We start from the raw sequence: 108,646 nt of genomic DNA on the forward strand, positions 1-108,646 counted from the left end.
GTAGCGCCGATGGTAGTGTGGGGTCTCCCCATGCGAGAGTAGGGAACTGCCAGGCATCAAATTTAGCGTGCTGATATGGCTCAGTTGGTAGAGCGCACCCTTGGTAAGGGTGAGGTCCCCAGTTCGACTCTGGGTATCAGCACCACTTTTTAGGTTAAAGTTCGGCAGATTAGAAAAGAATTTGTCTGGCGGCAGTAGCGCGGTGGTCCCACCTGACCCCATGCCGAACTCAGAAGTGAAACGCCGTAGCGCCGATGGTAGTGTGGGGTCTCCCCATGCGAGAGTAGGGAACTGCCAGACATCAAATAAAACAAAAGGCTCAGTCGGAAGACTGGGCCTTTTGTTTTATCTGTTGTTTGTCGGTGAACACTCTCCTGAGCAGGACAAATCCGCCGGGAGCGGATTTGAACGTTGCGAAGCAACGGCCCGGAGGGTGGCGGGCAGGACGCCCGCCATAAACTGCCAGACATCAAATCAGGCGAAAGGCCATCCGAAAGGATGGCCTTTTTGCATTGTGCGAAAAAAAAGTTGGATTCACCTTTTCAGTCCAGGAAACGCAACTTAATGGATTACCTGCGATAAAAATGCCCTCGTACGCTCTGACTTAGGATGCGCAAAAAACTCATCAGGTGCAGCTTGCTCCACTATTTCCCCACGATCCATAAAAATCACCCGGTCAGCGACGGTTCGCGCAAATCCCATCTCATGCGTTACGCACAACATCGTCATACCCGATTGCGCCAGCCCAATCATCGTATCCAGCACTTCTTTTACCATCTCCGGATCGAGCGCGGATGTTGGTTCATCAAACAGCATAATCTTGGGCTTCATACAAAGTGAACGTGCTATAGCAACGCGTTGCTGCTGACCACCGGAGATCTGTCCGGGAAACTTCTGTGCATGTTCGGCAATTCTCACCCGCTCAAGGTAATGCATCGCCAGAGCTTCAGCCTCTTTCTTTGGCATCTTGCGTACCCAAATAGGTGCAAGGGTACAGTTCTGTAAAACGGTCAGATGTGGGAAAAGATTAAAATGCTGAAAGACCATTCCCACTTCCTGTCTGACACGCTCAATATTGCGGATATCTTCGTTAAGTTCGATCCCATCCACCACGATCCGTCCCTGTTGATGTTCTTCCAGATGATTAATACAACGAATGGTTGTCGATTTCCCGGAACCAGATGGGCCACACAGAACGATTCGTTCTCCCGGTTGCACGGTTAAATTTATATTTTTCAGTACATGGAATTGCCCATACCACTTGTTAACATTTTCAAGCGTAATCATCGCGTTAGCAGGTTGCAGTAAAATTTGGCTCATAGTGTCCTCAATGCGGTGTACGCCCGGTGTTAAAACGTTTTTCCAGATGCTGGCTATAACGTGACATGCTGAAACAGAAGATCCAGTAGATCAGCGCGGCGAAAACATACCCTTCCGTCGACATACCCAACCAGGCGGGATCAACGGTTGCCTGCTGAACGCTACTGAAAAGATCGAACAACCCGATGATGATCACCAGGCTGGTATCTTTGAAGAGTGCGATGATGGTATTTACCAGCCCAGGGATTACCAGCTTCAACGCCTGTGGCAGAATAACCAGCCCCTGAGTTTTCCAGTAACCCAACGCCAGTGATTCCGCCGCTTCATATTGCCCTTTAGGCAGTGCCTGTAATCCGCCTCGCACGACTTCCGCAACATATGCTGACTGAAACAGGATCACGCCAACCAGCGCGCGGATCAGTTTGTCGATACTGGTGCCTTCTGCCATAAACAGCGGCAGCATGACCGAAGACATAAACAAGACGGTGATTAGCGGTACGCCGCGCCAGAACTCGATAAAAATGACTGATAAGATACGCACAATCGGCATATGGGAGCGGCGGCCTAACGCCAGTAAGATCCCCCACGGTAGCGCCCCCGCAATTCCAACTGATGCAATAATTAAAGTTAGCGTCAGCCCGCCCCATTGCCGGGTTTCAACCCGCTCAAGACCAAAAAAACCGCCATACATCAGCCACCAGACGATAAGTGGATAAATCACCGCCCAGACCGCAATATAGCGACCGCGATGTGGGAATATTTTCCAGAACATCGGCGCAATCGAAACCAGGCCAATCAGTAATGCCAGATTAATTCGCCAGCGTTGGTCGTGTGGGTAAAGCCCATACATAAATTGACCAAATCGTTCGTGGATGAAAACCCAACAGGCACCGGCTTTTGTGCAGTCGGCACGCGTTGAGCCAACCCAGTTAGCCTGCAAAAATGCCCAGTTCAGCAACGGTGGAATCAATTCCCACATCAACCACAAGCAGCCAATAGTCAGCAGGCTATTGCCCCAGCTGGAGAACAGATTTTTTCGCACCCACACCATAGCGCGGCTTGAGTTATGGCTCGCCGGGCGCGGGGGATGAGCCAGTAATACTTTTGTCATCATGACTCCTTAGCGTTCAACGATCGCGATGCGGCGGTTATAGATATTCATCAGCAGCGAGATAGTCAGGCTGATAATCAGATATACCGACATGGTCATGGCTATCGTTTCGATGGCTTGCCCCGTCTGGTTCAGCACGGTGCCAGCAAACAGCGAAACCATATCCGGATAGCCAATAGCGGCGGCAAGAGAGGAGTTTTTGACGATGTTGAGATACTGGCTGGTAAGTGGTGGAATAATCACCCGCAGCGCCTGGGGAATAATCACCTGGCGTAGCGTAACCGGGTTGGGTAATCCCAGCGAGCGGGCAGCTTCATGTTGACCATAAGGCACTGCCTGAATCCCGGCGCGGATAATCTCAGCGATAAATGCAGAGGTATAAACCGAAAGAGCCAGCGTTAAGGCTGCCAGTTCGGGTATGAGAACCATACCGCCACGGAAGTTAAACCCTTGTAGCGCCGGGATATTCCAGTGCACTGCTGCACCGAAAAGCCAGTGTGCCAGTAAAGGCAAACCAATGATCAACCCAACGGCGACAGGCCAGGTTCGGCGCAGTTGTCCGGTCTTTATCTGGTGTGTTTTATTAAAGCGGAATAGCCCAACAGCAATGGCTATAGCAATAACAACCGCCAGGATAAACGCAAGCAATCCATCTCCCAGTTGCGGCGACGGAATATAAAGTCCACGATTGCTCAAAAAGGCCAGCTCAAACGCACTCACCGCCTGGCGTGGTCCGGGCAAATTGCGCAACACGGCAAAGTACCAGAAGAAGATTTGTAACAGCGGCGGAATATTACGGAAGATCTCAATATAAATTGTGGATAACTTTCGTAGCAGCCAGTTATCCGAAAGTCGCGCCAGACCGATAAAGAAGCCGAGAACAGAAGCGAACACAATACACAATGCCGAAACCAGTAGCGTATTGAGCAAGCCGACAATAAAAACGCGTCCGTAGGTATCGCCCTGCTGGTAATCGATCAAATGCTGGACGATACCGAAGCCAGCGCCGCGATCCAGGAAGGCAAAACCTGAAGTAATGCCGCGATTACTGAGATTCGTTACGGTGTTATGGAATAGCCAGCCTACAATACCGACGACGGCGACAACGGCAAGGATCTGGAAAAGCCAGGCGCGCACTGTAGGATTGGCAAATGAAAGTGAACCTTTAACGGTTGTGCGGCGATGAGACATAGGAACCTCGGAAACCATAACGCTAAAGAGAGCGCCGCCGTGGCGACGCTCGTTACCTCATATCGACTTAACGCACGGGCGGCGCATACTGAATACCGCCGTTATTCCAGAGATTATTTTGCCCACGTTTAATTTTCAGCGGGCTTTCTGAACCTACGTTACGCTCAAAAATTTCCGAGTAGTTACCCACCTGTTTGATGATGTTGTAAGCCCATTTATTATCCAGCTTCAGATCCTTGCCGTAATCGCCCTCTTTACCCAGTAGATGCGCCATATCAGGCGTTGCCGGATTCGCCGCTTTTTCATCGACGTTCTGGGAATTGATGCCCATCTCTTCAGCATTCAGCATGGCGAAAAGCGTCCAGCGTACAATCGAGAACCATTCGTCATCGCCACGGCGGACTACCGGCCCAAGCGGTTCTTTAGAGATAACTTCTGGCAGCACGATCCATTCGGCTGGAGTGCTTAATTTGATTCGCAATGCATACAGTTGTGACTGATCCGAGGCCAGCGTATCGCAGCGACCAGATTCCAGTGCCTTCGCGGATTCGTCAGAGCGATCGAAGGTCACGGGCGTGTACTTCATTTTGTTCGCCTTGAAGTAATCGGCGACGTTGAGCTCGGTGTCTGTACCAGCCTGAATACAGACCGTTGCGCCATCCAGTTCTTTCGCGCTTTTTAGCCCCGCTTTATCGTGCGTCAGGAAACCAATGCCATCGTAATAAGTGACACCAGTAAATGCCATTCCCATACCTGCGTCACGAGATGAAGTCCAGGTTGTATTACGGGAGAGTAAATCCACTTCGCCGGATTGCAATGCAGTGAAACGTTCTTTTGCGGTGAGCGGGGTGTATTTCACTTTTGTGTCGTCGCCAAATACAGCGGCGGCAACGCCACGACAAACATCAACATCAATACCAGAAAACTTGCCATCTGCATCGGCATAAGAGAATCCAGGCAATCCGTCACTGATCCCGCATTGTACAAAACCTTTTTTCTTTACGGCATCGAGTGTCGCGCCAGCCTGTGCCTGATTTGCAACGGCAAGCAGCACGCTGGCGGCAGCCAGTGTGGCTATCATCATCTTTTTCATAATGCTTCCTGTGAGGCGAAAATTATCGTTATAGGACGTTTGGGAAACGCCTTTTACCTGTCTGTGGCCATCCTCTTATAAGCAAAAGTAGTGCCAGCTTTTGCGCACGATTTCGCGTCGCAATAAGCTGAGTGTAGACAGGAAATAATAAAAACAGCGCCCCGCAATGGTGCGAAAATGAAACATGCGCCACATTTTGGCGCAAAATATTTACTCGTATTTTGCTAAGCAGAATAATGATTATTGGCGTGAGTATCGGTGGGGAGGATGTGATTAAAAAATAAATTAATGCGTATTTCGACATTGAGATAATACTGCGAGATAAAATGCTTAATTAAAATGGGATTAGCCAGCGAAATATAGCGGTGTTTAACGTATTGGTAGATTCTGTATCGTTAAACAGAGCGCGAAAGTCCGCGCTCTGTTCAGTTATTTTGACAGAGCAATGATCCCCATCGTAAGGCCGGCGACAGCCGCTGCTCCGCCAGCAATAGCCCCGGCAGTTTCCCAGTTATCCTGTGTTGTACCTTTCATACAGGTATTGGTGTGAACCAGGCGTCCCTGATCGTCATAAACCGGAACGCAGGGGGAATCGTGAGCACAGCCCGCCAGCAATGCAGTGAGCAATGCCACAGGAATTAATCTTTTCATGGTGTTACCTCAGTAATAACGCTAACGCTTAATAAGTTAACTCTCTTATTAACGAGCTGAGTACCATTTTATCACTGGAGGTTATAAATCTTGCGGAATGAATAATGACAAATTATGTGAATTGTAAAAATAGTGAAGGGAACATGGGCTACGAAAAGTTTTTAAAGAGTGAGCAGAAGATTATCTTATTAATTTTTATGGTTTTCACTAAAAATAATAAAGGCGCCCGAAAGCGCCTTTATGTTTCTGATTTACCCTTTAAAGCAACGGCGGATCACGACAAAGAACACCGGTACGAAGAAAATAGCCAGCAATGTTGCAGAGACCATTCCGCCCATTACACCGATACCCACTGCGTTCTGCGCACCACTGCCGGCACCATTACTGATAGCCAGTGGTAATACGCCGAGAATAAAGGCGAGGGAGGTCATCAGGATAGGACGCAGGCGCATACGTACTGCCATCAGCGTCGCTTCGACAACACCTTTTCCCTCTTTCTCCATCAGATCCTTAGCGAACTCAACAATCAATATGGCGTTTTTGGCCGACAAGCCAATTGTCGTTAACAAACCCACCATAAAGTAAACGTCATTTTTTTGATTAAAGATTGTCGCTGCCAGCAGCACGCCGACAATCCCTAACGGCACGACCAACATAACCGATACAGGTATTGACCAGCTTTCATAGAGCGCAGCAAGGCACAGGAAAACAACCACGAAGGAGATTGCCACCAAAGCAGGAGCCTGGTTGCCCGATAAGCGTTCCTGATACGACATACCTGTCCAGTCATAACCAATGCCTGCAGGTAATTTTGACGCAAGGTTTTCCATCAACGCCATGGCATCGCCGGAACTGGTTCCTGGCGCAGCTTCCCCCTGAATCTCCATTGACGGCAGACCGTTGTAGCGTTCCAGTCGTGGAGAACCATACACCCAATGTGAAGTGGTAAAGGAAGAGAATGGCACCATTTCACCATTGGCGCTGCGGACGTAAAGTTTATCGACATCTTCTGGCAGCATACGGAATTTGGCATCCGCCTGAACATAAACCTTTTTCACACGGCCACGGTCGATGAAGTCGTTAACATAAGTCCCACCCAACGCCGTAGAAATGGTCTGATTGATGTCAGAAAGCGAAACGCCTAATGCCTGCGCCTTTTCCTGGTCAACTTCAAGTTTGAATTGCGCGGTATCTTCCAGGCCATTAGGGCGCACACTGACTAAGCTGCCAGGATGTTGCGCCGCCATGCCAAGCAGCTGGTTACGAGCCTGGGTTAGGGCATCGTGACCCAGCCCTGCCTGATCAATTAATTCAAAGTCAAAACCCGTTGCCGTGCCCAGTTCAACAATAGCAGGCATATTAAACGGAATGACAAAACCGTCGCGGATCTTACCCAATTCCATTTTGGCGCGATGGATAACCGCTTCCGCGCTGTTTTCCTCACCACTACGTTCTTCCCATGGTTTCAGGCTGACGAAGGCCATCCCGGCGTTTTGCGCCTGGCCGCTGAAGCTAAACCCGTTAACCGTAAAGACACTTTCAACGTTTGCTTTTTCATTGTGCAGGTAGTAATCCGTCACCTGATCCAACACTTTTTGCGTCCGCTCTTGCGTCGCGCCAGCGGGTAGCTGAATCATGGTCAGAAAGACACCCTGATCCTCTTCAGGCAAGAAGGAAGAGGGAAGACGTAAAAACAACACCACCATTCCAGCAACAATCAGCGCATAGATCAGTAAATATCGTCCTGTGGAACCGAGGATTTTGCCGACGCTGTTGGTGTAGTGATTAACGCTATGATCGAAGGTAGTATTAAACCAGCCGAAGAAACCGCCCTTATTTTCGTGATGCTCAGCAGAGACGGGTTTGAGCAGCGTTGCACATAACGCCGGGGTGAGAATCAATGCCACCAGAACAGAAAGCGCCATTGCCGAAACGATGGTGATAGAGAACTGGCGATAAATTGCCCCGGTAGAGCCGCCGAAGAATGCCATCGGAATAAATACCGCTGACAGCACCATCGCGATACCCACCAGTGCGCCCTGAATTTGCGACATTGATTTTTCCGTCGCTTCTTTTGGCGGGAGCTTATCCTCCATCATTACGCGCTCGACGTTCTCCACCACCACTATCGCATCATCGACGAGTAGCCCAATGGCAAGCACCATCCCGAACATCGTTAGTGTGTTGATGGAGTAACCAAAAGCGGCGAGGATGGCAAACGTCCCTAACAACACCACGGGCACAGCAATGGTGGGGATCAGCGTTGCTCGCATATTCTGCAAGAACAGATACATCACCAGGAATACCAGCATAATGGCTTCGAACAGCGTTTTTACCACTTCGTGAATAGAAAGCTGGACGAATGGCGTGGTGTCATAAGGGTAGAGAACCTTCATTCCCTGCGGGAAGAATGGCTGTAATTCCGCCAGTTTTGCCTTGATGGCTTTCGCGGTATCGAGAGCGTTCGCACCGGTTGCCAGCTTAATACCCAGGCCCGCCGCCGGTTTACCGTTGATGCGAGCGATAACGTTATAGTTTTCACCGCCAAGTTCAACCCGTGCGACATCTTTCAGGCGCACAACCGAACCGTCGCTGTTCACGCGCAGGGTAACTTTGCCGAACTCTTCCGGATTTTTTAACCGCGTCTGAGCAATAATTGAGGCGTTCAACTGTTGCCCTGGTAAAGCAGGCGTTCCGCCCAACTGTCCGGCAGCAATCTGATCGTTCTGCACTTTCAACTGGTTAATTACATCAACCGGTGTCAGCTTATATTTGTTCAGCAGATCGGCGTCCAGCCAGATACGCATCGCATACTGTGCGCCAAAGAGTTGCACGTCACCAACGCCATTCAGGCGGCTAAGCGTATCTTTAACGTTAGAGGCCACATAGTCCGAGATATCGTCCTGTGTGGTGTCTGGGTTATCAGAGACAAAGCCCGCCACCATTAGATAGCTGCTACTGGACTTTTCAACGCTGATCCCCTGCTGTTGAACTTCCTGCGGCAGTAACGGCGTAGCGAGCTGAAGTTTGTTCTGCACCTGCACTTGCGCGATATCTGGATCGGTTCCGGACTGGAAGGTGAGGGTAATTGTCACGCTACCGGCGGAATCGCTGGTCGAGGACATATACATTAGGTTATCGATACCATTCATATTCTGTTCGATAACCTGCGTCACTGTATCCTGTACGGTCTGCGCATCAGCGCCCGGATAGTTTGCCGAAACAGAAACCGCAGGCGGCGCAATGGTTGGGTACTGGGCGACGGGCAATTGTAGGATCGCCAGTGCGCCCGCCATCATCAGAATAATGGCCAGCACCCATGCAAATATCGGTCGTCGAATAAAAAAGTTTGCCATGTCAGATTGCCTTACTTCGATGCAGTATCTGCGGGGGTATCGGTAGTGGCTTTAACCTGCTCTCCCGGGCGCGCTTTTTGCAGGCCGCTGACAATGACTTGATCGCCAGATTTCAGCCCTTCGCTAATCAACCATTTATCGCCAATCGCCTGGCTGGCAACGACAGGACGCGCTTCAACCTGACTTTTATCGTTAACAATCAGCACGGTTGCGTCACCACGCGGTGTGCGGCTAACGCCTTGTTGCGGGATAAGAATGGCATCGGGTTGTACACCTTCATTAATCCGTGCGCGCACAAACATACCCGGCAAAAGCGTATGTTGTGGGTTAGGGAAGACGGCACGTAGGGTTATGGAGCCGGTGCTTTCATCAACGGTCACATCGGAGAATTGCAGTGTGCCTTTTAGGGGATAGGTTTGACCGTTTTCCATGACCAACTCTACGTTGCTGGTGGCGTTTTCCTTATGCAAATTCCCTTGCACTACGGACTGCTTCAGCCTCATAAAATCGTTGCTGGATTGGGTAACATCGACGTAGATAGGATCGAGCTGCTGGACAGTTGCCAGTTCGGTCGTTTGCCCGTTAGTGACGAGCGCACCTTCGGTCACAGTAGATTTGCCGATACGTCCGCTAATTGGCGCAGTCACTTTGGTATAAGCGAGATTGATTCGGGCGCTTTCGACGGTGGCTTTTGCCGCAATCACGGAGGCATCGGCCTGGCGAGCATCAGCAATGGCTTGATCGTACTCCTGCTGACTAATGTATTTCGTTCCCACGAGTGGAACGTAACGTTTTACCGTCAAATGCGCGATGGCGGCGGCGGCTTCACTTTTCGCCAGTTCGCCCTTCGCGCTGTCATAACTTGCCTGATAGGTCGCTGGATCGATCTGGTACAGGGACTGTCCTGCCTGCACATCGCTACCTTCAGTGAAATTACGATTCAGTACGATCCCACTAACCTGTGGGCGAACTTCAGCGATACGGAAAGCGTTGGTGCGGCCTGGTAATTCAGTCTTAACTTCTAGCGGGGCCGTTTTCACAACATGAACGGTAACCTGCGGTTCACCGACGTGAGCTTTCTCTTCTCCCTTATCGTTACAACCCGCGATTAAAGCAGCGGAGATCAGAATAGAGGAGGGCAGGAGGAAAAACCTGGCATGTTTCGTCATTACTATTCCTCAAAAAACCAAAAGCGCGTTATTTACCCAAAAAGGCAACGCGTTAACTCGCAGAAAGAAAAAATACAGTTCGCTATCCTACAAATTATCATTCGTCGATGTAAGGAATAGTTATGAATACTGGCGTCTAAGGCACATAAACACAAAAAAAGATTAATATTCTAATGTTTTGTTTTGCCGTTAATTGAAATGAGATGAATTACTTTCAATTAAAATGAAATATGCATTCATTAAATGAATGCATATTGACTAAATGATAGGTTTGAATTATTTGACGATTTATAGCAACTCAATATTAGCCTCTCGTATAAATATGCGTTAGGTGATAGATTACCCTTCGCTATTTTCTCACCCTGTGTCGAATATATTTATTTTCTGAATAATTAATCATGGCAAAAAGAACCAAAGCCGAAGCCCTGAAGACCCGGCAAGAACTGATTGAAACTGCCATCGCCCAGTTTGCGCAGCATGGTGTAAGCAAGACGACACTCAACGACATTGCCGACGCCGCTAACGTCACACGTGGCGCTATCTACTGGCACTTCGAAAACAAGACCCAACTGTTTAATGAGATATGGCTGCAACAACCATCATTGCGGGAGTTAATCCAGGAGCGACTGGCGGCAGGGTCAGACCATAACCCGTACCAGCAATTGCGTGAAAAACTGATTGTTGGCTTGCAATATATTGCCGAAATTCCCCGCCAACAGGCATTACTACAAATCTTATATCACAAATGTGAATTTAATGATGAGATGCTGGCAGAGGCAGTAATACGCGAGAAGATGGGCTTTAATCCGCAGACTCTGCGCGAAGTATTGCAATCATGTCAGCAACAAGGGTATGTAGCTAAAAGCCTCGACTTAGACGTCGTAATGATTATTATTGATGGTGCCTTCAGCGGTATTGTTCAAAACTGGTTAATGAATATAGCGGGTTACGATCTTTATAAACAAGCACCCGCATTAGTCGATAATGTATTAAGAATGTTTATGCCAGATGAAAACACAACGAAATTAATTCATAAAACAAATGAATTAGGTATCGTATAAAGTTACATTCTATTGTGAAAATCCAGTTCGTCACAGTTAACCAGTTTTAGCGGATTAACCGAGTTCATATTGCGACATTTGTCTGTTTCTGTTGCCAGTAGTTCAATCCACTGCATCAGTAAGGTATCAAACAGAAAAACGGAGACAGCGAAAACGACGAGCCACCAATACTTGCGAATCATTACCTGAGCCTGTGCATGTTTAACCAAGTCTGGCAGGAAATATACACGAAATGAATAATCTGAAAACCAGGCTTACACTTCCTTTACTTTGCAATGAGATCGGGGTCAACTTCGCTGATCCGGCTTCGTTTTGACAGGTTGCCGGTCTTTCTTTTTTTCACTTTCGCCAGCTCTTCCACTGAGTAATGTGACACGACATCCAGCCGTCGAAGTCCCATCTTGATGTACTCGCTGTTAATCTCAATACCAATGAATTTTCGCCCGCTGGCGACGGCTACGGCACCGGTAGTAAAGCTACCGGCAAACGGGTCGAGAACGACATCGCCAGGGTTGGAAGAGGCGAGAATAATGCGCTTCAGTAATGCTTCCGGTTTTTGCGTCGGATGGTTTTCATATTCATCCATCAAATAACGCACGCGCGGAAAATCCCAGACATTACCCGGTACTTTTTGGTGATTGTAAGGCTGTGGAGGATTTTTGCGATAATCGATCAACGCGCGTTGCGCACCGGTTTTAGCTTCAACCAGAATAGCATCACCGTTGAACGTGTAGTTCTTTGCGTCTTTCACCATCATCAGGATGGGTTCGTACATGGAGCCGTAGTGTTTCTTCGCCTGCACCCCAGAACTGTCATATGACCAGACGATGCGACTTTTGATGGTAAAGAACTTGCGGCACTGGATATCGATAAAGGGCATGTTTTCCGTGCTGTTCATGATGTACATGCTGCCCTGTTTTTTCAGAACGCGGTGGCACTCTGCAATCACTTCAAACAGCCAGTCGATAAACAGATCTTCTTTCCAGGCTTCGATCAGACCATCAAAATTTTTACCGATGTTATAAGGTGGGTCGGCAAAGATCAGATCGATGCTTTCGGTGGGTAGTTTTTTAAGCTCGGCAAGCGCATCACCGTGAATAATGGTCTTAGCTTCATTACCAAACCGGGTCGGTTCACATCCTGTTCTCATGGTCACTCCCTTTGTGACACCTATAAAAAAGGCGCTTCCCCATGCCGAGTAGCGCCTTTTTAATCAAGCATTTAGCTAACCTGAATTAGTTCATGCCGTACTTTTTCAATTTTTTACGCAGCGTACCACGGTTGATGCCCATCATCAGCGCAGCACGGGTCTGGTTACCACGGGTGTATTGCATCACCATGTCCAACAGGGGCTGTTCTACTTCAGCCAGTACCAGCTCATAGAGGTCATTCACATCCTGACCATTCAGTTGAGCAAAATAGTTCTTCAGTGCCTGTTTAACCGAGTCACGCAGGGGTTTTTGGGTTACCTGATCCTGAGAGTTAACGGTAGAAACGGTCAGTACGTCAGAATTTACGCGTTGTTCGAACATAGTTCTGTCAGCTCTTTATTTCTGTTTACGCAAAATTTTCGAAGTATGCCTCCAACGCCTCCAGCTGTTCGCTGGCATCCTCAATGGCGTTGAATGTGCGCCGAAACTGGTCATTTGGAGCGTGTTCCTGGAGATACCAGGAAACGTGTTTACGTGCAATTCGGTATCCTTTTGCCGGACCATAAAAGTCATGCAGTTCCCGAACGTGCGCGCAAAGCAAGCGCTTAACCTCTGCCAAAGGCAGCGGGGGCAGCAACTCCCCAGTGTCCAGATAATGCTGGATTTCCCGAAAGATCCAGGGTCTTCCCTGAGCTGCACGGCCTATCATCAGAGCATCCGCCCCTGTATAGTCGAGCACAGCTCTGGCTTTAAGCGGGTCAGTAATGTCGCCATTCGCGATAACCGGAATGGAAACTTTCTGCTTAACTGCCCGAATACTGTCGTACTCAGCTTCTCCATTGAACAAACAGGCGCGTGTACGGCCATGAATGGTCAGAGCCTGAATGCCACAGTCTTCAGCCAGTTGGGCAATCTCTTCACAGTTACGGTGTTCCGGCGCCCAGCCGGTGCGAATCTTCAGGGTAACAGGAACGTCCACTGCATTGACGACCTCGGTAAGGATCGATTTAACGACATCCGGGTACTGCAAGAGGGCTGAACCTGCGAGCTTGCGATTCACTTTTTTAGCCGGGCAACCCATATTGATATCAATAATCTGGGCACCGCTTTCCACGTTAATACGTGCTGCATCTGCCATTTCTTTCGGATCGCTACCGGCAATTTGCACGGTACGAATACCGGGTTCATCAATGTGCACCATCCGTAAACGAGATTTGTCGCTTTCCCAAACCTGAGGGTTAGAAGACATCATCTCGGATACTGTCAATCCGGCTCCCATCTCGTAGCACAACGTCCGAAAAGGTCTGTCTGTAATGCCAGCCATGGGCGCTGCGATCAGGCGATTTCTGAGCTGATATTGTCCGATGCGCATGAGTTAAGAAATGACCATACTGTGACTGCAAGGCGGCGTATATTACGCATTTTTTGCACGAGATGAAAGGCCAAACTTTGACCAATCCTCTGAGATGGATCAAAGAATTGCATTTAAAATGAGCGTGGCGCGATAATTACTCATAAAAATCATCATATTAGAAAATAGTGACTAAAATTTACACTCCAAGAAATTTGAGTAAGTTCTCAATTTTTCTTTATGAATGAAAATTTTGGCACGCAAAATTGCGTAAATAATCAGCAAATTTACGTGCCTTTTGTGACCTTGCTCGCACTTTGCTCTGCATCACCATGCGGTGATGCGAAGGTTAATTCTTACGACCGGTAATGCGACACCACTCTTCTTTTTCCACAACCGGGTCGAGCGTGAAGTTAGCTGCATAAGCCTCACAAACGCTCTCTGCCTGGCTTGCCAGAATACCGGAAAGGCCCAGCAAACCGCCTGAAACCGGCAGGACGCTGATTAACGGTGCCAGTTCACGTAATGGGCCTGCCAGGATATTAGCGACCACCACGTCGGCTTTCATTTCTTCTGGCTGATCTTTCGGGAGATAGAGTTCCAGACGGTCAGAAACGCCATTACGTTCGGCGTTGTCGCGGCTGGCCTGAATCGCCTGCGGATCGATATCAATACCAATGGCTTTTGCTGCACCCAGCTTCAGCGCCGCGATAGCCAGAATGCCGGAACCACAACCAAAGTCGATGACTGTTTTACCGGTTAAATCGAGGCTGTCGAGCCATTGCAGGCACAGAGAGGTGGTTGGATGAGTCCCTGTACCAAACGCCAGCCCTGGGTCTAACATCACGTTAACCGCATTTTCGTCCGGCACATCACGCCAGCTTGGGCAGATCCACAGACGTTCACCAAAGCGCATCGGGTGGAAATTATCCATCCATTCGCGCTCCCAGTCTTTATCTTCCAGTTGTTCGATTTTATGCGCGAAGCCCGCGCCGAGCAGCGGATGGTTTTCCAGAATCGCCACCACGTCGTTCATATCGGTTTCAGCGTCGAACAGACCTATCACATCGGTATCGCCCCACAGGCGAGTTTCGCCAGGCAGAGGCTCAAACACCGGCGTATCGTGGGTGTCCTGAAAAGTGATAGAAACGGCACCTGCTTCCATCAGCGCATCGCTAAGATCTTCTGCGTTCGCGCCGGTGGTGTTCAGTTTCAGTTGGATCCAAGGCATGGCAAAACTCTTTATTTATCAGTAGTCAAAACGGTAGCTTGCGGGACGGATGTACCGAAACGGTTTCCGACCAGGAAAGCCAGCAAACTTAGCAGTAACGAGGGCACGATAGGGTGGAAGCCCAGGTACTGAATATTCAGCGTCGCAAGTACGGCATACAGCACGCCGCCGACGATCATCGCACTTAGCGCGCCTTTGGCGTTGGCGCGTTCCCAATAAAGACCTAGCACCAGCGGCCACAGGAAAACGGCTTCCAGTCCACCGAAGGCCAGCAAATTCAGCCAGATGATCATTTCTGGCGGCTTCCAGGCAGCAAGCAGCAGCAACGCGCCGAGAACTAACGTAATTACTGCCGACATCCGCTTCAGACGCGTCTCATTTTGCATTTGATCCGGACGGATATTCAGATAGAGATCTTTAATGATCGTAGCGGAACTTTGCAGCAATTGGGCGTTGATTGTTGACATGATCGCAGCCATTGGTGCAGCAAGGAAGATCCCGGCAGCAAACGGTGGCAGCACTTTTACCATCAGCGTCGGGATCACCAGATCCGGCACGGTGAGATCGGGGATCACTGCACGACCTAACGCTCCGGCAAGGTGCATTCCAAACATCAGGATCGCCACTACAACCGTACCAATGATGATCCCACGATGTACTGCTTTACTGTCTTTATAAGAGATGCAGCGTACCGCAGTATGTGGCAGACCAATCACGCCAAAGCACACCAGCACCCAGAACGACGTCATAAAGGCAGGTGACAGAATATCGTCAGCACCTTGTGGCGTAACCAGTTGTGGATCGATGGTTTGCAGCGTCTCTACTGCGTTGCTTAAGCCGCCAGCAGCATGAACCACGCCGACCAGCAGCACAATGGTGCCAATCAGCATCACCAGTCCTTGCATGGTGTCGTTCAGCACGCTGGCGCGAAAGCCGCCAAAGGCGGTATACAACGCAATACTAATACCGAAAATCAGCAGCCCGGTTTCATAAGGAATACCCGCAGCGGTTTCCAGCAGGCGCGCACCGCCGATAAACTGCACGGTCATTGCACCAACGAACGCAACCAGCAAACTCAAACTCGCCAGCCACACCAGAAGACGGCTCTGGTAGCGGGCAAACAGCATATCGTTCAGCGTCACCGCATTGTAGCGGCGCGCGAGAATCGCGAACTTTTTGCCAAGAATACCGAGTGAAAGCCATACCGCAGGCAACTGGATCATCGCCAGCAACACCCAGCCCAGCCCGTATTTATAAGCAGCACCTGGCCCGCCGATAAACGAACTGGCACTGATATAGGTTGCGGTGAGCGTCATCGCCAGCACAATACCGCCCATAGAACGGCTGCCGAGGAAATACTCATTAAGGAACGTGCCCGCGCTCCGTTTACGCATCGCGTAGACAGAGATCCCGAACACCACCACCAGATAGGCGACCAGCGGTAGAATTACTTCAAGCTGCATCGTCATCCTCCAGCGGGATATCGCGATAGATAAATTTCACCATCGCCCAGCACAGTCCAATAAACAGCAGCGGCGTCAGGATGCAGGCCATCTCAAACCAGCGCGGAAAGCCGGTAAAACCGGGGGCAACGCCAGGTAAGTAAGCGGCTACTAACCAAACCGCCAGATACAAAAAGGTCAGCCCCAGCGCCCAGCGCGCCTCTTTATGGGCCTGAACAAAACGAGTGTCCACGGAAGGGGTCCTCCTCATGGGGGGATACGAGAAACGGGCAATTCTACGGCAAGTCTTCAGGCAGGGAAAACAATCTGACAGAAAATTGCCGTTCAGTGCCGTTGCAAAAAGTCTTCAATGTCAGCCAGTGAGGATATCCCTTCCATCGGGCCTTGCTGCATTACGGCGAGTGCGCCGCTGGCGTTAGCATATTGTAACGCCTTGTGTGCCGGGAAACCCGACAAGAAAAGAGTGACAAAAGTAGCGCCAAAGCAGTCGCCAGCACCGGTTGGATCGATGATTTCGCTATCGTGGCCTGCAATATGCTGGGCGTGTAATGTCCCGTTTTTTAGTTGGTAATAGCTGGCTCCACGCTGGGCGCGTTTTATCGCCACATGTTTTACGCCGCCGTGGAGAAGATCGCTAACAATCTGTTCTTCTGACAGATTTTTGTGACGGGCGAAGAAAGGGAGTTCGCTTTCGCTTGGGATAAAGATATCTGTATATTCAATTAAATAATCGAGAGCCTGCGCCATTTCGGGAATACTCAGCATCTCTTTGCGAATATTGGGGTCGAAAGAGACGGTGCCGCCAGCAGATTTGATCGTTGTTATCGCTTTGCGCATGACATCGATCATACGAAATGAGAACAGTGATGAACCCACAATGTGCAGATGATTACACTGTCTTAGCAAATCCTTATCAATGTGCCCGGCAGTAAACAAACCGCAGGCACTATTAGGAATATTAAAGACGAAATCCCGTTTCAGCGGATTTTGATAACTGACAAACGCTGTGCCTGTTACAGCATTGTTCATTATGTGGATACCATCGGTAATGACACCTTCATGACGCAGGCGTTCAATAATGAGACGGCCAAAATCATCGTTACCAACGCAACCGAAGAAAATAGCCCGCCGGGACAATTTTGCCACCTGTGCAGCAAAGATTGCTGGTGCGCCGCTGGGAAATGGCCCGATAAACTCCCCTGGCTGAGTGAATTTTTGTTGTGGGTTGCGGGACAAAAACTCGGCCAGCAATTCTCCCATAGCGCAGATGGTTATTGTCACAAAACCCCTCTCATTCCTGAAGCCTTTCGCGATTGGACCAGGTAAAGCAGTCATTGCTGGTATAAAGAATAACGAAATCAGCAGACTGCAATTGCTGCTGATATCGTTCGTTCATGCTGCGACTGACAATCACATTTTCTGCCTGATGAAGATGTCCGATAGCAGCCGTCGATGAATCGGTATTGGCAGTGACGATTACTGTCTTATTCTGGGCATTGTCAAAACAGAGTTGCCAGGCGGCGGCAACTCTGGGGGTATTGATATTCAGAGTACCATCTGCATCCAGATGACTGATTTCCAGAATGCTATGGGTAATGGTGAAATGCTGAAGCGCCTGTTCGAGCGGTTTTCCCGCCAGTGCGGTGTCAGGGCGCAGCATTTCACTGCCAGCCAGAATTATTTCGCCATCAATAAACTGATTTGCCAGCAGCGCATGTTCGGGATCGTTAGTGATCAGACGCAGTTTTTTTACTTCGCTGAGTAATGGAATGATCTTGCGGCAGATTGTTCCATGTCCAAGAAATAGCGTGTCACGATCGCTGATAAGGCGGGCACAATGCCGCGCAATTTCCATTTGTTGGGTCAGAGACAATATCGTAATGGGTGGTGCCGATTCAGGTTCAGGGGCGAGTGGTGTCGCAATGGCACCACCAAAAGAACGCTTTAAATACCCCTGTTGCTCCAGATAACTGAGATCGCCACGGATTGTCACGCCAGAGACGCCAAGTTGAGCAGATAAGTCATCAACTTTGATTTCACCCTGGGTAGCAACAATTTCTGCAATTTTTAATCTTCGTTTCAGTAGGTTAGATGATTTTCTCGGCACGTTAACACTCATCATTGGCCTTTAATGCGTAACACTATAGCCCCTTGTATTTTTCTTTGAAAGTTACCCTTCAACGTTATCTACATTTTGAAAACAAAATACTGGATAAAAAAAACAGCAACGCAATGTATTTAATTTATTGAAATTAATAAGAAATATTTTTATTGAGATATTTTGTGATGGTTTCGTTTATAAAGTAAAAACCAATTTTAGTTATATCTTGTAAGTTATTTTAACGATATTCGACATGCATCACGCTTTTTGGCGCTTTTGCTGTGCTACTTTGCTTTCAAAATGAAAGTAATAATTCTCTTTCTTCGTTTTGTAAGAAGAACGCCGAAAAACAGGAGCCGCGATGTACATCATTTCAAGCAAAAATATGCTGAAAAAAGCCCAGTCAGAGGAATATGCCGTCCCCGCTTTCAATATTCATAACCTTGAAACATTACAGGTTGTCGTTGAGAGCGCCGCACAACTTCGCTCTCCCGTTATGCTGGCGGGAACACCCGGTACTTATCGTTATGGCGGAGTGGGAAGTTTAATTTCGTTAGTACAATCTCTGGCTCATGAGTACCGCCTGCCATTAGTCCTGCATCTCGACCACCATGAAGAGAGCGATGACATTTTTAATAAAGTACGCGCAGGGATTCGTTCAGTCATGATTGATGGTTCTCATCTGCCGTTTGAAGAAAATATAGCGCGGGTGAAAGAAGTCACTACGTTTTGCCACAGCCTTGATGTCAGCGTCGAGGCTGAACTGGGCCGCCTTGGCGGGCAGGAGGATGATCTGCTGGTGGATGAAAAAGATTCGGCTTATACCTCACCTGTTGCAGCCGCAGAGTTTATACAACGCACACAAATTGACTCCCTGGCGGTAGCAATAGGCACTGCACATGGCTTGTATGCGAATGAACCACGTCTGGATTTTGCCCGGCTGGAACAAATTCGTCAGTTAGTGGATGTTCCGTTGGTGTTGCATGGCGCTTCGGGGTTATCGGAACAGGACATTCAGCACTGTATCCGCAGCGGTATCTGCAAAGTGAATGTTGCGACAGAACTGAAAATTGCTTTTGCCGATGCGTTAAAAGGATATTTCTACAACAACCCGGCGGCAAATGATCCTCGCCATTATATGCAGCCAGCAAAAGCCGCTATGAAGGAAGTCGTTACGCGCATTATCGGCGTTTGCGGCAGTGAAGGAAAAATTTAATACGTTGTACCCTACAAAAACAATGAGGACTGTTTATGAAAAATATTAAATTACTTGGCTCGGCAATGTTGGTGAGTCTGGCGTTGTTCTCACAAAGCTCATTAGCAAAAGAGTATAAAATTGGTGCATCATTATTAACGCAACAACATCCTTTTTATATCGATCTTGCGAATGCAATGAAAGAAGAAGCTAAAAAAGATAATATCAATTTAAGCGTTTCTATTGCCAACCAGGATTTAAATAAGCAACTTTCAGATGTCGAAGATTTTATTACTAAAAAAGTGGATGCCATTATTATCTCTCCAGTGGACTCTAAAGGTGTACAGGCTGCGATAATTAAAGCCGACAAAGCTGGTATCCCTGTTATCACTGTTGATGTTGCTGCGGAAGGTGTTCCGGTAGTATCGCATGTTGCGACCGATAACTACGCGGGAGGTGTTGAAGCGGGCAAGTTAATGGGAAAACTATTGAACGGCAAAGGGTCTGTAGCCATTATTTCTTACCCGGCACTGCAATCGGTAGTTGCGCGCGTCGATGGTTTTAAAAAAGGGTTAAGCGATACACCGGAGATTAAAATTGTTGCTGAGCAACCGGGTATTACGCGTGCTGAAGCGTTAACGACGGCACAAAATATTATGCAGGCAAACGCCAACCTGAATGGGCTGTTTGGTTTTGGTGATGATGCCGCACTGGCAGCGGTTATAGCGGCGAAATCTGCGCATAACGACAATATCAAAATTATCGGTTTTGATGGCATGAAAGAAGCGCGCGATGCCGTAGACAGTGAAAAAACCTTTGCCGCAGTAATTCGACAATACCCGGATCAAATGGGCGCTAAAGCGATTGATGCCGCTGTGGATCATCTCAATGGTAAACCGGTAGAAAAAATGATCCCGGTACAACCCGGCGTTTATACAGGTAAATAATAAACATCTTCAACTCACAACAAAACGTCATCGGCGTTTTGTTGTGACACCGAGGTCATTATGACGGATGTTATTCTTGATGTTTCGCATATTGCGAAGACATTTGGTCATGTTCAGGCGTTAAAAGATATTACACTCTCCTTACGCAAAGGGCGGGTGCATACTTTATTAGGCGAGAATGGGGCGGGTAAGTCGACATTAATGAAAATACTCGCTGGAGTTTATCCGCCAACTCAGGGAACGATAAAACTACGTGGTGAAACCATCACCATTAATAATCCACAACATTCACGCCAGTTAGGGATTGCTATTATTTTTCAGGAATTAAGCCTGAGCAACAATATGACAGTGGCGGAAAACATTTATGCCAATAATGAACCACGCCGTTTTGGCATTATTAACGATAAAAAAATGCTCGCAGATTGCCAGAGTCTGCTCGCGGAACTGGGCATCCCACTGGATCCGCTGGAAATGGTCGGCAATATGTCGATGGCGCATCGTCAACTGGTAGAAATCGCCAAAGCATTAAGCTACGCGGCGGATGTCGTGATTATGGATGAGCCGACATCTTCGCTCAGTGATAACGAAGCAGAGATTTTGTTTAATATTATTGAAAAGTTAAAACAGCGAGGATGTGCGGTTATTTATATCTCTCACCGCATGGATGAAATTATGCGGATTTCGGATGATATTTCAGTGATCCGCGATGGTGAATATATTGCAACGCATGAAAAGAAAAACAGTGATATCCAGCATTTGATTGCCCAGATGGTTGGGCGGGAAATGAAAAATATCTGGCCAGCACGTCTTGGGGAAAAGCCGGATGAAAATGTTCCTGCAAAACTGGAAGTAAAAAATCTTTCCCATCCTTCGCTCTTTAAGGAGGTTAATTTTGCTGTTCGCCCGGAGGAAGTGCTGGGATTTTTTGGCCTTGTAGGTGCCGGGCGTTCTGATGTTATGAAGGCGCTGTTTGGCCTTATTCCGTACCACGGAACAGTGTTGATTGATGGCAAAGAGGTCAGGATCGCTAATCCCAAACAGGCCATTGATCATGGAATTGCTTTCGTAACGGAAAACCGCAAGGAAGAAGGGTTGGTGCTGATGCACGACGTCAATATGAACACGCACCATGTAGCGTTTCAATATAACGCTTCGCGGATGGGACTCATTAATCACCGGCAAGAAGAGGCGAGAACGGTTAAATCTGTCGCCAGAATGAACACAAAAGTGAGTTCCGTACATCAGGCTGTGGGGGCGCTGAGCGGCGGCAATCAACAAAAAATCGTGTTATCGAAATGGCTGGAGAAAACCCCGCGAATTTTATTGCTTGATGAGCCAACGCGCGGTGTGGATGTCGGCGCAAAATTTGAAATTTATAACGTGATACGCCAACTGGCGGCGGCGGGGACGGCCATTATTCTGGTGTCTTCTGAACTGCCAGAGGTTATGGCGCTAAGCGATCGTCTGGTGGTGATGCGTAATAAAACAATTGCCGATATTTATTCATGTGAAAATTTAACGCAGACGCAAGTAATGACCGCTGCAACAGGAGTGCGCTAAATGACAGAGAAAACTCTCTCCAGTCCAAAACGTTCTGAAATTCCCATCGCAAATAGCTTTAAAAAAGTCTTCAGGCAATATGGTGGTATCCTCAGTGGAATGGTGGTGTTAATCATTCTGTTCAGTTTTATTAATGACAGTTTTTTTACCACCAATAACATCACCAACATCATTCTTCAGGTGTCGATAATTGCAATTACCGCCTATGGAATGACTTATGTTCTTTTACTTGGCGATATTGATTTATCGGTCGGTTCAACTATTGCATTGATTGGTACATTTGCTGCTCTTGGGGCTTCATGGGGAATTCCATTTATTTTATTGGTTCCATTATCCATTATTGCAGCACTGGCTCTGGGGATGATAAATGGTGGCTTGACGGCTATAGCGGGTATCCCTTCGTTTATTGTTACTGTTGCTACCATGGGAATATTTCGAGGCATTGCTTATATTGTCACTGACGGTATGCCTGTCATGATTAAAAATGATGCCTTTCTGGCGCTGGGGAACGGTGAATTTCTCTATATACCTATTCCTATCTGGATATTAATAATCTTATTGCTGGTTAATCATTTTATTCTTACTAAAACAACCTTTGGTCGGAAAATATATATTACCGGCGGTAATAAAGAAGCGGCAATCTATTCGGGTATTAATGTAACTCGCCTAAAAATTAAAGTCTTTATGATTACGGCGGTGTTGGCAGGCATTAGTGGGATGATCCTCGCCTCGCGCCTTTACTCAGGGCAGCCGAATTCCGCACTTAGCTACGAGTTGGATGCCATTGCTGCTGCCGTATTGGGGGGCACCAGTCTCAACGGTGGTTATGGCACGGTGGTGGGTACGGTGATCGGCGCATTAACCATAGGCATTATTAATAATGGTATGAACTTAATGAACGTTCCCTATTTCTACCAGATGGTGGTTAAAGGATTAGTCATTCTGGTAGCCGTTTATTTTGACGTAAGAAATAAAAGAAAACGCAGCTAATTATTTCAAGGAATTAATCATATGAATAAGGTCTTCACAATTGGAGAAATTCTGGTTGAAATTATGGCGAGTAAAATCGGTCAGCCATTTGATCAACCTGGCGTCTGGAACGGCCCTTATCCCAGTGGCGCGCCAGCTATTTTTATTGACCAGGTAACACGTCTGGGGGTTCCATGCGGTATCATTAGCTGTGTGGGGAATGATGGTTTTGGCGATATTAATATTCATCGCCTGGCGGCTGATGGTGTTGATATTCGAGGGATTTCCATCTTACCTCTGGAGGCTACCGGTAGTGCTTTTGTGACGTATCATAAGTCAGGCGACCGTGATTTTATTTTTAACATTAAGAATGCCGCGTGCGGTAAATTATCAGCGCAGCATGTTGATGAAAATATTCTGAAGGACTGTACCTATTTTCATATTATGGGCTCATCCCTGTTTTCATTTCATATGGTAGACGCAGTAAAAAAAGCAGTAACCATCGTTAAAGCAAATGGTGGTGTTATTTCTTTCGACCCTAATATTCGTAAAGAGATGCTCGATATTCCAGAAATGCGCGACGCCCTCCACTTTGTTCTTGAGTTAACGGATATCTATATGCCCAGCGAGGGCGAAGTGTTGCTCTTGTCGCCACATTCGACGCCGGAGCGTGCAATCGCTGGTTTTCTTGAAGAAGGTGTTAAAGAGGTGATTGTGAAGCGCGGCAATCAAGGTGCCAGTTACTACTCCGAGAATGAGCAGTTTCATGTTGAGAGCTATCCGGTGGAAGAAGTTGACCCAACCGGTGCGGGAGACTGCTTTGGTGGTGCGTGGATTGCCTGCCGCCAGCTAGGGTTTGATGCCCATCGGGCATTGCAATACGCCAACGCCTGCGGTGCACTGGCGGTAACCCGACGCGGCCCGATGGAAGGGACTTCCCGGTTGGCGGAGATCGAAGCGTTTATCCAGTGCCATAGCATGACTATTCGGGAAGCCGCGCAATGAATAATGAAATATGGCCGTGGATAGGCGAGCTCTCGCAGGTTGCCGGGATTAAACACTATGAATTACGTAGTGGCAGAGCAAAGGGCACGGAAGCGTTTGATGTCCGCACAGGTGCGGGGCTGGCGTTTACGGTGGTAAAAGATCGTGCGCTGGACATTGCCTGGGCCAGCTATAAAGACACGGCGCTTTCTTTCATCACCCCCAACGGCATCGTCGCGCCAGCTTTTTTTGAGCCGCATGGCAACGGTTTTTTGCGTAGCTTCTATGCGGGATTATTAACCACCTGCGGGTTAAGCTACATCGGTACGCCCTGTGAGGATAATGGTGAAACGTTAGGATTACATGGGCGCCTGGCTGCGACACCAGCTGAAGAGGTGGGGTATCGCACAGAACGAACCGACGACGGTATTGAATTTATCATCAATGGCAAAGTGCGGGAAACGCGGCTGTTCGGTGAAAATTTGACACTTGAGAGAACCATTCGCTGCCGCTATGGCGAAAATGTGCTGCGCATTGAAGACAGGGTTACTAATCAAGGTTTCACCCGCCAGCCGCTACAAATTCTCTATCACTTTAATTATGGCTGGCCTTTATTATCGCCACGGGCCGAAATATTGCTGTCAGCGAAAAGCGTGACGCCACGGACTCCGCGCGCGGTGGAAGGGTTAGCCAACCATCTGGAGATTTGTGCCCCGCAGCCAGGTTTTGACGAGCAGGTTTACTATCTCACGTTGAATAGTGACGATGACGGAATGAGTAAGGTTGCGCTGGTGAATGCCGAACTGGGATGGGGAATTTACGAAAAATTCGACACCCGGCAGCTACCCAATTTTATCCAGTGGAAAAATTTAGGCGCGGGTGAATATGTTATGGGACTGGAGGTCAGTAATAGTTTTCCTGACGGGCGTGATAAAGAACGAGCGCAGGGGCGTCTGCCCTTTATTGAGCCAGGGGAAACAAAGACATACAGCTTTGAGCTGGGAATTGTTGATGGCGATGCTGAAATTAGTGCGTTGAAAGCGGAAATTGCAGGCTACCGTTAGCGGCAATAAAAACACCGGGCAGTGTTAACAGGCCCGGTGTGAATGCATTCATTGTTAAACGCGATGAAAGCACCGCGCATCACAATTATTTTTCCTGAAGACCGAGTTTTTTCTCCAGATAGTGGATGTTAGTGCCACCATGCTGGAAGTTCTCGTCGTTCATGATGCGGATCTGCAGATCAACGTTGGTTTTGATACCGTCGATGATCAGCTCCTGCAGCGCATTCTTCATGCGAGCAATCGCCACGTCACGGTTTTCACCGTAGCAAATCAGTTTACCGATCATTGAGTCATAGTACGGCGGCACGGTGTAGCCAGCGTAGATATGAGACTCCCAACGCACGCCAAAACCGCCAGGTGCGTGGAAACGGGTGATTTTGCCCGGGCTTGGCAGGAAGGTATTCGGATCTTCGGCGTTGATACGGCATTCCACCGCATGGCCGCGAACGTGAACTTCTTCTTGCTTGATCGACAGCGGTTGACCTGCCGCGATACGCAGCTGTTCTTTGATCAGGTCAACGCCGGTGATCATTTCAGTAACCGGGTGTTCTACCTGAATACGGGTGTTCATTTCGATGAAATAGAACTCGCCGTTTTCGAACAGGAACTCGAAAGTACCTGCACCGCGATAGCCGATATCAACACACGCTTTAGCGCAACGTTCGCCGATGTAACGACGCAGTTCTGGGGTAATGCCCGGTGCTGGTGCTTCTTCGACCACTTTCTGGTGGCGGCGCTGCATGGAGCAGTCACGTTCCGCCAGATAGATAGCGTTGCCCTGACCGTCCGCCAGTACCTGGATCTCGACGTGGCGAGGATTTTCCAGGTATTTCTCCATGTAAACCATATCATTGCTAAAAGCAGCTTTTGCTTCCGCACGGGTCATGGAGATAGACTGCGCCAGTTCAGCGTCGCTGCGCACAACGCGCATACCGCGACCGCCGCCGCCACCGGAGGCTTTGATAATCACCGGATAACCAATGCGTTTTGCAATGGCGCGGTTTTTATCCATATCGTCGCCCAGCGGGCCGTCAGAACCCGGTACGCAAGGAACGCCAGCTTTTTTCATTGCTGCAATTGCAGACACTTTGTCGCCCATCAGGCGAATAGTGTCTGCTTTCGGGCCGATGAAGATAAAGCCAGAGCGTTCAACCTGCTCGGCAAAATTGGCGTTTTCGGAAAGGAAGCCGTAACCCGGATGGATTGCTACTGCGCCGGTGATTTCAGCGGCGCTGATGATAGCCGGGATGTTCAGATAACTTTTTACTGACGGAGCCGGGCCAATACAGACCGTTTCATCTGCCAGTAATACGTGTTTTAAATCGCGATCCGCGCTGGAGTGCACAGCGACAGTCTTAATGCCCAGTTCTTTACAGGCACGAAGAATACGCAATGCAATCTCGCCACGGTTGGCAATAACAATTTTATCCAGCATGTTCGCCTCGTTACTCGATGACGACCAGCGGCTCGTCAAATTCTACCGGTTGTCCACTTTCGACCAGAATTGCTTTCACAGTACCGGATTTGTCTGCTTCGATCTGGTTCATCATTTTCATGGCTTCAACGATGCACAGGGTATCGCCCACGTTCACTTTCTGACCCACTTCGATGAACGCTTTCGCGTCCGGGCTTGGGGTGCGATAGAAAGTACCAACCATTGGGGAACGTACGATGTGACCACTGATTTCCGCTGCTGCTGGCGCTTCCATGGAAGGAACGGTCGCCGGAGCGGCTGCGTTAGATTGAGCTGGCTGCTGCATCATCGGTGCAGCGTAAGCTTGTTGCATCATCGGGAAACTAGCGGCAGGTGCTGCACGGCTGATGCGTACTGACTCTTCGCCTTCAGAAATTTCCAGTTCAGAGATGCCTGATTCTTCAACCAGCTCGATCAGTTTTTTAATCTTACGAATATCCATGAGTGGGTTCCGTACTCTTTGTTTAGTGTGATTGTGACAGGCGTTTCACCGCCGTCTGTAAAGCGTATGCCCCGACAGCTGTATGCATAGCGATAAATTCCAGCTGACCGGGACGCCGGTCTATTTTGCCCCAGAGCGTCAATGTTAGACTTGACGGACATTGTGCAGCGATCTGCTGCTATCCTCCGGCAAAAAACAAAATATACCTTCGTTGCGCCATTGTCACCTTTTCCGCAGCTTAAAAACCGCGTTAGGGAGAACGAAGTCGCACATTATAACGATTTCGTAGCAATTGGCAGCTAAATACTGGTCTTATCAGGGAAGATAATCAACAGCTAACATGTAAATAACTTTCAACGCCGCGCATTTTGCAACAAGCCGCACAGTTCATGAAATTAGCGCCACCATTGACGGAACTTCTTAAAACGTAAGGCTAAAAGTAATAAAGCCAGCCCGGCGTAGATAACCGGCTGTGGTGAGATAATCTTCACTGACCACAGATAATGTATGGGAGCCAGGATCGCGACCAGATAGACGAAGTTATGCAACTGTTGCCAGCGTTTGCCTAATTTTCGCTGCATCGCCTGCGTGGAAGTCAATGCTAAAGCCAGTAAAATCAGCCAACTGACAATTCCGAGCGTTAAATAAGGTCGGGTGATTAATTCCTGACCGAATAACGTCAGATTATTCACGCCCAGTTCCAGTAAGGCATAACTGGTTAAGTGCAGCGTTGCCCAGACGAAACACCATAAACCCAGCAGGCGGCGGGTGCGTATCAATAAGGGCTGTTTAGCATAGCGCGCTAGTGGCGTAATTAATAAGGTTGCCAGCAAGAATTTCAGCGCAGTCCGACCGGTAAAATGCTGAATATCTTTCACCGGGTCGGCGCTTAATCCGCCATGATTAATTGCCCATACCAGCCAGACAAACGGCAAAAATCCGGCAAGATGCAGGCAAACTTTCAACCATGTCACTTGTTTTGCTGTCAGTCGCACTTAAAAATTCTCCCGTAAATCCAGGCCACGATAAAGCGACGCCACTTGATCGGCGTATCCGTTAAACAGCAGCGTAGGCTGGCGTTGTACATCCAGAATGCCACCTGAACCAATAAAACGTTCGGTGGCCTGCGACCAACGGGGATGATCAACATGCGGATTGACGTTGGCGTAAAAGCCATATTCATTGGGCGCTGCCAGATTCCAGGTGGTTGGCGGACGTTCACGGGTCAGCTTAATACTGACAATCGATTTAATCCCTTTAAAGCCATATTTCCACGGCACAATCAGCCGCACCGGCGCACCATTTTGTGGCGGTAGCGCCTTGCCATAGACACCGACGGTCATCAGCGTGAGTGGATGCATCGCTTCGTCGAGACGTAATCCTTCTATATAAGGATATTTCAGGCCACCGCCAATAAACCGATCCTGCTGGCCTGGCATCTGTTCCGGCGCATAAATGGTTTCGAAGGCGACGTATTTCGCGTTACTGGTTGGTTCCGCCAGTGCCAGTAATTTGTGCAGCGGGAAACCAATCCACGGTACTACCATCGACCACGCTTCCACACAGCGCATACGGTAAATCCGCTCTTCCAGCGGGAAACGATGGGTTAAGGCGTCATGGTCGAGCGTTAATGGTTTGGCGACTTCACCACTGATGTTCAACGTCCACGGATCGGTTTTCAGGCTGCCGGCATTTGCCGCTGGATCCGCTTTATCCAGCCCGAACTCATAGTAGTTGTTATAGCCGGAAACTTTATCTTCCGGCGTGAGCGGCAGGTTATTTTGCCAGGCGGCAGGTTTACTAAACTCCAGCTGCTTCCCGGCTGGCGCGGGCGGACGATCGTTGCCCTTAAACCAGCTAAGCAGGTCGGCATGTGTAGTGGTTGGCAGAGAAAGTGCAGCTGCGCTGATGCCTAACGTTTTCAGAATCTGCCGACGTTGCATAAAAAAAGCCGATTCGGCAGTGACATCGGCTTCTGTAAATTGACGAATTTTTTTCATAACAGACTCCCGGTATGCTCCTGATTACTATGGCAGGGAGAATGTCAAAGTGCTGCTAAAATTCGTTAGTTATATGTAAATTATTTTGTACGAAATCTTAACTTATTTTTACCAGAGTGCGCCCCTGCACCTGGTTATTAATAATGGCTTCGGCAAACTTCGGTGCCTCTGTCAGTGAGATTTCTTTTGCTGCTTGTGAATAGAATGATTCCGGTAGATCGGCGACCAGACGCTGCCAGGCCTGCGCCCGACGAGCTGGTGGCGTCATGACTGAATCCACTCCTTGCAGACGGACGTTGCGCAGAATAAACGGCATTACCGTGGTTGGCAGAGCAAAGCCACCCGCCAGACCACAAGCCGCCACGCAGCCGCCGTAGTTCATTTGTGCCAGCACTTTCGCCAGTACTTTGTCACCAACAGTGTCAATTGCGCCTGCCCAGAGTTGTTTTTCCAGGGGACGGGACTCAGCAAACTCATCGCGGGGCAGAATACGGCTGGCTCCTAAACTTTTCAGATATTCATGGGTACTTTCGCGACCAGATACAGCAACGACCTGATAACCCAACTTATGCAGCAGCGCCACGGCCGTACTGCCGACGCCGCCACTGGCGCCCGTCACCACAATCTCGCCATCCTGCGGACGAATACCGGCATCTTCCAGTGCCAGTACGCACAGCATGGCGGTAAACCCGGCAGTACCGATAACCATCGCTTTACGCGCGTCCAGACCCTGCGGCATCGCAACCAGCCAGTCACCTTTTACGCGCGCCTGTTGTGCCAGCCCGCCCCAGTGGTTTTCACCGACGCCCCAACCCGTCAGTAACACTTCCTGACCGGCATGAAAACGAGGATCTTCACTGGCGCGTACAGTTCCGGCGAAGTCAATACCAGGAATCATCGGAAAATTACGGATGATTTTTCCTTTACCGGTAATCGCCAGCGCATCTTTATAATTCAGACTCGACCAGTGGACATCGACCGTCACATCGCCTTCCGGCAGGCGACTTGCGTCCAGAGTCTGTACAGATGCGAGGGTTTTACCGTCCTGCTGTTCTAAAAGTAACGCCTGCATAAGAGATCCTCATGTGCATGATGGATTGGAAAATAATTTCTGAAGACTATACTCGCTAATGGAAAAGCAAAGCCGATGAAGCGCAATAAATTGCGAGATAAATCTGATTTGCTAGTATGCCCGCGTCCTCACTATCGGAGTTAACACAAGGATGAGATTAACGACGAAATTTTCGGCCTTTGTCACGCTGCTCACCGGGTTAACAATTTTTGTGACCCTGCTGGGCTGCTCGCTTAGTTTCTATAACGCCATTCAGTATAAGTTTAGTCATCGTGTTCAGGCAGTGGCGACGGCGATCGATACCCACCTTGTGTCGAATGACTTCAGCACGTTGAGGCCACAAATCAGCGAACTGATGATGTCTGCGGATATCGTTCGCGTGGATCTTTTGCACGATAAAAAACAGGTTTATACCCAGTCCCGCAATGGTAGTTACCGTCCGGTGGGAACCAGCGATCTGTTTCGCGAACTGACTGTGCCGTTGATTAAACATCCGGGGATGTCGCTGCGTTTGGTTTATCAGGATCCGATGGGCAACTATTTCCACTCGTTGATGACCACCGCACCGCTCACCGGTGCGATTGGATTTATCATTATTATGCTTTTCCTGGCAGTACGCTGGTTACAGCGGCAACTTGCCGGGCAAGAATTGCTGGAAACCCGCGCCACACGTATTTTAAATGGCGAGCGTGGCTCGAATGTGTTGGGAACCATCTATGAATGGCCGCCCAGAACCAGCAGTGCGCTGGATACGCTGCTTTGTGAAATTCAGAACGCACGCGAACAGCACAGTCGTCTTGATACACTGATCCGCTCCTATGCTGCTCAGGACATCAAAACCGGCCTCAATAACCGACTCTTTTTCGATAATCAGTTAGCAACGTTACTGGAAGATCAGGAGAAAGTGGGGACTCACGGGATCGTGATGATGATCCGCCTGCCGGATTTCAATATGTTGAGCGACACTTGGGGGCACAGCCAGGTTGAAGAACAACTCTTCACCCTGACAAATCTGTTATCGACATTTATGATGCGTTATCCCGGGGCGCTATTGGCGCGTTATCACCGTAGCGATTTCGCCGTGCTGTTGCCACATCGGACATTAAAAGAGGCGGAGAGCATTGCCGGGCAATTGATCAAGGCGGTCGATACCTTACCGACGAATAAAATGCTCGATCGTGATGATATGATTCACATCGGCATCTGTGCCTGGCGTAGCGGGCAGGATACCGAACAGGTGATGGAACATGCGGAATCCGCCACGCGCAATGCGGGATTACAGGGCGGCAGTAGCTGGGCTATTTACGATGACTCGTTACCTGAAAAAGGACGCGGTAACGTTCGCTGGCGGACGCTCATCGAGCAAATGCTGAGTCGCGGAGGCCCGCGTCTTTATCAAAAACCGGCGGTTACTCGTGAAGGGCTGGTTCATCATCGCGAACTGATGTGTCGTATCTTTGATGGTAACGAAGAGGTCAGTTCGGCGGAATATATGCCGATGGTGTTGCAGTTTGGCTTATCGGAAGAGTATGACCGTCTGCAAGTCAGTCGCCTCATCCCGCTGTTACGCTATTGGCCACAAGAAAATCTGGCGATTCAGGTCACCGTTGAGTCGTTGATTCGCCCGCGTTTCCAGCGTTGGCTACGTGATACGCTGATGCAGTGTGAAAAATCACAGCGAAAACGCATAATTATTGAACTTGCAGAGGCTGATGTTGGTCAACATATCGGTCGCTTGCAACCTGTCATTCGTTTGATGAATGCTTTAGGGGCTCGGGTCGCCGTCAACCAGGCTGGTTTGACGCTGGTAAGTACCCGTTGGATCAAAGAACTTAATGTTGAATTACTCAAGCTCCATCCGGGGCTGGTAAGAAACATTGAGAAGCGAACAGAGAATCAATTGTTGGTTCAGAGCATGGTAGAAGCGTGTTCCGGGACCAACACCCAGGTTTACGCTACTGGTGTACGTTCGCGAAGCGAGTGGCAGACCCTGATTCAGCGTGGGGTTTTGGGTGGGCAGGGAGATTTTTTTGCGTTCTCACAGCCACTTGATACTAACGTGAAAAAATATTCACAAAGATACTCGGTTTAACCTGCCGTTTGATCCGTTTTCACGTAGAATAACGCGCGCTGCGTTTCACGGGAGCGTGCTTGTCTGTTCGCCAGATTGTTGCAGCACATATGCAGATTAATGACCTTACGCAGTTGCAAACAGGCGAGGAATGCATGCTGATGCATTTAGCCTCTCTGGACTCAGGTAGAGATTTGTAACAAAGGAAACAAACTGCACTAATTTTCACCGTAGCAGATGATTTTTGCGCCTTGTCGCTGCTGCGTGTGGTTGGTAAAGTAAGCGGATTTTCTTTTCCGCCCCAGCTTTCAGGATTATCCCTTAGTATGTTGAAAAAATTTCGTGGCATGTTTTCCAATGACTTGTCCATTGACCTGGGTACTGCGAATACCCTCATTTATGTAAAAGGACAAGGCATCGTATTGAATGAGCCTTCTGTGGTGGCTATTCGTCAGGATCGTGCCGGTTCACCGAAAAGCGTAGCTGCAGTAGGTCATGACGCGAAGCAGATGCTGGGCCGTACGCCGGGCAATATTGCTGCCATTCGCCCAATGAAAGATGGCGTTATCGCTGATTTCTTCGTGACTGAAAAGATGCTCCAGCACTTTATCAAACAAGTGCACAGCAACAGCTTTATGCGTCCAAGCCCGCGAGTTCTGGTTTGTGTGCCGGTTGGCGCTACCCAGGTTGAGCGTCGTGCTATTCGTGAATCCGCGCAGGGCGCAGGCGCCCGCGAAGTATTCCTGATTGAAGAGCCGATGGCAGCAGCAATCGGTGCCGGCTTGCCGGTATCTGAAGCAACCGGCTCCATGGTGGTTGATATCGGTGGTGGTACTACTGAAGTTGCCGTTATCTCTCTGAACGGTGTAGTTTACTCCTCTTCTGTACGTATTGGCGGTGACCGCTTCGACGAAGCGATCATCAACTACGTTCGTCGTAACTACGGTTCTCTGATCGGTGAAGCGACTGCAGAACGTATCAAACACGAAATCGGTTCTGCTTATCCGGGCGATGAAGTCCGTGAAATCGAAGTTCGTGGCCGTAACCTGGCAGAAGGCGTGCCACGCGGCTTTACATTGAATTCCAACGAAATCCTCGAAGCGCTGCAAGAACCGCTGACCGGCATCGTTAGCGCGGTGATGGTTGCGCTGGAGCAGTGCCCGCCGGAACTCGCTTCCGACATTTCCGAGCGCGGAATGGTGCTCACTGGCGGTGGTGCGCTGCTGCGTAACCTTGACCGTTTGTTAATGGAAGAAACCGGCATTCCAGTTGTTGTTGCTGAAGACCCGCTGACCTGTGTGGCACGCGGTGGCGGCAAAGCACTGGAAATGATCGACATGCACGGCGGCGACCTGTTCAGCGAAGAGTAATCGGATGCAGGCAGGGGGAACATCTGTTTGCCCTGCCTGGTCTGATACGAGAATACGCATAACTTATGAAGCCAATTTTTAGCCGTGGCCCGTCGCTACAGATTCGCCTTATTCTGGCGGTGCTGGTGGCGCTCGGCGTTATTATTGCCGACAGTCGCCTGGGGATGTTTAGTCAAATCCGTACCTATATGGATACCGCCGTCAGTCCTTTCTACTTTGTTTCCAATGCTCCTCGAGAATTGCTGGATGGCGTATCACAGACGCTGGCCTCGCGTGATCAACTAGAACTTGAAAACCGGGCGTTACGTCAGGAATTGCTGTTGAAAAACAGCGAACTGCTGATGCTTGGACAATACAAACAGGAGAACGCGCGCCTGCGCGAGCTGCTGGGTTCTCCGTTGCGCCAGGATGAGCAAAAGATGGTGACTCAGGTTATCTCTACGGTTAACGATCCGTATAGCGATCAAGTCGTTATCGACAAAGGCAGCGTTAACGGAGTTTATGAAGGCCAGCCGGTCATCAGTGACAAAGGTGTTGTTGGCCAGGTGGTGGCGGTCGCCAAACTGACCAGCCGCGTGTTGCTGATTTGCGACGCGACCCATGCACTGCCAATTCAGGTTCTCCGTAATGATATCCGCGTAATTGCTGCGGGTAACGGTTGTACTGATGATTTACAACTTGAGCACCTGCCAGCGAATACTGATATTCGTGTTGGTGATGTATTGGTGACATCTGGTCTTGGTGGACGCTTCCCGGAAGGTTATCCGGTGGCGGTCGTCTCTTCTGTGAAACTCGATACCCAGCGCGCTTATACCGTGATCCAGGCGCGTCCGACTGCGGGACTGCAACGTTTGCGTTATCTGCTGCTGCTGTGGGGCGCAGATCGTAACGGCGCTAACCCGATGACGCCGGAAGAGGTGCATCGCGTTGCTAATGAACGTCTGATGCAGATGATGCCGCAGGTATTGCCTTCGCCAGACGCGATGGGGCCAAAGTTACCTGAACCGGCAACGGGGATCGCTCAGCCGACTCCGCAGCAACCGACGACAGGAAATGCAGCTACTGCGCCTGCTGCGCCGACACAGCCCGCTGCTAACCGCTCTCCACAAAGGGCTACGCCGCCGCAAAGTGGTGCTCAACCGCCTGCACGTGCGCCAGGAGGGCAATAGTGGCGAGATATCGTAGCCAGGGGCGCTGGGTTATCTGGCTCTCTTTCCTCATCGCCTTGTTACTACAAATTATGCCCTGGCCGGATAATCTCATCGTTTTCCGGCCAAACTGGGTATTGCTCATCTTGCTGTATTGGATCCTGGCCTTGCCCCATCGCGTAAATGTGGGCACAGGTTTTGTGATGGGTGCCATACTGGATCTGATCAGTGGCTCTACGCTCGGTGTCCGGGCGTTGTCGATGAGTATCATTGCTTATCTGGTAGCACTGAAATTCCAGCTTTTCCGCAACCTGGCATTATGGCAGCAGGCGCTGGTCGTCATGTTGCTTTCGCTGGTAGTGGATATTATTGTTTTCTGGGCAGAGTTTTTAGTGATCAACGTCTCTTTCAGACCCGAAGTGTTCTGGAGTAGTGTAGTCAATGGTGTGCTCTGGCCGTGGATTTTCTTGCTGATGCGCAAAATCCGTCAGCAGTTTGCAGTGCAATAAAGGTTTCTATGACTTCTCTGTATTTAGCTTCCGGTTCTCCGCGTCGTCAGGAGTTACTTGCGCAACTTGGCGTGACCTTTGAACGTATTGTTACGGGCATTGAGGAACAGCGCCATCCGCAGGAGAGCGCGCAGCAGTATGTTATGCGTCTGGCGCGTGAGAAAGCGCAAGCAGGTGTTGCTCATACTGCGCAGGATCTCCCGGTACTGGGAGCGGATACCATTGTTGTCCTGAATGGGGAAGTGTTAGAGAAACCGCGCGATGCAGAACATGCGGCGCAGATGTTGCGCAAATTATCGGGACAGACTCATCAGGTAATGACGGCGGTGGCGCTGGCAGACAGCCAGTACATTCTCGATTGTCTGGTGGTCACCGATGTGACGTTCAGAACGTTAACAGACGAAGACATCGCGGGCTATGTTGCCAGCGGTGAACCGTTAGATAAAGCAGGTGCATACGGTATTCAGGGGCTGGGTGGTTGTTTTGTCAGGAAGATAAATGGCAGCTATCACGCCGTAGTCGGCTTACCGCTGGTTGAAACGTATGAATTATTAAGTAATTTTAACGCACTGCGTGACAAAAGGGATAAACATGACGGCTGAATTGTTGGTAAACGTAACGCCTTCGGAAACACGAGTGGCGTATATTGATGGCGGTATTCTGCAGGAAATTCATATTGAACGTGAGGCGCGACGCGGAATAGTAGGCAATATCTACAAGGGTCGTGTAAGTCGTGTACTTCCGGGTATGCAGGCGGCTTTTGTAGATATTGGGCTGGATAAAGCCGCGTTTCTTCATGCATCCGACATCATGCCACACACCGAATGTGTGGCGGGTGAAGAACAAAAGCAGTTCACGGTGCGCGATATTTCGGAGCTGGTGCGTCAGGGACAAGATCTGATGGTGCAGGTGGTGAAAGATCCGCTTGGCACCAAAGGTGCGCGTCTGACCACCGATATCACGCTGCCGTCTCGCTATCTGGTGTTTATGCCAGGGGCTTCTCACGTTGGGGTTTCCCAACGCATTGAAAGTGAATCTGAACGTGAACGCCTGAAAAAAGTGGTCGCAGAGTATTGCGACGAGCAGGGCGGATTTATCATCCGTACTGCGGCGGAAGGGGTTGGCGAAGCGGAGCTGGCCTCCGATGCTGCCTACCTGAAACGCGTCTGGACCAAAGTGATGGAACGTAAAAAGCGTCCACAGACCCGTTATCAACTGTACGGCGAACTGGCGCTGGCGCAGCGTGTTCTGCGTGATTTCGCCGACGCTGAGCTGGATCGTATTCGCGTTGACTCGCGCCTGACTTACGAAGCGTTGCTTGAGTTCACTTCGGAATACATTCCCGAGATGACCAGTAAGCTGGAACATTACACCGGACGCCAGCCAATTTTCGATCTCTTTGATGTCGAAAACGAAATCCAGCGGGCGCTGGAACGCAAAGTAGAACTGAAATCCGGCGGCTATCTGATTATCGACCAGACCGAAGCGATGACTACCGTGGACATCAATACCGGGGCGTTTGTTGGTCATCGCAATCTGGACGACACCATCTTCAATACCAATATTGAAGCGACGCAGGCTATCGCTCGCCAGTTACGGTTGCGTAATCTGGGCGGGATTATCATTATTGATTTCATCGACATGAATAATGAAGATCACCGTCGCCGCGTACTGCATTCGCTGGAACAGGCGTTGAGCAAAGACCGGGTGAAAACCAGCGTTAATGGTTTTTCGGCGCTGGGGCTGGTGGAGATGACGCGTAAACGCACCCGCGAAAGCATTGAGCACGTACTGTGTAATGAATGCCCAACCTGTCACGGTCGCGGAACGGTGAAAACCGTGGAAACCGTATGCTATGAAATCATGCGTGAGATCGTTCGCGTGCACCATGCTTACGACTCTGACCGTTTCCTGGTCTATGCTTCCCCGGCAGTAGCCGAAGCCTTGAAAGGCGAAGAATCGCACTCGCTGGCGGAAGTGGAAATTTTCGTTGGCAAACAGGTTAAAGTACAAATTGAACCGCTCTACAACCAGGAGCAGTTTGACGTCGTAATGATGTAAACAGATGCTGGGCCGCCATCCGGCAAAGGGTTTTTGAGTCACATTTTTAGCAGACAAGGAGTGACGGGTGAGGCGATTGCCGGGGATTTTACTGCTTACTGGAGCCGCGCTCGTTGTGATTGCTGCGCTGCTGGTCAGCGGCCTGCGTATTGCTTTACCGCACCTCGACGCCTGGCGCCCGGAAATCCTTAACAAAATTGAATCCGCGACGGGTATGCCGGTGGCAGCCAGTCAGCTCTCCGCCAGTTGGCAAAATTTTGGCCCAACACTCGAAGCGCACGACATCCGCGCTGAGTTGAAAGATGGCGGTGAATTTTCGGTTAAACGCGTCACCCTGGCGCTGGATGTCTGGCAGAGCCTGCTGCATATGCGCTGGCAGTTTCGTGACCTCACTTTCTGGCAACTGCGCTTTCGCACCAATACACCCATCACCAGTGGTGGTAGCAATGATAGCCTGGAAGCCAGCCATATCAGCGATCTGTTTCTTCGTCAGTTCGATCACTTCGATCTCCGCGATAGCGAAATCAGCTTCCTGACACCATCCGGTCAGCGCGCTGAACTGGCGATCCCGCAACTCACCTGGCTTAACGATCCACGTAGACACCGTGCGGAAGGTCAGGTAAGTCTCTCCAGTCTGACCGGACAACACGGCGTGATGCAGGTGCGCATGGATCTGCGTGATGATGAGGGACTGTTAAGCAATGGTCGCGTCTGGCTTCAGGCTGATGACATTGACCTGAAGCCGTGGCTCGGTAAATGGATGCAGGACAATATTGCGCTGGAAACGGCACAGTTCTCCCTTGAAGGCTGGATGACCATCGACAAAGGCGATGTGATCGGCGGCGATGTCTGGCTGAAACAGGGCGGTGCAAGCTGGCTGGGCGAGAAAAAAACGCATTCGCTGTCGGTGGATAATCTGACCGCGCACATAACGCGCGAACATTCGGGCTGGCAGTTTTCCATTCCTGATACGCGGATCACCATGGACGGCAAACCCTGGCCGAGTGGAGCTTTGACGCTGGCCTGGATACCAGAACAGGACGTTGGCGGCAAAAACAATAAACGTAGTGACGAACTACGAATTCGCGCCAGCAATCTGGAGCTGGCGGGGCTGGAAGGCATACGCCCATTAGCAGCGAAACTTTCACCTGCGCTGGGTGATATCTGGCGTTCAACCCAGCCGAGCGGCAAGATCAACACGCTGGCGCTGGATATCCCGCTTCAGGCGGCAGAGAAAACCCGCTTTCAGGCGTCGTGGAGCAATTTGGCCTGGAAACAATGGAAATTACTGCCGGGTGCGGAACATTTCTCCGGGACGCTTTCAGGAAGCGTAGAAAATGGTTTGCTGACGGCTTCCATGAAGCAGGCGAAAATGCCTTATGAAACGGTATTTCGCGCACCGCTGGAAATTGCCGACGGCAAGGCAACCATAAGCTGGTTGAATAATGATAAAGGTTTCCAGCTGGATGGGCGTAACATCGACGTTAAAGCCAAAGCCGTCCATGCGCGCGGCGGTTTTCGTTACCTGCAACCTGCTAACGATGAACCCTGGCTGGGGATTCTGGCTGGCATCAGTACCGATGATGGTTCACAAGCCTGGCGCTATTTCCCGGAAAACCTGATGGGGAAAGAGTTAGTCGATTATCTAAGTGGCGCAATTCAGGGCGGTAAAGCGGATAACGCGACCCTGGTTTATGGCGGCAATCCACATCTTTTCCCTTACAAACACAACGAAGGTCAGTTTGAAGTGCTGGTGCCGCTGCGTAACGCGAAGTTTGCCTTCCAGCCGGACTGGCCTGCATTAACTAACCTTGATATTGAACTGGACTTTATTAACGACGGTTTATGGATGAAAACCGATGGCGTTAATCTGGGCGGTGTGCGCGCCAGTAACCTCACTGCGGTGATCCCTGACTACTCGAAAGAAAAGTTGCTTATTGACGCTGACATTAAAGGTTCGGGTAAAGCCGTTGGTCCTTACTTTGATGAGACGCCGCTGAAGGATTCTCTGGGGGCGACCCTACAAGAACTCCAGCTCGACGGCGATGTGAATGCTCGCTTACATCTCGATATCCCGCTGAATGGCGAACTGGTTACAGCGAAAGGTGAAGTGGCGCTGCGCAACAACAGCCTGTTTATCAAACCCCTCGACAGCACCCTGAAAAATTTGAGCGGTAAATTCAGCTTTATCAATGGTGATCTGCAAAGTGAACCACTGACCGCAAGCTGGTTTAACCAGCCACTGAACGTGGATTTTTCCACCAAAGAAGGGACAAAAGCCTACCAGGTTGCGGTGAATCTCAACGGTAACTGGCAACCAGCGAAAACCGGCGTTCTGCCTGAAGCGGTGAACGAAGCGTTAAGCGGCAGCGTGGCGTGGGATGGTAAAGTGGGCATTGAGCTGCCTTATCATGCTGGCGCGACCTATAACGTAGAGCTGAACGGCGATCTGAAGAATGTGAGTAGTCACTTACCTTCGCCGTTAGCCAAACCTGCGGGTAAACCGCTACCTGTAAATATTAAGGTTGATGGCAATCTCAACAGCTTTGAATTAACCGGGCAAGCTGGCACGAATAACCATTTCAATAGCCGCTGGTTGCTCGGTCAAAAGCTGACGCTTGAGCGCGCCATCTGGGCGGCAGACAGCAAAACGCTTCCACCGTTACCGGAACAGAGTGGTGTTGAGTTAAATATGCCGCCAATGGACGGCGCCGAGTGGCTGGCGCTATTCCAGAAAGGCGCGACGGAAAAGGTTGGCAGCGCGGCGAGTTTCCCTCAGCACATTACGTTGCGTACACCGGCGTTGTCATTGGGGAATCAGCAGTGGAATAACCTGAGCATCGTCTCGCAGCCGATGGCAAACGGTACGCAGGTTGAGGCGCAAGGGCGTGAAATCAACGCTACGCTGGCGATGCGTAATAACGCGCCGTGGCTGGCGAATATTAAATATCTCTATTACAACCCGAACGTGACGAAAACCGGTGGTGAATCAACGAATTCATCACCTTTCCCGACTACGGAGCGCATCAGCTTCCGTGGCTGGCCGGACGCACAAATACGTTGCGCAGAGTGCTGGTTCTGGGGGCAAAAATTCGGTCGCATCGACAGCGATATCACCATTTCCGGCGATACGTTAACGCTGACCAATGGACTGATTGATACTGGTTTCTCGCGACTCACTGCCGATGGTGAATGGGTTAACAATCCGGGGAATGAACGTACCTCGCTGAAAGGAAAACTGCGCGGCCAGAAAATTGATGCCGCCGCAGAATTTTTTGGTGTCACGACGCCAATACGCCAGTCGTCATTTAATGTGGATTACGATTTACACTGGCGTAAAGCACCGTGGCAGCCGGATGAAGCGACGTTGAATGGCATCATTCATACCCAACTGGGCAAAGGCGAAATTACCGAAATCAGCACCGGACATGCCGGGCAATTGCTGCGCTTATTGAGCGTTGATGCCCTGATGCGTAAGCTGCGTTTTGATTTCAGAGACACCTTTGGCGAAGGGTTCTATTTTGACTCCATTCGCAGCACCGCGTGGATTAAAGACGGCGTTATGCACACCGATGACACGCTGGTGGATGGCCTGGAAGCGGATATCGCCATGAAAGGGTCGGTGAATCTGGTGCGTCGCGATCTGAATATGGAAGCGGTTGTCGCACCAGAGATTTCTGCGACAGTGGGCGTGGCTGCGGCCTTTGCGGTTAACCCCATTGTCGGCGCGGCAGTATTTGCCGCCAGTAAAGTGCTGGGGCCGCTGTGGAGCAAAGTTTCCATTTTGCGTTATCACATTTCGGGTCCGCTGGACGATCCGCAAATCAACGAAGTATTGCGCCAACCGCGTAAAGAAAAAGCGCAATGATTTGACGAGGGCGCGTAATTGCCCCAATCTCTTATGATAATCGTTGCCAAAGGCCAACGAGCCGGAACATAACCGTAGGCCGGATAAGGCGTTCACGCCGCATCCGGCAGCCGTAAAAAATCCTCTACCGCAGTAACTAACGAGTAGCAAAAACGATGAGTCTGAACCTGGTAAGTGAACAATTGCTAGCGGCGAACGGCCTGAAACATCAGGACTTGTTCGCGATCCTCGGTCAACTGACCGAACGTCGCCTTGATTATGGCGATCTCTATTTTCAGTCGAGCTATCACGAATCCTGGGTTTTAGAAGACCGCATTATTAAAGATGGTTCTTACAACATCGATCAGGGCGTTGGCGTGCGTGCAATCAGCGGTGAAAAAACCGGATTTGCTTACGCTGACCAAATCAGCCTGCTGGCGCTGGAACAGAGTGCGCAAGCGGCGCGTACCATTGTGCGTGACAACGGCGATGGCAAAGTACAGACGCTGGGCGCGGTAGAGTATAGCCCGCTGTATACCTCGGTTGACCCGCTGCAAAGCATGAGCCGTGAAGAGAAGCTGGATATCCTGCGTCGTGTCGATAAGGTTGCTCGCGAAGCGGACAAGCGCGTACAGGAAGTGACTGCCAGCCTCAGTGGCGTCTATGAATTAATTCTGGTTGCGGCGACTGACGGCACGCTGGCAGCGGATGTGCGCCCTCTGGTGCGTCTTTCTGTGAGCGTTCTGGTCGAAGAAGATGGCAAACGCGAACGCGGCGCCAGTGGCGGCGGCGGTCGTTTTGGTTATGAGTTCTTCCTTGCCGATCTCGATGGCGAAGTCCGTGCGGATGCATGGGCAAAAGAAGCCGTGCGTATGGCGCTGGTCAATCTTTCTGCTGTTGCCGCACCTGCGGGCACCATGCCGGTAGTTCTCGGCGCTGGCTGGCCCGGCGTGCTGTTGCATGAAGCGGTCGGTCATGGCCTGGAAGGCGACTTCAACCGCCGTGGTACTTCGGTCTTTAGTGGACAGGTCGGGGAGCTGGTGGCTTCTGAACTGTGTACCGTGGTTGATGACGGCACGATGGTTGATCGCCGTGGTTCGGTAGCGATTGATGATGAAGGTACGCCAGGTCAGTACAATGTGCTGATTGAGAACGGCATCCTGAAAGGTTACATGCAGGATAAACTCAACGCGCGCTTAATGGGTATGAAGCCGACTGGCAATGGTCGCCGTGAATCGTACGCTCACCTGCCAATGCCGCGTATGACCAACACCTACATGCTGCCGGGTAAATCGACCCCGCAGGAAATTATTGAATCCGTTGAGTATGGCATCTATGCGCCGAACTTCGGTGGCGGCCAGGTGGATATCACCTCCGGCAAATTTGTCTTCTCCACCTCAGAAGCGTATCTGATTGAAAACGGTAAAGTAACGAAGCCGGTGAAAGGGGCAACGTTGATTGGTTCCGGCATCGAAACCATGCAGCAGATTTCGATGGTGGGCAACGACCTGAAACTGGATAACGGCGTGGGTGTCTGCGGCAAAGAAGGGCAGAGTTTGCCGGTTGGCGTGGGCCAGCCGACGCTTAAAGTCGATAACCTGACCGTTGGCGGTACTGCGTAATCTATCCTGGCCGGTAAGCGTCGCATCAGGTATTGGTTGTCGGATGCGGTGCTTACCGACTTACGCACATAAATTACTTTTCTTTCCCGCGCCCGTGCATCTCCTGAAACAGCTTACCGACCTCAACAAAATAATCTGTCAGTGAGTTGATCACGACCTGCACCTTCAGTGGCAGCTTATCTTTTTCGGTATATAACGCATAAACCGGGCGTGGATCTGACTGGTAACGCGGCAGCAGGATCTCCAGTTCCCCGCGATTGATCTCGTTGATCACCCACATCAGCGGCACGTAGGCGATGCCGGCGCCTGCCGTCAGCCAGCGCACCAGCGTCATCGGATCATTTGTGACAAACCGTCCTTGCGGGATCAGTCGTGTTGAGATCCCTTCTGGCGCGATCAGTTCAAATTCATTGTCCGGGCGCACGCTGTATTCCAGCCATGAATGACTACTTAAATCGGCGGGTTTTTCCGGTATGCCGTATTGTGTGAGATAGCTTTTAGCTGCGCACACCACCATTGGCATCGCGCCCAGACGGCGGGAAAACAGGCTGGAATCCTGCAATGCGCCGACGCGGATCACCACATCCAGACCATCAGCGATCAGGTCGGGTGCAGGTATACCTGTGACCAGATTCACGCTCAGACCTGGGTACTCTTTCAGCATTTTTGCTGTCAGCCCGGCGAGAACATTTTGTGCCATAGTTGAAGAACAGCCAATGCGCAGCGTCCCGATGGGGGTGTTATTGAAGGCATACAATTGCTCATGGACATCCTGCACTTCATGGAGCATCCGACGGCAGCCCTGGTAGTAAATTCTACCGGCTTCAGTCAAGCCAATGCTGCGTGTGCTGCGGTTTAACAGCTTTACCTGCAACTCATCTTCCAGTTTTGACACCGTCTGACTGATGGACGAAACGCTCATCTGTAGCTGTCTGGCGGCGGCGGTAAAAGAGCCAAATTCAACTACTTTGGCAAACACCGACATGCGTTTTAGTCGTTCCATTATTCACTCTGACTTAAAAGTGATTTAGATCACATAATATAGATAACAGCATAACAGTTACGCTAATATATTAAATATCAATCTACAGCAATGTTGCTCTCGCCCGGCTTTCCATGCCCTTCTCTGCGGCGACAGATGCTGAAAATAATAACGCCTGCTCTCTCTATACAACCAAGGTCAACATGAGTCTGTTTCCCGTTATCGTGGTGTTTGGGCTGTCCTTCCCACCTATATTTTTCGAATTGCTTTTATCACTGGCGATTTTCTGGCTGGTGCGCCGGGTACTTGTGCCAACAGGTATCTACGACTTTGTCTGGCATCCGGCGTTGTTCAACACCGCGCTCTATTGCTGCTTGTTTTATTTGATATCGCGACTGTTCGTTTGAGGTTGAAGTGAAAACACTAATAAGAAAATTCTCCCGTACGGCCATCACGGTCGTATTAGTCATTCTGGCCTTCATCGCAATTTTTAATGCCTGGGTCTATTACACCGAATCCCCGTGGACGCGTGACGCACGCTTTAGCGCCGACGTCGTTGCGATCGCGCCGGACGTATCCGGACTCATTACTCAGGTAAATGTTCATGATAACCAGCTGGTGAAAAAAGGACAGGTACTGTTCACCATCGACCAGCCACGCTATCAAAAGGCGCTCGAGGAAGCGCAAGCCGATGTTGCTTATTATCAGGTGCTGGCACAGGAAAAACGCCAGGAGGCCGGACGTCGTAACCGTCTCGGCATACAGGCGATGTCCCGCGAAGAGATAGACCAGGCCAACAACGTACTACAAACGGTTCTGCATCAATTAGCGAAAGCACAGGCGACCCGCGATCTGGCAAAACTGGATCTTGAACGCACGGTGATCCGCGCGCCAGCAGATGGCTGGGTGACCAACCTCAACGTCTATACCGGTGAGTTTATTACCCGTGGCTCAACGGCGGTTGCGCTGGTGAAACAGAACTCCTTCTATGTGCTGGCCTATATGGAAGAAACCAAGCTGGAAGGGGTGCGCCCGGGGTATCGCGCAGAGATCACGCCGCTTGGCAGTAACAAAGTGCTGAAAGGTACGGTTGATAGCGTCGCTGCCGGGGTCACCAACGCCAGCAGTACGCGCGATGATAAAGGAATGGCGACTATCGACTCTAACCTGGAGTGGGTGCGTCTGGCGCAACGAGTTCCGGTACGTATTCGTCTCGATAATCAGCAAGAGAACATCTGGCCTGCGGGCACCACCGCGACGGTGGTGGTCACTGGCAAACAGGATCGTGACGAAAGCCAGGATTCGTTCTTCCGTAAAATGGCTCATCGCCTGCGTGAGTTTGGTTAATCACGATGGGTATTTTCTCCATTGCTAACCAACATATTCGCTTTGCGGTAAAACTGGCGACCGCCATTGTGCTGGCGCTGTTTGTTGGCTTTCACTTTCAGCTGGAAACGCCACGCTGGGCGGTACTGACAGCGGCGATTGTTGCCGCCGGCCCGGCCTTTGCTGCCGGTGGCGAACCGTATTCTGGCGCTATTCGCTATCGTGGCTTTTTACGCATCATCGGCACATTTATCGGCTGTATTGCCGGGCTGGTGATCATTATTGCGATGATCCGCGCCCCTTTGCTGATGATTCTGGTGTGCTGTATCTGGGCCGGTTTTTGTACCTGGATTTCTTCACTGGTACGAATAGAAAACTCCTATGCGTGGGGACTGGCTGGTTATACCGCGCTGATCATTGTGATCACCATTCAGCCGGAACCGTTGCTGACGCCGCAGTTTGCCGTCGAACGTTGTAGTGAGATCGTTATCGGTATTGTGTGTGCGATTATGGCGGATCTGCTCTTTTCTCCGCGATCGATCAAACAAGAAGTGGATCGAGAGCTGGAAAGTTTGTTGGTCGCGCAATATCAATTAATGCAACTCTGTATCAAGCATGGCGATGGTGAAGTTGTCGATAAGGCCTGGGGCGACCTGGTTCGACGCACCACGGCGCTACAAGGTATGCGCAGCAACCTGAATATGGAATCTTCCCGTTGGGCGCGAGCTAATCGACGTTTAAAAGCGATTAATACGCTATCGCTGACGCTGATTACCCAGTCCTGCGAAACCTATTTGATTCAGAATTCGCGCCCGGAATTGATCACTGATACTTTCCGCGAATTTTTTGACACGCCGGTAGAAACCGCGCAGGACGTCCACAAGCAGCTCAAACGCCTGCGAAGAGTTATTGCCTGGACCGGGGAACGGGAAACACCTGTCACCATTTATAGCTGGGTCGCGGCGGCAACACGTTATCAATTGCTCAAACGCGGTGTTATCAGTAATACAAAAATCAACGCCACCGAAGAAGAGATCCTGCAAGGCGAGCCGGAAGTAAAAGTTGAGTCAGCCGAACGTCATCATGCGATGGTTAACTTCTGGCGAACCACACTTTCCTGCATTCTGGGCACGCTTTTCTGGCTGTGGACGGGTTGGACTTCCGGCAGTGGCGCAATGGTGATGATTGCGGTAGTGACGTCACTGGCGATGCGTTTGCCGAATCCACGCATGGTGGCGATCGACTTTATCTACGGGACGCTGGCGGCGTTGCCGTTAGGGCTGCTCTACTTTTTGGTGATTATCCCAAATACCCAACAGAGTATGTTACTGCTGTGTATCAGCCTTGCCGTGCTGGGATTCTTCCTTGGCATTGAAGTACAGAAACGGCGACTAGGCTCAATGGGGGCGCTGGCCAGCACCATCAATATTATCGTGCTGGATAACCCGATGACGTTCCATTTCAGTCAGTTTCTCGACAGCGCATTAGGGCAAATCGTTGGCTGTGTATTGGCGTTTATTGTTATTCTGTTAGTGCGGGATAAATCACGCGACAGAACCGGACGCGTATTGCTTAATCAATTTGTTTCTGCTGCTGTTTCCGCGATGACCACCAATGTCGCGCGTCGTAAAGAGAACCATCTTCCGGCACTTTATCAGCAGTTGTTTTTGCTGATGAATAAATTTCCCGGAGATTTGCCGAAATTTCGCCTGGCGCTGACGATGATTATCGCGCACCAGCGCCTGCGTGATGCGCCGATCCCGGTTAACGAGGATTTATCGGCGTTTCACCGACAAATGCGCCGCACAGCAGACCATGTGATATCTGCCCGTAGCGATGATAAACGTCGTCGGTACTTTGGGCAGTTGCTGGAAGAACTGGAAATCTACCAGGAAAAGCTACGCATCTGGCAAGCGCCACCGCAGGTGACGGAACCGGTGCATCGGCTTACCGGTATGCTCCATAAGTATCAACATGCGCTGACCGATAGTTAAGTTAAAACCGACGCCAAAAGCGTCGGTTTTTTCATGTCTATACTTAGCGATGAACGGCAGAACTCGCCGCGAAACGTGACGGTGGCAACAGATGAATATCTATACATTTGATTTTGATGAGATTGAGAGTCAGGAGGATTTTTATCGCGACTTTAGCCAAACCTTTGGCCTGGCGAAAGATAAGGTACGCGATCTCGACTCTCTATGGGATGTGTTAATGAATGATGTCCTGCCGCTACCGCTGGAGATCGAATTCGTTCATCTGGGAGAGAAAATGCGTCGCCGTTTTGGCGCGTTAATATTGCTGTTTGATGAGGCAGAGGAAGAGCTGGAAGGGCATTTGCGTTTTAATGTTCGTCATTAGCGCAAAAAAAAAGCCCCCGAACCGGGGGCAATATCGTCGGACAAGACGATGAGGGTTTATTTGTACAGTTCAGCCGTAGCGTGCCAGGTGTCACCGCTACGAGCTTCAGTAATCTGGTAGGCCGTTGCGCCTTTTTCTTCCGCTTTTTTATTCAACATTTCACGCATATCCATCGGCGAAGACGCCACCCCGCTGACGGACACTGTACCGATAGCTTCACGGTTTTGCGCTTGTGCAGCATTAATGGAATCGGCAGCGAAGGCACCGAAAGAGAGAACAGAAAGTACGCTTAATACAGCAACAGTGGTTTTGATTTTCATGATTTTTACCTCGACATAATCTTTTAGCTGGGCCTTTGTTTCGTGACCCATATCACAAAATCAAGTATACACTAATTATTTAGCTAATTAATACCACGCTAACTGTTTCTATTGGATTTAAAGTGTTAAAAATATTAATTTTTATAACAAAGTGGAATTAAAAACATAGGACACCATTATAAATGTCATTAATTTCAATATGATATCGTTTTTTGCATAATGTGCGATTATTACCCTATGTATTCGATATGTGAATGTTTTGTCGCAGCAAAGCGCACTATTCGTTAATAGATGACAGGGGAAAGCAGGGGGATAAGAGGAGAATGCAGCATTTTTCCCGCCGCCAGAAGCGGCGGGGTAGAGATTAAAGCTCCTGGTCGAACAGCTCTAAAATCGCTTCGTACAGGTCTTTGACGGTAAAACCTTTAGCAGGGGTGGTAAAGATGGTGTCATCACCGGCAATGGTGCCAAGAATACCTTCTGCTTTGCCCAGAGAGTCCAGCAGACGCGCAATTAATTGTGCCGCGCCAGGGCTGGTATGAATCACCACAACAGCGTCATTGTAGTCGATATCCAGCACCAGATTTTTCAGCGGACTGGAGGTGGTTGGTACGCCCAGTTCAGCTGGCAGGCAGTAAACCATTTCCATCTTGGCATTGCGGGTACGTACAGCACCAAACTTGGTTAACATCCGCGAGACTTTAGACTGGTTAATATTGTCAAAGCCTTGCTCCTGCAATGCGGCGACAATTTCGCCCTGGGAGCTAAATTTCTCTTCTTTAAGTAACGCTTTAAACGCTTTAACTAATTCTTCTTGCTTAGCCGAGCTTCGCATAAGTCACCCGATATGGTGGTTGATACAACATTATTGTGCATACAGATGAATTTTTATGCAAACAGTCTGCCCTGGAGAAGGCTGAAATAATGTTATGAAAGAGCGGGATTTTATCAAATTTCGTTATTGAGAAACATGCCTGCGTCACGGCATGTAAATTTCGCTTAAAAGTAAATTAATTGTTATCAAAATGATGTTGTTTTGGCTGAACGGTAGGGTATATTGTCACCACCTGTTGGAATGTTGCCCTAATGCATAAGCGACTGTTAATTACGTAAGTTAGCTCCCTGATTACGTCAATTAAATGCATAAACGCCAAATTTGCGTGACTACACATTCTTGAGAAGTGGTCATTGTAAACAGGGAATTTGTGGATTAAGGTCGCGGCAGCGGAGCAACATATCTTAGTTTATCAATATAATAAGGAGTTTAGGATGAAAGTCGCAGTCCTCGGCGCTGCTGGTGGTATCGGCCAGGCGCTTGCACTACTGTTAAAAACCCAACTGCCTTCAGGTTCAGAACTCTCCCTGTATGATATCGCTCCAGTCACTCCCGGTGTGGCCGTCGACCTGAGCCATATCCCTACTGCTGTGAAAATCAAAGGTTTTTCTGGTGAAGATGCGACCCCTGCTCTGGAAGGCGCAGATGTCGTTCTTATTTCTGCAGGTGTTGCGCGTAAACCGGGTATGGATCGTTCCGACCTGTTTAACGTTAACGCCGGTATCGTGAAAAACCTGGTACAGCAAGTTGCGAAAACTTGCCCGAAAGCGTGCATTGGTATTATCACTAACCCGGTGAACACCACTGTGGCTATCGCTGCAGAAGTGCTGAAAAAAGCCGGTGTTTATGACAAAAACAAACTGTTCGGCGTTACCACGCTGGATATCATTCGTTCCAACACCTTTGTTGCGGAACTGAAAGGCAAACAGCCGGGCGAAGTTGAAGTGCCGGTTATTGGCGGTCACTCTGGTGTTACCATTCTGCCGCTGCTGTCTCAGGTTCCTGGCGTAAGCTTCACCGAACAAGAAGTGGCTGATTTGACCAAACGTATCCAGAACGCGGGTACTGAAGTGGTTGAAGCGAAAGCCGGTGGCGGGTCTGCAACCCTGTCTATGGGCCAGGCCGCTGCACGTTTTGGTCTATCTCTGGTTCGCGCACTGCAGGGCGAACAAGGCGTTGTAGAATGTGCCTACGTTGAAGGCGATGGTCAGTACGCACGTTTCTTCTCTCAACCGCTGCTGCTGGGTAAAAACGGCGTGGAAGAGCGTAAATCTATCGGCACCCTGAGCGCATTTGAACAGAACGCACTGGAAGGTATGCTGGATACGCTGAAGAAAGATATCGCCCTGGGCGAAGAGTTCGTTAATAAATAATTGATTAGCAGATAATAAAAAACCGGAGCACAGACTCCGGTTTTTTGTTTTGAGCGCACGACTTAATTAGTCGCTGGATATTCCTGAATGGTGACCTGCAACGTTAGCTGCTTATCGTCACGCATCACTACAACTGGGATCACTGAGCCAGGTCGGATTTCCGCAACCTGATCCATCGTCTCCAGTGCGGAGATGGCTGGTTTGTTATCCACCGAGATAATCAGATCGTTGACCTGGATACCCGCATTCGCCGCCGGACCATCAGGTGACACTTCGTTAACCACAATTCCTTGCAGTTGATCGATACCGCCGCCCTGCGCGTGCAAAGGTGCGATTTCTCGTCCACCAATGCCAATGTATCCACGGATCACGCGACCATCGCGGATCAGCTTATCCATAATTTTGGTTGCTAACTGGAAAGGAATCGCAAAGCCGATACCTTCCGGCGTTTCGCCATCGTTACTCTTATCAAACGACAGCGTGTTGATACCCATCAGTTCTCCCAGCGAGTTCACCAGCGCGCCGCCGGAGTTACCGTGGTTAATGGAAGCATCGGTTTGCAGGAAGTTTTGCCGCCCGGTCGGGTTCAGGCCGATTCGACCTGTGGCACTGATAATGCCCTGGGTAATGGTCTGCCCAAGGTTATACGGGTTACCGATCGCCAGCACCACATCGCCAATGTGCGGTACGCGTCGTGAATTGATAGGAATAGTGGGTAAACCACCAGTGGCATTAATTTTAAGCACCGCCAGATCGGTTAGAGAGTCAGATCCCACCAGTAATGCTTCAAAAACACGACCATCCTGTAAGGCGACGATGATCTGATCGGCGTCGTTGATCACGTGTTTATTGGTGATGATATAACCGCGTTGATCCATGATCACGCCAGATCCCAGTGTACGGATCTCAAGCTGGTTGTGTGAGGCGGTGTTCAAACCACGGTTATAAACGTTGACTACCGCTGGCGCGGCGCGGCGAACCGCCAGATTATAGCTGGCAGGCGTCTCATCGGTACTGTCGAATTGCGGTGTGGAAAGCGGGTTAATGCTGCGCAGCGAAGGCATGGCAACCAGCAGAATAGCGCCGACAATTAATCCAATCGCAACGGAACGTAAGAGCTTCACAAACATGATGGAGGCGTCATTAAAAAAGGGAACGGCAGCAGCATACCACGAGTTAACCGGACATCACACGTCAGCCTGATGCCCGGTTTACGACATTAACGCATTAGCAGGTAAATGCTCTCATTGCCACGTACGATCTGCAGGGCGATGATGGCCGGTTTTGTCGCCAGCACTTTGCGCATTTCAGCGATCGAATTCACCCGATCGCGGTTGACGCCAATGATCACATCATCTTTTTGCAATCCAGCCTGAGCGGCGGAGCTTCCTTTGACAACCTCATCGATCTTAATACCTTTGCCGCCATCTTTTAGCTGACCGTCACTCAACGTCGCGCCTTCCAGCGCAGGTGTGATCATCTCGGCACTGGCTGACGATGAGGTGCTGGTATCGAGCGTCACTTCTACTTCCAGCGGTTTGCCGTTACGCAGCAGGCCGAGTTTCACTTTCGTGCCCGGTTCGGTGGTCGCGATACGAGAACGCAACTCAGCAAAGCTATTCAGCGGTTTGCCGTTGAGACTGGTAATAATATCGCCTGCTTTCACGCCTGCTTTTGCCGAGCCAGAACCTGGCAGCACTTCGCTGACAAACGCGCCGCGCTGAACGTCTAAATTAAATGCTTTGGCGATATCGGCACTCATTTCGGTGCCTTTAATGCCTAACAGGCCGCGTTTGATTTCACCAAAGTCGATAAGTTGCTGCGCCAGGGTACGCGCCATATTACTCGGAATGGCAAAACCAATTCCTACGCTACCGCCGCCCGGGGCAAGGATTGCGGTGTTGATGCCAATTAATTCACCGTTAAGGTTTAACAGTGCACCGCCGGAGTTACCACGGTTAATAGAGGCATCGGTCTGAATAAAGTTTTCCAGACCTTCGAGATTTAACCCGCTGCGGCCTAATGCGGAAACAATCCCGGAGGTGGCGGTTTGCCCAAGACCAAACGGGTTGCCGACCGCGACGGCAAAATCACCGACGCGCAGTTTATCGGAGTCGGCAATGGCAATTTGCGTTAATTTACCGGGATTCTGAATTTGCAACAGGGCAATATCGCTCTGCTCATCACCGCCAATCAGCTTTGCATCAAACTCACGCCCGTCATTGAGTTGAATACTGATTTTCTGTGCCTGATTAATGACGTGATTGTTGGTCAGCACATAACCTTTATTGGCATTGATTATGACGCCGGAACCTAAACCTTCGAAAGGTTGCGCAGGCTGATCCGGTAAATCATCACCAAAAAACTTTTTGAATTCTTCCGGAATTTTCTGCTCCTGGCTGGCGGTTCCTTCGACTCGAACACTGACCACTGCGGGAAGCACTTTTTCCAGCATCGGCGCCAGACTGGGCAGTGGCGCTTGACCGGCAACCTGGCCGGGAATCGATGCGATGGCCTGAAACGGCGCCGAGAGAGTTAACCCGACACTTAACGCTAATGCACTCAACAGCTGGGTTTGCTTTTTCATTATTCCTGCTCTCGTACCTGAATGATAAGAAAAAGAGATTCAAAACAGTTTGATGTTATTGAATTTTCAGATGGTAAACAATGAGACACCAGATTAAATGATAGTCGGGGGAAGAAGAGAAGAGGAGGGCGCAATGGCTGCGCCCGAAAAATAAATTAGTCGCGCTTCGCGCCGGTACGTAACAGGCCGGATGCACCTTCAGAATAGTCACGCGGCATCTGCACCGGAGCCTGATCGTTGCTGGCTTCAGATTCTGCCAGACGATTGCGGAACGGGTTGGCTTCAGCAGACAGTTCCGGCAGCAGGCTGCTGGAGCTTTTCGCCATGTGTTGATACAGCTGGCGATAGTCGTGCGCCATAGTATCCAGTAATTCCGCGCTGCGGGCAAAGTGGTTAACCAGCTCTTCGCGATACTCGTCCAGTTCAGCTTTATTCTTTTCAAGTTCGTACTGCAACGCCTGTTGCTGGCGCAGTTTACGATTACCAAAACGCATGGCCACAGCACCAATAATGATGCCGACGACTAACCCAATTAGCGCATATTCCCAGGTCATGAACATCTCCCGTTGTCTTTTGTTTCCGTAGGGTGTTGGCTTCAGGCTCCATGCCTGCGGCTGATTATGCCACTATAACCGTTAATTCCACAGAAGTGGAATCCCGACTGCATATCGCGTAGTGTAGAACGGCCTTTTTTTCGTCAACCGTGAACAACGGCACACCGATTATTCAAGGAATAACAAGAACATCATGCAAAGCGTTACCCCGACATCGCAATACCTGAAGGCGCTCAATGAAGGCAGCCATCAACCCGACGACGTACAAAAAGAGGCCGTCAGTCGGCTGGAGATTATCTACCAGGAATTAATCAACAGCACGCCGCCAGTCGCCAGGGCTAGCGGGTTAATGGCACGGGTCGGTAAGCTGTGGGGTAAGCGCGAAGATACAAGCAACGCGCCGGTGCGTGGCTTATATATGTGGGGCGGTGTAGGGCGCGGAAAAACCTGGCTGATGGATCTTTTCTATCAAAGTTTGCCTGGGGAGCGAAAACAGCGGCTGCATTTTCACCGTTTTATGCTGCGGGTGCATGAAGAATTAACCGCATTGCAAGGGCAGAGCGATCCGCTGGAAATTATTGCTGATCGTTTCAAAGCAGAAACCGATGTGCTCTGTTTTGATGAATTTTTTGTTTCTGATATTACCGACGCCATGCTGCTGGGTGGCCTGATGAAAGCATTGTTTGCTCGTGGCATAACGCTGGTGGCGACGTCAAATATTCCACCGGATGAGCTTTATCGCAATGGCCTGCAACGTGCGCGTTTTCTTCCTGCAATTGATGCCATTAAACAGTATTGTGATGTTATGAACGTGGACGCCGGTGTTGATTATCGGCTGCGTACCCTTACTCAGGCGCATCTGTGGCTGTCGCCGCTTAATGATGAAACGCGTGAGCAGATGGATAAGCTGTGGCTGGCGCTGGCAGGTGCAAAACGAGAACAAGCCCCTACGCTGGAAATCAATCATCGACCGCTGGCGACGATGGGCGTAGAAAACCAGACGCTGGCGGTGTCATTTACCACGCTGTGCGTTGATGCCCGCAGCCAGCATGACTATATTGCGCTCTCACGTCTGTTTCACACGGTGATGTTGTTTGATGTGCCCGTCATGACGCGGTTGATGGAGAGTGAAGCGCGGCGTTTCATTGCGCTGGTGGATGAATTTTACGAGCGCCATGTCAAGCTGGTGGTGAGCGCGGAAGTACCTTTGTATGAGATTTATCAGGGCGAGCGGCTGAAGTTTGAGTTCCAGCGTTGCCTGTCACGTCTGCAAGAGATGCAAAGCGAAGAGTATTTGAAGCGCGAGCATTTGGCGGGTTAAAACCTGTCACAAATCACAAAAAGGGGTCGATCTTTGACCCCGACTTCTCTATAATCTTGCGACCCCACGTTACAAGAAAGTTTTTTTCCCAAAACTTTTTGTGTGCTGGCATAGGCTATTCGAAGGGGTAGGTTTGCCGGACTTTGTCGTGTGAACCTCAACAATTGAAGACGTTTGGGTGTTCACCAACGTGTAACTATTTATTGGGTAAGCTTTTAATGAAAACTTTTACAGCTAAACCAGAAACCGTAAAACGCGACTGGTATGTTGTTGACGCGACCGGTAAAACTCTGGGCCGTCTGGCTTCCGAACTGGCTCTGCGCCTGCGCGGTAAGCATAAAGCGGAATACACTCCGCACGTAGATACTGGTGATTACATCATCGTTCTGAACGCTGACAAAGTTGCTGTAACCGGCAACAAGCGTACTGACAAAGTGTACTATCATCACACCGGTCACATCGGTGGTATCAAACAAGCGACCTTTGAAGAGATGATTGCTCGCCGTCCTGAGCGTGTGATTGAAATCGCGGTTAAAGGCATGTTGCCAAAAGGCCCGTTGGGTCGTGCTATGTTCCGTAAACTGAAAGTTTACGCGGGTAACGAGCACAACCACGCGGCACAGCAACCGCAAGTTCTTGACATCTAATCGGGATTATAGGCAATGGCTGAAAATCAATACTACGGCACTGGTCGCCGCAAAAGTTCTGCAGCTCGCGTTTTCATCAAACCGGGCAACGGCAAAATCGTTATCAACCAACGTTCTCTGGAACAGTACTTCGGTCGTGAAACTGCCCGCATGGTAGTTCGTCAGCCGCTGGAACTGGTCGACATGGTTGAGAAACTGGATCTGTACATCACCGTTAAAGGTGGTGGTATCTCTGGTCAGGCTGGTGCGATCCGTCACGGTATCACCCGCGCTCTGATGGAGTACGACGAGTCCCTGCGTTCTGAACTGCGTAAAGCTGGCTTCGTTACTCGTGACGCTCGTCAGGTTGAACGTAAGAAAGTCGGTCTGCGTAAAGCACGTCGTCGTCCGCAGTTCTCCAAACGTTAATTGCTTTCTGCTCCGGCAGAATACAATTTGCGAAAAAAACCCGCTTCGGCGGGTTTTTTTATGGCTAAAATCTGAATCAGCGTAAAAATGGAAAGGTGCTTTTTGCTACCGCCTGACAGGCAGGTAAAACAAAAACAACATCGCCGATAAGGGATTAAGTCAACCATTTCAGACTAAAGCGCATCTCTTTTTCCCCATTTCTGGTATCGACTTACCACAAAGGTCGCAAAATCTGGTAAACTATCATCCAATTTTCTGCCCAAATGTCGGGTATTGCTCATTTTTTGTTTGATTTTCGAACAAAGAGAGTCGTTCCTTACTGGGTAACATAACTTCTGACTGGCCACCTGGTGGCTGGTAGCAGTAAAAATTCTGACTATACCTGGAGGTTTTCATGGCTGTCGCTGCCAACAAACGTTCGGTAATGACGCTGTTTTCCGGTCCTACTGACATCTATAGCCATCAGGTCCGCATTGTGCTGGCTGAGAAAGGTGTAAGTTTCGAGATCGAACACGTGGAAAAGGACAATCCGCCTCAGGATCTGATTGACCTCAACCCGAATCAGAGCGTTCCGACCCTGGTGGATCGTGAACTGACCCTGTGGGAATCTCGCATCATTATGGAATATCTGGATGAGCGTTTCCCGCATCCGCCACTGATGCCTGTTTACCCGGTAGCTCGCGGTGAAAGCCGTCTGTACATGCACCGTATCGAAAAAGACTGGTACACGCTGATGAACACCATCATCAACGGTTCAGCCTCTGAAGCCGATGCTGCACGTAAGCAACTGCGCGAAGAACTGCTGGCGATTGCGCCGGTTTTCGGTCAGAAGCCGTACTTCCTGAGCGATGAGTTCAGCCTGGTCGATTGCTACCTTGCTCCGCTGCTGTGGCGTCTGCCGCAACTGGGCATCGAGTTTAGCGGCCCGGGTGCGAAAGAGCTGAAAGGCTATATGACCCGCGTCTTTGAGCGTGACTCTTTCCTTGCTTCTTTAACTGAAGCAGAACGTGAAATGCGTCTGGGCCGGAGTTAATCTGTATGGATTTGTCACAGCTAACACCACGTCGTCCCTATCTGCTGCGTGCATTCTATGAGTGGTTGCTGGATAACCAGCTCACGCCGCACCTGGTGGTGGATGTGACGCTCCCTGGCGTGCAGGTTCCTATGGAATATGCACGTGATGGGCAAATCGTACTCAACATTGCGCCGCGTGCGGTTGGCAATCTGGAACTGGCGAATGATGAAGTGCGTTTTAACGCGCGCTTTGGTGGCATTCCGCGTCAGGTTTCAGTACCGCTGGCTGCCGTGCTGGCTATCTACGCCCGCGAAAATGGCGCAGGAACAATGTTCGAGCCTGAAGCTGCCTACGATGAAGATGCCAGTATCATGAATGATGATGAAGCGTCGGCAGATAATGAAACCGTTATGTCGGTCATTGACGGCGATAAGCCCGATCACGATGATGACACACATCCTGACGATGAACCGCCACAGCCTCCACGCGGTGGACGCCCGGCATTGCGGGTTGTGAAATAAATGATAAACAGGCCCATGTGGCCTGTTTTGCTATCTACCTTCTTTTCGCCTGATTTTAATACTGTGTTACGATAACTTCGCTATTATCCGTCAACATATTTTCCCAGAAAGAGCTCTATGAACGCATTTGATCCGCAAGCAGAAGATTCTCCGGCTACTATCGGTCGTAACTTGCGTCGTCGTCCACTGGCGCGCAAAAAACTCTCCGAAATGGTGGAGGAAGAGCTGGAGCAGATGATCCGCCGTCGTGAATTTGGCGAAGGTGAGCAACTGCCATCTGAACGCGAACTTATGGCGTTCTTTAACGTTGGGCGTCCTTCGGTACGTGAAGCGTTGGCGGCGTTAAAGCGCAAAGGTCTGGTACAAATTAATAATGGTGAACGCGCTCGTGTCTCGCGTCCTTCTGCGGACACCATCATCGGCGAGCTTTCCGGCATGGCAAAAGATTTTCTTTCCCATCCTGGCGGGATAGCCCATTTCGAACAGTTACGTCTGTTCTTTGAGTCCAGCCTGGTGCGCTATGCGGCTGAACATGCTACTGATGAACAAATCGATTTGCTGGCAAAAGCTCTGGAAATCAACAGTCAGTCGCTGGATAACAACGCCGCGTTTATTCGTTCAGACGTTGATTTCCACCGTGTGCTGGCAGAGATCCCTGGGAACCCGATCTTTATGGCGATCCACGTTGCTCTGCTCGACTGGCTGATCGCCGCCCGTCCGACAGTCGCCGATCAGGCGCTGCACGAGCATAACAACGTTAGTTATCAGCAGCATATTGCGATCGTTGATGCGATCCGTCGTCACGATCCCGATGAAGCCGATCGCGCATTGCAATCGCACCTTAACAGCGTTTCTGCCACCTGGCACGCCTTCGGTCAAACCACTAACAAAAAAAAATAATGCCACTTTAGTGAAGCAGATCGCATTATAAGCGTTCTGTATGATGTGTTGCTTATTTGATCTGGTATAACAGGTATAAAGGTATATCGTTTTTAACAGGCAAGCATCACTTCAGAGGTATTTATGGCAACAAATTTACGTGGCGTAATGGCCGCACTCCTGACTCCTTTTGACCAACAACAAGCACTGGATAAAGCGAGTCTGCGCCGCCTGGTTCAGTTCAATATTCAGCAGGGCATCGACGGCTTATACGTAGGTGGTTCAACCGGCGAAGCCTTTGTGCAGAGCCTTTCCGAGCGTGAACAGGTACTGGAAATCGTCGCGGAAGAGGCGAAAGGCAAGATTAAATTAATCGCTCACGTAGGTTGCGTCAGCACTGCTGAAAGCCAACAACTTGCGGCATCCGCTAAACGTTATGGCTTTGATGCCGTCTCTGCCGTTACGCCGTTCTACTATCCTTTCAGCTTTGAAGAACACTGCGATCACTATCGGGCAATCATTGATTCAGCGGATGGTTTGCCGATGGTGGTGTACAACATTCCGGCGTTAAGCGGCGTTAAACTGACCCTGGATCAGATCAACACTCTGGTTACGTTGCCGGGTGTCGGGGCGCTGAAACAGACCTCTGGCGATCTCTATCAGATGGAGCAGATCCGTCGTGAACATCCTGATCTGGTGCTCTACAACGGTTACGACGAAATCTTTGCTTCCGGCCTGCTGGCGGGCGCTGATGGTGGTATCGGTAGTACCTACAACATCATGGGCTGGCGTTATCAGGGCATCGTTAAGGCGTTGAAAGAGGGCGATATTCAAACCGCGCAGAAACTGCAAACCGAGTGCAACAAAGTCATTGATTTGCTGATTAAAACAGGCGTATTCCGTGGCCTGAAAACAGTTCTTCACTATATGGATGTGGTGTCCGTTCCGCTGTGCCGCAAACCGTTTGGTCCGGTGGATGAAAAATATCTGCCAGAACTGAAGGCGCTGGCTCAGCAGTTGATGCAAGAGCGCGGGTGAGTTTTTCCCCTCACTCGCCCCTACCGGGTGAGGGGAAATAAACGCATCTGTACCCTACAACTTTCATACCAAAGCGTGTGGGCAACGCCCATCGCGGGAGACTCACAATGAGTACTACAACCCAGAATATCCCGTGGTATCGCCATCTCAACCGCGCACAATGGCGAGCATTTTCCGCTGCCTGGTTGGGATATCTACTTGATGGTTTTGATTTCGTTTTAATTGCCTTGGTACTCACCGAAGTACAAGGTGAATTTGGGCTGACGACGGTGCAGGCGGCAAGTCTGATCTCCGCAGCCTTTATCTCACGCTGGTTCGGCGGCTTGATGCTTGGGGCTATGGGGGATCGTTACGGGCGTCGTCTGGCAATGGTCACCAGTATCGTTCTCTTCTCGGTCGGGACGCTGGCTTGTGGCTTTGCGCCAGGCTACATCACTATGTTTATCGCTCGTCTGGTGATCGGCATGGGGATGGCAGGAGAATACGGTTCCAGCGCCACCTATGTCATTGAAAGCTGGCCAAAACACCTACGTAACAAAGCCAGTGGTTTTCTGATTTCCGGCTTCTCTGTGGGTGCTGTCGTTGCCGCTCAGGTTTACAGCCTGGTGGTTCCGATCTGGGGCTGGCGTGCGCTGTTCTTTATCGGCATCTTACCGATCATCTTTGCTCTCTGGCTGCGTAAAAATATCCCGGAAGCGGAAGACTGGAAAGAGAAACACGGGGGTAAAGCACCGGTACGCACAATGGTGGATATTCTTTACCGTGGTGAACATCGCATCGCCAATATCGTGATGACACTGGCGGCAGCTACTGCGCTGTGGTTCTGCTTTGCCGGCAACCTGCAAAATGCCGCAATCGTCGCTGTTCTTGGGCTGTTATGCGCCGCAATTTTTATCAGCTTTATGGTACAGAGTACGGGCAAACGCTGGCCAACCGGTGTGATGCTGATGGTGGTTGTGTTGTTTGCTTTCCTCTACTCATGGCCGATTCAGGCGCTGCTGCCGACGTATCTGAAAACTGAGCTGGCTTATAACCCACATACGGTCGCCAATGTGTTGTTCTTTAGTGGTTTTGGTGCGGCGGTGGGTTGCTGCGTCGGTGGCTTCCTCGGTGACTGGCTGGGAACGCGCAAAGCCTACGTTTGTAGCCTGTTAGCTTCACAATTGCTGATTATTCCGGTGTTTGCGATTGGCGGCGCAAACGTCTGGGTACTCGGTCTGTTACTGTTCTTCCAGCAAATGCTTGGTCAGGGCATCTCCGGGATCTTACCGAAACTGATCGGCGGTTATTTCGATACCGACCAGCGTGCAGCGGGGCTGGGCTTTACCTACAACGTCGGCGCACTTGGCGGCGCACTGGCTCCAATCCTCGGCGCGTTGATCGCTCAACGTCTGGATCTGGGCACTGCGCTGGGATCGCTATCGTTCAGTCTGACGTTCGTGGTGATCTTGCTGATTGGTCTGGATATGCCATCCCGCGTTCAGCGTTGGCTGCGCCCGGAAGCGTTGCGGACTCATGACGCTATCGACGGCAAACCATTTAGCGGTGCCGTACCGTTTGGCAGCGCCAAAAACGATTTAGTCAAAACCAAAAGTTAATTCTGTAGCCCGGTCTCTGTACCGGGTCTTTCGCTAAGGGAAGATGTATGTCGTTACTTGCACAACTGGATCAAAAAATCGCCGCTAACGGTGGACTGATTGTCTCCTGCCAGCCGGTTCCGGACAGCCCGCTCGATAAACCCGAAATCGTTGCTGCCATGGCATTAGCGGCAGAGCAGGCAGGTGCGGTTGCTATTCGCATAGAAGGTGTGGCAAACCTGAAAGCCACGCGTGCGGTGGTGAGCGTGCCGATTATCGGGATTGTGAAACGCGATCTGGAGGATTCTCCGGTACGTATCACAGCTTATATTGAAGATGTTGATGCACTGGCGCAGGCGGGCGCGGACATTATCGCGATTGACGGCACCGACCGACCGCGTCCGGTGCCTGTTGAAACGCTGCTGGCACGTATTCACCATCACGGTTTACTGGCGATGACCGACTGCTCAACGCCGGAAGACGGCCTGGCATGCCAAAAGCTGGGAGCCGAAATTATTGGCACTACGCTTTCTGGCTATACCACGCCTGTAACGCCAGAAGAACCGGATCTGGCGCTGGTGAAAACGTTGAGCGACGCCGGATGTCGGGTAATTGCCGAAGGACGTTACAACTCGCCAGCGCAGGCGGCGGATGCGATGCGCCACGGCGCATGGGCGGTAACGGTGGGTTCTGCCATTACGCGTCTTGAACACATTTGTCAGTGGTACAACACAGCGATGAAAAAGGCGGTGCTATGACCACACTGGCGATTGATATCGGCGGTACTAAACTTGCCGCCGCGCTGATTGGCGCTGATGGGCAGATCCGCGATCGCCGAGAACTTCCTACGCCTGCCAGCCAGACACCAGAAGCCTTGCGTGAAGCCTTGGCCGCGTTAGTCTCCCCGTTGCAAGCTCATGCGCAGCAGGTTGCCATCGCTTCAACCGGGATCATCCGCGATGGCAGCTTGCTGGCGCTGAATCCGCATAATCTCGGTGGATTGCTACATTTTCCGTTAGTCAAAACTTTGGAACAACTTACCGATTTGCCGACCATTGCCATTAACGATGCGCAGGCCGCAGCGTGGGCGGAGTATCAGGCGCTGGAAGGCGATATAACCGATATGGTGTTTATCACCGTTTCCACTGGTGTTGGCGGCGGTGTAGTGAGCGGCGGCAAACTGCTTACCGGCCCAGGCGGTCTGGCGGGGCACATCGGGCATACGCTTGCCGATCCGCAGGGGCCTGTCTGTGGCTGTGGACGCACAGGTTGCGTGGAAGCGATTGCTTCTGGTCGCGGTATTGCGGCGGCGGCGCAGGGTGAGCTGGCTGGCGCGGATGCGAAAACCATTTTCACGCGCGCCGGACAGGGTGACGAGCAGGCGCAGCAACTGATTCATCGCTCCGCACATGCGCTGGCAAGACTGATTGCCGATGTTAAAGCCACGACTGATTGCCAGTGTGTGGTGCTCGGCGGCAGTGTTGGGCTGGCGGAAGGGTATCTGGCGCTGGTGGAAACGAATCTGGCTAAGGAGCCAGCGGCATTTCATGTTGAGTTACTGGCGGCGCACTACCGCCATGATGCAGGTTTACTTGGGGCTGCGTTGTTGGCTCAGGGAGAAAAATTATGATGATGGGTGAAGTACAGTCGTTACCATCTGCCGGTTTACATCCAGCACTACTGGACGCGTTAACGCTGGCATTAGCTGCCAGGCCGCAGGAAAAAGCGCCGGGTCGTTACGAATTGCAGGGCGACAATATCTTTATGAATGCCATGACGTTTAACACTCAATCGCCCGTTGAGAAAAAAGCCGAATTGCACCAGCAGTACATTGACATCCAGCTGTTATTAAACGGCGAGGAGCGGATTCTGTTTGGTATGGCAGGTACTGCGCGCCAGTGTGAAGAGTTCCACCATGAAGATGATTACCAGCTTTGCAGCGCCATTGAAAACGAGCAAACCATCATCCTGAAACCGGGAATGTTTGCCGTGTTTATGCCGGGAGAACCGCATAAACCGGGATGTGTTGTTGGTGAGCCTGGAGAGATTAAAAAGGTGGTAGTGAAGGTTAAGGCCGAGTTAATGGCTTAAAATTTAGTTCGTTTTAAAGATTCTCCAGACAGTGTCTGGAGAATTCGAAACCGCTGAAATTAACGGCGTCTATAGCCTTCCTCTAACACCGCCTGTGTTCGAACGAGTTCATCCGCGAGTCGTTTTTCATCAGGTAGTTGCATCTTATATTCACTCGCCAGAATGGTGTTAGGCAAACCTGCCAGAGCATAATGTGCTTCTCCGGCTCCTTTCTCTGCACAGAGAACCAGACCGATGGGTGGATTTTCATCCGGTAGTGTCCAGTGCTCTTTGGCATAGTTGAGATACATATTCATCTGTCCGGCATCGCTATAGCTGAATTTGCCCACTTTTAGATCGACGATTAGCAGGCAGCGTAAACGGCGGTGGAAAAACAACAGATCGACCCGAAACCAGTTGTCATCAATGCGTAACCTTCGCTGTCGACCAACAAAGGCAAAATCATCCCCAAGTTCCAGCATGAAATCCATCAGGTGGTTGATCAGAGCCTCCTCAAAATCAGATTCTGAGTATTCATCTTTTAATTCCAGAAATTCGAGCACAAAGGGATCGCGTATCGCCGGTTGCGGCAGAATATGCGTTTCGGCAGGGGCGTGTTGTTGCAGCATGGCTGATTTGTCATGTGATAGTAATGTCCGCTCATAAAACTGGGTCGCAATTTGTCGTTCGAGCTGACGAGCAGACCAGCCACAGCGGAGCGTCTCTTTTTCATAAAAGCTGCGGGTGTCAGCGTTTTTAACAGAAAGCAAACGGACGTAAGTGGACCAGGGTTGGGGGAAGGATTTGGCGAGTTGCGCTAAATGGCAAGATTCTCCAGACACAGTCTGGAGAATTGTGGGGGTGAATTGTGCAGACAGTGTCTGCACAATTTCAATTCGTTGAAAACAAATATAAAAATTCTTAAACTGCCATAAATTCCTGGTGGAGAACCCACGCTTATACCTTAGACTTAAATCCTTTGATAGCCGCTTGATTAACTGCGTACCATACGCGGCCCGTGCCTCACCACCTTGTTCAAATTCGACAATTCGTCGGCCAATTTCCCAGTACGTCGCGGTCATTAACGCGTTAACGCTACGTACTGTTTCTGTCCGGGCGCTATCGACCAGATGAATAATGCCGTCGTGGATTTGCTGGTAGCCTGCTGTGGTTTGAAATGAGAGCGATTCCATTATCTTTCCCTTTATATGGCGCTGTGTTGAATAATGGAATCAGCTATACGCCGGGCATCTGTCGGTAACAATCCAGATATGCGTATTACATTGGTTTTCTTCAGATTATGCGAGGCGCTTTCCAGCAAGAAAGGAGGATTTCAGCGCCGCACTCTTTTCTTAGGAGGCGGCGTTGGGGCAGGGATTAAACTTCCAGCCAGTTCATAATGCCGTCTGCCGCCTTACGACCTTCGGCAATGGCGGTCACCACCAGATCCGAACCACGCACGATGTCACCACCGGCAAAGATTTTCGGATTGCTGGTTTGGAAAGCGTTTTCGTTACCTTCCGGAGCGATAATGCGACCCTGTGAATCCAGCTCAACGCTGTGTTCTGCCAGCCATTCCATGCTGTGCGGGCGGAAACCAAACGCCATGATCACCGCATCTGCCGGAACGATATGTTCGGAACCTGCCACGATCTCCGCGCGGCGACGGCCTTTAGCGTCCGGTTCGCCCATTTCGGTGCGCACCATTTTCACGCCGCTGACTTTACCGTTGCCATTCACTTCAATACCCAGCGGCTGGACGTTGAATTTGAACTCTACGCCTTCTTCCCGCGCGTTTTTCACTTCGCGGCGGGAACCTGGCATGTTCTCTTCATCACGACGATAGGCACAGGTAACGTGCTTAGCACCCTGGCGCACGGAAGTGCGCACGCAGTCCATCGCGGTATCGCCACCGCCAAGTACCACTACGCGTTTACCTTCCATGCTGACGAACGGTTCGTCGCGGGTTTCGCCAAAGCCCATTAACTGTTTGGTGTTGGCGATGAGGAACGGCAGCGCCGCGTACACGCCATCGGCGTCTTCGTTTTCCAGTCCGCCACGCATTGACTGATAAGTGCCGACACCGAGGAACACGGCATCGTAATCTTTCAGTAGATCGTCCAGCGGTACGTCACGGCCCACTTCGGTATTGAGTTTGAATTCAATACCCATGCCGGTGAAGATTTCACGGCGGCGCGTCATTACCTCTTTTTCCAGCTTGAAAGCCGGAATACCGAAGGTCAGCAGGCCGCCGATTTCCGGGTGACGGTCGAAGACGACAGCTTTGACACCGTTGCGTGTCAGCACATCCGCACACGCCAGACCTGCCGGGCCTGCGCCGATAATCGCCACTTTTTTACCCGTCTGCTTCACGCCGGACATATCCGGACGCCAGCCCATTTCGAACGCTTTATCATTGATATAACGCTCAATATTGCCGATGGTCACTGCGCCAAACTCATCGTTCAGGGTACAGGAACCTTCGCACAGACGATCCTGCGGGCAAACGCGTCCACACACTTCCGGCAGGGTATTGGTTTGATGCGACAGTTCTGCCGCTTCAAAAATACGTCCCTCGTTGGCGAGCTTCAGCCAGTTCGGGATGTAGTTGTGTACCGGGCATTTCCACTCGCAGTATGGGTTGCCGCACGACAGGCAGCGGTCAGCCTGCGCTTTGGCCTGGCCTTCGGAAAACGGCTCGTAAATTTCAACAAACTCAATTTTGCGGATCTTCAGCGGTTTCTTTGGCGGATCAACGCGCTGCAGGTCGATAAATTGATAAACATTCTGACTCATTGTTGCTACCCCTTACTGCGCCTGCACGCGCAACTCTGCTGCGCTACGACTACGGTGCCCCAGCAGTGCTTTTACATCACTGGACTTCGGTTTAACCAGCGCAAATTTAGTGGCGAAGATTGACCAGTTCGCCAGAATCTCTTCGCCACGCTGAGAACCGGTATGCTGCACATGCTCAGTGATAAGACCACGCAGATGCTCTTCATGGATCGCCAGAGAGTCAACGTTTAAGACCTCGACCAGTTCCGGGTTAACGCGTTTGCGGAAATCACCACTTTCGTCGAGAACGTAAGCGAAGCCGCCGGTCATGCCCGCACCGAAGTTAACACCGGTTTTACCCAGAATACAGACGATACCACCCGTCATGTATTCACAGCCGTTGTCGCCAATGCCTTCTACCACGGTAATCGCACCGGAGTTACGCACGCCAAAACGTTCACCCGCGCGGCCAGCGGCATACAGACGACCGCCGGTCGCGCCATACAGGCAAGTGTTGCCGATAATGCTCGCCTCGTGGCTGCGGAAGGCCGAGCCAACCGGAGGACGAATGGCGATTAAGCCGCCCGCCATGCCTTTACCGACATAGTCGTTGGCATCGCCCGTCAGATACAGCTCCACGCCGCCCGCGTTCCACACGCCGAAACTCTGGCCTGCGGTGCCGTTGAAGTACGCTTTAATCGGATCGGCAGCCAGCCCCTGATCGCCGTGCGTCTGGGCGATATAACCTGAAAGCGATGCGCCCACGGAACGGTCGGTGTTACGAATATCGAACCAGAAGGTTTTACTCTGACGCTCATCGACAAACGGTTTCGCCTGTTGCAGCAACTGCGCGTTCAGCAGACCGTTATCAAACGGTGGGTTGTTTTCGGTGCAGTAGAGTGCCTTGCCAGGATGCGGCTCGGCAGTTTCCAGCAGCTTCGATAGCGCCAGTTTTTGCTGTTTAGCGGTGAAACCATCCAGCTCTTTTAGCAGGTCGGTGCGACCAATCAGATCCACCAGACGCGTCACGCCCAGCTGTGCCATCAGCTCGCGGGTTTCACGGGCGATAAATTCAAAGTAATTCGTCACCTTGAACGGCAGGCCGTGGTAGTGATTTTTACGCAGTTTTTCGTCCTGAGTTGCCACGCCGGTGGCGCAGTTGTTCAGATGGCAAATACGCAGATATTTACAGCCGAGCGCCACCATTGGGCCAGTGCCGAAACCGAAACTTTCCGCGCCGAGGATGGCTGCTTTGATGATATCGACGCCGGTTTTCAGACCGCCATCAACCTGCAAACGGATCTTATGACGCAAGCCGTTGGCAACCAGCGCCTGTTGGGTTTCAACAAGCCCCAGCTCCCACGGGCAGCCTGCGTATTTCACCGACGAAAGTGGACTTGCTCCAGTGCCGCCGTCATAGCCTGCGATGGTGATCAAGTCCGCATAGGCTTTCGCCACGCCGGTGGCGATAGTGCCAACGCCCGGCTCAGACACCAGCTTCACGGAGATCATCGCTTTCGGGTTAACCTGTTTCAGGTCGAAAATAAGCTGCGCTAAGTCCTCGATAGAGTAGATATCGTGGTGCGGTGGCGGGGAGATCAACGTTACGCCGGGTACGGAATAGCGCAGTTTGGCGATGTAAGGAGTGACTTTATCGCCCGGCAACTGACCGCCTTCGCCCGGCTTCGCGCCCTGAGCGACTTTAATCTGAATCACGTCGGCATTGACCAGATACGCCGGAGTGACGCCGAAGCGACCGGAAGCGACCTGTTTAATGCGCGAGACTTTGTTGGTGCCGTAGCGCGCCGGATCTTCACCCCCTTCACCGGAGTTGGAGTTGCCGCCGATGCTGTTCATCGCTTCTGCCAGTGCCTCGTGGGCTTCCGGGCTTAACGCGCCGATAGACATCGCAGCGGTATCGAAGCGTTTAAACAGTTCGCTTGCCGGTTCAACATCAGCAATGTTGACCGCGTTGTCACCCGGCGTAATTGCCAGCAGATCGCGCAGCGTTGTTGCCGGGCGCTCGTTAACCAGCTTCGCGTATTCCTGATAGTCGCTGTACTCGCCGCTCTGTACCGCCTGCTGCAGCGTGCGCACGACGTCTGGATTGTAGGCGTGGTATTCGCCGCCATGCACATATTTCAGCAGGCCGCCCTGGCTGATGGGCTTACGCGCCAGCCAGGCTCGTTTTGACAGATTCAGCAGATCCTGCTGGAAGTCTTCGAAGCCTGCCCCGCCAATGCGGCTGACCGCGCCCTGGAAGCACAGGCTCACAACATCATCGTGCAGACCGACCGCCTCAAACAGTTTCGAGCAGCGGTAAGAGGCGATGGTGGAGATGCCCATCTTGGACATGATTTTGTACAAGCCTTTGTTGATGCCGTTACGGTAGTTGAGCATCACAGTACGATAATTTTTGGCAATCGCGTGGGTGTCAACCAGGCGACCCAGTGTTTCATAGGCAAGGTACGGATAAATAGCCGTCGCGCCGAAGCCCAGCAACACGGCGAAGTGGTGTGGATCGCGGGCGCTGGCGGTTTCGACGATGATGTTGGCGTCGCAACGCAGGCTTTGATCGACCAGACGGGTCTGGATCGCGCCAACCGCCATCGGGGCTGGAACCGGCAGGCGGTCTTTAGCGATATTCCGGTCGGAAAGCACCAGCAGCACGGTGCCGCTACGCACCATTTTTTCGGCTTTATCGCACAGCTCTTTGACCGTCGCTTCGAGCGTGTTTTTGGTTGCGTCAAAGGTGATATCCAGGGTATCTGCGCGGTAGTGCTCTTCTTTCATCGTCGTGAGCTGTTTGAAATCGGAGTAGAGCAGAATCGGCGATTTAAAGCTTAAACGGTGTGCCTGGCCTTCGGCTTCACAGAAGACGTTCATTTCGCGCCCGATGCTGGTAGCGAGCGACATAACATGCGCTTCACGCAGCGGGTCGATTGGCGGATTAGTGACCTGGGCAAACTGCTGGCGGAAGTAGTCGTAAATAATGCGTGGCTGGCTGGAGAGCACGGCGAATGGGGTGTCGTCGCCCATCGAACCGACAGCTTCCTGACCGTTTTCGCCCAGCACACGGATCACAGAGTCCAGCTCTTCCGCGCTGTAGTTAAACTGTTTCTGGTAGCTGGCAAGCGTGTCGTCGTCCAGTTCACGGCTACCCACTTCTTCATCGGGCAAGTCTTCAAACGGCACCAGGCGGCGAACGTTTTTCTCCATCCACTCTTTATATGGATGGCGGCTTTTCAGGTCATCATCGGTTTCTGCCGAGTGCAAAATACGCCCACTGCGGGTGTCGATCACCATCAGTTCGCCCGGCCCCACGCGGCCTTTTTCAACCACTTCGTCAGGCTGATAATCCCAGATGCCGACTTCAGAGGCGCAGGTGATGAGCTTATCTTTGGTGATGACGTAGCGCGCCGGACGCAGACCGTTACGGTCGAGGTTACAAGCAGCGAAGCGACCGTCTGACATCACGATGCCCGCCGGGCCATCCCACGGCTCCATATGCATGGAGTTAAAATCGAAGAACGCGCGCAGTTCCGGATCCATATCCGGGTTGTTCTGCCAGGCTGGTGGAACTAACAGACGCATGGCGCGGATGATATCCATCCCGCCTGCCAGCAGCAGTTCCAGCATGTTATCCATTGAACTGGAGTCAGAGCCGGTTTCGTTGACGAAGGGTGCGGCGTCGTGCAAATCCGGGATCAGCGGCGTCTGGAATTTATAAGTACGGGCGCGCGCCCACTGACGGTTACCGGTGATAGTGTTGATTTCGCCGTTGTGCGCCAGATAGCGGAACGGCTGCGCCAGCGGCCAGCGTGGCACGGTGTTGGTGGAGAAGCGTTGATGGAACAGGCAGATAGCAGATTCCAGACGCAGATCCGCAAGATCCAGGTAAAAGCGCGGCAAATCCGCCGGCATACACAGACCTTTATAGATGTTGACCAGATTCGACAGGCTACAGACGTAGAAGTCTTTATCGGCTTCGAGACGTTTTTCGATGCGGCGACGGGCGATAAACAGACGGCGCTCCATATCGCGCGGACGCCAGCCTGCCGGGGCGTTCACAAAAATTTGCTCAATGCGCGGCAGCGAGGAGAGGGCGATTTCACCCAGTACACCTTCGTTGGTAGGGACATCACGCCAGCCGACAATCGACAAGGTTTCGCGTTGTAGCTCTTCTTCAACGACGCGGCGTGCGGCGGCGGCGAGTTCAGGATCTTTATTCAGGAAGATCATCCCGACGGCGTAGTTTTTCGCTAAACGCCAGCCGCGTTCCTGCGCAACGATGCGAAAAAAGCGATCCGGTTTTTGTAACAGCAGGCCGCAACCGTCACCGGTTTTACCATCAGCGAGAATCGCGCCACGGTGCTGCATACGGGCCAGTGCGTGTATTGCAGTACGCACTACCTTGTGGCTAGGTTCGCCTTCTATGTGGGCGATCAGGCCGAAACCACAGTTATCCCTCTCAAGGGATTTATCGTACAACATATCGTGAACCTCCCCCAGGCTCTGCGGGAACCCCACTACCGAACCGCTGCGCACGGGCACAGAAAGAGCATGGCGACGGGGTTTGCGTTTCATACGCTTACCTCGCATTCGCCCCCTTTGTTGTCCTTTTCGCATCAGTTAATACGGTGAAGAGGGGAACTCAATTACTGCATAAATATGATGAGCAGGCTGCTCATCCAGAAAGCTTCCAGCGGATTTCCAACTTATCGGGAAAGCTGATACAGGTCAAATGGCAAGCTTATTGGTCTGGAAATGTGCTTTAGCGCAAAAATCTTTGTTAAGATATTGAAATTAAACTAAATTTGTTATTCTTAATTAATGGAAAGAGAAAAAGGAAAACGTTGAGTGCCTGACTACTTTAGCGGCGTGTTAACCCTTATCCTGCCTTGAATTGACGTTTGAAGCAGTGTTTTATACTGTCTTAAGAGGAAAAGACATTTCATGCTACTGTTTTTGTTTAAAATCCATTAGCGGATAAAAAAATCCGACGCAAGATAAGCAAAAGTAATTTATGTGCTATTGCATTAAATTTCAGTAATTGTGATTTATTATGCAGTTGGTATAAGCAGGCCGGGACGATTGATCCAGGTCATCGCCGAATTGAGCTAAAAATGGCAGGCTTTGGCCTCTTTTCAAGGCGCGGTCTATCAGATTATGCAGTTACAGAAATTAGTCAATATGTTTGGTGGGGATCTTACCCGTCGTTACGGGCAAAAGGTGCATAAACTGACGCTGCATGGCGGTTTTAGCTGCCCGAATCGTGACGGAACCATCGGACGCGGCGGATGCACATTCTGTAATGTTGCTTCGTTTGCCGACGAAGCGCAGCAACACCGCCCCATTGCTGAACAGCTGGCGCATCAGGCGAATCTGGTTAACCGTGCGAAACGCTATCTGGCCTACTTTCAGGCTTATACCAGCACCTTTGCGGAAGTTCAGGTGCTGCGTTCCATGTATCAACAGGCGGTGAGCCAGGCCAATATTGTCGGTTTGTGTGTTGGTACGCGCCCGGACTGCGTGCCGGATGCGGTGTTGGATCTGCTTTGTGAATATAAAGACCAGGGCTACGAAGTGTGGCTGGAGCTGGGGTTGCAAACCGCGCACGACAAAACACTGCATCGCATCAATCGCGGACATGATTTTGCCTGCTATCAGCGCACGACCCAGCTGGCGCGTCAGCGTGGGCTTAAGGTGTGTTCTCACTTAATTGTCGGCCTGCCTGGCGAAGGGCAAGCGGAATGTTTGCAAACACTGGAGAGAGTGGTTGAAACCGGCGTGGACGGCATCAAGCTTCATCCCCTGCATATCGTGAAAGGCAGCATTATGGCGAAAGCCTGGGAAGCGGGACGTTTGAACGGTATTGAACTGGACGATTACACGCTGACGGCGGGAGAGATGATTCGCCATACGCCACCGGAAGTTATCTACCACCGCATTTCCGCCAGCGCCCGTCGCCCGACGTTACTTGCTCCGCTGTGGTGTGAGAATCGCTGGACGGGTATGGTCGAGCTGGATCGCTATCTGAATGAACATGGCGTACAGGGATCGGCGCTGGGACGTCCGTGGCTACCTCCAACGGCGTAGGCCATTGAGGGGAATTCCGCATTTCTCACACAATTTATAACGTAACTGTCAGAATTGGGTATTATTGGGGCAGGTTGTCGTGAAGGAATTCCCTAATGAAGCAAATTCGTCTGCTGGCGCAGTATTATGTTGACCTGATGATGAAGTTAGGTCTGGTGCGCTTCTCAATGTTGCTGGCGCTGGCCCTTGTCGTTCTCGCCATTGTGGTGCAAATGGCGGTGACCATGGTGCTGCATGGTCAGGTCGAAAGTATTGATGTTATTCGTTCTATCTTCTTTGGTCTGCTGATTACGCCGTGGGCGGTCTACTTTCTTTCGGTGGTCGTCGAGCAACTGGAGGAGTCACGACAACGTCTGTCACGGCTGGTGCAAAAACTGGAGGAGATGCGCGAGCGCGATCTGAGCCTCAACGTTCAGTTAAAAGACAATATTACCCAGCTTAATCAGGAAATCGCCGTTCGTGAAAAAGCTGAAGCTGAATTGCAGGAAACCTTCGGTCAGCTGAAAATTGAAATCAAAGAGCGTGAAGAGACACAAATTCAGCTCGAACAGCAATCCTCTTTTTTACGTTCCTTCCTTGACGCCTCTCCAGATCTGGTTTTTTACCGTAACGAAGATAAAGAGTTTTCCGGCTGTAACCGTGCAATGGAATTGCTAACCGGGAAGAGCGAAAAACAACTGGTTCACCTGAAACCTGCTGATGTTTACTCGCCGGAAGCCGCCGCGAAAGTTATTGAAACCGATGAGAAAGTGTTTCGTCATAATGTGTCACTGACTTATGAACAGTGGCTGGATTATCCGGACGGACGCAAAGCCTGCTTTGAAATCCGTAAAGTGCCGTACTACGACCGCGTGGGTAAACGGCATGGTTTGATGGGCTTTGGTCGCGACATTACCGAGCGTAAGCGGTATCAGGATGCGCTCGAACGCGCCAGCCGCGACAAAACGACGTTTATTTCCACCATCAGTCACGAATTGCGTACACCTCTGAACGGTATCGTTGGCTTAAGCCGCATTCTGCTGGATACCGAACTTACTGCCGAGCAGGAAAAATATCTCAAAACCATCCATGTTTCCGCCGTCACTTTGGGGAATATTTTTAACGATATTATCGACATGGATAAGATGGAGCGCCGCAAGGTTCAGCTTGATAATCAGCCGGTTGATTTCACCAGCTTCCTTGCCGATCTGGAAAATCTTTCCGCATTGCAGGCGCAACAAAAAGGGCTGCGCTTTAATCTGGAACCGACGCTACCATTACCGCATCAGGTCATTACCGACGGTACGCGTTTACGGCAGATCCTGTGGAATCTCATCAGTAACGCCGTCAAATTTACCCAGCAAGGTCAGGTTACCGTGCGCGTGCGCTACGATGAAGGCGACATGCTGCATTTTGAAGTGGAAGACTCAGGCATCGGCATTCCGCAGGATGAGCTGGATAAAATTTTTGCCATGTATTACCAGGTGAAAGACAGTCACGGCGGTAAACCTGCCACCGGCACCGGCATTGGTCTGGCCGTTTCTCGTCGGCTGGCGAAAAATATGGGCGGCGATATTACTGTTACCAGCGAACAGGGCAAAGGTTCAACCTTTAGGTTGACGATCCACGCACCGTCGGTGGCAGAAGAGGTCGATGATGCGTTTGATGAAGACGATATGCCTTTACCGGCACTAAATGTGCTGCTGGTGGAAGACATTGAACTGAACGTTATTGTCGCGCGTTCTGTACTGGAAAAATTAGGTAACAGCGTTGATGTAGCAATGACCGGCAAGGCGGCGCTGGAGATGTTTAAGCCGGGCGAATACGACCTGGTATTGCTGGATATTCAGTTGCCAGATATGACCGGGTTGGATATCTCTCGTGAACTGACGAAGCGTTATCCGCGCGAAGATTTACCGCCGCTGGTGGCTTTAACTGCCAATGTGCTGAAAGATAAACAAGAGTACCTCAATGCTGGAATGGATGATGTGCTGAGTAAGCCGCTTTCCGTACCGGCGCTAACCGCGATGATCAAGAAATTCTGGGATACCCAAGATGATGAGGAGAGCACGGTGACGACAGAAGAGAACAGCAAATCTGAAGCATTACTCGATATTCCCATGCTGGAACAGTATCTCGAACTTGTAGGACCGAAGCTGATTACCGACGGGTTAGCGGTGTTTGAGAAGATGATGCCGGGCTATGTCAGCGTGCTGGAGTCGAATCTGACGGCGCAGGATAAAAAAGGCATTGTCGAGGAAGGGCATAAAATTAAAGGCGCGGCGGGTTCAGTGGGGTTACGCCATCTGCAACAGCTGGGTCAGCAAATTCAGTCTCCCGACCTTCCTGCGTGGGAAGATAACGTAGGTGAATGGATTGAAGAGATGAAAGAAGAGTGGCGTCACGACGTAGATGTGCTGAAAGCGTGGGTGGCAAAAGCCACTAAAAAATGACCCCGGCTAGACCGGGGTGCGCGAATACTGCGCCAACACCAGGGAAATCTTGGCTGCGCGTAAATTATTATGATGAGTTACAAGGGCACAGCACTGTTTTTCAGGCCGCACGCAGTTAAGATAGCAAATCTTAAATGATTTGTTACATGAATCAGTTAAATGTGTGATGCGTAGCATTTTTATTAAAAAGATTAATGTGTTTCAGTCAGTTGCGAAAGGATGATCACAATGAAGAAAATTGGCGTAGTTCTGAGCGGGTGCGGCGTTTATGACGGTTCCGAAATTCATGAAGCTGTGTTGACGTTACTGGCGATATCGCGTAGCGGCGCGCAGGCGGTCTGCTTTGCACCGGATAAGCAGCAGGTTGACGTTATCAACCATTTAACCGGCGAGGCGATGACGGAATCGCGCAATGTGCTGATTGAAGCCGCGCGTATTGCGCGTGGTGAGATCCGTCCTCTGGCTCAGGCCGATGCTGCCGAACTGGATGCGTTGATTGTGCCTGGTGGCTTTGGTGCGGCGAAGAATTTAAGCAATTTTGCCAGCCTTGGCAGTGAATGCACTGTTGATCGTGAATTAAAGGCGCTGGCGCAAGCGATGCATCAGGCCGGTAAACCGCTTGGTTTTATGTGTATTGCCCCTGCGATGCTGCCGAAAATTTTCGATTTCCCACTGCGTTTGACCATCGGTACTGATATCGATACCGCAGAAGTGCTGGAAGAGATGGGCGCAGAGCATGTACCGTGTCCGGTCGATGATATCGTGGTTGATGAAGACAATAAGATTGTCACTACACCGGCTTATATGTTGGCACAGAACATTGCGGAAGCGGCGAACGGCATTGATAAGCTGGTTTCCCGCGTGCTGGTTCTGGCTGAATGAGTAAAAGCCGCTTAACGGCGTTCGGTTTCGTTCGTCGTTTTCTTCTGCGGTTAGTGGTTGTCCTCGCCGTTTTATGGGGCGGGGGCATCGCGTTGTTTAGCATAGCGCCTGTCCCGTTCTCAGCGGTGATGGTCGAGCGACAGGTCAGTGCCTGGCTGCATGGCAATTTTCGTTACGTGGAGCATTCTGACTGGGTCAGTATGGATCAAATCTCGCCGTGGATGGGGTTGGCAGTGATTGCCGCAGAAGATCAGAAATTCCCTGAGCACTGGGGCTTTGATGTCGCTTCCATTGAGAAAGCCCTGGCGCACAACGAGCGCAATGAAAATCGTATTCGCGGCGCATCAACGATTTCTCAGCAGACAGCCAAAAATCTCTTTTTATGGGATGGGCGTAGCTGGATACGTAAAGGGCTGGAAGCAGGTCTGACATTGGGGATAGAAACGGTCTGGAGCAAAAAGCGTATCCTGACGGTTTACCTGAATATCGCCGAATTTGGCGATGGTGTGTTTGGTGTTGAAGCCGCAGCGCAACGCTATTTCCACAAAACCGCGAGCAAACTCACTCAGTCGGAGGCTGCCTTACTGGCAGCGGTACTTCCGAACCCACTACGCTTTAAAGCTTCCGCACCGTCAGGCTACGTGCGTAGCCGTCAGGCGTGGATTTTACGGCAGATGCATCAGTTGGGCGGTGAGTCGTTTATGCGACAACACCAGCTGGATTAAGCTTCGCGCGAGGTGAGGGTGAGTTTCTTGTTCTCACTGAGTTGTGCGCCTTTCTTCAGGGCGACCGATAACGCGGGTTGAGCGATAAAACGTTGCCACAAACGCTCTTGCTTACGTAGACAACACCACTTCGACCAGGTCGCCAGCGGAATCCACGTGCTTTCACCAATGTTGTCACAGACGACGGGAATGATTTCTGACTCGCTGATGCGGTGGCAAAGAATATTCTGCGGCTTCAGCGACATCGTCACGATGCGGTTATCCTGCAAATAACGTTTCAGCTGCTTCAGTAACTGACGCAACTGAGCAACATCTTCTTCGTAACGGCATTGTCCAGCAAATTCGGTCAATGTAATAGACGGCTTGCCATCAAAATCGGCAATGACATCGTAGACATAACCGGTTCCACAATCCGTCTCAACCGTACCGTGATAGCGTGGAATACCGCTCCAGTCTTTCAAACGACGACCAAGGTGCGCATAGTACTTTAACTCACGGCGGATCTCTTTATCACCACCGTCGCCACGGTGGTAGACAATCTTGATACAGCGTTGGGCATCTTCCGGATGCGCATAACATTTCCGATGTCTTCCGGTGCCCAGGGGACTTTGTTCAGATAAGCGAATCATGCCATCTCCTGGAAATATTTTCTGACAATCTCCAGTATGAGGACTTAACTTAAACAAAACCTAAACAGGACTTTTTAAGGTTTTCTTAAGGTTTTGTTCGTACAGAAAAGAGCACAAAATGTACAAGTCGCGAAAAATGAGGACATTTTCCGCTTGTACTTTTTTCACCCCTACGGGCTGAAGGTGTATATCTGGGGGGAATTAAGCGTCAGGGTTATGAAGATTAATCTTCATCGAAACCAGAGTTAAAGAGGGCGATAACGGCGGCCAGTGCTTCCACTTCCTGTGGACCGGTCGCTTCGACTTCAATCTGCCGTCCTTTGGCTGAGTCCAGCATCAGCAGCGCAATAACGCTGTTGGCTTCAGCCTCGGTGCCTTCGTCATTACGTAACAGCACTTCAGCGTCAAAACCCTGCATTAATTCAAAGAGTTTCATGGCAGGCCGGGCATGCATGCCCAGCTTGTTTGTGATTTCAACAGTTTGCTTGACGGTCATGGTTTACGTTTTTCCAGCGTACGATGGCGTGACTGGACGTTTTTACCGCGCGAGCGGAAGTAGTCTGCCAGTTGCTCTGCAATATACACCGAACGGTGCTTCCCGCCGGTACAACCAATGGCGACCGTCAGGTAGCTACGGTTGTTGGTTTCCAGCATAGGTAACCATAGCTCAAGGTAGCTTCGCGTCTGGTAGATAAAATTGTGTACTTCTGTGTGGCGGTCGAGGAACGCGGCGACAGGTTTATCAAGACCTGTCATTGGACGCAGTTTCGGATCCCAGTGCGGGTTCGGCAGGAAGCGCACATCAAAGACGTAATCTGCATCAATAGGAATGCCGTGTTTGAAGCCGAAGGACTCAAAGACCATCGTCAGTTCACGCTCGCGTTTTCCCAGCAAACGGGTACGCAACATTTCTGCCAGTTCATGAACGGACATTTCTGAGGTATCGACAATCAAATCTGCCCGCGAACGCAGTGGCTCCAGCAGATCGCTTTCTTTGTCGATAGCACTTTCCAGCGACAGGTTCTTGCTGGAGAGCGGATGCAGACGGCGCGTATCGCTGTAACGACGAATCAGGGTGTTACGATCAGCATCCAGGAACAGCAGTTGCGGTGAGAAAGCATCAGGCAGGTTACTCATCGCCTGTTCGAATATTTCTGGTGACTCCGGCATATTACGAACATCAATGCTGACGGCGGCAGAAATCTCGCGATCGGCGAGCGTGCGAGCCAGATCGGGTAACAGCACTACGGGAAGGTTATCCACGCAGTAAAAACCCATATCTTCCAGCGCACGCAGGGCGACAGATTTACCTGAGCCTGAACGTCCGCTGACGATCATCAGTACCATGTACTGTTTCTCCTCACAACGTCTAAAAGAGACATTACAGAATAACTACGCTTCATCCGGAGTACCTTCGGTATCCGTAATGATTTGATACAGCTCTTCATCACTCTGGGCTGCACGTAAACGGCGGCAGATGGTTTTGTCCGCCAGACGTTTCGCCACCAGCGAAAGAGTATGCAGGTGCGTTTTAGTTTGGTCAGCCGGCACCAGCAGGGCAAAAAGTAAATCCACCGGTTGGTTGTCGATGGCATCGAAAGCTATAGGCGTTTCGAGCTGAACGAAAACACCAACGGCACGCAGAGTATCTTCTTCCAGTTTGCCATGCGGAATGGCAATGCCATTACCGATACCGGTACTGCCCATCTTTTCCCGCGTCAGAATAGCTTCAAAAACCACCTGAGGCGGCAGGCTGAGTTGTTTCGCAGCCAGTTCGCTGATAATTTCCAGTGCACGTTTTTTGCTCTGACAGTGGACGCGGCTTCGCGTACATTCCCTGTTAAGAACACTGCTAAGCTGTAGAGTTGTATCATTATTTGTCATAATTTCACCTAAGAACCTGACCACTCAAATCGTGGGACAGGTTCGGAGCATTAACTGTACAAATGGCCCGTTGTGTCGCACAACAGGCCGCCATGCACTTGCTAATTGCCCGGACAATTAGTGTTGTTTCAATTTATCTTTATGCTTGGTCAACTGGCGTGCCAGCTTATCAATTAAGCCATCAATGGCAGCATACATGTCCTGACCTTCCGCGCTGGCATGAATTTCGCCACCGTTTACATGCAGTGTTGCATCTGAGGTATGGGTGACTTTCTCCACTTTCAGAACAACATAGACCTGGTTGATTCGGTCAAAATATTGCTCAAGTTTGGCAAATTTTGATGTGACAAATTCGCGCAGGGCCTCGGTGATCTCGACGTTATTTCCGGTAATGTTGAGCTGCATAGTGTCTTCCTTATCGGTTGGGTCAAACTAGCTGTTTACGCTGGTTTGACGGCGGAATGGATAAAGACTCTCGGTATTTCGCAACAGTGCGGCGTGCCACCATGATACCTTGTTCCGACAGCAAAGAGGTTAACTTGCTGTCGCTCAACGGTTTCGCTGGGTTTTCCGCCGCGATTAATTTCTTCACCAGTGCACGAATCGCCGTGGAAGAGGCTTCGCCACCCCCTTCGGTATTGACGTGACTGGAAAAGAAATACTTCAGTTCAAAAATGCCTCGTGGACTATGCAGGTACTTTTGCGTGGTCACGCGAGATATCGTCGATTCATGCATCTCGACGGCCTGGGCGATATCAGCCAGCACCATCGGTTTCATATATTCTTCGCCTTGCTCAAAGAAGGCTTGCTGTTGTTCAACAATACAGCGACTGACGCGCAGCAGCGTATCGTTACGGCTTTCCAGGCTCTTAATCAACCATTTAGCATCCTGCAGATTGCTGCGGATAAACTGACTGTCGCCATCGTTACGTGCGTTATTGCACATTGAGGCGTAATGCTGGTTGATTTGCAGACGTGGAATACTGTCGCTGTTCAGTTCAACCGTCCACTGGCCGTTATGCTTACGCACCAGCACATCAGGGATGACATATTCCGGTTCACCGGTCTGGATCGACTGGCCAGGACGTGGATCGAGTGACTGGATCAGATTGACGGCTTCTTTCAGCACATCTTCTTTCAGACGCGTGACGCGCATTAATGAGCGAAAGTCGTGATTGGCCAGCAGATCGAGATGATCGCTAATGATCAGTCGAGCTTCTTCCAGCCACGGCGTGGTTTTATCGAATTGGGAAAGTTGGATCAGCAGACAGTCACGCAGATCTTTCGCCGCCACACCGACCGGATCAAAACGCTGGATGCGTTTCAGGACTGCTTCAACTTCATCGATGTCGATTTCTTCATCGCCCATACTTTCGAGAATATCTTCCAGCGGGACGGTCAGATAACCGGTGTCATCAACGGCATCGACGATGGAGGTGGCGATAGCGCGATCGGTGTCAGAAAACGGTGTCAGCTCGACCTGCCACATCAGATAATCCTGCAAGGTCTGCGTCGTTTCGCCCTGATAGACCGGCAGCTCGTCGTCGATGTAGTCACCGCTGGTGCCTGATGGCGTACCGGCGGTGTAGATGGTATCCCAACTGGCATCGAGCGGCAGCTCTTCCGGCATCTCTTTTTGTTCGAGCGCGTCAGCGGTATCCAGCGTTTCGCTGTCTGGCGTTTCGTGAGTGTCGATTTCATCATGAGTGTCGATTTGCTCAAGCAATGGATTACTTTCCAGCGCCTGCTGTAGCTCCTGCTGAAGTTCCAGCGTGGACAACTGCAACAGACGAATCGCCTGTTGTAGCTGAGGCGTCATTGCCAGTTGTTGGCTAAGCCTGAGTTGCAAACCTTGCTTCATGTTCAGAATCGTACTCTCCTGCTAAAACGTCGCAAACTTCTACCCTATCAGAGTCTGAAGTCTTCCCCAAGGTATACACGCTTAACATGTTCATCTTGTAAGATTTCTGTCGGCGTGCCATGAGCGATTAAATGCCCCTGACTGACGATATAAGCGCGTTCACAAACAGCCAGCGTTTCACGCACGTTATGGTCGGTGATAAGCACGCCCAGCCCGCTGTCGCGCAGGTGTTCAATGATACGTTTGATGTCGATAACCGAGATCGGGTCAACCCCGGCAAATGGTTCATCGAGGAGGATAAATTTCGGATTCGCAGCCAGTGCGCGCGCAATTTCTACACGACGGCGTTCACCACCGGAGAGCGATTGCCCCATGCTGTCGCGTAAATGCTCAATGTGGAACTCTTCCATCAGCTCGTTCGCGCGATCTTCACGCTGTTCAGCGGATAAGTCGTCACGAATTTGCAGTACCGCCATCAGGTTATCGTAAACGCTGAGGCGACGAAAAATAGAGGCTTCCTGCGGTAAATAGCCGATACCGCGACGCGCACGCGCATGCAGCGGCAGAAGGCTGATATCGTCGTCATCAATAATAATGTTGCCCGCATCGCGCGGCACAATGCCAACGACCATGTAGAAAGTGGTCGTCTTACCGGCACCGTTTGGCCCCAGCAGACCGACAATCTCCCCGGAGTTGACGGTCAGGCTGACGTCTTCCACCACGCGGCGGCCTTTATAGGCTTTTGCAAGGTTCTTTGCAGTTAAAGTTGCCATAACGAATTAATTACCCTTCTTCTGCGCCGGGGTCTGGCCTTTGTTGTTTTTGTCCTGCAACTGTGACGGCACCAGAACGGTGGTCACACGCTTACCTTTGTCACTGAAAGCCTGCATTTTCTGCTCTTTCACCAGGTAAGTGATCTTATCGCCCTTAATGTTGCTATCGACCTGCTGCAGATAAGCATTACCGGTCAGGATGACAAAATCTTTCGCCAGTTCGTAATGCATCTGGGAAGCGTGACCTTCGACAGGTTTACCGTTGTCCTGCATCTGATAGAACGTCGCTGGCTTACCGTAGCCATCGATCACTTCTTTGCCCTGCTCGCCACCCGGACGGGTGACGACCACTTTATCTGCATTAATTTTAATGGTGCCTTGAGTCACGACGACATTACCGGTAAAGGTAACCACGTTGCCTTGCATATCAAGAGATTGCTGGTCCGACTCAATGTGGATCGGTTGGTCAGTATCTCCGGTAACGGCAAATGCCGGAATGCTGGCGGCCAGAAGTGAGCTGGCAAGCACAAGATTAAGGCTGAGTTTGTTTGTTTTGAATTTCATAGGATGTTCTAACCTTTTCAATCAGCTCGGCATTCTTGCTGCGTAAGTTGCCGCGCATTTTCAGACCGCTGGAGTTAAATGTTGTTCCGTATAACGTGACGAGGTCTTCAGAGGTAACATCCTGCGTCACCAGATTGATCTGCGCGTTATCCGTCGTGATTCTGCGAAGTTGAGAGTCTGGCACGAGTGCGTTGACTTCAACGTGTCCATATAAATAGAGCATCCGGTCATTGGTTAGCTTGGCTTTATCTGCTTTAACCGACCATGTCGGGATTTTATCCTTATCAAACGTGGTAAGTACGGGTTGCGTAAACCACGAAACGGCCTGATCGGAATAATATTCAACGTGTTGAGCAATCAATCGATAGCTTAGGGCTCCTTCTGGGTTATAGACGAGCGTATCCGTATGCTCGCTTTTATAGGTGGGATCATTGTTGTTGACGACCACCTGGGCGGTATCGTCTTTCTCGGTCATGTTAATACCGATCATCACCAGAACCGCCAGTGATAGCACAATGATAACCCAACGTCTGGCTTTACTCATATCGATTGCCCTTTGGCTTCATCCAGTTTGCCCTGCGCCAGGAGTAATAAGTCGCAAACTTCACGCACTGCGCCGCGACCGCCAGCAATGCGAGTCACGTAATCGGCGCGCGGGAGCAACAGCGGATGCGCATCGGCCACGGCTACGCTTAGGCCCACTTTTTCCATTACCGGCCAGTCGATGAGATCATCCCCAACGTAAGCCACGTTTTCCGGGGCGATCGCCAGTTTTTCCAGCAGATCGCTAAAGGCGATAAGTTTATTCGACTGCCCCTGATACAAGTGACTAATCCCCAATGTGGCACAGCGATCTTCTACCAGTTTAGCCTTTCGCCCGGTAATGATGGCGACTTCAATATCAGAGGTGAGCGCACAACGAATGCCATAACCATCACGAACATTGAACGCTTTAAGTTCTTCGCCGTTGTTGCCCATATAAATCAGGCCATCTGACAGCACGCCATCGACGTCAAGGATCAGCAGACGAATATTTTCTGCTTTTGCCATAACGTCGGCACTGACAGGGCCGTAACAGGTCTCAAGTGACGCACCTGCTTTATTCATTGTTGTTTATCCTTGAATCTTTACACTACGCCAGCACGCAGTAAATCATGCATATGTAACACACCGAGTAAATGGTCGCCATCGGCAACCATTACGGAGGTGATATGGCGGGACTGCATTAAGTTCAGTGCCTCAACGGCCAGAATGCCAGGGCGTACGCGAATTCCCCCCGGCGTCATCACATCGGCAATACTTAATTGACGGACATCCACGCCCATATCGAAGACACGGCGTAAATCACCGTCGGTAAAGATGCCTTCAATCATCATATTGTCATCGCAAATGACGGTCATACCAAGATTTTTGCGGGTAACTTCCAGTAATGCATCGCGCAGGCTGGCGGTTTTTTTAACATGCGGGATCTCATCACCCGTATGCATAATATCGTTTACGCGCAGCAGAAGTTTACGACCCAGTGCGCCGCCGGGATGTGAGAGCGCAAAATCTTCGGCGGTAAAGCCGCGCGCTTTTAACAGAGCGACGGCGAGCGCATCGCCCATAACCAGCGTGGCGGTGGTGCTGCTGGTCGGTGCCAGCCCCAACGGGCAGGCTTCTTTTGCTACTTTAACACACAGATGCACATCTGCGGCACGAGCCATGCTGCTCTCCGGGCGACCGGTAATGCAGATTAACGGCACGTGAAGACGCTTAAGTACCGGAATCAAGGCATTGATTTCGCTGGATTCACCAGAGTTAGAGATAGCTATTACCACATCCTGCGGGGTGACCATGCCTAAATCGCCATGCGCGGCTTCGCCAGGATGGACGAAAAATGACGGAGTACCGGTGCTGGCAAAGGTCGCGGCCATTTTGCGTCCAATGTGTCCCGATTTGCCCATCCCCATAACCACGACTTTACCTTTACACCAAAACATCTTTTCGCAAGCGAGCGCGAAATTCTGATTGATGTATTGATCAAGCTCCGCCAGGCATTCACGTTCAATCGCCAGGACTTCTTTACCTGCTTGCTGAAAGTCAAAACCCGGTTGCAACTCTACGTGCGACATAATGCGTTTCCAGTTATTCAACGAGTATTGGCGATAACCAGTACAACATCGCCAGCCATACGATAAATCCGCCTGTTAATAATACCCCTACGCCACGGCCCGGTTGCGGGGAGCGTCGCCAGCACAGCAACGCAAAAATAATGCTTACCAACAACATCACGCTGTAGTCACGGCTGTACGCCAGTGAGTTAATCTCCCCTGGCGTAATCAGCGCCGGCAGACCCAGCACGATGACGATATTAAAAATATTCGCGCCAATGATATTACCGACGGCGATGTCGTTTTCACCTTTGCGAACACCGGCTATCGCGGTTGCCAGTTCCGGCAGACTCGTGCCGATAGCGATTGCCGTCAGACCAATAGTCAATTCGCTGATGGCAAAGTAATTCGCCAGAACGGTGGCGTTATCAATCACCATCCGCGTTGCCACTGGCATGATGATCAGCGCAATGCCAAGCCATAAAAATGCGACGGGTAAACCGCCTTCACGCGGTAGCTCTGCAAGCTGCTCTCTGGTCAGGCTATCGGTTCCCTGACGTTCGGCCTGATGTGCAAGTTTAACAATGAACAGCAGCCATAGCACAGCCAGAAAAAGGAGAAAGATACCATCGCTGCGGCTAAGTTGTCCGTCATAGAGTACGGAACCGGCCACCACGCTGACGAATAACATTAATGGTAACTCGCGGCGCAGAACATCGGAATGGACGGTAAAAGGGCGCACCAGTGCGGTCAGACCGAGGATCAGCAAGATATTGATAATGTTTGAGCCAAGCGCCGTACCGACGGCTAAATCGCGTTGTTCGTGCAGTGACGCGGCAAGCGAAACAATAATCTCAGGAAGCGACGTGCCAATACTGACCACAGTCATGCCAATGATCAGCGGTGGGATGCCAAAAGTGCGGCAAAGAATGGAAGCGGCAAATACCAGACGATCGGCACTGTATACGACCAAAAGTAAACCAACAATTAACAGTGCCGTAGCTAAAAGCATCTAACGTCCTTTCTTCAGGTATACTCGCCGGTCGCTGAAGATTCTCAGAAAGCCGTAACGGATTCTTAATTTTGACTTTATGCGGCTAAAAAGTAAAACAAATGCCAGCTTTAGCTAACCACGGCGGGTAATATTCTGTAAATATATTGGGTTCAAGGTTAAATTGAGCACCATGCTTAGAAAATCAACGCAAGACGAAGGGTGAATTATGGAGCAGTCTGTGGCGAATTTAGTCGATATGCGCGATGTCAGTTTTACGCGTGGCAATCGCTGCATCTTCGATAATATTTCCCTGACCGTGCCGCGAGGGAAGATCACGGCAATCATGGGGCCATCGGGCATCGGTAAAACGACGCTACTCCGTCTGATTGGCGGGCAAATCGCACCAGATCACGGTGAGATCCTTTTTGATGGCGAGAATATTCCGGCGATGTCTCGTTCGCGCCTGTACACTGTGCGCAAACGGATGAGCATGTTGTTTCAGTCCGGGGCGTTGTTCACAGATATGAACGTATTTGACAACGTTGCCTATCCACTGCGCGAACATACCCAGCTCCCCGCGCCATTGTTGCATAGCACGGTGATGATGAAGCTGGAAGCCGTGGGGCTGCGTGGAGCGGCTAAACTGATGCCTTCTGAGCTTTCCGGCGGGATGGCTCGTCGCGCTGCACTGGCGCGTGCGATTGCCCTGGAGCCGGATCTCATCATGTTTGATGAACCGTTTGTTGGGCAGGATCCGATCACTATGGGCGTACTGGTGAAGCTGATTTCTGAGCTGAACAGCGCGTTGGGCGTGACCTGCGTGGTAGTTTCTCACGATGTGCCGGAAGTCTTAAGTATTGCGGATCACGCCTGGATTCTGGCGGATAAAAAAATTGTCGCTCACGGTAGCGCCCAGGCGTTGCAGGCGAATCCTGATCCGCGCGTACGTCAGTTTCTGGACGGGATAGCTGACGGACCTGTTCCGTTCCGCTATCCTGCCGGCGATTATCACGCTGATCTTTTACCAGGGAGTTAAGCCACTCATGCTGTTAAATGCGCTGGCCTCGCTTGGACATAAAGGGATTAAAACCCTGAGAACGTTCGGACGGGCCGGGTTAATGTTATTCAATGCGCTGGTCGGCAAACCGGAATTTCGTAAACATGCGCCGCTGCTGGTGCGTCAGCTCTATAATGTCGGCGTCCTGTCAATGCTGATTATTGTGGTTTCTGGCGTATTCATCGGAATGGTGCTGGGTCTGCAAGGTTATCTGGTGCTGACCACTTATAGTGCGGAAACCAGTCTGGGTATGCTGGTGGCGTTATCGCTACTGCGTGAACTGGGGCCGGTGGTTGCTGCGTTGCTGTTTGCCGGTCGAGCCGGCTCGGCGTTAACCGCAGAAATCGGCTTGATGCGCGCCACAGAGCAGCTCTCCAGCATGGAGATGATGGCGGTCGATCCGCTGCGTCGGGTTATTTCTCCGCGTTTCTGGGCTGGGGTTATTTCATTGCCGTTGCTGACGATTATTTTCGTCGCCGTGGGGATCTGGGGTGGATCGCTGGTCGGCGTTAGCTGGAAAGGTATTGATAGCGGATTCTTCTGGTCGGCAATGCAAAATGCTGTCGACTGGCGTATGGATCTGGTCAACTGTCTGATTAAGAGCGTGGTGTTCGCTATTACGGTGACGTGGATTTCGTTGTTTAACGGCTACGACGCCATCCCGACTTCTGCCGGGATTAGCCGGGCAACCACTCGCACCGTTGTCCACTCGTCTCTGGCTGTTCTGGGGCTGGATTTTGTGCTGACCGCATTGATGTTTGGGAATTGAGTTCATGCAAACGAAAAAAAATGAAATTTGGGTGGGTATCTTTTTATTAGCAGCACTGCTGGCGGCGCTGTTTGTCTGCCTGAAGGCGGCAAACGTGACGTCCATACGTACTGAACCGACCTACACGCTTTATGCGACGTTCGATAACATTGGCGGCCTGAAAGCGCGCTCTCCGGTCAGCATTGGCGGCGTTGTCGTCGGTCGGGTGGCAGATATTACGCTGGATCCGAAAACCTATTTGCCGCGCGTGACGCTGGAAATTGAACAACGTTATAACCACATTCCTGACACCAGTTCGCTGAGCATTCGTACTTCCGGCCTGCTTGGAGAGCAATATCTGGCGTTAAACGTCGGTTTTGAAGACCCCGAACTGGGTACTGCTATCCTGAAGGATGGCGATTCGATTCAGGACACCAAGTCTGCGATGGTGCTGGAAGATCTCATTGGTCAGTTCCTTTACGGCAGTAAAGGCGATGACAATAAGAATAGTGGCGATGCGCCAGCTGCTGCGCCAGGTAATAATGAAACCACTGAACCTGTGGGTACAACGAAATAATTTCAGGAGAACCGACGCATGTTTAAACGTTTAATGATGGTCGCTTTGCTGGTGATTGCACCGCTGAGTGCGGCAACTGCGGCAGACCAAACCAATCCGTATAAGCTGATGGACGAGGCGGCGCAGAAAACGTTCGATCGCCTGAAGAATGAGCAACCGCAAATCCGGGCCAACCCGGATTACCTGCGTACTATCGTCGATCAGGAACTACTGCCGTATGTGCAGGTGAAATACGCTGGTGCACTGGTACTGGGTCAGTATTACAAGAGCGCGACCCCAGCCCAACGTGATGCATACTTTGCCGCTTTCCGTGAGTACCTGAAGCAGGCTTATGGTCAGGCGCTGGCGATGTATCACGGGCAGACTTACCAGATTGCGCCAGAACAGCCGCTGGGTGACAAAACTATTGTGCCTATTCGCGTTACTATTATTGATCCGAATGGTCGCCCGCCGGTGCGTCTGGACTTCCAGTGGCGTAAAAACTCCCAGACTGGCAACTGGCAGGCTTACGACATGATTGCCGAAGGCGTCAGCATGATCACCACTAAACAAAACGAGTGGGGAACGCTGCTGCGTACCAAAGGTATTGACGGCCTGACCGCGCAACTGAAATCAATTTCTCAACAGAAAATCACTCTGGAAGAGAAAAAATAATGAGCGAGTCACTGAGCTGGGTGCAGACGGGCAACACTCTGGTATTAACCGGAGAGTTGGATCAAGACGTACTGCTACCGCTTTGGGAAGTGCGTGAAGAAGCGGTGAAGGGAATTACCAGTATCGATCTTAGCCGCGTGTCCCGCGTAGATACCGGTGGACTGGCGCTGCTGCTCCACCTTATCGATCTGGCGAAAAAGCAGGGCAACAGCGTGACGCTTCAGGGGGTAAACGATAAGGTGTATACCCTGGCAAAGTTGTATAATTTGCCGTCTGATGTCCTGCCTCGTTAAATTTTTTCAGGCTGGATAAGGCGTTAACCGCCTGTCCGGCAAATCCGCCTGCAAGTCGAGCCTTGTTTGATTTATCAGCAAGGCTTTTTGCTTATTTATGCCAGCGCAACTTTGCTCTAAGATGTTTTGCTGGTTTATTAACTGATGAATGAAGATCCCATGGAAAATAATGAAATTCAGAGCGTGCTGATGAACGCTCTCTCCCTCCAGGAAGTCCACGTTTCCGGCGATGGCAGCCACTTTCAGGTTATTGCCGTGGGTGAGATGTTTGACGGCATGAGCCGGGTTAAAAAACAGCAGACGGTTTATGGTCCGCTGATGGAATATATTGCGGATAACCGCATTCATGCTGTGTCGATCAAAGCGTATACCCCTACGGAGTGGGCGCGAGATCGCAAACTGAACGGCTTTTGAGCTATGGGCGATTTGCCGGTAGCGGATATGAATTGTTAACTGAGAACAAACTAAATGGATAAATTTCGTGTTCAGGGGCCAACGAAGCTCCAGGGCGAAGTCACAATTTCCGGCGCTAAAAATGCTGCTCTGCCTATCCTTTTTGCCGCACTACTGGCGGAAGAACCGGTAGAGATCCAGAACGTACCGAAACTGAAAGACGTTGATACGTCAATGAAGCTGCTAAGCCAGCTGGGTGCGAAAGTAGAACGTAATGGTTCTGTGCATATTGACGCCCGCGACGTTAATGTATTCTGCGCACCTTATGATTTAGTCAAAACCATGCGAGCCTCTATCTGGGCGCTGGGGCCGCTGGTGGCACGTTTCGGTCAGGGACAGGTTTCTCTACCTGGTGGTTGTACGATTGGTGCGCGTCCGGTTGATTTGCATATTTCCGGGCTTGAGCAATTAGGCGCGACGATCAAACTGGAAGAAGGTTACGTAAAAGCTTCCGTTGATGGGCGTCTGAAAGGCGCGCATATCGTGATGGATAAAGTCAGCGTCGGCGCAACCGTGACCATCATGTGTGCTGCAACCCTGGCAGAAGGCACCACGATTATTGAAAACGCCGCGCGTGAACCGGAAATTGTCGATACCGCGAACTTCCTGATTACGCTGGGCGCGAAAATTAGCGGTCAGGGCACCGATCGTATCGTCATCGAAGGTGTGGAACGTTTAGGCGGCGGTGTCTATCGCGTGCTGCCGGATCGCATCGAAACCGGCACGTTCCTGGTGGCAGCGGCAATCTCTCGCGGCAAAATTATCTGCCGTAACGCCCAGCCAGATACTCTGGACGCCGTGCTGGCGAAACTGCGTGACGCTGGAGCGGACATTGAAGTAGGTGAGGACTGGATTAGCCTGGATATGCATGGCAAACGTCCGAAGGCCGTTAATGTCCGCACTGCGCCGCATCCGGCGTTCCCGACCGATATGCAGGCTCAGTTCACGCTGCTGAACCTGGTGGCAGAAGGCACCGGATTCATCACCGAAACGGTCTTTGAGAACCGCTTTATGCACGTGCCAGAGCTGAGCCGTATGGGCGCGCAAGCCGAGATTGAAAGCAATACCGTTATTTGTCACGGTGTCGAAAAACTTTCCGGCGCACAGGTCATGGCGACCGATCTGCGTGCATCAGCAAGTCTGGTGCTGGCTGGCTGTATTGCGGAAGGGACTACGGTTGTTGATCGTATTTATCACATCGATCGCGGCTACGAACGCATTGAAGACAAATTGCGTGCATTAGGTGCGAATATCGAGCGTGTGAAAGGCGAGTAATCGTCTGAAAGCTGGCAGCCCCGTTCGCGGGGCTACCGCCAGACCACTCATTTTTTCGGTTTAGTGTAGCTGCGCATTAACTGCGTTCTGTCGATAAACTCATGGGTCTGCGGATCATGGTAGCGTGATGGCCATATAACCCAGGGGTCAGTACCCAGGGCTTTCGCAATAATCATCTCTCCCTTTGGCCACGGACGCGATAATGCATTTGCCAGCGTCGAGGAACTCAAACCATTTCTGCGAGATTCCGCCGCCATTGACGTTCCCTTCTTGCGCAAACCCGCAATGATGTCAGCGGGATGCCAGTCAATGAAATTACTCTCCATCTTGCCTCACTCCTTAAGTTAGTCGCTTTCATTCAGAACATGTGTTCTATCGAGCATCACTATACTCCTGATGGCGCATTGCTCTAAAAAGTTCATGTAAATAGTGTGAAGATTCAGAATATATAAAGACAAACAGCTGATTATTCAGATGGTATTGCACTGAATAAGTGTTTTTATGGAACTTACTGGAGTTATCCCGCGCAATGCGCGGGATAAAGGGAAGGAATTAACGATCGCGTTGAACCGCGATATGTGCAAGGCCGATTAACGCCTCTCGCCACGGGGTATCCGGGAGTATCTGTAACGCTTCGATGGCTTTGTCTGCCTCTTCCTCGGCACGCTGACGCGTCCATTCAAGAGATCCACACGCGTTCATTGCTTCCAGAACCGGTTCCAGAAGATGACGCCCGTTGCCTTGCTCAATAGCAGTACGGATCATTTGCGCCTGCTCCGGTGTACCATTATGCATCGCATGTAGCAGCGGCAGCGTCGGTTTACCTTCGTTCAGATCGTCCCCGACGTTTTTACCTAACTGTTCACCATCGGCGCTGTAATCGAGCAAATCGTCGATGAGCTGAAAAGCGGTGCCGAGGTAACGTCCATAATCCTGCAGGCCTTTTTCCTCTTCCGGTGTACATCCTGCCAGAATCCCGGAACACTGCGCAGCAGCCTCAAACAGACGTGCAGTTTTGCTGTAGATAACGCGCATGTAGTTTTCTTCGGTGATATCCGGGTCGTTAACGTTCATCAGTTGCAGAACTTCACCTTCTGCAATGACGTTTACGGCTTCAGACATCACTTCCAGCACTTTGAGCGAGCCGAGGCTGGTCATCATCTGGAACGCGCGGGTGTAAATAAAATCGCCTACCAGCACGCTGGCGGCATTGCCAAACGCGGCGTTGGCGGTAGCTTTACCACGGCGCATATCTGATTCATCCACAACGTCGTCGTGTAGCAGAGTCGCTGTGTGGATAAACTCGATCAGAGCGGCAATGGTGACATGCGCATTTCCCTCATAGCCAACAGCTCGTGCAGCCAGTACAGCAATCATCGGACGAATACGTTTACCGCCGCCGCTGACGATGTAATAGCCTAACTGATTGATCAGTTGGACGTCGGAATTAAGCTGCTCAAGGATTGCCGCATTAACACCCGCCATATCTTGCGCGGTTAACTCATTGATTTTTTCTAAATTCATCGCAAAAGCCGGGCTTTTCGCCCCGATTACCTTACTGTGAACAAAGGCAACTTAGGGTTTATGGTTAGGAATATAGGGTGATTGTACTGAAAAAATGGCACAGATAAACGTTACCGTACAAGTTGTGTTTTTTTTCTTCGTGTATTGACTGTAGCACTTGTCAAAGGCGTGCGTTTTGCGTAATATTCGCGCCCTATTGTGAATATTTATAGCGCACTCTGAATCATTGAAAAGGTGTGCGCGGAAGCGGAGTTTTATATGTACGCGGTTTTCCAAAGTGGTGGTAAACAACACCGAGTAAGCGAAGGTCAGACCGTTCGCCTGGAAAAGCTGGACATCGCAACTGGCGAAACTGTTGAGTTCGCTGAAGTGCTGATGATCGCAAACGGTGAAGAAGTCAAAATCGGCGTTCCTTTCGTTGATGGCGGCGTAATCAAAGCTGAAGTTGTTGCTCACGGTCGTGGCGAGAAAGTTAAAATCGTTAAGTTTCGTCGTCGTAAACACTATCGTAAGCAGCAGGGCCATCGTCAGTGGTTCACTGATGTGAAAATTACTGGCATCAGCGCCTAAGACCTGAGGAGAGATTTCAAATGGCACATAAAAAGGCTGGCGGCTCCACACGTAACGGTCGCGATTCAGAAGCTAAACGCCTGGGCGTTAAGCGTTTCGGTGGCGAATCCGTTCTGGCGGGTAGCATCATCGTTCGTCAACGTGGCACCAAATTCCACGCTGGCACTAACGTAGGTTGCGGTCGTGACCACACTCTGTTTGCTAAAGCAGACGGTAAAGTGAAATTCGAAGTTAAAGGCCCGAAAAACCGTAAATTTATCAGCATCGAAGCTGAATAAGTTTTTCGCGTCCCGGTAACGGATGAAAGCCCCGCAACACGTTGCGGGGCTTTTTACATTCGATAGCCGGTAAAAATGCGCATCGTGCGGCGTTAATCCGCAAATGCGTTTTGCAGGGAATACGGTATGAAGCAGCAGGCAGGCATTGGCATTCTTTTGGCGCTCACCACAGCAATTTGCTGGGGGGCGTTGCCAATCGCAATGAAGCAGGTGCTGGAGGTGATGGAACCTCCGACAATTGTGTTTTACCGTTTCTTGATGGCGAGTATTGGCCTTGGTGCCATTCTTGCGGTGAAGAAGAAGCTGCCGCCATTACGCGTGTTTCGTAAGCCACGCTGGTTGATTTTGTTGGCAGTGGCGACTGCCGGGCTGTTTGGGAACTTCATCCTGTTCAGCTCATCCTTGCAATACCTGAGTCCGACCGCCTCGCAGGTGATTGGGCAACTCTCGCCGGTTGGCATGATGGTTGCCAGCGTATTTATCCTGAAAGAGAAAATGCGCAGCACCCAGGTTGTGGGAGCATTGATGCTCCTGAGCGGCCTGGTGATGTTCTTTAACACCAGTCTGGTCGAGATATTTACAAAGCTCACCGATTACACCTGGGGAGTTATCTTTGGGGTCGGTGCGGCGACGGTTTGGGTGAGTTATGGCGTGGCGCAAAAGGTTTTATTGCGTCGGCTGGCCTCACCGCAGATCCTGTTTTTACTGTACACTTTATGTACAATTGCGCTCTTCCCTCTGGCAAAGCCTGGGGTGATAGCGCAGCTTAGCCACTGGCAGCTCGCATGTTTAATTTTTTGCGGACTGAATACATTGGTAGGATATGGCGCCCTGGCGGAAGCGATGGCTCGCTGGCAGGCAGCGCAGGTGAGCGCGATAATCACGCTCACCCCACTGTTTACGCTGTTTTTTTCAGATCTTTTATCACTGGCCTGGCCCGATTTCTTCGCCAGACCGATGTTAAACCTTTTAGGTTATCTCGGTGCGTTTGTCGTGGTTGCGGGCGCGATGTATTCCGCCATTGGTCATCGTATTTGGGGCGGATTACGTAAGCATACAACGGTGGTATCGCAACCCCGCGCAGGCGAATGATTTACGGAGAATAAAATGAAGTTTGTTGATGAAGCATCGATTCTGGTCGTTGCAGGTGATGGCGGTAATGGTTGCGTGAGCTTCCGCCGCGAAAAATATATTCCGAAAGGCGGCCCGGATGGCGGCGACGGTGGTGACGGCGGTGACGTATGGATGGAAGCCGACGAGAACCTGAATACGCTTATCGATTATCGTTTTGAAAAATCTTTCCGCGCCGAGCGTGGTCAGAATGGCGCAAGCCGCGACTGCACCGGTAAGCGTGGTAAAGACGTGACGATTAAAGTACCAGTAGGTACGCGTGTTATCGATCAGGGCACCGGTGAAACCATGGGCGATATGACCAAACACGGTCAGCGTCTGCTGGTTGCTAAGGGCGGCTGGCACGGTCTGGGCAATACTCGTTTCAAATCGTCCGTTAACCGTACACCACGGCAGAAAACCAACGGCACGCCGGGCGATAAGCGCGAGCTGCTGCTGGAGCTGATGCTGCTGGCGGACGTCGGGATGCTGGGGATGCCAAATGCTGGTAAATCGACATTCATTCGCGCTGTTTCGGCGGCTAAACCGAAAGTAGCGGACTATCCGTTTACCACTCTGGTGCCAAGTCTGGGTGTGGTACGAATGGACAACGAAAAGAGCTTCGTTGTTGCCGATATTCCAGGGCTGATTGAAGGCGCTGCGGAAGGCGCAGGTCTGGGGATTCGCTTCCTGAAGCACCTGGAACGTTGCCGCGTCCTGTTGCACCTTATCGATATCGATCCGATTGACGGCACCGATCCGGTTGAAAACGCGCGTATTATTATCAGCGAGCTGGAAAAATACAGTCAGGATCTGGCGGCGAAACCGCGTTGGTTAGTCTTCAACAAGATCGATCTGCTGGATAAAGCGGAAGCCGAAGAGAAAGCGAAAGCGATCGCTGAGGCGCTGGGCTGGGAAGATAAATATTATCTGATCTCTGCGGCAAGCGGACTGGGCGTGAAAGATCTCTGCTGGGATGTGATGACCTTTATCATTGAAAACCCGGTCGTGCAGGCCGAAGAAGCGAAACAGCCAGAGAAAGTCGAATTCATGTGGGATGATTATCACCGTCAGCAGCTTGAAGAAATTGCTGAAGAGGATGATGAAGACTGGGATGACGACTGGGACGAAGACGACGAAGAAGGCGTTGAGTTCATTTACAAGCGTTAATTACTGATGACAAACGCCAAATAGCCTGATGCGCTACGCTTAGCAGGCATAAACAAAGCGCACTTTGTCAATAATCTGAAACCCCGACCATGCGCCGGGGTTTCTTTTTGACTAATTGTTCTGATAAATATCTTTATACAAGCGGCTTTCAAAGCGCACTAACGGAATACGGCGATTACGCTGATCCGCCGGCTCTACGGCATAGCCAGAAAGATATTGTACGAATGCCATTCGTTGCCCGCTCGCTGTGGTAATGAATCCCGCCAGGTTATATACCCCCTGCAACGAACCGGTTTTCGCTGAGACCTTGCCATCCACGCCCGCCTGATGCAGACCCGCACGGTACTGTAACGAGCCGTCATAACCCGCCAGCGGCAGCATAGATATAAAGTTAAGCTCATTGTCATGTTGGGCGATATATTGCAGCACCTGCATCATGGTGGCAGGCGCAATCAGGTTATGGCGTGAAAGTCCCGAACCATCGGCAATAATCGTGTTGCCAATATCGACACCGGCTTGCTGACGCAGAATTTGGCGCACGGCGTCCGACCCGGCCCGCCATGTTCCAGGCACATTGAAGCGCGCATGGCCTATCATGCGGAAAACCGTATCGGCGATCATGTTGTCTGATTTTTTCAGCATAATCTTAAGCAGATCATGCAAAGGAGCCGATTGTTTACTGGCCACCACCGTTCCCGGTTCGTTAACCTGCGTTTGTCGCAGCAGTGTTCCGCTCCAGGTGATACCCACTTGTTTTAGCTCATCTTTCAGAATCGCCCCGGCATAGCTGGCACCATCTTGCACCGCAAAGGCTAACGGTAGAGGTTCGGAACGTTGTGGCAGGCATCCGGTCAGCGTAAAGCGGTTCAGGTCGCCTGGCACGACATCTAGCTCGCAGTATTGCGCTTCGGCAGAACCACGGGGTAGGGTGCGTACCTGGCTGAACATCGTAACGGGGTAATAAGATGCCACGCGTATAAAAGCCATATCACCGGGTTTTTGGGCGCTGTAGAGCGAGACGGAGAAGCAATTGCGGTCAACAATGGCAGCGGCGGGAGGGGCGCTAAAGCATTGTGTCATGTCATTCCATGGCCAGCCGGGAGCTTTATCATGACTGGCAAAAATGGAGGTATCTATGAGTACATTGCCATCGATTTGTGTGACACCAGATTTTTTCAGAGTCGCGACCATATTGCGAATATCCTGACGTTTTAACGTCGGATCGGCACCAAATCGCGCCACTAAATCGCCTTTAAGCACTCCGTTTTCCACATTACCTTTGGTTTCAAGCGTAGTGGTAAAACGAAAATCGGGGCCGAGTTGAATCAACGCAGCCAGCGCAGTGATTACTTTTTGCGTACTGGCGGGCAGCGCCATCTGCTGACTGTGGTAATCAATCGTGGGGGCAGACGCGCCGACTCTTTGCACCATCAGGGCAAGGTTGGCACCAGCGGGAAGTTGAGTAATGTACTCATCAACATTCGCAGCCTGAACACTGAACGTTATACAGCTGGTCAATCCGATGATAAATCTGGAAAATCGCATAATCTCGCGCTAACAACCTGGAATCGAGCCGTCATACTACGGCGCAACGCCCTATAAAGTAAACGATGACCCTTCGGGAACTTCAGGGTAAAATGATCATCAAAATGTGAATTGTAGCTGACCTGGAACCTGTTTCCTGGTCGGTATTTTTTTGCTTCTGGCCTGGTGAGGAGTTATGCCGGGCTGACCGAACAGCCGGGGTGGGTGGAGACTCGCCCCATCAGGAATATTCAAGAGGTATAACAAATGCAAGCTATTCCGATGACCTTACGCGGCGCTGAAAAATTACGCGAAGAGCTGGATTTTCTGAAATCTGTGCGCCGTCCTGAAATCATTGCTGCTATCGCGGAAGCGCGTGAACATGGCGACCTGAAAGAGAATGCTGAATATCACGCTGCGCGTGAACAGCAGGGCTTCTGCGAAGGCCGTATCAAAGACATCGAAGCCAAGCTGTCGAACGCGCAGGTGATTGATGTCACCAAAATGCCAAACAATGGCCGCGTTATTTTTGGTGCTACCGTAACGGTGTTGAATCTGGATTCTGATGAAGAACAGACTTATCGCATCGTAGGCGATGACGAAGCTGACTTTAAACAAAACCTGATTTCTGTAAACTCACCTATCGCTCGTGGCCTGATCGGCAAAGAAGAAGATGATGTTGTGGTCATCAAAACGCCAGGCGGCGAAGTAGAATTTGAAGTAATTAAGGTAGAATACCTGTAAGAATTACCCAATACTCAAAATGTTGATGTATTGTAAAGAAAGGAAAAAGGCCGCTATGCGGCCTTTTATCAACGAACAGAGCGTGGCATTTTGCTCTCCTGCCTGCGGAAAATCCCTCGTTTTACACAGAAAATGTGTGTAACTTTAGGATAATCTTAGCGTGGCAGCGAGATTTTACGTTCTTTAGTTGGGCGATAAAGCACCAGCGTTTTACCGATGACCTGTACATTACAGGCGCCGGTTTCGCGCACGATAGCTTCCACGATCAAGGTTTTAGTTTCGCGATCTTCTGTGGCGATTTTCACCTTGATGAGTTCATGGTGCTCTAACGCTTGTTCAATCTCGGCCAGCACCCCTTCGGTCAAACCATTACTGCCAAGCAGAACAACTGGCTTGAGCGGATGTGCCAGACCTTTCAGGTGTTGTTTTTGTTTAGTACTCAGATTCATCGTATTTTTTTGCTTACGTTGGGATTGAAAACGGGTCATTCTACCGCCATCTCCCATATATCACCAAACAGGCGCGTAAAAATTTACGCAATTGGTTACGATGAGTTATCCCAATGGGAAAGTTAAATGACAGGTAAGAAGCGTTCTGCCAGCTCCAGCCGCTGGCTTCAGGAACACTTTAGCGATAAATATGTTCAACAGGCACAGAAAAAGGGGTTACGTTCCCGTGCCTGGTTTAAACTTGATGAAATACAGCAAAGTGACAAACTCTTTAAACCGGGAATGACGGTTGTCGACCTTGGTGCTGCCCCGGGTGGTTGGTCACAATATGTGGTCACCCAAATTGGCGGCAAAGGCCGCATCATCGCTTGCGATCTTTTACCTATGGATCCTATCGTTGGTGTGGACTTTCTTCAGGGCGATTTTCGTGATGAACTGGTGATGAAAGCACTGCTGGAACGCGTAGGCGACAGCAAAGTCCAGGTTGTCATGTCCGATATGGCACCAAACATGAGCGGAACACCGGCGGTGGATATCCCCCGAGCCATGTATCTGGTGGAACTGGCGCTAGAAATGTGTCGTGATGTGTTAGCGCCGGGTGGCAGTTTTGTAGTGAAGGTGTTCCAGGGCGAAGGTTTCGATGAGTATCTAAGGGAAATTCGCTCCCTGTTTACGAAGGTCAAAGTTCGTAAGCCGGACTCTTCTCGTGCACGTTCGCGGGAAGTGTATATTGTAGCGACCGGGCGTAAACCCTAACCGGGAGATTTCAGACGAAAGTTTGAAAGATGCTGGATATAGAGTATCCTGACGCTGTTTTTAACACAGTTGTAATAAGAGGTTAATCCCTTGAGTGACATGGCGAAAAACCTAATACTCTGGCTGGTCATTGCCGTTGTGCTGATGTCAGTATTCCAGAGCTTTGGGCCCAGCGAGTCTAATGGCCGTAAGGTGGATTACTCTACCTTCCTACAAGAGGTCAATAACGACCAGGTTCGTGAAGCGCGTATCAACGGACGTGAAATCAACGTTACCAAGAAAGATAGTAACCGTTATACCACTTACATTCCGGTTCAGGATCCGAAACTACTGGATAACCTGCTGACCAAGAACGTCAAGGTTGTCGGTGAACCGCCTGAAGAGCCAAGCCTGCTGGCTTCTATCTTCATCTCATGGTTCCCGATGCTGTTACTGATTGGTGTCTGGATCTTCTTCATGCGTCAAATGCAGGGCGGCGGCGGTAAAGGCGCGATGTCGTTCGGTAAGAGCAAAGCGCGCATGTTGACGGAAGATCAGATCAAAACGACCTTTGCTGATGTTGCTGGTTGCGACGAAGCAAAAGAAGAAGTTGCCGAACTGGTTGAGTATCTGCGTGAGCCGAGCCGCTTCCAGAAACTGGGCGGTAAGATCCCGAAAGGCGTCCTGATGGTCGGTCCTCCGGGTACAGGTAAAACGCTGCTGGCGAAAGCCATTGCAGGTGAAGCGAAAGTTCCGTTCTTTACCATCTCCGGTTCTGACTTCGTAGAAATGTTCGTCGGTGTGGGTGCATCTCGTGTGCGTGACATGTTCGAACAGGCTAAGAAAGCGGCACCGTGCATCATCTTCATCGATGAAATCGACGCCGTAGGTCGCCAGCGTGGCGCTGGTCTGGGTGGTGGTCATGATGAGCGTGAACAGACCCTGAACCAGATGCTGGTTGAGATGGATGGCTTCGAAGGTAACGAAGGTATCATCGTTATCGCGGCGACTAACCGTCCGGACGTTCTCGACCCGGCACTGCTGCGTCCTGGTCGTTTCGACCGTCAGGTTGTGGTTGGTCTGCCAGATGTCCGTGGGCGTGAGCAGATCCTGAAAGTGCATATGCGTCGCGTACCGTTGGCGCCAGATGTTGATGCGGCAATTATTGCTCGTGGCACACCAGGCTTCTCCGGTGCAGACCTGGCGAACCTGGTGAACGAAGCGGCACTGTTTGCGGCACGTGGCAACAAACGCGTTGTATCAATGGTTGAATTCGAAAAAGCGAAAGACAAAATCATGATGGGTGCGGAACGTCGCTCCATGGTGATGACGGAAGCGCAGAAAGAATCGACTGCTTACCACGAAGCTGGCCACGCGATTATTGGTCGTCTGGTGCCGGAACACGATCCGGTGCACAAAGTAACGATTATCCCGCGCGGTCGCGCGTTGGGTGTGACCTTCTTCCTGCCTGAAGGCGACGCAATCAGCGCCAGCCGACAGAAACTGGAAAGTCAGATTAGTACCCTGTACGGCGGTCGTCTGGCAGAAGAGATCATCTACGGACCAGAACATGTTTCTACCGGTGCGTCGAACGATATTAAAGTTGCGACTAACCTGGCGCGTAACATGGTGACCCAGTGGGGCTTCTCTGAAAAACTCGGTCCGCTGCTGTATGCGGAAGAAGAAGGTGAAGTTTTCCTCGGTCGTAGCGTGGCGAAAGCAAAACATATGTCCGATGAAACCGCGCGTATCATCGACCAGGAAGTGAAGTCACTGATTGAACGTAACTATAATCGTGCGCGTCAGTTGTTGAACGACAACCTGGATATTCTTCATGCGATGAAAGATGCACTCATGAAATATGAGACCATCGACGCACCGCAGATTGATGACTTGATGGCTCGTCGCGATGTACGCCCGCCTGCAGGTTGGGATGAGTCGGGAGCATCTAACAATTCTGACAATAATGGCACTCCAAAGGCGCCGCGTCCGGTTGATGAACCACGTACGCCAAATCCGGGTAACACCATGTCAGAGCAGTTAGGCGACAAGTAAGTTCCCGCATCAGATGACTGTATTTGTACCGAAAACCCCGGGGCGTGCTCCGGGGTTTTTTCTTATCAATTCATACCAGGGATAACACCATGAAACTCTTTGCCCAGGGCACTTCACTGGATCTTAGCCATCCTCACGTGATGGGGATACTCAACGTCACGCCAGATTCTTTTTCTGATGGTGGTACGCATAACTCTCTGATTGATGCAGTGAAACATGCGAATCTGATGATCAACGCTGGCGCGACGATTATCGACGTTGGTGGAGAGTCTACGCGTCCAGGTGCAGCGGAAGTGAGTGTTGAAGAAGAGTTGCAACGTGTTATTCCGGTGGTTGAGGCAATTGCGCAACGATTCGAAGTCTGGATCTCTGTGGATACCTCCAAACCGGAAGTTATCCGTGAGTCGGCGAAAGTGGGCGCTCACATCATTAACGATATCCGCTCCCTTTCCGAACCTGGCGCTCTGGAAGCGGCTGCGGAAACTGGTTTACCCGTATGCCTGATGCATATGCAGGGAAATCCAAAGACCATGCAGGAAGCGCCGAAGTATGACGATGTTTATGCTGAAGTGAATCGCTACTTTCTTGAGCAAATAGCACGCTGTGAACGGGCGGGTATCGCAAAAGAGAAATTGTTGCTCGACCCGGGATTCGGTTTCGGTAAAAATCTCCACCATAACTATTCATTATTGGCGCGTCTGGCTGAATTTCACCATTTCAACCTGCCGCTGTTGGTGGGTATGTCACGAAAATCGATGATTGGACAACTGCTGAACGTGGGGCCGTCCGAACGCCTGAGCGGTAGTCTGGCCTGTGCAGTTATTGCTGCGATGCAGGGCGCACACATCATTCGTGTTCATGACGTCAAAGAAACCGTAGAAGCGATGCGAGTGGTGGAAGCCACTCTGTCTGCAAAGGAAAACAAACGCTATGAGTAATCGTAAATATTTCGGGACCGATGGGATCCGTGGTCGTGTTGGGGATGCGCCGATCACCCCTGATTTTGTGCTGAAGCTGGGCTGGGCAGCAGGTAAAGTGCTGGCGCGTCATGGTTCCCGTAAGATCATTATTGGTAAAGACACGCGTATTTCTGGCTATATGCTGGAGTCGGCGCTGGAAGCGGGTTTGGCGGCAGCGGGACTTTCCGCACTTTTTACCGGCCCGATGCCAACACCGGCAGTGGCTTATCTGACGCGTACCTTCCGCGCAGAGGCCGGGATTGTGATTTCCGCATCGCATAACCCGTTCTACGATAATGGCATTAAATTCTTCTCTATCGACGGCACCAAACTGCCGGATGCGGTAGAAGAGGCCATCGAAGCTGAAATGGAAAAAGAGATCAGCTGCGTTGATTCGGCAGAACTGGGTAAAGCCAGCCGTATCGTTGATGCTGCGGGTCGCTATATCGAATTTTGCAAAGCCACGTTCCCGAACGAACTTAGCCTCAGTGAACTGAAGATTGTGGTGGATTGCGCAAATGGCGCGACTTATCACATCGCGCCAAACGTGCTGCGCGAGTTGGGAGCGAACGTTATCGCCATCGGTTGTGAGCCGAACGGCGTAAACATCAATGCCGAAGTGGGGGCAACTGATGTTCGTGCGCTACAGGCACGCGTACTGGCTGAAAAAGCAGATCTCGGCATTGCCTTTGACGGCGACGGCGACCGCGTGATTATGGTTGACCATGAAGGCAATAAAGTCGATGGCGATCAGATCATGTATATCATCGCGCGTGAAGGTCTTCGTCAGGGGCAGCTGCGTGGTGGCGCGGTGGGTACATTAATGAGCAACATGGGGCTGGAACTGGCGCTGAAACAGTTAGGCATTCCATTTGCACGTGCGAAAGTGGGCGACCGCTACGTACTGGAAAAAATGCAGGAAAAAGGCTGGCGTATCGGTGCAGAGAACTCCGGTCATGTGATCCTGCTGGATAAAACCACTACCGGTGACGGCATCGTTGCTGGTTTGCAGGTGCTGGCGGCGATGGCGCGTAACCATATGAGCCTGCACGACCTTTGCAGTGGCATGAAAATGTTCCCGCAGATTCTGGTTAACGTGCGTTATACCGCAGGCAGCGGCGATCCGCTGGAGCATGAGTCAGTTAAAGCCGTGACCGCCGAAGTTGAAGCGGCGCTGGGTAGCCGTGGGCGTGTGCTGTTGCGTAAATCCGGCACTGAGCCGTTAATTCGCGTGATGGTCGAAGGTGAAGACGAAGCGCAGGTCACCGAGTTTGCTCACCGTATCGCTGATGCGGTAAAAGCGGTTTAATGCGATAACTAACTGGCTAAAAAGGCGGCGATTGTCGCCTTTGTTTTTCTTATGCACATCTATTTTGCTGTTTTTTTCCGCAGTTGATACAATGCAATAAAATTGCCCTTGCGAAGGTCATTCGCTTTGGTTAGTATTCACACCCGCTTCAGTGGGAAAGATTAAATTCTCCCGCTTTATTGGTTGAAGCATTGGTCGCGGCAACTCCGCAAGGAACAGGTTGATTATGTACGAAGCTCTTTTAGTAGTTTTCCTTATTGTAGCAATTGGCCTTGTTGGTCTGATCATGCTGCAGCAAGGTAAAGGCGCTGATATGGGAGCCTCCTTCGGAGCAGGCGCTTCCGCTACGCTGTTTGGTTCAAGTGGTTCTGGCAACTTCATGACCCGTATGACGGCTGTGCTGGCAACGTTGTTCTTCATCATCAGTCTGGTGCTGGGTAACATCAACAGCAACAAAACCAATAAAGGTAGCGAATGGGAAAATCTGAGTGCTCCGGCGAAAACCGAACAAACTCAGCCAGCTGCTCCGGCTAAGCCGACCAGCGATATCCCGAACTAAGAATAGTATCTGTGCTGAGGTGGTGGAATTGGTAGACACGCTACCTTGAGGTGGTAGTGCCCTAACGGGCTTGTGGGTTCGAGTCCCATCCTCAGTACCAATATTCCAAAAGAAAGACGCTGAAAAGCGTCTTTTTTTGTATCTGTGACCCGTCCTGATAGCGTTAAACAAAGTTTTCTGCATCATTATTTTCTACAATCGCAATCGCCCTATGTTGCATAGGTTGTGATTACATAATCGTTGTAGATACCGTTTGAAGGGGTGGAAGATTACTCACAGAGTCCAGAGCATTGATGGATGCGCATAAATCAAATTTGTGAGTGCTCACTCTTCCTGCCAAAACCGCAAAATAACGTCAGCAAATTTGTCGGAAATAATCCCCCGACGGGCTGCCGAGCTAAAATGACTGCTTCGTAGCGCCGTTGTCCAGTTTTCTGGCGTTCGGTACGCTGAACCGTAATATCCCGTGATTAAATCGTCCGGATCTTCATCAGGCTCGTTCGTTAGCCCTCGTTCGTCTTGTTGCTGGAAGCCGACAAAAATAATATTGGTTAAGGCATTCTTTTTGTAATTGCCATAAAGAGTTTCGTACGCATGAGGATAATTTTCTTTCCAGTACCAGGTGGTATCGCCGCAGAACCACGGAGCAGCGGAAGTGTTAGTATTCAGAAGCTGAGAACTGTACTGCTTTAAATCCTTACGAAAGGCCTCAACCATATTATTAAAATATTGAGGGTGTAACGCGTAGTCACTCGTCATTAAGTCAAATTCGCCCTGCATCCAGCATACGCCGAGGAATTTATTCTGCGGATTCTTCGCCAGTGCAGCTCGCGTTCTGTTAACTAAATCCTGATACAGCGGAGTATCTGTTCCCCAACGACATGCATCATGGCTGGCTCCGTGCTGTTCTGAATATGTTCCTTCGCAGCCTGCGGTAAAAGCCGATCCGCCACGGCAACAAGGAACGATGAGAACGCCAGCATTATCAGGAATGAAGGGCAATAATTTCCGCGCAATATGCAGTGCCTGCCCAACTGTACCGTATTGTGTTTGATGATTCGTTGCCAGAGGATGGTGATAATCCCGCATATCCTGAATATCGTGTGGGCAGTGAGTCAGTGGAATAATGTCATTAAATTGACATGACGAGCCACCGGGATGCGTCTGTGTAAATCTTGCCAGTTGTTTTATTCTGGGGTGAGGCGCATCTTCACTGTCTGGTAAGGGAAGTCCTTCGCCATATGCCATGGCATTAGATTGTCCGGCAACGGTAAGAACATAGTAATAATCGGGCGATATTATCGTGTTCATATATATGCGTAATTGAAATGACAACGGGTGATGAGCCATTGAGCGCAGGGCTCCTTTGCTGGAGCCCTGAAAAGTTAGTTTTGCACAGTAACTTTATTATCTTTCACAGAGAGCAACACTGAATCCGCCACAGCTTTGCCGCCCGTAGTTTCACCGCCAATAATCAATAAATTATTATTCCAGGGCAATGATACTCCGTAGGCCCGACCTTGCGACAGTTCGCCAGATTTCTCCCATTTCCCGTTATGCCAAAGATGAATATCGGCGCTATACGATTTTTTCAGACCTTCATGCGCATAGTTTTTACCGTTCTGGTAATTTTCTCGTGAACCTTTGAATCCGGCTCCCCCGGCAAATATAAGAGAGTCATTGCTAATACCTGCAAAACCGCCAGCTACGCCATCTGGGGAGGAGACGGGAGAAAGTTTATTCCATTTTATGCCATTGCCGGTGAAATTAAGCTCAAATACAGCATCAGTTCGCAGTCCTGGTTTTGCTTCGCCATTAATAAGCCAGGTTTTATCACCTTTATTTACTACCGCTGCACCAGCCGTACCATACCAGGGGGATTCGCCAGTGTAACTCCATTGCTGTGTAGAGGGATCAAAAGACAACAGGAACTTATTGAAGAAATAATCTTCTGCTTTTTTGTCAAAATAGTGGGTGTTGATTTTATCTATAGCCGCTGAATCTTTTCCTGCCTCCTTGAGATCTTCAAAATAGCCATTAAAGATATTTTGGTTAACGCCGCCAGTAATATAGGCTTTGCCGTTGTGTACAAAGGTCACATGACCTGCCATGCCCATCGGTGCGTGCGACATTAATTTAACCCAGGTATTGGTTTTGGGATTATATTTGTGTACGTCGTTGAATACCTGAGTTAACCCCTCACTGTTTTTACCAACACCGCCAAAAACATACAAATTACCATCAATAAAGGCAGAGGTTGCTTGATCTCTCGGGCCAGCGGGGAATTCCGCCAGAGCTATCCATTTTTTATCTTTGGCTTGCGTATCCAGCTTGTACCATGCCGTACCTGCGCTACCTAAACCAATGTAGACAGTGTCGTTATCAATTACACCAGTACCACTTTTAAATGGCACAGGAGTTTCTGGTAATACCGACGCGTTTGCGGCACATGAAGCCATCATGATAGCAAGTGCCGTTATTGTTTTATTCATTGTGACTGTCTCCTGTCTACTACAGTTTAAATGACACACCAATGCGATAACTGTTTTCCGATAAATTATCTCTACCGTTGTAAACACCCTGACGGTCAAGGTAGTCATATTCTATGTATGGCGTAATATCGGGCGTCATATGGTATTGTAGAACAAATGCATTTTCCGTCGCCCATTTCTTATGGTTTGCATAGCGATAATCGTTTTGTTTGCTGTACAGCGTCGTTTGCCATGCGAAGGTGAAATCACTATTAATATTGTAAGTGACATATCCATCCCAACGATGAACGTTATCACGAGACATATCACCAGATAAGTCTTGTTGTCGGTAAGCTTTCCAGTCGTAACGATAGCGAATGCCAAAATTGAGATCTTTTGTCGCATCCCATGACAGTTTTACGTAAGGTCCATAGCGTGTGCCATTGCTGCTAAAATGGGTTAACATTCCTGGGCGCACGGTCCATTGATCATCAAGTTTAATCGCGTAATTAACTTCAACCTGAACATCATTTAATGCGGCATTTTCCTTTTTATTATCATGAATGGTATTCCAGGTATTACTTTCCATACTTGCCCACCATCCATTTTTCCACCCCTCACTGACTTTGAGTCGAGTTTCATAGGCATGGCTTCCACTACGGTATCCACCACGCACATCCAGTGTTGCAGCCTGAGAAATTAATGGTGACGAAAAGCAGAGTAATAATACGCCAGAAAGTATTTTAGCCTTTTTCATAAATTTCACTCATTTGTAGAATACAGAAAGTAATACGAAGTCCGAATAAACAAATAGCATTTATGTTATGTGCTCTTTTTTGCCAGGCTTATAGCGTCATTGGCCACGGATAATTATGTTTTATTTTTTTTGTATAATGCCTCCTGTGAGAAATTGCTTTCCACATAATTTAAGATAAACCGAGATCTGGATTAAATACCTGAGTATTAAATCTATTCTGATGTTTATTTGATTTTAGTGTTCGTAAGCTATTTCACTTACTAAATCCATTTTTAGCCAGTGTCATAAAATGGATTGTTTGTTGATCTCATTTTCATACTCCTTTCAGACTGAAGTGCTCTTTCATCACCCGATAAGAGAGGACGCCAGGGATGTTTGTATTAGATTGCGATATGAGTCGTCTTATTTATCTCTTGCGTGTACCTTTATACCTGTTATACCAGATCAAAAATCACACAATCCATACAACAAAACCAGATTTGCAATTCGCGTCACAAAATATGTCGATATTTTTCGAAGGTAAAGATGTTATGTAAGGCCAGATGGTCATTGTCGACTGCCTTCATGAAACTGAAGTTTTGTTATTAACTAATTGTTTATAATGTGTTTTTAATGATTTTCGGCAGTGCCGGGTTTACACGCTAACTCCTCAGGTATGGTGAAAATGAGTGTTTATCCGCTATCAGATTGACAATAATTCTCATCATAAAATATGTTTTAACGTTCTGAGACTAAGGGCAACCTGGTATGTAGTAGAGGAGTTTCTGATCCTGTCCAGGGCTGGCTCGTTGATGTTCAGCACACTTCAGGATTGGGGGGAATCGGTTATTTGCCGTATCGCCAGTAAATAGTAGTGAGTAAGAAAAGATTAAGTTGAAGTAACCACACCATATTTAACACGAATGTAGATGAAAAAAGGTGCGTGCAGACTTCCCCCCATATCTTTGGACAATACACGGTCTGGAAAGGAATATAACAATCTCACTGCATGAATTTACAAACCAAATGGTAATAATGGCTAGGGAACTAAGCATTAGCATGATAATAGCCACTTAAAAATTAAGGAATCTCATGAAATAGCAATTTTGAGGAAAATGGAGTTGACTAATAATGTTATATGTGAGATATCGCGTTGAACAAAAAATTAAATTTTGCTGAATTTTTTTATGTTGATTTTACTTGTTACAGAACATATCACGTGATATATAGATAAGATTAGTTACATTGATGATGAGGGTTATTATTAGATTCGTCTCAGATTGAAAATATATAAAAGAACATAGCATGCAAGAGCATAGCGTTGTATGGCAAAGTTATTATAAGTAGCTATCGTCATTCTATTTAAGTTCATTCAAAAGAGCTGGTCCACTTGCGTTAGTCATTAAGCAAACATTCGCTTTTATAAACATAATCAGGATTACAATGTTGGATTATTGCTAACCCAGCACAGCTAGTGCGCGTCTGTAATAATAAGGGAAAACGATGAAGAATAAGGCTGATAACAAAAAAAGGAACTTCCTGACCCACAGTGAAATCGAGTCACTCCTTAAAGCAGCAAATACCGGGCCTCATGCTGCACGTAATTATTGTCTGACTTTGCTTTGTTTTATTCATGGCTTTCGGGCGAGTGAAATTTGCCGATTGAGAATTTCGGATATTGATCTGAAGGCAAAGTGCATATATATCCATCGATTAAAAAAAGGCTTTTCAACGACGCACCCGCTATTGAACAAAGAAGTTCAGGCTTTAAAAAACTGGTTGAGTACGCGTACTTCTTATCCACATGCTGAGAGTGAGTGGGTATTTTTATCACGCAAAGGGAATCCGCTTTCTCGTCAACAGTTTTACCATATTATCTCGACTTCAGGTGGTAATGCCGGGTTATCACTGGAGATTCATCCGCACATGTTACGCCATTCGTGTGGTTTTGCTTTGGCGAATATGGGAATAGATACACGACTTATCCAGGATTATCTTGGGCATCGTAATATTCGTCACACCGTCTGGTATACCGCCAGCAATGCAGGGCGTTTTTACGGCATCTGGGACAGACCCAGAGGTCGACAGCGTCACGCTGTTTTATAAAGATGGATGAGATACCAGGGATGGTGTTAAAACCTACATTATTCTTACGATATATCAATAATAATTAACCATTTATTAATTGATGTTATTGTTGGTGTAATTCTTAATTATCATAATAAACATTAGCTTAACCATACCCATACAAAATACAATGGTTTATTTTATTCGAAATAAACAAACAAAAGCATTCATAAATTTACATATCACTTAGATCCTTCTCTTTCTGCACTTTTTTCTTTATTTTTTAAGCAACTGGGAGTTAATCAGGTGCTATCTATTGTTATATTGAATTAAATCAATGAAAATAGATGTTGTCACATCAGTGATATTTTATTTTTGTATGATGTTTAATGTAATTGACTGATAACCACATAACTTTATGTGTGATTATCTTTTTATCTATTGGGCTAATTTTGACCGTTTGAGGTTTCCTATAGGTATTCATTCAAATATATCTCAGTCAGGAGTACTACTATTGTGAGTAAACGTCGTTATCTTACCGGTAAAGAAGTTCAGGCAATGATGCAAGCGGTTTGCTATGGGGCAACGGGCGCCAGAGATTATTGTCTTATTCTGTTGGCATATCGGCATGGGATGCGTATTAGTGAGCTGCTTGATTTGCATTATCAAGATCTTGACCTTAATGAAGGTCGAATAAATATTCGACGGCTGAAGAACGGATTTTCTACAGTTCACCCATTACGTTTTGATGAGCGTGAAGCTGTAGAACGCTGGACCCAGGAACGTGCTAACTGGAAAGGCGCTGAGCAGACCGACGCCATATTTATTTCCCGTCGTGGAAGTCGACTTTCTCGTCAGCAGGCCTATCGCATCATTCGTGATGCCGGTATTGAAGCTGGAACCGTGACGCAGACTCACCCTCATATGTTAAGACATGCTTGCGGTTATGAACTGGCAGAGCGTGGTGCAGATACCCGTTTAATTCAGGATTATCTGGGGCATCGAAATATTCGCCATACTGTGCGTTATACCGCCAGCAATGCTGCACGTTTTGCCGGATTATGGGAAAGAAATAATCTTATAAACGAAAAATTAAAAAGAGAAGAGGTTTAATATAACTTGTTGATAATAAAATGAAAAAATAAAGAAATACAAGACAATTGGGGCCAAACTGTCCATATCATAAAAAAGTTTCGTGTTTTTTCTCAAGCATAAAAATATCA

The 108,646-nt window shown here is 50.2% G+C and carries 104 protein-coding genes, 2 tRNA genes and 1 rRNA gene; 57 read left to right on the forward strand and 50 right to left on the reverse strand.

The window, feature by feature from the left end; all coding sequences use genetic code 11:
• Positions 1–69: 69 nt before the first annotated feature.
• Positions 70–145: transfer RNA gene (locus A7098_RS15185), tRNA-Thr, on the forward strand.
• Between the two features lie 39 nt (positions 146–184).
• Positions 185–300: ribosomal RNA gene (rrf, locus tag A7098_RS15190) — 5S ribosomal RNA — on the forward strand.
• Positions 301–561: 261 nt separating this feature from the next.
• Here rrf and A7098_RS15195 read toward each other — a convergent pair.
• The 7 genes from A7098_RS15195 to acrE all read right to left on the reverse strand — a co-directional run bounded on the left by A7098_RS15195 (position 562) and on the right by acrE (position 9,891).
• A complete protein-coding gene (locus A7098_RS15195) occupies positions 562–1,320 on the reverse strand; it encodes an amino acid ABC transporter ATP-binding protein (RefSeq protein WP_000078344.1) in 759 nt (252 codons plus the stop codon).
• A 7-nt stretch (positions 1,321–1,327) separates the two neighbouring features.
• Positions 1,328–2,431, reverse strand: a complete 1,104-nt coding sequence (locus A7098_RS15200; protein ID WP_105281033.1) for an amino acid ABC transporter permease — start codon at positions 2,429–2,431, stop codon at positions 1,328–1,330.
• A 9-nt stretch (positions 2,432–2,440) separates the two neighbouring features.
• On the reverse strand, positions 2,441–3,622 hold the full coding sequence (locus A7098_RS15205) for an amino acid ABC transporter permease (protein ID WP_105281034.1): 1,182 nt from the start codon (positions 3,620–3,622) through the stop codon (positions 2,441–2,443).
• Positions 3,623–3,689: 67 nt separating this feature from the next.
• Positions 3,690–4,715 carry an amino acid ABC transporter substrate-binding protein gene (locus A7098_RS15210; RefSeq protein ID WP_032226587.1) on the reverse strand — a complete coding sequence of 342 codons (1,026 nt, stop codon included), beginning with the start codon at positions 4,713–4,715 and terminating at the stop codon, positions 3,690–3,692.
• Positions 4,716–5,144: 429 nt separating this feature from the next.
• On the reverse strand, positions 5,145–5,366 hold the full coding sequence (locus A7098_RS15220; RefSeq protein ID WP_000825639.1) for a membrane protein: 222 nt from the start codon (positions 5,364–5,366) through the stop codon (positions 5,145–5,147).
• A gap of 251 nt (positions 5,367–5,617) precedes the next feature.
• A complete protein-coding gene (acrF, locus tag A7098_RS15225; protein WP_032226586.1) occupies positions 5,618–8,722 on the reverse strand; it encodes a multidrug efflux RND transporter permease subunit AcrF in 3,105 nt (1,034 codons plus the stop codon).
• 11 nt (positions 8,723–8,733) lie between these two features.
• Entirely contained in the window at positions 8,734–9,891 is a 1,158-nt protein-coding gene (gene acrE / locus A7098_RS15230; protein WP_105281035.1) for a multidrug efflux RND transporter periplasmic adaptor subunit AcrE, read from the reverse strand.
• A 398-nt stretch (positions 9,892–10,289) separates the two neighbouring features.
• On the opposite strand from acrE, the gene envR reads away from it, so the two are divergent.
• Entirely contained in the window at positions 10,290–10,952 is a 663-nt protein-coding gene (envR, locus tag A7098_RS15240; RefSeq protein ID WP_105281036.1) for an acrEF/envCD operon transcriptional regulator, read from the forward strand.
• A 2-nt stretch (positions 10,953–10,954) separates the two neighbouring features.
• On the opposite strand, the gene A7098_RS15245 is transcribed toward envR, so the two are convergent.
• The 9 genes from A7098_RS15245 to A7098_RS15285 all read right to left on the reverse strand — a co-directional run bounded on the left by A7098_RS15245 (position 10,955) and on the right by A7098_RS15285 (position 18,270).
• Positions 10,955–11,134: a DUF2556 family protein gene (locus A7098_RS15245; RefSeq protein ID WP_010345321.1), complete on the reverse strand. Its 180-nt coding sequence runs from the start codon at positions 11,132–11,134 to the stop codon at positions 10,955–10,957.
• 83 nt (positions 11,135–11,217) lie between these two features.
• Positions 11,218–12,102, reverse strand: a complete 885-nt coding sequence (gene yhdJ / locus A7098_RS15250; RefSeq protein ID WP_105281037.1) for an adenine-specific DNA-methyltransferase — start codon at positions 12,100–12,102, stop codon at positions 11,218–11,220.
• Positions 12,103–12,187: 85 nt separating this feature from the next.
• A complete protein-coding gene (gene fis / locus A7098_RS15255) occupies positions 12,188–12,484 on the reverse strand; it encodes a DNA-binding transcriptional regulator Fis (protein WP_000462905.1) in 297 nt (98 codons plus the stop codon).
• Between the two features lie 25 nt (positions 12,485–12,509).
• Entirely contained in the window at positions 12,510–13,475 is a 966-nt protein-coding gene (dusB, locus tag A7098_RS15260; protein WP_001219652.1) for a tRNA dihydrouridine synthase DusB, read from the reverse strand.
• Positions 13,476–13,803: 328 nt separating this feature from the next.
• On the reverse strand, positions 13,804–14,685 hold the full coding sequence (gene prmA, locus A7098_RS15265) for a 50S ribosomal protein L11 methyltransferase (RefSeq protein ID WP_001145823.1): 882 nt from the start codon (positions 14,683–14,685) through the stop codon (positions 13,804–13,806).
• 11 nt (positions 14,686–14,696) lie between these two features.
• Positions 14,697–16,148 (reverse strand): sodium/pantothenate symporter, encoded by a 1,452-nt coding sequence (gene panF / locus A7098_RS15270; protein WP_001175701.1) that lies wholly within the window; start codon positions 16,146–16,148, stop codon positions 14,697–14,699.
• The gene (locus tag A7098_RS15275; protein WP_105281038.1) at positions 16,138–16,380 is read right to left on the reverse strand and encodes a YhdT family protein; all 243 of its coding nucleotides are present in this window, start codon (positions 16,378–16,380) and stop codon (positions 16,138–16,140) included. The genes panF and A7098_RS15275 overlap by 11 nt, the downstream gene beginning before the upstream one ends.
• Before the next feature lie 92 nt (positions 16,381–16,472).
• Entirely contained in the window at positions 16,473–17,408 is a 936-nt protein-coding gene (locus A7098_RS15280; protein ID WP_032226583.1) for a sugar kinase, read from the reverse strand.
• Positions 17,409–17,439: 31 nt separating this feature from the next.
• Positions 17,440–18,270: a DeoR/GlpR family DNA-binding transcription regulator gene (locus A7098_RS15285; RefSeq protein WP_000987962.1), complete on the reverse strand. Its 831-nt coding sequence runs from the start codon at positions 18,268–18,270 to the stop codon at positions 17,440–17,442.
• Positions 18,271–18,610: 340 nt separating this feature from the next.
• Between A7098_RS15285 and A7098_RS15290 the strand changes: the two genes are divergently transcribed.
• Genes A7098_RS15290 through A7098_RS15315 form a run of 6 tightly spaced genes read left to right on the forward strand, consistent with a single transcriptional unit; the run spans position 18,611 to position 24,968 of the window.
• Complete coding sequence (locus A7098_RS15290) at positions 18,611–19,465, forward strand: tagatose bisphosphate family class II aldolase (RefSeq protein ID WP_032226582.1); 855 nt, start codon at positions 18,611–18,613, stop codon at positions 19,463–19,465.
• Between the two features lie 35 nt (positions 19,466–19,500).
• Complete coding sequence (locus tag A7098_RS15295; protein WP_105281039.1) at positions 19,501–20,391, forward strand: substrate-binding domain-containing protein; 891 nt, start codon at positions 19,501–19,503, stop codon at positions 20,389–20,391.
• A 60-nt stretch (positions 20,392–20,451) separates the two neighbouring features.
• Positions 20,452–21,951: a sugar ABC transporter ATP-binding protein gene (locus A7098_RS15300; protein WP_105281040.1), complete on the forward strand. Its 1,500-nt coding sequence runs from the start codon at positions 20,452–20,454 to the stop codon at positions 21,949–21,951.
• A complete protein-coding gene (locus tag A7098_RS15305) occupies positions 21,952–22,941 on the forward strand; it encodes an ABC transporter permease (RefSeq protein ID WP_105281041.1) in 990 nt (329 codons plus the stop codon). It begins immediately after the preceding gene.
• 21 nt (positions 22,942–22,962) lie between these two features.
• Positions 22,963–23,925, forward strand: a complete 963-nt coding sequence (locus tag A7098_RS15310) for a sugar kinase (RefSeq protein ID WP_105281042.1) — start codon at positions 22,963–22,965, stop codon at positions 23,923–23,925.
• Complete coding sequence (locus tag A7098_RS15315) at positions 23,922–24,968, forward strand: aldose 1-epimerase family protein (RefSeq protein ID WP_105281043.1); 1,047 nt, start codon at positions 23,922–23,924, stop codon at positions 24,966–24,968. The genes A7098_RS15310 and A7098_RS15315 overlap by 4 nt, the downstream gene beginning before the upstream one ends.
• A gap of 85 nt (positions 24,969–25,053) precedes the next feature.
• On the opposite strand, the gene accC is transcribed toward A7098_RS15315, so the two are convergent.
• From accC to A7098_RS15345, 5 genes are all read right to left on the reverse strand, one after another.
• On the reverse strand, positions 25,054–26,403 hold the full coding sequence (accC, locus tag A7098_RS15320; RefSeq protein ID WP_000884623.1) for an acetyl-CoA carboxylase biotin carboxylase subunit: 1,350 nt from the start codon (positions 26,401–26,403) through the stop codon (positions 25,054–25,056).
• Between the two features lie 10 nt (positions 26,404–26,413).
• A complete protein-coding gene (accB, locus tag A7098_RS15325; protein ID WP_000354618.1) occupies positions 26,414–26,884 on the reverse strand; it encodes an acetyl-CoA carboxylase biotin carboxyl carrier protein in 471 nt (156 codons plus the stop codon).
• A gap of 395 nt (positions 26,885–27,279) precedes the next feature.
• Positions 27,280–27,879, reverse strand: a complete 600-nt coding sequence (msrQ, locus tag A7098_RS15335; RefSeq protein ID WP_001240072.1) for a protein-methionine-sulfoxide reductase heme-binding subunit MsrQ — start codon at positions 27,877–27,879, stop codon at positions 27,280–27,282.
• The gene (gene msrP / locus A7098_RS15340) at positions 27,880–28,884 is read right to left on the reverse strand and encodes a protein-methionine-sulfoxide reductase catalytic subunit MsrP (RefSeq protein WP_105281044.1); all 1,005 of its coding nucleotides are present in this window, start codon (positions 28,882–28,884) and stop codon (positions 27,880–27,882) included.
• Positions 28,885–28,981: 97 nt separating this feature from the next.
• Positions 28,982–29,956 carry an oxidoreductase gene (locus A7098_RS15345; protein WP_001148446.1) on the reverse strand — a complete coding sequence of 325 codons (975 nt, stop codon included), beginning with the start codon at positions 29,954–29,956 and terminating at the stop codon, positions 28,982–28,984.
• Positions 29,957–30,107: 151 nt separating this feature from the next.
• Between A7098_RS15345 and csrD the strand changes: the two genes are divergently transcribed.
• Positions 30,108–32,048: an RNase E specificity factor CsrD gene (csrD, locus tag A7098_RS15350; protein ID WP_105281045.1), complete on the forward strand. Its 1,941-nt coding sequence runs from the start codon at positions 30,108–30,110 to the stop codon at positions 32,046–32,048.
• Here csrD and A7098_RS23970 read toward each other — a convergent pair.
• Positions 32,045–32,194: a hypothetical protein gene (locus A7098_RS23970; protein ID WP_016159494.1), complete on the reverse strand. Its 150-nt coding sequence runs from the start codon at positions 32,192–32,194 to the stop codon at positions 32,045–32,047. The genes csrD and A7098_RS23970 overlap by 4 nt on opposite strands.
• A gap of 159 nt (positions 32,195–32,353) precedes the next feature.
• Here A7098_RS23970 and mreB point away from each other — a divergent pair, with 159 nt between their 5' ends.
• The 7 genes from mreB (at position 32,354) to tldD (ending at position 42,584) form a co-directional block, all read left to right on the forward strand.
• Positions 32,354–33,397: a rod shape-determining protein MreB gene (mreB, locus tag A7098_RS15365; RefSeq protein WP_000913396.1), complete on the forward strand. Its 1,044-nt coding sequence runs from the start codon at positions 32,354–32,356 to the stop codon at positions 33,395–33,397.
• A gap of 65 nt (positions 33,398–33,462) precedes the next feature.
• On the forward strand, positions 33,463–34,566 hold the full coding sequence (gene mreC / locus A7098_RS15370; RefSeq protein WP_000802526.1) for a rod shape-determining protein MreC: 1,104 nt from the start codon (positions 33,463–33,465) through the stop codon (positions 34,564–34,566).
• Complete coding sequence (gene mreD, locus A7098_RS15375) at positions 34,566–35,054, forward strand: rod shape-determining protein MreD (RefSeq protein WP_000135265.1); 489 nt, start codon at positions 34,566–34,568, stop codon at positions 35,052–35,054. Before mreC ends, mreD begins: the two co-directional genes overlap by 1 nt.
• 8 nt (positions 35,055–35,062) lie before the next feature.
• Complete coding sequence (gene yhdE / locus A7098_RS15380) at positions 35,063–35,656, forward strand: nucleoside triphosphate pyrophosphatase YhdE (protein WP_000203083.1); 594 nt, start codon at positions 35,063–35,065, stop codon at positions 35,654–35,656.
• A complete protein-coding gene (gene rng, locus A7098_RS15385; protein WP_000123197.1) occupies positions 35,646–37,115 on the forward strand; it encodes a ribonuclease G in 1,470 nt (489 codons plus the stop codon). Before yhdE ends, rng begins: the two co-directional genes overlap by 11 nt.
• A 67-nt stretch (positions 37,116–37,182) precedes the next feature.
• Entirely contained in the window at positions 37,183–40,983 is a 3,801-nt protein-coding gene (gene yhdP / locus A7098_RS15390; protein WP_105281046.1) for an AsmA2 domain-containing protein YhdP, read from the forward strand.
• Between the two features lie 155 nt (positions 40,984–41,138).
• Positions 41,139–42,584 (forward strand): metalloprotease TldD, encoded by a 1,446-nt coding sequence (gene tldD, locus A7098_RS15395; protein WP_105281047.1) that lies wholly within the window; start codon positions 41,139–41,141, stop codon positions 42,582–42,584.
• 73 nt (positions 42,585–42,657) lie between these two features.
• On the opposite strand, the gene aaeR is transcribed toward tldD, so the two are convergent.
• Positions 42,658–43,587 (reverse strand): HTH-type transcriptional activator AaeR, encoded by a 930-nt coding sequence (gene aaeR / locus A7098_RS15400; protein ID WP_000440317.1) that lies wholly within the window; start codon positions 43,585–43,587, stop codon positions 42,658–42,660.
• Positions 43,588–43,769: 182 nt separating this feature from the next.
• On the opposite strand from aaeR, the gene aaeX reads away from it, so the two are divergent.
• The 4 genes from aaeX (at position 43,770) to A7098_RS15420 (ending at position 47,250) form a co-directional block, all read left to right on the forward strand.
• Positions 43,770–43,973, forward strand: coding sequence for a p-hydroxybenzoic acid efflux pump operon protein AaeX (gene aaeX / locus A7098_RS15405; RefSeq protein ID WP_000051841.1), 204 nt, complete (start codon positions 43,770–43,772; stop codon positions 43,971–43,973).
• Positions 43,974–43,980: 7 nt separating this feature from the next.
• Positions 43,981–44,913, forward strand: coding sequence for a p-hydroxybenzoic acid efflux pump subunit AaeA (aaeA, locus tag A7098_RS15410; RefSeq protein ID WP_000854026.1), 933 nt, complete (start codon positions 43,981–43,983; stop codon positions 44,911–44,913).
• Positions 44,914–44,918: 5 nt separating this feature from the next.
• A complete protein-coding gene (gene aaeB, locus A7098_RS15415) occupies positions 44,919–46,886 on the forward strand; it encodes a p-hydroxybenzoic acid efflux pump subunit AaeB (RefSeq protein ID WP_000510934.1) in 1,968 nt (655 codons plus the stop codon).
• 91 nt (positions 46,887–46,977) lie between these two features.
• On the forward strand, positions 46,978–47,250 hold the full coding sequence (locus A7098_RS15420; RefSeq protein WP_001029011.1) for a barstar family protein: 273 nt from the start codon (positions 46,978–46,980) through the stop codon (positions 47,248–47,250).
• A 56-nt stretch (positions 47,251–47,306) separates the two neighbouring features.
• Here A7098_RS15420 and yhcN read toward each other — a convergent pair whose 3' ends face one another.
• On the reverse strand, positions 47,307–47,570 hold the full coding sequence (yhcN, locus tag A7098_RS15425) for a peroxide/acid stress response protein YhcN (protein WP_010345287.1): 264 nt from the start codon (positions 47,568–47,570) through the stop codon (positions 47,307–47,309).
• Positions 47,571–47,934: 364 nt separating this feature from the next.
• Positions 47,935–48,405, reverse strand: a complete 471-nt coding sequence (gene argR / locus A7098_RS15430) for a transcriptional regulator ArgR (RefSeq protein WP_001257843.1) — start codon at positions 48,403–48,405, stop codon at positions 47,935–47,937.
• Positions 48,406–48,839: 434 nt separating this feature from the next.
• On the opposite strand from argR, the gene mdh reads away from it, so the two are divergent.
• Positions 48,840–49,778 carry a malate dehydrogenase gene (mdh, locus tag A7098_RS15435; protein ID WP_001295272.1) on the forward strand — a complete coding sequence of 313 codons (939 nt, stop codon included), beginning with the start codon at positions 48,840–48,842 and terminating at the stop codon, positions 49,776–49,778.
• 62 nt (positions 49,779–49,840) lie between these two features.
• Here mdh and degS read toward each other — a convergent pair whose 3' ends face one another.
• The 3 genes from degS to zapG all read right to left on the reverse strand — a co-directional run bounded on the left by degS (position 49,841) and on the right by zapG (position 52,919).
• Complete coding sequence (gene degS, locus A7098_RS15440) at positions 49,841–50,908, reverse strand: outer membrane-stress sensor serine endopeptidase DegS (protein WP_000497715.1); 1,068 nt, start codon at positions 50,906–50,908, stop codon at positions 49,841–49,843.
• 89 nt (positions 50,909–50,997) lie between these two features.
• Entirely contained in the window at positions 50,998–52,365 is a 1,368-nt protein-coding gene (gene degQ, locus A7098_RS15445) for a serine endoprotease DegQ (RefSeq protein ID WP_105281048.1), read from the reverse strand.
• A gap of 155 nt (positions 52,366–52,520) precedes the next feature.
• On the reverse strand, positions 52,521–52,919 hold the full coding sequence (gene zapG / locus A7098_RS15450) for a Z-ring associated protein ZapG (protein ID WP_010345273.1): 399 nt from the start codon (positions 52,917–52,919) through the stop codon (positions 52,521–52,523).
• Between the two features lie 193 nt (positions 52,920–53,112).
• Between zapG and zapE the strand changes: the two genes are divergently transcribed.
• From zapE to nanQ, 11 genes are all read left to right on the forward strand, one after another.
• A complete protein-coding gene (gene zapE, locus A7098_RS15455; RefSeq protein WP_001192359.1) occupies positions 53,113–54,240 on the forward strand; it encodes a cell division protein ZapE in 1,128 nt (375 codons plus the stop codon).
• A gap of 218 nt (positions 54,241–54,458) precedes the next feature.
• Complete coding sequence (rplM, locus tag A7098_RS15460) at positions 54,459–54,887, forward strand: 50S ribosomal protein L13 (RefSeq protein WP_001517180.1); 429 nt, start codon at positions 54,459–54,461, stop codon at positions 54,885–54,887.
• A gap of 15 nt (positions 54,888–54,902) precedes the next feature.
• The gene (rpsI, locus tag A7098_RS15465; RefSeq protein ID WP_000829818.1) at positions 54,903–55,295 is read left to right on the forward strand and encodes a 30S ribosomal protein S9; all 393 of its coding nucleotides are present in this window, start codon (positions 54,903–54,905) and stop codon (positions 55,293–55,295) included.
• Between the two features lie 394 nt (positions 55,296–55,689).
• Complete coding sequence (gene sspA / locus A7098_RS15475; RefSeq protein WP_000257293.1) at positions 55,690–56,328, forward strand: stringent starvation protein SspA; 639 nt, start codon at positions 55,690–55,692, stop codon at positions 56,326–56,328.
• A 5-nt stretch (positions 56,329–56,333) separates the two neighbouring features.
• The gene (gene sspB / locus A7098_RS15480; protein ID WP_032226563.1) at positions 56,334–56,831 is read left to right on the forward strand and encodes a ClpXP protease specificity-enhancing factor; all 498 of its coding nucleotides are present in this window, start codon (positions 56,334–56,336) and stop codon (positions 56,829–56,831) included.
• Positions 56,832–56,948: 117 nt separating this feature from the next.
• Positions 56,949–57,731 carry a transcriptional regulator NanR gene (gene nanR, locus A7098_RS15485; protein ID WP_000990910.1) on the forward strand — a complete coding sequence of 261 codons (783 nt, stop codon included), beginning with the start codon at positions 56,949–56,951 and terminating at the stop codon, positions 57,729–57,731.
• Positions 57,732–57,854: 123 nt separating this feature from the next.
• Positions 57,855–58,748 (forward strand): N-acetylneuraminate lyase, encoded by an 894-nt coding sequence (nanA, locus tag A7098_RS15490; RefSeq protein WP_000224714.1) that lies wholly within the window; start codon positions 57,855–57,857, stop codon positions 58,746–58,748.
• 107 nt (positions 58,749–58,855) lie between these two features.
• Positions 58,856–60,346 carry a sialic acid transporter NanT gene (nanT, locus tag A7098_RS15495; protein ID WP_000108483.1) on the forward strand — a complete coding sequence of 497 codons (1,491 nt, stop codon included), beginning with the start codon at positions 58,856–58,858 and terminating at the stop codon, positions 60,344–60,346.
• Between the two features lie 47 nt (positions 60,347–60,393).
• Complete coding sequence (locus tag A7098_RS15500; RefSeq protein WP_000054234.1) at positions 60,394–61,083, forward strand: N-acetylmannosamine-6-phosphate 2-epimerase; 690 nt, start codon at positions 60,394–60,396, stop codon at positions 61,081–61,083.
• Complete coding sequence (gene nanK, locus A7098_RS15505) at positions 61,080–61,955, forward strand: N-acetylmannosamine kinase (RefSeq protein ID WP_000209043.1); 876 nt, start codon at positions 61,080–61,082, stop codon at positions 61,953–61,955. The genes A7098_RS15500 and nanK overlap by 4 nt, the downstream gene beginning before the upstream one ends.
• Positions 61,952–62,416 carry an N-acetylneuraminate anomerase gene (gene nanQ, locus A7098_RS15510; RefSeq protein ID WP_105281049.1) on the forward strand — a complete coding sequence of 155 codons (465 nt, stop codon included), beginning with the start codon at positions 61,952–61,954 and terminating at the stop codon, positions 62,414–62,416. The genes nanK and nanQ overlap by 4 nt, the downstream gene beginning before the upstream one ends.
• A gap of 59 nt (positions 62,417–62,475) precedes the next feature.
• Here nanQ and A7098_RS15515 read toward each other — a convergent pair whose 3' ends face one another.
• From A7098_RS15515 to gltB, 3 genes are all read right to left on the reverse strand, one after another.
• Positions 62,476–63,588, reverse strand: coding sequence for a PDDEXK nuclease domain-containing protein (locus A7098_RS15515; RefSeq protein WP_105281050.1), 1,113 nt, complete (start codon positions 63,586–63,588; stop codon positions 62,476–62,478).
• Positions 63,589–63,772: 184 nt separating this feature from the next.
• Positions 63,773–65,191, reverse strand: a complete 1,419-nt coding sequence (gene gltD, locus A7098_RS15520) for a glutamate synthase subunit GltD (protein ID WP_105281051.1) — start codon at positions 65,189–65,191, stop codon at positions 63,773–63,775.
• Between the two features lie 12 nt (positions 65,192–65,203).
• Entirely contained in the window at positions 65,204–69,664 is a 4,461-nt protein-coding gene (gene gltB / locus A7098_RS15525; protein ID WP_105281052.1) for a glutamate synthase large subunit, read from the reverse strand.
• Positions 69,665–70,339: 675 nt separating this feature from the next.
• Between gltB and A7098_RS15535 the strand changes: the two genes are divergently transcribed.
• The 4 genes from A7098_RS15535 to mtgA all read left to right on the forward strand — a co-directional run bounded on the left by A7098_RS15535 (position 70,340) and on the right by mtgA (position 75,308).
• Entirely contained in the window at positions 70,340–71,269 is a 930-nt protein-coding gene (locus A7098_RS15535) for a TIGR01212 family radical SAM protein (protein WP_105281062.1), read from the forward strand.
• Positions 71,270–71,364: 95 nt separating this feature from the next.
• Complete coding sequence (gene arcB, locus A7098_RS15540) at positions 71,365–73,701, forward strand: aerobic respiration two-component sensor histidine kinase ArcB (protein WP_105281053.1); 2,337 nt, start codon at positions 71,365–71,367, stop codon at positions 73,699–73,701.
• A gap of 228 nt (positions 73,702–73,929) precedes the next feature.
• A complete protein-coding gene (elbB, locus tag A7098_RS15545; protein ID WP_105281054.1) occupies positions 73,930–74,583 on the forward strand; it encodes an isoprenoid biosynthesis glyoxalase ElbB in 654 nt (217 codons plus the stop codon).
• Entirely contained in the window at positions 74,580–75,308 is a 729-nt protein-coding gene (mtgA, locus tag A7098_RS15550) for a monofunctional biosynthetic peptidoglycan transglycosylase (protein WP_105281055.1), read from the forward strand. The genes elbB and mtgA overlap by 4 nt, the downstream gene beginning before the upstream one ends.
• Here mtgA and yrbL read toward each other — a convergent pair.
• From yrbL to A7098_RS15610, 12 genes are all read right to left on the reverse strand, one after another.
• Positions 75,305–75,937 carry a PhoP regulatory network protein YrbL gene (gene yrbL / locus A7098_RS15555; protein ID WP_000620414.1) on the reverse strand — a complete coding sequence of 211 codons (633 nt, stop codon included), beginning with the start codon at positions 75,935–75,937 and terminating at the stop codon, positions 75,305–75,307. The two genes, mtgA and yrbL, sit on opposite strands and share 4 nt — an antisense overlap.
• Before the next feature lie 223 nt (positions 75,938–76,160).
• Entirely contained in the window at positions 76,161–76,433 is a 273-nt protein-coding gene (gene npr / locus A7098_RS15560) for a PTS phosphocarrier protein NPr (protein WP_000216792.1), read from the reverse strand.
• A complete protein-coding gene (rapZ, locus tag A7098_RS15565; RefSeq protein ID WP_000243741.1) occupies positions 76,430–77,284 on the reverse strand; it encodes an RNase adapter RapZ in 855 nt (284 codons plus the stop codon). Before rapZ ends, npr begins: the two co-directional genes overlap by 4 nt.
• Positions 77,285–77,329: 45 nt before the next feature.
• Positions 77,330–77,821 carry a PTS IIA-like nitrogen regulatory protein PtsN gene (gene ptsN, locus A7098_RS15570; protein WP_000183676.1) on the reverse strand — a complete coding sequence of 164 codons (492 nt, stop codon included), beginning with the start codon at positions 77,819–77,821 and terminating at the stop codon, positions 77,330–77,332.
• 117 nt (positions 77,822–77,938) lie between these two features.
• A complete protein-coding gene (gene hpf / locus A7098_RS15575; protein ID WP_001176602.1) occupies positions 77,939–78,226 on the reverse strand; it encodes a ribosome hibernation promoting factor in 288 nt (95 codons plus the stop codon).
• A gap of 22 nt (positions 78,227–78,248) precedes the next feature.
• Entirely contained in the window at positions 78,249–79,682 is a 1,434-nt protein-coding gene (gene rpoN / locus A7098_RS15580; RefSeq protein WP_105281056.1) for an RNA polymerase factor sigma-54, read from the reverse strand.
• Between the two features lie 47 nt (positions 79,683–79,729).
• Positions 79,730–80,455 (reverse strand): LPS export ABC transporter ATP-binding protein, encoded by a 726-nt coding sequence (gene lptB / locus A7098_RS15585; RefSeq protein WP_000224099.1) that lies wholly within the window; start codon positions 80,453–80,455, stop codon positions 79,730–79,732.
• 6 nt (positions 80,456–80,461) lie between these two features.
• Complete coding sequence (gene lptA, locus A7098_RS15590) at positions 80,462–81,019, reverse strand: lipopolysaccharide ABC transporter substrate-binding protein LptA (protein WP_105281057.1); 558 nt, start codon at positions 81,017–81,019, stop codon at positions 80,462–80,464.
• Complete coding sequence (gene lptC / locus A7098_RS15595) at positions 80,988–81,563, reverse strand: LPS export ABC transporter periplasmic protein LptC (RefSeq protein WP_000030542.1); 576 nt, start codon at positions 81,561–81,563, stop codon at positions 80,988–80,990. The genes lptA and lptC overlap by 32 nt, the downstream gene beginning before the upstream one ends.
• The gene (kdsC, locus tag A7098_RS15600; RefSeq protein ID WP_032226554.1) at positions 81,560–82,126 is read right to left on the reverse strand and encodes a 3-deoxy-manno-octulosonate-8-phosphatase KdsC; all 567 of its coding nucleotides are present in this window, start codon (positions 82,124–82,126) and stop codon (positions 81,560–81,562) included. The genes lptC and kdsC overlap by 4 nt, the downstream gene beginning before the upstream one ends.
• Positions 82,127–82,146: 20 nt before the next feature.
• Positions 82,147–83,133 carry an arabinose-5-phosphate isomerase KdsD gene (gene kdsD / locus A7098_RS15605; protein WP_010346512.1) on the reverse strand — a complete coding sequence of 329 codons (987 nt, stop codon included), beginning with the start codon at positions 83,131–83,133 and terminating at the stop codon, positions 82,147–82,149.
• 13 nt (positions 83,134–83,146) lie between these two features.
• A complete protein-coding gene (locus A7098_RS15610) occupies positions 83,147–84,124 on the reverse strand; it encodes a calcium/sodium antiporter (RefSeq protein WP_032226552.1) in 978 nt (325 codons plus the stop codon).
• A 208-nt stretch (positions 84,125–84,332) separates the two neighbouring features.
• Between A7098_RS15610 and mlaF the strand changes: the two genes are divergently transcribed.
• The 7 genes from mlaF (at position 84,333) to murA (ending at position 89,163) form a co-directional block, all read left to right on the forward strand.
• Complete coding sequence (mlaF, locus tag A7098_RS15615) at positions 84,333–85,142, forward strand: phospholipid ABC transporter ATP-binding protein MlaF (protein WP_000438245.1); 810 nt, start codon at positions 84,333–84,335, stop codon at positions 85,140–85,142.
• 7 nt (positions 85,143–85,149) lie between these two features.
• Positions 85,150–85,932, forward strand: coding sequence for a lipid asymmetry maintenance ABC transporter permease subunit MlaE (gene mlaE, locus A7098_RS15620; protein ID WP_000925792.1), 783 nt, complete (start codon positions 85,150–85,152; stop codon positions 85,930–85,932).
• Between the two features lie 4 nt (positions 85,933–85,936).
• Positions 85,937–86,488 (forward strand): outer membrane lipid asymmetry maintenance protein MlaD, encoded by a 552-nt coding sequence (gene mlaD / locus A7098_RS15625; protein ID WP_016159478.1) that lies wholly within the window; start codon positions 85,937–85,939, stop codon positions 86,486–86,488.
• An 18-nt stretch (positions 86,489–86,506) separates the two neighbouring features.
• Positions 86,507–87,142, forward strand: coding sequence for a phospholipid-binding protein MlaC (mlaC, locus tag A7098_RS15630; protein ID WP_000476484.1), 636 nt, complete (start codon positions 86,507–86,509; stop codon positions 87,140–87,142).
• Positions 87,142–87,435, forward strand: a complete 294-nt coding sequence (mlaB, locus tag A7098_RS15635) for a lipid asymmetry maintenance protein MlaB (RefSeq protein WP_105281058.1) — start codon at positions 87,142–87,144, stop codon at positions 87,433–87,435. The genes mlaC and mlaB overlap by 1 nt, the downstream gene beginning before the upstream one ends.
• A gap of 159 nt (positions 87,436–87,594) precedes the next feature.
• Entirely contained in the window at positions 87,595–87,849 is a 255-nt protein-coding gene (gene ibaG / locus A7098_RS15640) for a BolA family iron metabolism protein IbaG (RefSeq protein ID WP_010346509.1), read from the forward strand.
• Between the two features lie 54 nt (positions 87,850–87,903).
• The gene (murA, locus tag A7098_RS15645; RefSeq protein ID WP_000357262.1) at positions 87,904–89,163 is read left to right on the forward strand and encodes a UDP-N-acetylglucosamine 1-carboxyvinyltransferase; all 1,260 of its coding nucleotides are present in this window, start codon (positions 87,904–87,906) and stop codon (positions 89,161–89,163) included.
• 47 nt (positions 89,164–89,210) lie between these two features.
• Here murA and sfsB read toward each other — a convergent pair whose 3' ends face one another.
• Both sfsB and ispB read right to left on the reverse strand, forming a co-directional pair.
• On the reverse strand, positions 89,211–89,489 hold the full coding sequence (gene sfsB / locus A7098_RS15650; RefSeq protein ID WP_000445413.1) for a DNA-binding transcriptional regulator SfsB: 279 nt from the start codon (positions 89,487–89,489) through the stop codon (positions 89,211–89,213).
• A 226-nt stretch (positions 89,490–89,715) separates the two neighbouring features.
• Entirely contained in the window at positions 89,716–90,687 is a 972-nt protein-coding gene (gene ispB, locus A7098_RS15655; protein WP_010346507.1) for an octaprenyl diphosphate synthase, read from the reverse strand.
• Between the two features lie 258 nt (positions 90,688–90,945).
• Between ispB and rplU the strand changes: the two genes are divergently transcribed.
• The 4 genes from rplU (at position 90,946) to cgtA (ending at position 93,815) form a co-directional block, all read left to right on the forward strand.
• Positions 90,946–91,257: a 50S ribosomal protein L21 gene (gene rplU / locus A7098_RS15660; protein WP_000271401.1), complete on the forward strand. Its 312-nt coding sequence runs from the start codon at positions 90,946–90,948 to the stop codon at positions 91,255–91,257.
• 20 nt (positions 91,258–91,277) lie between these two features.
• Complete coding sequence (gene rpmA / locus A7098_RS15665) at positions 91,278–91,535, forward strand: 50S ribosomal protein L27 (RefSeq protein ID WP_000940596.1); 258 nt, start codon at positions 91,278–91,280, stop codon at positions 91,533–91,535.
• A 126-nt stretch (positions 91,536–91,661) separates the two neighbouring features.
• A complete protein-coding gene (locus tag A7098_RS15670; RefSeq protein ID WP_000813014.1) occupies positions 91,662–92,627 on the forward strand; it encodes a DMT family transporter in 966 nt (321 codons plus the stop codon).
• Positions 92,628–92,642: 15 nt separating this feature from the next.
• On the forward strand, positions 92,643–93,815 hold the full coding sequence (cgtA, locus tag A7098_RS15675) for an Obg family GTPase CgtA (RefSeq protein ID WP_000673561.1): 1,173 nt from the start codon (positions 92,643–92,645) through the stop codon (positions 93,813–93,815).
• A 111-nt stretch (positions 93,816–93,926) separates the two neighbouring features.
• On the opposite strand, the gene dacB is transcribed toward cgtA, so the two are convergent.
• A complete protein-coding gene (gene dacB / locus A7098_RS15680; protein ID WP_105281059.1) occupies positions 93,927–95,360 on the reverse strand; it encodes a serine-type D-Ala-D-Ala carboxypeptidase in 1,434 nt (477 codons plus the stop codon).
• 246 nt (positions 95,361–95,606) lie between these two features.
• On the opposite strand from dacB, the gene greA reads away from it, so the two are divergent.
• The gene (gene greA, locus A7098_RS15685; RefSeq protein WP_001148001.1) at positions 95,607–96,083 is read left to right on the forward strand and encodes a transcription elongation factor GreA; all 477 of its coding nucleotides are present in this window, start codon (positions 95,607–95,609) and stop codon (positions 96,081–96,083) included.
• A 155-nt stretch (positions 96,084–96,238) separates the two neighbouring features.
• On the opposite strand, the gene yhbY is transcribed toward greA, so the two are convergent.
• Positions 96,239–96,532: a ribosome assembly RNA-binding protein YhbY gene (gene yhbY / locus A7098_RS15690; protein WP_001054420.1), complete on the reverse strand. Its 294-nt coding sequence runs from the start codon at positions 96,530–96,532 to the stop codon at positions 96,239–96,241.
• Positions 96,533–96,658: 126 nt separating this feature from the next.
• Between yhbY and rlmE the strand changes: the two genes are divergently transcribed.
• The 6 genes from rlmE to A7098_RS15720 all read left to right on the forward strand — a co-directional run bounded on the left by rlmE (position 96,659) and on the right by A7098_RS15720 (position 102,249).
• The gene (gene rlmE, locus A7098_RS15695) at positions 96,659–97,288 is read left to right on the forward strand and encodes a 23S rRNA (uridine(2552)-2'-O)-methyltransferase RlmE (protein WP_000145975.1); all 630 of its coding nucleotides are present in this window, start codon (positions 96,659–96,661) and stop codon (positions 97,286–97,288) included.
• A 99-nt stretch (positions 97,289–97,387) separates the two neighbouring features.
• Complete coding sequence (gene ftsH, locus A7098_RS15700) at positions 97,388–99,322, forward strand: ATP-dependent zinc metalloprotease FtsH (protein WP_001107477.1); 1,935 nt, start codon at positions 97,388–97,390, stop codon at positions 99,320–99,322.
• Between the two features lie 89 nt (positions 99,323–99,411).
• A complete protein-coding gene (gene folP, locus A7098_RS15705) occupies positions 99,412–100,260 on the forward strand; it encodes a dihydropteroate synthase (protein ID WP_105281060.1) in 849 nt (282 codons plus the stop codon).
• Positions 100,253–101,590 (forward strand): phosphoglucosamine mutase, encoded by a 1,338-nt coding sequence (gene glmM, locus A7098_RS15710; protein ID WP_000071137.1) that lies wholly within the window; start codon positions 100,253–100,255, stop codon positions 101,588–101,590. Before folP ends, glmM begins: the two co-directional genes overlap by 8 nt.
• 226 nt (positions 101,591–101,816) lie before the next feature.
• Positions 101,817–102,149 carry a preprotein translocase subunit SecG gene (secG, locus tag A7098_RS15715; RefSeq protein WP_001517162.1) on the forward strand — a complete coding sequence of 111 codons (333 nt, stop codon included), beginning with the start codon at positions 101,817–101,819 and terminating at the stop codon, positions 102,147–102,149.
• A gap of 13 nt (positions 102,150–102,162) precedes the next feature.
• Positions 102,163–102,249 (forward strand) — tRNA-Leu (locus tag A7098_RS15720).
• A 224-nt stretch (positions 102,250–102,473) separates the two neighbouring features.
• On the opposite strand, the gene A7098_RS15725 is transcribed toward A7098_RS15720, so the two are convergent.
• The 3 genes from A7098_RS15725 to nanC all read right to left on the reverse strand — a co-directional run bounded on the left by A7098_RS15725 (position 102,474) and on the right by nanC (position 105,377).
• A complete protein-coding gene (locus A7098_RS15725; protein WP_105281063.1) occupies positions 102,474–103,460 on the reverse strand; it encodes a sialate O-acetylesterase in 987 nt (328 codons plus the stop codon).
• Positions 103,461–103,534: 74 nt separating this feature from the next.
• On the reverse strand, positions 103,535–104,641 hold the full coding sequence (locus tag A7098_RS15730) for an N-acetylneuraminate epimerase (protein WP_010346499.1): 1,107 nt from the start codon (positions 104,639–104,641) through the stop codon (positions 103,535–103,537).
• A gap of 19 nt (positions 104,642–104,660) precedes the next feature.
• Positions 104,661–105,377, reverse strand: a complete 717-nt coding sequence (gene nanC / locus A7098_RS15735; protein WP_016159471.1) for an N-acetylneuraminic acid outer membrane channel NanC — start codon at positions 105,375–105,377, stop codon at positions 104,661–104,663.
• 1,482 nt (positions 105,378–106,859) lie between these two features.
• On the opposite strand from nanC, the gene fimB reads away from it, so the two are divergent.
• Positions 106,860–107,462 carry a type 1 fimbria switch DNA invertase FimB gene (fimB, locus tag A7098_RS15745; RefSeq protein WP_000790591.1) on the forward strand — a complete coding sequence of 201 codons (603 nt, stop codon included), beginning with the start codon at positions 106,860–106,862 and terminating at the stop codon, positions 107,460–107,462.
• A 477-nt stretch (positions 107,463–107,939) separates the two neighbouring features.
• Positions 107,940–108,536, forward strand: a complete 597-nt coding sequence (gene fimE / locus A7098_RS15750; protein ID WP_000044716.1) for a type 1 fimbria switch DNA invertase FimE — start codon at positions 107,940–107,942, stop codon at positions 108,534–108,536.
• The last annotated feature ends 110 nt before the right edge of the window (positions 108,537–108,646 follow it).

The organism is Escherichia sp. MOD1-EC7011 (genome assembly GCF_002965005.1).
Lineage (GTDB): Bacteria > Pseudomonadota > Gammaproteobacteria > Enterobacterales > Enterobacteriaceae > Escherichia > Escherichia ruysiae.

Coding starts and splice junctions, on each gene's coding strand:
- hpf (WP_001176602.1), bottom strand. CDS start 78,226: ATGCAGCTCAACATTACCGGAAATAACGTCGAGATCACCGAGGCCCTG.
- A7098_RS15280 (WP_032226583.1), bottom strand. CDS start 17,408: ATGGGAGAATTGCTGGCCGAGTTTTTGTCCCGCAACCCACAACAAAAA.
- nanK (WP_000209043.1), top strand. CDS start 61,080: ATGACCACACTGGCGATTGATATCGGCGGTACTAAACTTGCCGCCGCG.
- A7098_RS15535 (WP_105281062.1), top strand. CDS start 70,340: ATGCAGTTACAGAAATTAGTCAATATGTTTGGTGGGGATCTTACCCGT.
- A7098_RS15500 (WP_000054234.1), top strand. CDS start 60,394: ATGTCGTTACTTGCACAACTGGATCAAAAAATCGCCGCTAACGGTGGA.
- rpmA (WP_000940596.1), top strand. CDS start 91,278: ATGGCACATAAAAAGGCTGGCGGCTCCACACGTAACGGTCGCGATTCA.
- envR (WP_105281036.1), top strand. CDS start 10,290: ATGGCAAAAAGAACCAAAGCCGAAGCCCTGAAGACCCGGCAAGAACTG.
- mlaE (WP_000925792.1), top strand. CDS start 85,150: ATGCTGTTAAATGCGCTGGCCTCGCTTGGACATAAAGGGATTAAAACC.
- glmM (WP_000071137.1), top strand. CDS start 100,253: ATGAGTAATCGTAAATATTTCGGGACCGATGGGATCCGTGGTCGTGTT.
- nanQ (WP_105281049.1), top strand. CDS start 61,952: ATGATGATGGGTGAAGTACAGTCGTTACCATCTGCCGGTTTACATCCA.
- aaeR (WP_000440317.1), bottom strand. CDS start 43,587: ATGGAACGACTAAAACGCATGTCGGTGTTTGCCAAAGTAGTTGAATTT.
- yrbL (WP_000620414.1), bottom strand. CDS start 75,937: ATGATTCGCTTATCTGAACAAAGTCCCCTGGGCACCGGAAGACATCGG.
- prmA (WP_001145823.1), bottom strand. CDS start 14,685: ATGCCTTGGATCCAACTGAAACTGAACACCACCGGCGCGAACGCAGAA.
- folP (WP_105281060.1), top strand. CDS start 99,412: ATGAAACTCTTTGCCCAGGGCACTTCACTGGATCTTAGCCATCCTCAC.
- sspB (WP_032226563.1), top strand. CDS start 56,334: ATGGATTTGTCACAGCTAACACCACGTCGTCCCTATCTGCTGCGTGCA.
- rng (WP_000123197.1), top strand. CDS start 35,646: ATGACGGCTGAATTGTTGGTAAACGTAACGCCTTCGGAAACACGAGTG.
- mtgA (WP_105281055.1), top strand. CDS start 74,580: ATGAGTAAAAGCCGCTTAACGGCGTTCGGTTTCGTTCGTCGTTTTCTT.
- acrF (WP_032226586.1), bottom strand. CDS start 8,722: ATGGCAAACTTTTTTATTCGACGACCGATATTTGCATGGGTGCTGGCC.
- argR (WP_001257843.1), bottom strand. CDS start 48,405: ATGCGAAGCTCGGCTAAGCAAGAAGAATTAGTTAAAGCGTTTAAAGCG.
- secG (WP_001517162.1), top strand. CDS start 101,817: ATGTACGAAGCTCTTTTAGTAGTTTTCCTTATTGTAGCAATTGGCCTT.
- csrD (WP_105281045.1), top strand. CDS start 30,108: ATGAGATTAACGACGAAATTTTCGGCCTTTGTCACGCTGCTCACCGGG.
- zapE (WP_001192359.1), top strand. CDS start 53,113: ATGCAAAGCGTTACCCCGACATCGCAATACCTGAAGGCGCTCAATGAA.
- lptA (WP_105281057.1), bottom strand. CDS start 81,019: ATGAAATTCAAAACAAACAAACTCAGCCTTAATCTTGTGCTTGCCAGC.
- acrE (WP_105281035.1), bottom strand. CDS start 9,891: ATGACGAAACATGCCAGGTTTTTCCTCCTGCCCTCCTCTATTCTGATC.
- A7098_RS15245 (WP_010345321.1), bottom strand. CDS start 11,134: ATGATTCGCAAGTATTGGTGGCTCGTCGTTTTCGCTGTCTCCGTTTTT.
- greA (WP_001148001.1), top strand. CDS start 95,607: ATGCAAGCTATTCCGATGACCTTACGCGGCGCTGAAAAATTACGCGAA.
- dacB (WP_105281059.1), bottom strand. CDS start 95,360: ATGCGATTTTCCAGATTTATCATCGGATTGACCAGCTGTATAACGTTC.
- nanR (WP_000990910.1), top strand. CDS start 56,949: ATGAACGCATTTGATCCGCAAGCAGAAGATTCTCCGGCTACTATCGGT.
- mlaB (WP_105281058.1), top strand. CDS start 87,142: ATGAGCGAGTCACTGAGCTGGGTGCAGACGGGCAACACTCTGGTATTA.
- mlaD (WP_016159478.1), top strand. CDS start 85,937: ATGCAAACGAAAAAAAATGAAATTTGGGTGGGTATCTTTTTATTAGCA.
- mlaF (WP_000438245.1), top strand. CDS start 84,333: ATGGAGCAGTCTGTGGCGAATTTAGTCGATATGCGCGATGTCAGTTTT.
- A7098_RS15725 (WP_105281063.1), bottom strand. CDS start 103,460: ATGAACACGATAATATCGCCCGATTATTACTATGTTCTTACCGTTGCC.
- lptB (WP_000224099.1), bottom strand. CDS start 80,455: ATGGCAACTTTAACTGCAAAGAACCTTGCAAAAGCCTATAAAGGCCGC.
- gltB (WP_105281052.1), bottom strand. CDS start 69,664: ATGTTGTACGATAAATCCCTTGAGAGGGATAACTGTGGTTTCGGCCTG.
- mreC (WP_000802526.1), top strand. CDS start 33,463: ATGAAGCCAATTTTTAGCCGTGGCCCGTCGCTACAGATTCGCCTTATT.
- degS (WP_000497715.1), bottom strand. CDS start 50,908: ATGTTTGTGAAGCTCTTACGTTCCGTTGCGATTGGATTAATTGTCGGC.
- A7098_RS15205 (WP_105281034.1), bottom strand. CDS start 3,622: ATGTCTCATCGCCGCACAACCGTTAAAGGTTCACTTTCATTTGCCAAT.
- kdsD (WP_010346512.1), bottom strand. CDS start 83,133: ATGTCGCACGTAGAGTTGCAACCGGGTTTTGACTTTCAGCAAGCAGGT.
- fis (WP_000462905.1), bottom strand. CDS start 12,484: ATGTTCGAACAACGCGTAAATTCTGACGTACTGACCGTTTCTACCGTT.
- tldD (WP_105281047.1), top strand. CDS start 41,139: ATGAGTCTGAACCTGGTAAGTGAACAATTGCTAGCGGCGAACGGCCTG.
- A7098_RS15315 (WP_105281043.1), top strand. CDS start 23,922: ATGAATAATGAAATATGGCCGTGGATAGGCGAGCTCTCGCAGGTTGCC.
- msrP (WP_105281044.1), bottom strand. CDS start 28,884: ATGAAAAAAATTCGTCAATTTACAGAAGCCGATGTCACTGCCGAATCG.
- ibaG (WP_010346509.1), top strand. CDS start 87,595: ATGGAAAATAATGAAATTCAGAGCGTGCTGATGAACGCTCTCTCCCTC.
- mreB (WP_000913396.1), top strand. CDS start 32,354: ATGTTGAAAAAATTTCGTGGCATGTTTTCCAATGACTTGTCCATTGAC.
- A7098_RS15345 (WP_001148446.1), bottom strand. CDS start 29,956: ATGCAGGCGTTACTTTTAGAACAGCAGGACGGTAAAACCCTCGCATCT.
- panF (WP_001175701.1), bottom strand. CDS start 16,148: ATGCAGCTTGAAGTAATTCTACCGCTGGTCGCCTATCTGGTGGTGGTG.
- accB (WP_000354618.1), bottom strand. CDS start 26,884: ATGGATATTCGTAAGATTAAAAAACTGATCGAGCTGGTTGAAGAATCA.
- npr (WP_000216792.1), bottom strand. CDS start 76,433: ATGACCGTCAAGCAAACTGTTGAAATCACAAACAAGCTGGGCATGCAT.
- nanA (WP_000224714.1), top strand. CDS start 57,855: ATGGCAACAAATTTACGTGGCGTAATGGCCGCACTCCTGACTCCTTTT.
- mlaC (WP_000476484.1), top strand. CDS start 86,507: ATGTTTAAACGTTTAATGATGGTCGCTTTGCTGGTGATTGCACCGCTG.
- A7098_RS15290 (WP_032226582.1), top strand. CDS start 18,611: ATGTACATCATTTCAAGCAAAAATATGCTGAAAAAAGCCCAGTCAGAG.
- ispB (WP_010346507.1), bottom strand. CDS start 90,687: ATGAATTTAGAAAAAATCAATGAGTTAACCGCGCAAGATATGGCGGGT.
- mdh (WP_001295272.1), top strand. CDS start 48,840: ATGAAAGTCGCAGTCCTCGGCGCTGCTGGTGGTATCGGCCAGGCGCTT.
- rplU (WP_000271401.1), top strand. CDS start 90,946: ATGTACGCGGTTTTCCAAAGTGGTGGTAAACAACACCGAGTAAGCGAA.
- lptC (WP_000030542.1), bottom strand. CDS start 81,563: ATGAGTAAAGCCAGACGTTGGGTTATCATTGTGCTATCACTGGCGGTT.
- fimB (WP_000790591.1), top strand. CDS start 106,860: ATGAAGAATAAGGCTGATAACAAAAAAAGGAACTTCCTGACCCACAGT.
- A7098_RS15420 (WP_001029011.1), top strand. CDS start 46,978: ATGAATATCTATACATTTGATTTTGATGAGATTGAGAGTCAGGAGGAT.
- rapZ (WP_000243741.1), bottom strand. CDS start 77,284: ATGGTACTGATGATCGTCAGCGGACGTTCAGGCTCAGGTAAATCTGTC.
- A7098_RS15200 (WP_105281033.1), bottom strand. CDS start 2,431: ATGACAAAAGTATTACTGGCTCATCCCCCGCGCCCGGCGAGCCATAAC.
- sspA (WP_000257293.1), top strand. CDS start 55,690: ATGGCTGTCGCTGCCAACAAACGTTCGGTAATGACGCTGTTTTCCGGT.
- A7098_RS15610 (WP_032226552.1), bottom strand. CDS start 84,124: ATGCTTTTAGCTACGGCACTGTTAATTGTTGGTTTACTTTTGGTCGTA.
- A7098_RS15285 (WP_000987962.1), bottom strand. CDS start 18,270: ATGATGAGTGTTAACGTGCCGAGAAAATCATCTAACCTACTGAAACGA.
- A7098_RS15300 (WP_105281040.1), top strand. CDS start 20,452: ATGACGGATGTTATTCTTGATGTTTCGCATATTGCGAAGACATTTGGT.
- ptsN (WP_000183676.1), bottom strand. CDS start 77,821: ATGACAAATAATGATACAACTCTACAGCTTAGCAGTGTTCTTAACAGG.
- A7098_RS15210 (WP_032226587.1), bottom strand. CDS start 4,715: ATGAAAAAGATGATGATAGCCACACTGGCTGCCGCCAGCGTGCTGCTT.
- kdsC (WP_032226554.1), bottom strand. CDS start 82,126: ATGAATAAAGCAGGTGCGTCACTTGAGACCTGTTACGGCCCTGTCAGT.
- accC (WP_000884623.1), bottom strand. CDS start 26,403: ATGCTGGATAAAATTGTTATTGCCAACCGTGGCGAGATTGCATTGCGT.
- yhdE (WP_000203083.1), top strand. CDS start 35,063: ATGACTTCTCTGTATTTAGCTTCCGGTTCTCCGCGTCGTCAGGAGTTA.
- A7098_RS15195 (WP_000078344.1), bottom strand. CDS start 1,320: ATGAGCCAAATTTTACTGCAACCTGCTAACGCGATGATTACGCTTGAA.
- aaeX (WP_000051841.1), top strand. CDS start 43,770: ATGAGTCTGTTTCCCGTTATCGTGGTGTTTGGGCTGTCCTTCCCACCT.
- cgtA (WP_000673561.1), top strand. CDS start 92,643: ATGAAGTTTGTTGATGAAGCATCGATTCTGGTCGTTGCAGGTGATGGC.
- A7098_RS15515 (WP_105281050.1), bottom strand. CDS start 63,588: ATGGAATCGCTCTCATTTCAAACCACAGCAGGCTACCAGCAAATCCAC.
- aaeB (WP_000510934.1), top strand. CDS start 44,919: ATGGGTATTTTCTCCATTGCTAACCAACATATTCGCTTTGCGGTAAAA.
- A7098_RS15305 (WP_105281041.1), top strand. CDS start 21,952: ATGACAGAGAAAACTCTCTCCAGTCCAAAACGTTCTGAAATTCCCATC.
- elbB (WP_105281054.1), top strand. CDS start 73,930: ATGAAGAAAATTGGCGTAGTTCTGAGCGGGTGCGGCGTTTATGACGGT.
- A7098_RS15730 (WP_010346499.1), bottom strand. CDS start 104,641: ATGAATAAAACAATAACGGCACTTGCTATCATGATGGCTTCATGTGCC.
- arcB (WP_105281053.1), top strand. CDS start 71,365: ATGAAGCAAATTCGTCTGCTGGCGCAGTATTATGTTGACCTGATGATG.
- yhbY (WP_001054420.1), bottom strand. CDS start 96,532: ATGAATCTGAGTACTAAACAAAAACAACACCTGAAAGGTCTGGCACAT.
- sfsB (WP_000445413.1), bottom strand. CDS start 89,489: ATGGAGAGTAATTTCATTGACTGGCATCCCGCTGACATCATTGCGGGT.
- rplM (WP_001517180.1), top strand. CDS start 54,459: ATGAAAACTTTTACAGCTAAACCAGAAACCGTAAAACGCGACTGGTAT.
- A7098_RS15310 (WP_105281042.1), top strand. CDS start 22,963: ATGAATAAGGTCTTCACAATTGGAGAAATTCTGGTTGAAATTATGGCG.
- murA (WP_000357262.1), top strand. CDS start 87,904: ATGGATAAATTTCGTGTTCAGGGGCCAACGAAGCTCCAGGGCGAAGTC.
- A7098_RS15295 (WP_105281039.1), top strand. CDS start 19,501: ATGAAAAATATTAAATTACTTGGCTCGGCAATGTTGGTGAGTCTGGCG.
- degQ (WP_105281048.1), bottom strand. CDS start 52,365: ATGAAAAAGCAAACCCAGCTGTTGAGTGCATTAGCGTTAAGTGTCGGG.
- nanT (WP_000108483.1), top strand. CDS start 58,856: ATGAGTACTACAACCCAGAATATCCCGTGGTATCGCCATCTCAACCGC.
- A7098_RS23970 (WP_016159494.1), bottom strand. CDS start 32,194: ATGCATCAGCATGCATTCCTCGCCTGTTTGCAACTGCGTAAGGTCATT.
- yhcN (WP_010345287.1), bottom strand. CDS start 47,570: ATGAAAATCAAAACCACTGTTGCTGTATTAAGCGTACTTTCTGTTCTC.
- A7098_RS15670 (WP_000813014.1), top strand. CDS start 91,662: ATGAAGCAGCAGGCAGGCATTGGCATTCTTTTGGCGCTCACCACAGCA.
- gltD (WP_105281051.1), bottom strand. CDS start 65,191: ATGAGTCAGAATGTTTATCAATTTATCGACCTGCAGCGCGTTGATCCG.
- ftsH (WP_001107477.1), top strand. CDS start 97,388: ATGGCGAAAAACCTAATACTCTGGCTGGTCATTGCCGTTGTGCTGATG.
- A7098_RS15220 (WP_000825639.1), bottom strand. CDS start 5,366: ATGAAAAGATTAATTCCTGTGGCATTGCTCACTGCATTGCTGGCGGGC.
- zapG (WP_010345273.1), bottom strand. CDS start 52,919: ATGACCTGGGAATATGCGCTAATTGGGTTAGTCGTCGGCATCATTATT.
- rlmE (WP_000145975.1), top strand. CDS start 96,659: ATGACAGGTAAGAAGCGTTCTGCCAGCTCCAGCCGCTGGCTTCAGGAA.
- rpoN (WP_105281056.1), bottom strand. CDS start 79,682: ATGAAGCAAGGTTTGCAACTCAGGCTTAGCCAACAACTGGCAATGACG.
- dusB (WP_001219652.1), bottom strand. CDS start 13,475: ATGCGCATCGGACAATATCAGCTCAGAAATCGCCTGATCGCAGCGCCC.
- yhdJ (WP_105281037.1), bottom strand. CDS start 12,102: ATGAGAACAGGATGTGAACCGACCCGGTTTGGTAATGAAGCTAAGACC.
- nanC (WP_016159471.1), bottom strand. CDS start 105,377: ATGAAAAAGGCTAAAATACTTTCTGGCGTATTATTACTCTGCTTTTCG.
- rpsI (WP_000829818.1), top strand. CDS start 54,903: ATGGCTGAAAATCAATACTACGGCACTGGTCGCCGCAAAAGTTCTGCA.